The sequence below is a fragment of the Cryobacterium sp. N19 genome, from assembly GCF_002929595.1.
Classification (GTDB): Bacteria; Actinomycetota; Actinomycetes; order Actinomycetales; family Microbacteriaceae; genus Cryobacterium; species Cryobacterium flavum.
In genome coordinates, this window is sequence record NZ_PJJR01000050.1 from 171,668 (window position 1) to 285,131 (window position 113,464).

Annotated in this window: 111 protein-coding genes, 2 tRNA genes, 2 pseudogenes and 1 riboswitch (2 of these 116 cut by a window edge); of the genes and pseudogenes, 50 read left to right on the forward strand and 65 right to left on the reverse strand. The window is 64.8% G+C overall.

Features of this window, described 5'->3' with window-relative positions; genetic code table 11:
* Both gcvT and CXY78_RS10450 read right to left on the reverse strand, forming a co-directional pair.
* Positions 1-415, reverse strand: partial view of a glycine cleavage system aminomethyltransferase GcvT gene (gene gcvT / locus CXY78_RS10445; protein WP_092340727.1) — the beginning only. The gene continues 734 nt to the left of window position 1, outside the view; the window shows 415 of its 1,149 coding nt (coding positions 1-415); it begins with the start codon at positions 413-415; its stop codon lies off the left edge, out of view.
* A gap of 170 nt (positions 416-585) precedes the next feature.
* Positions 586-681, reverse strand: a riboswitch (glycine riboswitch).
* Positions 682-712: 31 nt separating this feature from the next.
* Entirely contained in the window at positions 713-1,339 is a 627-nt protein-coding gene (locus CXY78_RS10450) for a DNA-3-methyladenine glycosylase I (RefSeq protein ID WP_092340726.1), read from the reverse strand.
* Between the two features lie 77 nt (positions 1,340-1,416).
* Between CXY78_RS10450 and CXY78_RS10455 the strand changes: the two genes are divergently transcribed.
* Together CXY78_RS10455 and CXY78_RS10460 are read left to right on the forward strand one after the other, a co-directional pair.
* The gene (locus CXY78_RS10455; protein WP_104089449.1) at positions 1,417-2,442 is read left to right on the forward strand and encodes an ABC transporter ATP-binding protein; all 1,026 of its coding nucleotides are present in this window, start codon (positions 1,417-1,419) and stop codon (positions 2,440-2,442) included.
* Between the two features lies 1 nt (position 2,443).
* Complete coding sequence (locus CXY78_RS10460; RefSeq protein ID WP_092340725.1) at positions 2,444-2,638, forward strand: hypothetical protein; 195 nt, start codon at positions 2,444-2,446, stop codon at positions 2,636-2,638.
* 212 nt (positions 2,639-2,850) lie between these two features.
* Here CXY78_RS10460 and CXY78_RS10465 read toward each other — a convergent pair whose 3' ends face one another.
* Positions 2,851-3,453 (reverse strand): LON peptidase substrate-binding domain-containing protein, encoded by a 603-nt coding sequence (locus CXY78_RS10465; protein ID WP_092340724.1) that lies wholly within the window; start codon positions 3,451-3,453, stop codon positions 2,851-2,853.
* A 174-nt stretch (positions 3,454-3,627) separates the two neighbouring features.
* Here CXY78_RS10465 and CXY78_RS10470 point away from each other — a divergent pair, with 174 nt between their 5' ends.
* On the forward strand, positions 3,628-3,987 hold the full coding sequence (locus CXY78_RS10470; RefSeq protein WP_092340723.1) for a LysR family transcriptional regulator: 360 nt from the start codon (positions 3,628-3,630) through the stop codon (positions 3,985-3,987).
* A 100-nt stretch (positions 3,988-4,087) separates the two neighbouring features.
* Here the strand turns inward: CXY78_RS10470 and CXY78_RS10475 are convergent, their stop codons facing one another.
* On the reverse strand, positions 4,088-4,930 hold the full coding sequence (locus tag CXY78_RS10475; protein WP_092340722.1) for a bacteriorhodopsin-like: 843 nt from the start codon (positions 4,928-4,930) through the stop codon (positions 4,088-4,090).
* Positions 4,931-5,167: 237 nt separating this feature from the next.
* On the opposite strand from CXY78_RS10475, the gene CXY78_RS10480 reads away from it, so the two are divergent.
* Both CXY78_RS10480 and CXY78_RS10485 read left to right on the forward strand, forming a co-directional pair.
* The gene (locus CXY78_RS10480) at positions 5,168-6,349 is read left to right on the forward strand and encodes a lycopene cyclase family protein (protein WP_158253310.1); all 1,182 of its coding nucleotides are present in this window, start codon (positions 5,168-5,170) and stop codon (positions 6,347-6,349) included.
* Positions 6,346-7,287 carry a Brp/Blh family beta-carotene 15,15'-dioxygenase gene (locus CXY78_RS10485; protein WP_092340720.1) on the forward strand — a complete coding sequence of 314 codons (942 nt, stop codon included), beginning with the start codon at positions 6,346-6,348 and terminating at the stop codon, positions 7,285-7,287. The genes CXY78_RS10480 and CXY78_RS10485 overlap by 4 nt, the downstream gene beginning before the upstream one ends.
* An 18-nt stretch (positions 7,288-7,305) precedes the next feature.
* Here the strand turns inward: CXY78_RS10485 and CXY78_RS10490 are convergent, their stop codons facing one another.
* Entirely contained in the window at positions 7,306-8,970 is a 1,665-nt protein-coding gene (locus CXY78_RS10490; protein ID WP_092340719.1) for an ABC-F family ATP-binding cassette domain-containing protein, read from the reverse strand.
* 204 nt (positions 8,971-9,174) lie between these two features.
* On the opposite strand from CXY78_RS10490, the gene CXY78_RS10495 reads away from it, so the two are divergent.
* The gene (locus CXY78_RS10495; protein ID WP_092340797.1) at positions 9,175-10,452 is read left to right on the forward strand and encodes an MFS transporter; all 1,278 of its coding nucleotides are present in this window, start codon (positions 9,175-9,177) and stop codon (positions 10,450-10,452) included.
* On the opposite strand, the gene CXY78_RS10500 is transcribed toward CXY78_RS10495, so the two are convergent.
* Positions 10,439-12,295, reverse strand: a complete 1,857-nt coding sequence (locus CXY78_RS10500) for a sigma-54-dependent Fis family transcriptional regulator (protein ID WP_104089298.1) — start codon at positions 12,293-12,295, stop codon at positions 10,439-10,441. The two genes, CXY78_RS10495 and CXY78_RS10500, sit on opposite strands and share 14 nt — an antisense overlap.
* Positions 12,296-12,463: 168 nt before the next feature.
* Here CXY78_RS10500 and CXY78_RS10505 point away from each other — a divergent pair, with 168 nt between their 5' ends.
* The 5 genes from CXY78_RS10505 to CXY78_RS10525 all read left to right on the forward strand — a co-directional run bounded on the left by CXY78_RS10505 (position 12,464) and on the right by CXY78_RS10525 (position 20,228).
* A complete protein-coding gene (locus CXY78_RS10505; RefSeq protein ID WP_092340717.1) occupies positions 12,464-14,320 on the forward strand; it encodes a hydantoinase/oxoprolinase family protein in 1,857 nt (618 codons plus the stop codon).
* A gap of 53 nt (positions 14,321-14,373) precedes the next feature.
* Positions 14,374-14,817, forward strand: coding sequence for an acetone carboxylase subunit gamma (locus CXY78_RS10510; RefSeq protein ID WP_233206156.1), 444 nt, complete (start codon positions 14,374-14,376; stop codon positions 14,815-14,817).
* Between the two features lie 2 nt (positions 14,818-14,819).
* Positions 14,820-16,946, forward strand: a complete 2,127-nt coding sequence (locus CXY78_RS10515) for a hydantoinase/oxoprolinase family protein (RefSeq protein ID WP_104089299.1) — start codon at positions 14,820-14,822, stop codon at positions 16,944-16,946.
* Between the two features lie 52 nt (positions 16,947-16,998).
* A complete protein-coding gene (locus CXY78_RS10520) occupies positions 16,999-19,332 on the forward strand; it encodes a hydantoinase B/oxoprolinase family protein (protein WP_092340714.1) in 2,334 nt (777 codons plus the stop codon).
* Between the two features lie 98 nt (positions 19,333-19,430).
* Entirely contained in the window at positions 19,431-20,228 is a 798-nt protein-coding gene (locus CXY78_RS10525) for a hypothetical protein (RefSeq protein ID WP_104089450.1), read from the forward strand.
* 39 nt (positions 20,229-20,267) lie between these two features.
* Here the strand turns inward: CXY78_RS10525 and CXY78_RS10530 are convergent, their stop codons facing one another.
* From CXY78_RS10530 to CXY78_RS10560, 7 genes are all read right to left on the reverse strand, one after another.
* Positions 20,268-20,987: a DUF2461 domain-containing protein gene (locus CXY78_RS10530; RefSeq protein WP_104089301.1), complete on the reverse strand. Its 720-nt coding sequence runs from the start codon at positions 20,985-20,987 to the stop codon at positions 20,268-20,270.
* A gap of 2 nt (positions 20,988-20,989) precedes the next feature.
* On the reverse strand, positions 20,990-21,559 hold the full coding sequence (locus CXY78_RS10535) for an HhH-GPD-type base excision DNA repair protein (RefSeq protein WP_104089302.1): 570 nt from the start codon (positions 21,557-21,559) through the stop codon (positions 20,990-20,992).
* Between the two features lie 134 nt (positions 21,560-21,693).
* The gene (locus tag CXY78_RS10540; RefSeq protein WP_092340711.1) at positions 21,694-22,089 is read right to left on the reverse strand and encodes a hypothetical protein; all 396 of its coding nucleotides are present in this window, start codon (positions 22,087-22,089) and stop codon (positions 21,694-21,696) included.
* A complete protein-coding gene (locus CXY78_RS10545) occupies positions 22,086-22,640 on the reverse strand; it encodes a TQO small subunit DoxD (RefSeq protein ID WP_104089304.1) in 555 nt (184 codons plus the stop codon). Before CXY78_RS10545 ends, CXY78_RS10540 begins: the two co-directional genes overlap by 4 nt.
* An 11-nt stretch (positions 22,641-22,651) precedes the next feature.
* Positions 22,652-23,632 (reverse strand): radical SAM protein, encoded by a 981-nt coding sequence (locus CXY78_RS10550; protein ID WP_233206157.1) that lies wholly within the window; start codon positions 23,630-23,632, stop codon positions 22,652-22,654.
* 11 nt (positions 23,633-23,643) lie between these two features.
* The gene (locus CXY78_RS10555) at positions 23,644-24,468 is read right to left on the reverse strand and encodes a phosphate/phosphite/phosphonate ABC transporter substrate-binding protein (RefSeq protein ID WP_092340708.1); all 825 of its coding nucleotides are present in this window, start codon (positions 24,466-24,468) and stop codon (positions 23,644-23,646) included.
* Between the two features lie 7 nt (positions 24,469-24,475).
* Positions 24,476-25,609 (reverse strand): acyl-CoA dehydrogenase family protein, encoded by a 1,134-nt coding sequence (locus CXY78_RS10560; RefSeq protein WP_199182611.1) that lies wholly within the window; start codon positions 25,607-25,609, stop codon positions 24,476-24,478.
* A 216-nt stretch (positions 25,610-25,825) separates the two neighbouring features.
* Here CXY78_RS10560 and CXY78_RS21680 point away from each other — a divergent pair.
* Positions 25,826-26,507 (forward strand): annotated as a pseudogene (locus CXY78_RS21680) (transposase); the annotation flags it as partial.
* Positions 26,508-26,578: 71 nt separating this feature from the next.
* Here the strand turns inward: CXY78_RS21680 and CXY78_RS10575 are convergent.
* Positions 26,579-27,253 (reverse strand): SDR family oxidoreductase, encoded by a 675-nt coding sequence (locus CXY78_RS10575; protein ID WP_104089310.1) that lies wholly within the window; start codon positions 27,251-27,253, stop codon positions 26,579-26,581.
* 53 nt (positions 27,254-27,306) lie between these two features.
* Entirely contained in the window at positions 27,307-28,380 is a 1,074-nt protein-coding gene (gene ychF / locus CXY78_RS10580; protein ID WP_104089311.1) for a redox-regulated ATPase YchF, read from the reverse strand.
* A 63-nt stretch (positions 28,381-28,443) separates the two neighbouring features.
* On the opposite strand from ychF, the gene CXY78_RS10585 reads away from it, so the two are divergent.
* Positions 28,444-29,058, forward strand: coding sequence for an exonuclease domain-containing protein (locus CXY78_RS10585; protein WP_092340703.1), 615 nt, complete (start codon positions 28,444-28,446; stop codon positions 29,056-29,058).
* A gap of 89 nt (positions 29,059-29,147) precedes the next feature.
* Positions 29,148-30,575 (forward strand): DNA recombination protein RmuC, encoded by a 1,428-nt coding sequence (locus CXY78_RS10590; RefSeq protein ID WP_104089313.1) that lies wholly within the window; start codon positions 29,148-29,150, stop codon positions 30,573-30,575.
* Positions 30,576-30,695: 120 nt separating this feature from the next.
* Here the strand turns inward: CXY78_RS10590 and glpX are convergent, their stop codons facing one another.
* Positions 30,696-31,628, reverse strand: coding sequence for a class II fructose-bisphosphatase (gene glpX / locus CXY78_RS10595; RefSeq protein WP_092340794.1), 933 nt, complete (start codon positions 31,626-31,628; stop codon positions 30,696-30,698).
* Positions 31,629-31,837: 209 nt separating this feature from the next.
* Between glpX and fbaA the strand changes: the two genes are divergently transcribed.
* Both fbaA and CXY78_RS10605 read left to right on the forward strand, forming a co-directional pair.
* Complete coding sequence (fbaA, locus tag CXY78_RS10600; RefSeq protein ID WP_092340701.1) at positions 31,838-32,863, forward strand: class II fructose-bisphosphate aldolase; 1,026 nt, start codon at positions 31,838-31,840, stop codon at positions 32,861-32,863.
* A gap of 4 nt (positions 32,864-32,867) precedes the next feature.
* The gene (locus CXY78_RS10605) at positions 32,868-33,443 is read left to right on the forward strand and encodes a DUF6264 family protein (RefSeq protein WP_140425696.1); all 576 of its coding nucleotides are present in this window, start codon (positions 32,868-32,870) and stop codon (positions 33,441-33,443) included.
* A gap of 62 nt (positions 33,444-33,505) precedes the next feature.
* On the opposite strand, the gene CXY78_RS10610 is transcribed toward CXY78_RS10605, so the two are convergent.
* A complete protein-coding gene (locus tag CXY78_RS10610; RefSeq protein ID WP_104089316.1) occupies positions 33,506-34,546 on the reverse strand; it encodes a 4-hydroxy-3-methylbut-2-enyl diphosphate reductase in 1,041 nt (346 codons plus the stop codon).
* A gap of 147 nt (positions 34,547-34,693) precedes the next feature.
* Here CXY78_RS10610 and xseA point away from each other — a divergent pair, with 147 nt between their 5' ends.
* The 5 genes from xseA to CXY78_RS10635 all read left to right on the forward strand — a co-directional run bounded on the left by xseA (position 34,694) and on the right by CXY78_RS10635 (position 38,958).
* Positions 34,694-35,911, forward strand: a complete 1,218-nt coding sequence (gene xseA, locus CXY78_RS10615; RefSeq protein WP_104089317.1) for an exodeoxyribonuclease VII large subunit — start codon at positions 34,694-34,696, stop codon at positions 35,909-35,911.
* Between the two features lie 5 nt (positions 35,912-35,916).
* Positions 35,917-36,171 (forward strand): exodeoxyribonuclease VII small subunit, encoded by a 255-nt coding sequence (locus CXY78_RS10620; RefSeq protein WP_104089319.1) that lies wholly within the window; start codon positions 35,917-35,919, stop codon positions 36,169-36,171.
* Positions 36,168-36,821 (forward strand): DUF4245 domain-containing protein, encoded by a 654-nt coding sequence (locus tag CXY78_RS10625; RefSeq protein ID WP_092340696.1) that lies wholly within the window; start codon positions 36,168-36,170, stop codon positions 36,819-36,821. Before CXY78_RS10620 ends, CXY78_RS10625 begins: the two co-directional genes overlap by 4 nt.
* Complete coding sequence (locus CXY78_RS10630; RefSeq protein WP_092340695.1) at positions 36,818-37,468, forward strand: carbonic anhydrase; 651 nt, start codon at positions 36,818-36,820, stop codon at positions 37,466-37,468. Before CXY78_RS10625 ends, CXY78_RS10630 begins: the two co-directional genes overlap by 4 nt.
* Before the next feature lie 65 nt (positions 37,469-37,533).
* Positions 37,534-38,958 (forward strand): aspartate ammonia-lyase, encoded by a 1,425-nt coding sequence (locus tag CXY78_RS10635; protein ID WP_092340694.1) that lies wholly within the window; start codon positions 37,534-37,536, stop codon positions 38,956-38,958.
* Positions 38,959-39,011: 53 nt separating this feature from the next.
* On the opposite strand, the gene CXY78_RS10640 is transcribed toward CXY78_RS10635, so the two are convergent.
* The 3 genes from CXY78_RS10640 to CXY78_RS10650 all read right to left on the reverse strand — a co-directional run bounded on the left by CXY78_RS10640 (position 39,012) and on the right by CXY78_RS10650 (position 42,547).
* Positions 39,012-40,361, reverse strand: coding sequence for a PhoH family protein (locus CXY78_RS10640; protein WP_369827294.1), 1,350 nt, complete (start codon positions 40,359-40,361; stop codon positions 39,012-39,014).
* Between the two features lie 217 nt (positions 40,362-40,578).
* Complete coding sequence (locus CXY78_RS10645) at positions 40,579-41,700, reverse strand: aminotransferase class V-fold PLP-dependent enzyme (RefSeq protein WP_092340693.1); 1,122 nt, start codon at positions 41,698-41,700, stop codon at positions 40,579-40,581.
* A gap of 61 nt (positions 41,701-41,761) precedes the next feature.
* The gene (locus CXY78_RS10650) at positions 41,762-42,547 is read right to left on the reverse strand and encodes an isoprenyl transferase (protein ID WP_092340692.1); all 786 of its coding nucleotides are present in this window, start codon (positions 42,545-42,547) and stop codon (positions 41,762-41,764) included.
* Between the two features lie 69 nt (positions 42,548-42,616).
* Between CXY78_RS10650 and CXY78_RS10655 the strand changes: the two genes are divergently transcribed.
* Positions 42,617-43,318 (forward strand): hemolysin III family protein, encoded by a 702-nt coding sequence (locus CXY78_RS10655; protein WP_092340691.1) that lies wholly within the window; start codon positions 42,617-42,619, stop codon positions 43,316-43,318.
* 6 nt (positions 43,319-43,324) lie between these two features.
* Here CXY78_RS10655 and CXY78_RS10660 read toward each other — a convergent pair whose 3' ends face one another.
* Positions 43,325-43,588: a hypothetical protein gene (locus CXY78_RS10660; RefSeq protein ID WP_092340690.1), complete on the reverse strand. Its 264-nt coding sequence runs from the start codon at positions 43,586-43,588 to the stop codon at positions 43,325-43,327.
* A complete protein-coding gene (mca, locus tag CXY78_RS10665; protein WP_233206158.1) occupies positions 43,585-44,451 on the reverse strand; it encodes a mycothiol conjugate amidase Mca in 867 nt (288 codons plus the stop codon). Before mca ends, CXY78_RS10660 begins: the two co-directional genes overlap by 4 nt.
* An 82-nt stretch (positions 44,452-44,533) precedes the next feature.
* Between mca and CXY78_RS10670 the strand changes: the two genes are divergently transcribed.
* On the forward strand, positions 44,534-45,022 hold the full coding sequence (locus CXY78_RS10670) for a DUF4307 domain-containing protein (RefSeq protein WP_158253311.1): 489 nt from the start codon (positions 44,534-44,536) through the stop codon (positions 45,020-45,022).
* A 106-nt stretch (positions 45,023-45,128) separates the two neighbouring features.
* Positions 45,129-45,620: a transcription elongation factor GreA gene (greA, locus tag CXY78_RS10675; protein WP_092340688.1), complete on the forward strand. Its 492-nt coding sequence runs from the start codon at positions 45,129-45,131 to the stop codon at positions 45,618-45,620.
* Positions 45,621-45,774: 154 nt separating this feature from the next.
* Here the strand turns inward: greA and ilvA are convergent, their stop codons facing one another.
* Positions 45,775-47,010: a threonine ammonia-lyase gene (gene ilvA / locus CXY78_RS10680; RefSeq protein WP_092340687.1), complete on the reverse strand. Its 1,236-nt coding sequence runs from the start codon at positions 47,008-47,010 to the stop codon at positions 45,775-45,777.
* Positions 47,011-47,013: 3 nt separating this feature from the next.
* Positions 47,014-48,438, reverse strand: a complete 1,425-nt coding sequence (locus CXY78_RS10685; protein ID WP_233206159.1) for an AI-2E family transporter — start codon at positions 48,436-48,438, stop codon at positions 47,014-47,016.
* 115 nt (positions 48,439-48,553) lie between these two features.
* Between CXY78_RS10685 and CXY78_RS10690 the strand changes: the two genes are divergently transcribed.
* Entirely contained in the window at positions 48,554-49,774 is a 1,221-nt protein-coding gene (locus CXY78_RS10690) for a winged helix-turn-helix domain-containing protein (protein WP_092340686.1), read from the forward strand.
* 79 nt (positions 49,775-49,853) lie between these two features.
* Here CXY78_RS10690 and CXY78_RS10695 read toward each other — a convergent pair whose 3' ends face one another.
* From CXY78_RS10695 to CXY78_RS10705, 3 genes are all read right to left on the reverse strand, one after another.
* Positions 49,854-50,738 carry a M48 family metalloprotease gene (locus CXY78_RS10695; protein ID WP_092340685.1) on the reverse strand — a complete coding sequence of 295 codons (885 nt, stop codon included), beginning with the start codon at positions 50,736-50,738 and terminating at the stop codon, positions 49,854-49,856.
* 11 nt (positions 50,739-50,749) lie between these two features.
* Entirely contained in the window at positions 50,750-51,316 is a 567-nt protein-coding gene (locus CXY78_RS10700; RefSeq protein WP_104089322.1) for a LemA family protein, read from the reverse strand.
* Positions 51,317-51,503: 187 nt separating this feature from the next.
* Entirely contained in the window at positions 51,504-52,088 is a 585-nt protein-coding gene (locus tag CXY78_RS10705; RefSeq protein WP_092340684.1) for a heme-binding protein, read from the reverse strand.
* A 156-nt stretch (positions 52,089-52,244) separates the two neighbouring features.
* Between CXY78_RS10705 and CXY78_RS10710 the strand changes: the two genes are divergently transcribed.
* The 3 genes from CXY78_RS10710 to CXY78_RS10720 all read left to right on the forward strand — a co-directional run bounded on the left by CXY78_RS10710 (position 52,245) and on the right by CXY78_RS10720 (position 54,414).
* Positions 52,245-52,835, forward strand: a complete 591-nt coding sequence (locus CXY78_RS10710) for a cysteine hydrolase family protein (protein ID WP_092340790.1) — start codon at positions 52,245-52,247, stop codon at positions 52,833-52,835.
* A gap of 95 nt (positions 52,836-52,930) precedes the next feature.
* Positions 52,931-53,683, forward strand: coding sequence for an ABC transporter ATP-binding protein (locus CXY78_RS10715; RefSeq protein ID WP_092340683.1), 753 nt, complete (start codon positions 52,931-52,933; stop codon positions 53,681-53,683).
* Entirely contained in the window at positions 53,680-54,414 is a 735-nt protein-coding gene (locus tag CXY78_RS10720; protein WP_104089323.1) for an ABC transporter permease, read from the forward strand. The genes CXY78_RS10715 and CXY78_RS10720 overlap by 4 nt, the downstream gene beginning before the upstream one ends.
* A 94-nt stretch (positions 54,415-54,508) precedes the next feature.
* Here the strand turns inward: CXY78_RS10720 and CXY78_RS10725 are convergent, their stop codons facing one another.
* Positions 54,509-55,975 carry a glycoside hydrolase family 1 protein gene (locus CXY78_RS10725; RefSeq protein ID WP_104089325.1) on the reverse strand — a complete coding sequence of 489 codons (1,467 nt, stop codon included), beginning with the start codon at positions 55,973-55,975 and terminating at the stop codon, positions 54,509-54,511.
* A gap of 186 nt (positions 55,976-56,161) precedes the next feature.
* Between CXY78_RS10725 and CXY78_RS10730 the strand changes: the two genes are divergently transcribed.
* From CXY78_RS10730 to CXY78_RS10750, 5 genes are all read left to right on the forward strand, one after another.
* Entirely contained in the window at positions 56,162-58,462 is a 2,301-nt protein-coding gene (locus CXY78_RS10730; protein ID WP_140425697.1) for a hypothetical protein, read from the forward strand.
* A 26-nt stretch (positions 58,463-58,488) separates the two neighbouring features.
* A complete protein-coding gene (locus tag CXY78_RS10735; RefSeq protein WP_092340679.1) occupies positions 58,489-59,415 on the forward strand; it encodes a Ppx/GppA phosphatase family protein in 927 nt (308 codons plus the stop codon).
* A 35-nt stretch (positions 59,416-59,450) separates the two neighbouring features.
* Positions 59,451-60,002: a dihydrofolate reductase family protein gene (locus tag CXY78_RS10740; RefSeq protein ID WP_104089328.1), complete on the forward strand. Its 552-nt coding sequence runs from the start codon at positions 59,451-59,453 to the stop codon at positions 60,000-60,002.
* A 12-nt stretch (positions 60,003-60,014) separates the two neighbouring features.
* A complete protein-coding gene (locus CXY78_RS10745) occupies positions 60,015-60,425 on the forward strand; it encodes a RidA family protein (protein ID WP_104089329.1) in 411 nt (136 codons plus the stop codon).
* Positions 60,426-60,655: 230 nt separating this feature from the next.
* The gene (locus CXY78_RS10750) at positions 60,656-61,186 is read left to right on the forward strand and encodes a GNAT family N-acetyltransferase (protein ID WP_199182612.1); all 531 of its coding nucleotides are present in this window, start codon (positions 60,656-60,658) and stop codon (positions 61,184-61,186) included.
* Positions 61,187-61,214: 28 nt separating this feature from the next.
* On the opposite strand, the gene CXY78_RS10755 is transcribed toward CXY78_RS10750, so the two are convergent.
* The 4 genes from CXY78_RS10755 to CXY78_RS20770 all read right to left on the reverse strand — a co-directional run bounded on the left by CXY78_RS10755 (position 61,215) and on the right by CXY78_RS20770 (position 63,359).
* Positions 61,215-61,679, reverse strand: a complete 465-nt coding sequence (locus CXY78_RS10755; RefSeq protein ID WP_158252834.1) for a GNAT family N-acetyltransferase — start codon at positions 61,677-61,679, stop codon at positions 61,215-61,217.
* A 215-nt stretch (positions 61,680-61,894) separates the two neighbouring features.
* Positions 61,895-62,140, reverse strand: coding sequence for a hypothetical protein (locus CXY78_RS21040; RefSeq protein ID WP_158252833.1), 246 nt, complete (start codon positions 62,138-62,140; stop codon positions 61,895-61,897).
* Between the two features lie 485 nt (positions 62,141-62,625).
* Entirely contained in the window at positions 62,626-62,769 is a 144-nt protein-coding gene (locus CXY78_RS21045; RefSeq protein ID WP_158252832.1) for a hypothetical protein, read from the reverse strand.
* 167 nt (positions 62,770-62,936) lie between these two features.
* Positions 62,937-63,359 carry an ArsR family transcriptional regulator gene (locus CXY78_RS20770; RefSeq protein ID WP_134505144.1) on the reverse strand — a complete coding sequence of 141 codons (423 nt, stop codon included), beginning with the start codon at positions 63,357-63,359 and terminating at the stop codon, positions 62,937-62,939.
* Positions 63,360-63,724: 365 nt separating this feature from the next.
* On the opposite strand from CXY78_RS20770, the gene CXY78_RS10775 reads away from it, so the two are divergent.
* From CXY78_RS10775 to pdxH, 5 genes are all read left to right on the forward strand, one after another.
* Entirely contained in the window at positions 63,725-64,000 is a 276-nt protein-coding gene (locus tag CXY78_RS10775; RefSeq protein WP_092340673.1) for a type II toxin-antitoxin system Phd/YefM family antitoxin, read from the forward strand.
* An 8-nt stretch (positions 64,001-64,008) separates the two neighbouring features.
* Entirely contained in the window at positions 64,009-64,260 is a 252-nt protein-coding gene (locus CXY78_RS10780; RefSeq protein WP_369827295.1) for a type II toxin-antitoxin system RelE/ParE family toxin, read from the forward strand.
* A gap of 106 nt (positions 64,261-64,366) precedes the next feature.
* On the forward strand, positions 64,367-64,618 hold the full coding sequence (locus CXY78_RS10785) for a type II toxin-antitoxin system Phd/YefM family antitoxin (protein ID WP_092340671.1): 252 nt from the start codon (positions 64,367-64,369) through the stop codon (positions 64,616-64,618).
* Complete coding sequence (locus CXY78_RS10790; RefSeq protein ID WP_092340670.1) at positions 64,615-64,875, forward strand: Txe/YoeB family addiction module toxin; 261 nt, start codon at positions 64,615-64,617, stop codon at positions 64,873-64,875. Before CXY78_RS10785 ends, CXY78_RS10790 begins: the two co-directional genes overlap by 4 nt.
* A gap of 553 nt (positions 64,876-65,428) precedes the next feature.
* Positions 65,429-66,070 (forward strand): pyridoxamine 5'-phosphate oxidase, encoded by a 642-nt coding sequence (gene pdxH / locus CXY78_RS10800; RefSeq protein ID WP_174774954.1) that lies wholly within the window; start codon positions 65,429-65,431, stop codon positions 66,068-66,070.
* A 20-nt stretch (positions 66,071-66,090) separates the two neighbouring features.
* Here the strand turns inward: pdxH and CXY78_RS10805 are convergent.
* From CXY78_RS10805 to CXY78_RS10825, 5 genes and pseudogenes are all read right to left on the reverse strand, one after another.
* Positions 66,091-66,562 (reverse strand): annotated as a pseudogene (locus CXY78_RS10805) (2OG-Fe(II) oxygenase family protein); the annotation flags it as partial.
* Positions 66,563-66,632: 70 nt separating this feature from the next.
* Positions 66,633-67,148 carry an N-acetyltransferase gene (locus CXY78_RS10810; protein WP_104089332.1) on the reverse strand — a complete coding sequence of 172 codons (516 nt, stop codon included), beginning with the start codon at positions 67,146-67,148 and terminating at the stop codon, positions 66,633-66,635.
* A gap of 334 nt (positions 67,149-67,482) precedes the next feature.
* Positions 67,483-67,758, reverse strand: coding sequence for a DJ-1/PfpI family protein (locus tag CXY78_RS21250; protein ID WP_255410396.1), 276 nt, complete (start codon positions 67,756-67,758; stop codon positions 67,483-67,485).
* Between the two features lie 555 nt (positions 67,759-68,313).
* Entirely contained in the window at positions 68,314-68,754 is a 441-nt protein-coding gene (locus CXY78_RS10820) for a GyrI-like domain-containing protein (RefSeq protein ID WP_104089334.1), read from the reverse strand.
* A gap of 379 nt (positions 68,755-69,133) precedes the next feature.
* Positions 69,134-69,562: a MarR family transcriptional regulator gene (locus CXY78_RS10825; protein WP_092340665.1), complete on the reverse strand. Its 429-nt coding sequence runs from the start codon at positions 69,560-69,562 to the stop codon at positions 69,134-69,136.
* 106 nt (positions 69,563-69,668) lie between these two features.
* Here CXY78_RS10825 and CXY78_RS10830 point away from each other — a divergent pair, with 106 nt between their 5' ends.
* The 5 genes from CXY78_RS10830 to CXY78_RS10850 all read left to right on the forward strand — a co-directional run bounded on the left by CXY78_RS10830 (position 69,669) and on the right by CXY78_RS10850 (position 75,563).
* Entirely contained in the window at positions 69,669-71,123 is a 1,455-nt protein-coding gene (locus CXY78_RS10830; RefSeq protein WP_104089455.1) for a proton-conducting transporter membrane subunit, read from the forward strand.
* Positions 71,120-73,558 carry a putative inorganic carbon transporter subunit DabA gene (locus CXY78_RS10835; protein ID WP_158253312.1) on the forward strand — a complete coding sequence of 813 codons (2,439 nt, stop codon included), beginning with the start codon at positions 71,120-71,122 and terminating at the stop codon, positions 73,556-73,558. Before CXY78_RS10830 ends, CXY78_RS10835 begins: the two co-directional genes overlap by 4 nt.
* A gap of 14 nt (positions 73,559-73,572) precedes the next feature.
* On the forward strand, positions 73,573-73,872 hold the full coding sequence (locus CXY78_RS10840) for a transcriptional regulator (protein WP_092340788.1): 300 nt from the start codon (positions 73,573-73,575) through the stop codon (positions 73,870-73,872).
* Entirely contained in the window at positions 73,869-74,708 is an 840-nt protein-coding gene (locus CXY78_RS10845) for a DUF6671 family protein (protein ID WP_092340662.1), read from the forward strand. Before CXY78_RS10840 ends, CXY78_RS10845 begins: the two co-directional genes overlap by 4 nt.
* Before the next feature lie 210 nt (positions 74,709-74,918).
* Complete coding sequence (locus CXY78_RS10850; RefSeq protein WP_092340661.1) at positions 74,919-75,563, forward strand: site-specific integrase; 645 nt, start codon at positions 74,919-74,921, stop codon at positions 75,561-75,563.
* Between the two features lie 35 nt (positions 75,564-75,598).
* On the opposite strand, the gene CXY78_RS10855 is transcribed toward CXY78_RS10850, so the two are convergent.
* The 7 genes from CXY78_RS10855 to hisS form a co-directional block, all read right to left on the reverse strand.
* Positions 75,599-75,675 (reverse strand) — tRNA-Leu (locus CXY78_RS10855).
* Positions 75,676-75,748: 73 nt separating this feature from the next.
* The gene (locus CXY78_RS10860) at positions 75,749-77,251 is read right to left on the reverse strand and encodes an NAD(P)/FAD-dependent oxidoreductase (protein WP_092340660.1); all 1,503 of its coding nucleotides are present in this window, start codon (positions 77,249-77,251) and stop codon (positions 75,749-75,751) included.
* Positions 77,252-77,273: 22 nt separating this feature from the next.
* Positions 77,274-78,590: a S8 family serine peptidase gene (locus CXY78_RS10865; protein ID WP_092340659.1), complete on the reverse strand. Its 1,317-nt coding sequence runs from the start codon at positions 78,588-78,590 to the stop codon at positions 77,274-77,276.
* A complete protein-coding gene (locus CXY78_RS10870; protein WP_092340658.1) occupies positions 78,587-79,129 on the reverse strand; it encodes a DUF501 domain-containing protein in 543 nt (180 codons plus the stop codon). Before CXY78_RS10870 ends, CXY78_RS10865 begins: the two co-directional genes overlap by 4 nt.
* The gene (locus CXY78_RS10875; RefSeq protein ID WP_233197390.1) at positions 79,126-79,629 is read right to left on the reverse strand and encodes a septum formation initiator family protein; all 504 of its coding nucleotides are present in this window, start codon (positions 79,627-79,629) and stop codon (positions 79,126-79,128) included. Before CXY78_RS10875 ends, CXY78_RS10870 begins: the two co-directional genes overlap by 4 nt.
* 120 nt (positions 79,630-79,749) lie before the next feature.
* Positions 79,750-81,030 carry a phosphopyruvate hydratase gene (gene eno, locus CXY78_RS10880; protein ID WP_092340657.1) on the reverse strand — a complete coding sequence of 427 codons (1,281 nt, stop codon included), beginning with the start codon at positions 81,028-81,030 and terminating at the stop codon, positions 79,750-79,752.
* 116 nt (positions 81,031-81,146) lie between these two features.
* The gene (hisS, locus tag CXY78_RS10885; protein WP_092340656.1) at positions 81,147-82,400 is read right to left on the reverse strand and encodes a histidine--tRNA ligase; all 1,254 of its coding nucleotides are present in this window, start codon (positions 82,398-82,400) and stop codon (positions 81,147-81,149) included.
* Positions 82,401-82,495: 95 nt separating this feature from the next.
* Between hisS and CXY78_RS10890 the strand changes: the two genes are divergently transcribed.
* Positions 82,496-83,503: an ABC transporter ATP-binding protein gene (locus tag CXY78_RS10890; protein WP_174776432.1), complete on the forward strand. Its 1,008-nt coding sequence runs from the start codon at positions 82,496-82,498 to the stop codon at positions 83,501-83,503.
* The gene (locus tag CXY78_RS10895; protein ID WP_199182614.1) at positions 83,500-84,582 is read left to right on the forward strand and encodes an ABC transporter permease; all 1,083 of its coding nucleotides are present in this window, start codon (positions 83,500-83,502) and stop codon (positions 84,580-84,582) included. Before CXY78_RS10890 ends, CXY78_RS10895 begins: the two co-directional genes overlap by 4 nt.
* Before the next feature lie 3 nt (positions 84,583-84,585).
* Here CXY78_RS10895 and CXY78_RS10900 read toward each other — a convergent pair whose 3' ends face one another.
* Entirely contained in the window at positions 84,586-85,338 is a 753-nt protein-coding gene (locus CXY78_RS10900) for a MazG family protein (protein WP_092340655.1), read from the reverse strand.
* 147 nt (positions 85,339-85,485) lie between these two features.
* On the opposite strand from CXY78_RS10900, the gene nhaA reads away from it, so the two are divergent.
* A complete protein-coding gene (nhaA, locus tag CXY78_RS10905; protein WP_104089337.1) occupies positions 85,486-86,853 on the forward strand; it encodes a Na+/H+ antiporter NhaA in 1,368 nt (455 codons plus the stop codon).
* 311 nt (positions 86,854-87,164) lie between these two features.
* Here the strand turns inward: nhaA and mfd are convergent, their stop codons facing one another.
* From mfd to CXY78_RS10950, 9 genes are all read right to left on the reverse strand, one after another.
* On the reverse strand, positions 87,165-90,794 hold the full coding sequence (gene mfd, locus CXY78_RS10910; protein WP_092340653.1) for a transcription-repair coupling factor: 3,630 nt from the start codon (positions 90,792-90,794) through the stop codon (positions 87,165-87,167).
* A gap of 18 nt (positions 90,795-90,812) precedes the next feature.
* Positions 90,813-91,397, reverse strand: a complete 585-nt coding sequence (gene pth / locus CXY78_RS10915; RefSeq protein ID WP_092340652.1) for an aminoacyl-tRNA hydrolase — start codon at positions 91,395-91,397, stop codon at positions 90,813-90,815.
* 56 nt (positions 91,398-91,453) lie between these two features.
* Positions 91,454-92,068 carry a 50S ribosomal protein L25/general stress protein Ctc gene (locus CXY78_RS10920; protein ID WP_104089338.1) on the reverse strand — a complete coding sequence of 205 codons (615 nt, stop codon included), beginning with the start codon at positions 92,066-92,068 and terminating at the stop codon, positions 91,454-91,456.
* Positions 92,069-92,311: 243 nt separating this feature from the next.
* Entirely contained in the window at positions 92,312-93,541 is a 1,230-nt protein-coding gene (gene manD, locus CXY78_RS10925) for a D-mannonate dehydratase ManD (protein WP_092340650.1), read from the reverse strand.
* Positions 93,542-93,595: 54 nt separating this feature from the next.
* Positions 93,596-94,744: a galactonate dehydratase gene (gene dgoD, locus CXY78_RS10930; protein WP_092340649.1), complete on the reverse strand. Its 1,149-nt coding sequence runs from the start codon at positions 94,742-94,744 to the stop codon at positions 93,596-93,598.
* Positions 94,731-95,264, reverse strand: coding sequence for a gluconokinase (locus CXY78_RS10935; protein ID WP_233206160.1), 534 nt, complete (start codon positions 95,262-95,264; stop codon positions 94,731-94,733). Before CXY78_RS10935 ends, dgoD begins: the two co-directional genes overlap by 14 nt.
* Positions 95,265-95,266: 2 nt before the next feature.
* Positions 95,267-96,148, reverse strand: a complete 882-nt coding sequence (locus tag CXY78_RS10940) for a carbohydrate ABC transporter permease (protein ID WP_092340648.1) — start codon at positions 96,146-96,148, stop codon at positions 95,267-95,269.
* Complete coding sequence (locus CXY78_RS10945) at positions 96,145-97,068, reverse strand: carbohydrate ABC transporter permease (protein WP_233197388.1); 924 nt, start codon at positions 97,066-97,068, stop codon at positions 96,145-96,147. The genes CXY78_RS10940 and CXY78_RS10945 overlap by 4 nt, the downstream gene beginning before the upstream one ends.
* A 95-nt stretch (positions 97,069-97,163) precedes the next feature.
* A complete protein-coding gene (locus CXY78_RS10950) occupies positions 97,164-98,336 on the reverse strand; it encodes a sugar ABC transporter substrate-binding protein (RefSeq protein ID WP_233206161.1) in 1,173 nt (390 codons plus the stop codon).
* A 259-nt stretch (positions 98,337-98,595) separates the two neighbouring features.
* Here CXY78_RS10950 and CXY78_RS10955 point away from each other — a divergent pair, with 259 nt between their 5' ends.
* The 3 genes from CXY78_RS10955 to CXY78_RS10965 all read left to right on the forward strand — a co-directional run bounded on the left by CXY78_RS10955 (position 98,596) and on the right by CXY78_RS10965 (position 101,413).
* Complete coding sequence (locus CXY78_RS10955) at positions 98,596-99,378, forward strand: FadR/GntR family transcriptional regulator (protein ID WP_104089462.1); 783 nt, start codon at positions 98,596-98,598, stop codon at positions 99,376-99,378.
* 154 nt (positions 99,379-99,532) lie between these two features.
* Positions 99,533-100,936, forward strand: coding sequence for an NADP-dependent phosphogluconate dehydrogenase (gene gndA / locus CXY78_RS10960; RefSeq protein WP_369827301.1), 1,404 nt, complete (start codon positions 99,533-99,535; stop codon positions 100,934-100,936).
* Between the two features lie 111 nt (positions 100,937-101,047).
* Positions 101,048-101,413 (forward strand): hypothetical protein, encoded by a 366-nt coding sequence (locus CXY78_RS10965; protein WP_104089342.1) that lies wholly within the window; start codon positions 101,048-101,050, stop codon positions 101,411-101,413.
* Between the two features lie 77 nt (positions 101,414-101,490).
* On the opposite strand, the gene CXY78_RS10970 is transcribed toward CXY78_RS10965, so the two are convergent.
* From CXY78_RS10970 to CXY78_RS10980, 3 genes are all read right to left on the reverse strand, one after another.
* The gene (locus tag CXY78_RS10970; protein WP_092340644.1) at positions 101,491-102,468 is read right to left on the reverse strand and encodes a ribose-phosphate diphosphokinase; all 978 of its coding nucleotides are present in this window, start codon (positions 102,466-102,468) and stop codon (positions 101,491-101,493) included.
* Positions 102,469-103,914, reverse strand: coding sequence for a bifunctional UDP-N-acetylglucosamine diphosphorylase/glucosamine-1-phosphate N-acetyltransferase GlmU (gene glmU, locus CXY78_RS10975; RefSeq protein WP_104089344.1), 1,446 nt, complete (start codon positions 103,912-103,914; stop codon positions 102,469-102,471). It lies immediately after the preceding gene.
* A 35-nt stretch (positions 103,915-103,949) separates the two neighbouring features.
* Positions 103,950-104,021 (reverse strand) — tRNA-Gln (locus tag CXY78_RS10980).
* A 123-nt stretch (positions 104,022-104,144) separates the two neighbouring features.
* Here CXY78_RS10980 and CXY78_RS10985 point away from each other — a divergent pair.
* Positions 104,145-104,636, forward strand: coding sequence for a MarR family winged helix-turn-helix transcriptional regulator (locus tag CXY78_RS10985; RefSeq protein WP_104089346.1), 492 nt, complete (start codon positions 104,145-104,147; stop codon positions 104,634-104,636).
* A gap of 6 nt (positions 104,637-104,642) precedes the next feature.
* Here CXY78_RS10985 and CXY78_RS10990 read toward each other — a convergent pair whose 3' ends face one another.
* The 8 genes from CXY78_RS10990 to metG all read right to left on the reverse strand — a co-directional run.
* Positions 104,643-105,302 carry a methionine ABC transporter permease gene (locus tag CXY78_RS10990; RefSeq protein ID WP_092340641.1) on the reverse strand — a complete coding sequence of 220 codons (660 nt, stop codon included), beginning with the start codon at positions 105,300-105,302 and terminating at the stop codon, positions 104,643-104,645.
* A gap of 1 nt (position 105,303) precedes the next feature.
* Entirely contained in the window at positions 105,304-106,332 is a 1,029-nt protein-coding gene (locus CXY78_RS10995) for a methionine ABC transporter ATP-binding protein (protein WP_104089347.1), read from the reverse strand.
* Positions 106,333-106,463: 131 nt separating this feature from the next.
* Positions 106,464-107,354: a MetQ/NlpA family ABC transporter substrate-binding protein gene (locus CXY78_RS11000; protein WP_104089348.1), complete on the reverse strand. Its 891-nt coding sequence runs from the start codon at positions 107,352-107,354 to the stop codon at positions 106,464-106,466.
* A gap of 199 nt (positions 107,355-107,553) precedes the next feature.
* On the reverse strand, positions 107,554-109,347 hold the full coding sequence (locus CXY78_RS11005) for an ABC-F family ATP-binding cassette domain-containing protein (RefSeq protein ID WP_104089350.1): 1,794 nt from the start codon (positions 109,345-109,347) through the stop codon (positions 107,554-107,556).
* 55 nt (positions 109,348-109,402) lie between these two features.
* Positions 109,403-110,329: a 4-(cytidine 5'-diphospho)-2-C-methyl-D-erythritol kinase gene (locus CXY78_RS11010; RefSeq protein ID WP_104089351.1), complete on the reverse strand. Its 927-nt coding sequence runs from the start codon at positions 110,327-110,329 to the stop codon at positions 109,403-109,405.
* A gap of 51 nt (positions 110,330-110,380) precedes the next feature.
* On the reverse strand, positions 110,381-111,253 hold the full coding sequence (rsmA, locus tag CXY78_RS11015; protein ID WP_104089352.1) for a 16S rRNA (adenine(1518)-N(6)/adenine(1519)-N(6))-dimethyltransferase RsmA: 873 nt from the start codon (positions 111,251-111,253) through the stop codon (positions 110,381-110,383).
* Complete coding sequence (locus CXY78_RS11020; protein ID WP_104089353.1) at positions 111,250-112,248, reverse strand: TatD family hydrolase; 999 nt, start codon at positions 112,246-112,248, stop codon at positions 111,250-111,252. The genes rsmA and CXY78_RS11020 overlap by 4 nt, the downstream gene beginning before the upstream one ends.
* Positions 112,241-113,464: the 3' portion of a methionine--tRNA ligase gene (metG, locus tag CXY78_RS11025; protein WP_104089354.1), read on the reverse strand. Its footprint extends 348 nt past the window's final position; 1,224 of the gene's 1,572 nt are visible here — the last part of the coding sequence; the start codon falls outside the window, past its right edge; the stop codon is at positions 112,241-112,243. Before metG ends, CXY78_RS11020 begins: the two co-directional genes overlap by 8 nt.

Below are 113,464 nucleotides of genomic sequence, written 5' to 3' on the forward strand. Positions count from 1 at the left end.
CTCGCTCCGCGAGCGCCTCGAAGGCGGCGAACCGGTTGCCGGCGTTGGCTACGACCAAAAACTTGGTGTCGCCCAGACGGTAGACGACCAGGTCGTCGATGATGCCGCCATTCTCGGCCAGGAGCAGACTGTATTTGGCCTGCCAGAGTTCGATCATCGAAAGCTTGCCCGCCAGCGCGTAGTCGAGGTAGGCGGCGGCATCCGGTCCTTCGATCAGAATCTCGGCCATGTGCGACAGGTCGAACAGGCCGGCCGCGGTGCGCACAGCGTGGTGCTCGGCAAGGTCGCTCGAGTAGCGCACCGGCATCTGCCAGCCGGCGAAGTCGGTGAAGCTGGCGCCGGCATCGACGTGCGCCTGGTGCAGGGGCGAGAACCGCTCGATCGGTGCGGGGGTGCTGGAATCGGCCGAGGTCATGAGTTCTCCGGGTGACAGGGCCGAGAGCCGGCCGCGGCGGTGTTCGCGACTCGATTGAGCCGCGTGGGAACTCCCCCTCTGTCGCTCGTGCCTGAGAGCTTCACCAGCGCGGACGCTGACTTTCACCGTGGGCGAGACCGGTAAGCGCCCGGTCTTCTTTTCAGAGTGGCCAGTTCGATGCGGTACGAGTACCTGAGAGATTGTCGGGGAGGATTGCTCCTTCGGTGTTCGTACGCGCTCGCGCCGAACTCTCCCGCATCGACCATTCGGCCCGATATTCAGTTGGTAGCGCCCAGCCTAGCCCCACACCCCGCTGCTGCCGCGACGGTGGCTGCCCTGCAGGTGGGTATCGATCATGCCGATCGCTTCCATCAGCGCAAACATGGTGGTCGGTCCGACGAAGACGAAGCCGACCTTCTTCAGGGCCTTCGACAGGGCAGCGGATGCCGCGGAGCGAGTCGGTACGTCGGCCTGCGTTGCCGGCTCGGGGGTTTCGTCGGGTTGGAACGACCAGACGAAGTCGACCAGACCGCCCTGCTCACGGAGGGCGATGGTGGCCTGGGCGTTGGTGATGGTGGCGCGAATCTTCAGGCGGTTGCGCACGATCATCTCGTCGTTCAGCAGCCGGGCCACGTCGTCGTCGTCGAAGGCGGCGATGCGATCGGGGTTGAAGTCGGCGAAGGCCGCGCGAAACCCTGGGCGCTTGCGCAGAATGATGGCCCAGGACAGCCCAGACTGAAACGCCTCGAGGCTGATGCGCTCGAACAGGGCGTGTTCGCTGCGTACCGGAACGCCCCACTCCGTGTCGTAGTAGTCGCGCAACATCGGGTCGACCGCGGCCCAGGCCGGGCGTCTGAGGCCGTCGGGGCCGATGATCGCGCCGGAAGCGGACGGTGGGGCATCCGCTGGTGAAGTTTCTATCATCTAAACCATTAGACACTGCCCGCCTCACGGTCGAGGACTAAAATCGCAGCGAGAGCCAAGGAGCCTTCGTGAGCCACATTGCACTCGGTCGGTCCACGCACGTTCGCGATGGAGTCACCCCACCGGGTGCCGCCATCGACGTGGTCGACCTCGTCAAGCAGTTCGGCCACAATCGGGCGCTAAACGGGGTGATCTTTCAGGTGCCGCGCGGCACGGTGTTCGGGGTGATCGGGCCCAACGGGGCCGGCAAGACCACGATCATGCGGGCGCTCCTCGACATTATTCGGCCGACGTCGGGGCAGGCGACCGTGCTCGGTACCCGCTCGCGCAATGCGGGGCCGGAACTGCGGCGCCGCATTGGGTATCTGCCGGGCGAGCTGATTCTGGAGGGGCGCACGAGCGGGCGCCGCTTACTGGCGCACTACGCCGACATCTCGGGGCCGGTTGCCGCCGGTCACGTGCAGGAGCTGGCCGAACGGCTTCGGCTTGACCTGGACCGCCCGGTACGAAAGCTGTCGAAGGGCAACAAGCAGAAGCTCGCCATCGTGCAGGCGTTCATGCACCAGGCCGAGCTGCTCGTGCTCGACGAACCCACGAGCGGCCTCGACCCGCTTATGCAGCAGGAAGTCCTTCGGCTGGTGCGCGAAGCCCGTGACCGCGGCCAGACCGTCTTTCTCTCCTCGCACGTGATCAGTGAAATTCAGCAGGCGGCCGACGAGGTCGCCATTCTGCGGGGCGGCAGCATCGTCACGATCAACAGTGTGGAGGAGTTGCGAGCCACGGCCATCCGTCACCTGCGCCTGGTGGCCAGCGGCATCCGCCCCACCGACCTGGCTGCCACCGGTGCCGGTTATACCCAGGCGACCCTGTTTGGGCTGATCGGGTTTCTGCTCCTGAGCATTGCGGCGACCAGCTGGGGCGCGGGCGCTCTCGGCGGCGACGAGGAATCCGGGCGGCTCGAGCTCACCCTCGCGCACGGGGTCACCCCGGGTACAGGTAGCCGTGGCCCGGTTCTGCGCCATCGCGGTAAAGATCCTCGCGCTCTCCGCGCTGCTGCTCCTGGTCGTGCTGCCGCTCAACGATTCGTCGAAACTGCAGATTGAAGTGGGAAACCTGCTCGGCATGTGCCTATTGTTCGGCGGGGTGAATCTGCTGACGGCATCCGCCGCGCTGCTCGGCGGAGCGCTGACCGGGCGACGCATCGGCGGCATCGCTGCCGGTGCCGCTGTGGCCGTGCTCGGCTACGTATTCAACGCCCTCGCAGCCAGAGCGCGAGCCTGGAGTGGCTGCACAACCTGAGCCCGTACTACTGGGCGTTCGGCACCAGCCCGCTCAGTACGGGCGCGAGCGTCACGACGATCGTCGTCTTCTTCGGGCTCTCACTCGTCCTGGCCGCACTCGCAGCGCTTTCTTTGCGCCAGCGCGACGTTGGCGTCCAGGTTCGCCGCCGAGGTGTGAGTTCGGGCCAAAATTCTCGACTTTTCGGCGCGAAACTCACACCTCGGTGACCGTCACCAGGCCAGGGATTCGGCCGCAGCCTCGGTCAGCTCGATGATGTTGTCGAGCAGGCTGGCCATGCTGTCGGAGCGCAGCAGAGCGATCTGGTCGAGCGGTCCCACCGGGGCGATCGCGGCGAGCTGCCAGGCGGCCGCGGTCGGATCGTGCGAGAGCTCCACCTCGGGCGACCACTCCTGGTCGGCGAATTCGCTCGCCAGCGAAAGGGTTCGGCGCACGAGTTGCTCCGCCTGTTCCCGCCGCGGCAACAAGGCATCGTCCCATTCCAGGTCGGGCAGCTCACGCACGGTGGCAAGCGGATGCGGGTTCTCCGGCATCCACTCGGTCACCTCGATCCTGCGCTCGCCCTGCACGACCAGGCCGAGATAGCCCTCTGGCGCCTCCAGCTGGGTGACCCGGGCTACGGTACCGATGCTGAACCGGCGTTCGCCGCCGCCGACCTCTTGGCCTCGTTCGATCAGCACGATGCCGAACTCAGCCGGCGGGGAATCGAGCACGCGCGCGAGCATGACGAGGTAGCGTTCCTCGAACACCCGCAGTTGCAACGGCATATAAGGAAACAGCACGGATCCCAGGGGGAACATCGGCAGGGTCGTCATGCTCCCAGCGAACCACGTTGACGGCGCCGCGCCTAGCCCCCGGCACCTGTTCGCGGTGAAGATTCGCTGGGTGCAGTGGTGGGACCTCCGTACGTGCAGCGGTGGGTTCGGCCGGTTTCGGCGCGTAGCCTAGAAGGGCTGCGCGCAACCCGCGCAACCGACGAGAGGCTTCACGTGGACATCACCCTGCTGGCACATTTCGTGGCGGCCGCTGAGGCGCCCGATTTCGCCCGCGCCGCGCAGACACTCGGCATCTCCCGCGACACCCTCAGCGCCTCGGTGAAGCAGGTCGAGGCCGAACTCGGCTATGCATTGTTCGATCGTGCCGCCGAGAGCACGACCCTCACTGAGATCGGGGTTGCCTTCCTGGACGACGCACGCCTCGAGTTGACCCAGGCCGCCGGCGGTTCCGGCGGTTCGCGCCGTTCAGGCGGTTCAGGTGGCGGCGGTAAGGCCAAGGCCAACAAGGGCAAGGGCCGCGCCCCCGCGGTGAAGGGCCAGCCGAAGCTCGGCAAGAAGCGCCAGTCGCGCTGATCCGCGACGATTGTTTGGCGATGCACGTGGCGGCCAAAACGGGACCCGCAGGACCGATTACCGGTCGGGCAGGTCCCGTTCACGTCGACGGTTTCGTCGACTATTTCCGCCGATTCTGAACGATAGGCTGCTTGAGGCTCGTCGCCTCCTCCAGAGTCAGTTCGACCTCGGCAAAGGCTTGGTCATCTGAGAAGGACTTCATCCGCGCGATCCGGAAGATGATCAGGCCGTACAGGCACTTGGCCAGGATATCTGCTACGGAGTATCCAATCTGGAGGCCGACCCATGCGTCTGACCCGTCGATACCAAGTCCGGGCAGCAGGTAGGCAATCGGGTAGACGCCCCACGTTGCCAGCAAGAGCAGTCGCAGCAAGCTGATGGTCTTGCGCACAGTGGCGGGTTGGCGGTCGAGCGACTTGGTCAGTTCAACGAAGAGCACGTAGAGGATATACGCGAAGGGAAGCGAGGAGAGCAGACCGAAGATGCCGCGGGTGAGGTTGTCCGACGCCATTTCGCCGGGGTAGCCGAGAGCGATCATGAGGGCAGCAGCAGGAATGAGTCGCGTGAGCAGGCTGCTCTGCACCTTGCGGGCCAGGGCCAGAACGGCCACGAGTTCAAGAAGAAGCAAGGGAACCGTCAGCAGCCAGTCGACGTAGCGGTATCCCTCGTTGAATGACGCTCCCGCGACCTGAACATAATCACCGCGGCCGCCGACAGCCTCGGTCACGAATGCTTCGGTGAAGGAATTGAAGATGCGGAAGTAGTGATATGCCGCGATACCACAAACGATCGCCGCGACAGTCAGTGCCTGACGGTATCGCGGCAATACGCGCGGCAGGCTGATAACCAGAAAGATGGAGGTGAAAAGCTGCGAGGCAATCACGAGGGAGAAGATGTTGTAGATGGTGTCGTACTGCAGTTGGGTTAGTGAATCAGGTATCAAAATGGCCTCTGATGCTCGAGAATCGCTGATTGTAAGGGAGATAAAGCACCTAATTAGGTAACCTAGCTAGGTATATTAGGAAACCTACTCCAAATCCTCGTCCATAGGTAGTAGCTATTCATCCGTAGATTTCTTCAGCTGTCGCAGCCGACTCGATCGTGCAACAGTTTCACCCCACCTCAGCATGTGGTTAAGAGAAATAGAGCACAAATGAACTCTGTCGAAGACGCTGACGTCGTGGTGCTCGGTGCGGGACTGGCGGGGCTCAGCTTGGCGGCCCGGCTGGCGCGCGCGCCATCCGGCCCGCGCGTGGTCGTCGTCGAACCGCGCACCGCGTACCAGGATGACCGCAGCTGGTGCTTTTGGCAGCCAGAACAACACGAACTCTCGCACCTGGTTTCACATCGCTGGACGACGTGGAGCTTTTCTGATGCCGCAGGTAGCGCGGTTCGGCACCAGGTTCCGGAATTGTTCTACCAGTACATTCGTGGCATCGACTTCTATTCCAGCGCGCAGGCCGACATCGCTCAGTCGCCGCGTGTAGACCTGCGTCTCGGCGTGCGCGCCGAAATGGTAAGTGCGGTGCCGGACGGTGTGCGGGTCGAAACCAGCGCCGGCACGCTGCTGGCCCGTCAGGTGATCGATACGCGACCACGGCCCGCTGCGGCGATGCTGTACCAAAGTTTTGTGGGCGTTGAATTCGAGTGTGGCGGGCAGCATCCGTTCGACCCGACCGAGGTGACGTTGATGGGGTCGCTTGCCACCGACGAGCAAGGCCTGAGCTTCGTGTACGCGCTGCCATTGGGTCCGAACCGGGCCATCGTGGAGTGGACCCGCTTCGGCACATCGCCGATCAAACGGGAACTTCTGGCCGGTGAGTTGGACCACGTTTTATCGGGCTTGGGTCTAAATGACGTTCGTCGGGTGCGCACCGAGGGTGGGGTGCTGGCCATGGGACTGGGCCGCCAGACCGTGCCGGAGATACCCGGGGTGGTGCTTGCCGGCAATGCGGGCGGCGCTTTGCGAGCCGCCTCAGGCTATGGATTCTTGCGTATTCAACGGTGGGCGCAAATGTGCACGGATCGTCTCCTGGCGGGGCAGGAAGCGGTGGGGCATCCCGAAGAACCATGGCTACGACGAACCTTCGACCGCATCTTTCTCCAGGCCGTTCGCGCGCACCCGGAACGCACTGCAGAGTATTTTCTCGCTCTGGCCCGCGGTGTGCCGCCGGCAACCCTGGTGCGTTTCCTCAGCGACGGCGCCCGGGCCACTGACTATGCCAAAATCATATTAAGCCTGCCCTGGAGCCCGTTCATCGCCCAGGTGGCCGCACCCACAGTCTTCACCTCTGCATCGGCTGCACAGGCCATACCGGTCGCCACGCCCACTGCGACCACGGGCTCGGGCGAGACGCAATGATGGAGCAGGTCGCCGCGCCCCGAGTCGGTACCGCCCGCGCAACGGCCCGGCTCCGCCACGTCCCCATCGAAACGATGGTGTTCTCCGGTCTGGCACTGACCACGCTGGCCCTGCTCGCGTTCGGCCTGCCGATGCCCTCACCTATGCTTCAGGTCGTACTTCTCGGCGTGCTCGTCGCCGTGCTGGGTCTGCCGCACGGTGCCCTCGATCCACTGATCGCGCGTCGCGCCGGGCTCTGGCGAACCCCGCTGGGTTTTGCCGCGTTCAACACGGTATACATCGTGATTGTGGTCGGTGTCGTGCTGCTCTGGCTGGTCGCCCCGGTGCTGAGCTTGGTTGCGTTCCTGATCGTGTCGGCGCTGCATTTCGGGTCTGATTGGAACGCTGATCGTGGCGTGTGGCTACGCTTTCTCGCCGGATTCGGGCTGCTGAGCGTACCGGCCTTCTCACATCCGGATCAGGTGGGCGCTGCCTACGTGGTACTTGCCGGTGCTGGCGGCGCGATGGTGTCGGGCGTGCAGGCAGGGCTGGCACCGCTCGCTCTGGCCGGGCTGCTGGTGGCGGCCGTCGCCGCAGTGCGGCATCGGCCGCATGAGAGCGTGGAAATCGTGCTGGCATCGGTGCTCGCATTGGCCTGCGAACCGCTGGTGTTCTTTTTGGTGTATTTCTGTGCTCTGCACAGCTTTCGGCATTTGAGGGCGGGGTTTGCCGAGGAACGTGGCGGCGGGCGACTACCCACCCTGATCGTGGTGGTGTACACCGTGGTGCCAATCCTCGCGGTCGGTGCTTTGCTGTTCGTCATCGGCCCCAGCGGCGATATGCCGGAGCAGATTCTGCAGGTGCTGTTCATCGGCCTGGCCGGCCTCACAGTACCGCACATGATCGTGGTTACCCACGAAAAACGGCACCAAAAGAAGTTGATGGCCCTGCCCCGGTGACCTGTCAGGACGTGACCGTCAGACTTCGAGAACCCGGCCCGCGTCGACATTCCAGTGCCGGTCGGTGCGCACGTTGGCCAGCATGCGCCGGTCGTGGGTGACCAGCAGCAGCGTGCCTTCATAGCGCTCGAGCGCCTGTTCCAGTTGCTCAATCGCCGCGAGGTCGAGGTGGTTGGTTGGTTCGTCGAGCACGAGCAGGTTCACACCACGTGCCTGCAGCAGCGCCAGTCCGGCCCGCGTGCGCTCCCCCGGCGACAGGTCGTCGACCGGGCGGTTCACATGGTCGGCTTTCAGGCCGAACTTGGCCAGCAGGGTGCGCACCTCCGCGGGCGAGAGCTCGGGCACGAGAACTTCAAAGCTCGCGGCGAGGGGCCGTGCCCCGACCAGAAGCGCCCGGGCCTGGTCAATTTCGCCGATCGCAACGCTGGCACCGATGAGAGCGCTGCCGGCATCCGCTTGTTGACGGCCGAGCAGGGCGCGCAGCAGGGTGGATTTGCCGGCGCCGTTGGGACCAGTGATGCCGATGCGTTCGCCGCCGTTGACCTGCAAGGAGACGGGGCCGAGCACGAAGTCGCCCTGCCGAAACTCGGCGTTGTTCAGGGTAGCCACGACCGCGCTCGAGCGCGGGGCTGAACCGATGGTGAACTCGAGCTGCCACTCCTTGCGGGGTTCCTCGACCTCGTCGAGGCGCGCGATGCGACTTTCCATCTGGCGCACCTTCTGCGCCTGCCTCTCGCTCGACTCGACGGAGGCTTTGCGCCGGATTTTGTCGTTGTCCGGCGCCTTTTTGATGGCGTTGCGCACGCCCTGGCTCGACCACTCGCGCTGGGTTCTGGCTCGTCCGACGAGGTCGGCCTTCTTGGCGGCGAACTCGTCGTAGTTCTCCCGGTTGTGCCGCCTGGCCGTTTCGCGTTCCTCGAGGTAGGAGTCGTAGCCGCCGCCGAACACCCTGTTCGCGCCCTGCGCGAGGTCGAGTTCGAGCACCCGTGTGACGCAGCGGGCGAGAAATTCGCGGTCATGGCTGACCAGCACGACGCCGCCGCGAAGGCCAGTGACGAAGGCTTCGAGGCGTTCGAGTCCGTCAAGATCGAGGTCGTTGGTGGGCTCGTCGAGCAGCACGATATCGAAACGGGAGAGCAGAAGGGCCGCGAGCCCGACGCGCGCGGCCTGTCCGCCAGAAAGCGCGGTCATCAGGCTGCCTGCGCTGAGATTCTCGCCGAGGGCGAGACCGAGGTCGGCGAGCATGATGGGCAGCCGCTCGTCGAGGTCGGCGGCGCCGCTGGCCAGCCAGCGCCCGAGCGCGGTCGAATAGGTGTCGGCCGGGTCGATTCCGTCAGCGCGCGGCTGCCCGTCTCCGAGAGCGGATGCCGCGGCATCCAGCTCAAGCGTCGCTTCGGCGCAGCCGGTGCGCCGGGCGATGTAGCCGGCGATCGTTTCGCCGAGCACACGTTCGTGTTCCTGCGGGAGCGCGCCGACGAAGGCATCCGCTGGGCTGAGCGTGATGGTGCCGGCCTGCGGCTCGCCGAGCCCCGCCAGCAGGTTCAGCAGCGTGGACTTGCCGGCCCCGTTAGCACCGACCACGCCGATGACGTCGCCGGGGGCGACGGTGAGGTCGAGCGATTCAAAGAGGGTGCGGTGCGCGTAGCCGCCGGCCAGGCCCTTGGCCACGAGTGTTCCGGTCATTGCTCCATAGTCTCATTGACCGCAGGTTCCCATTGCCAAATGCGCGAGGCTAGCGGCAGGTGCGCTGCTCACTGACCGGAATCGCTTATACCCAATGGGGTATACTACGATGATGCAAACCGGGCTACGCGGGCTGCTCGATAGAGTGAACCTCAGGTGCACGGCAACGCGGGCCTTCCGATGCCGTACCAGGGGGAGCAGACGATGACACAGGACACGACGCCCGCCGAATCGACGGCACCGCTACCGGTTCCAGTGGGGCACACCGCCCTGCAGAAGCGCGTGGTGCGGGTACTCATCACGGGCCAGATTCTCGGGGGCATCGGAATGGGAGCAACGCTGTCGCTCGGCGCGCTCCTCGCCGCGCAGTTGTCGGGATCGAGCGCCTGGTCGGGCATGGCCGCCACCATGAGCACCCTCGGCGCGGCCATCGTGGCCATACCACTGGCCCGCCTGGCGCAAGCGCGCGGGCGCCGTGTATCGCTCGCAACGGGTTCGCTCATTGCGGGAACCGGCGCGATACTCGCCATCCTCTCGGTGTCCGTCGACATCTTTCTGCTGCTCCTGCTGGCTCTGATGCTGCTCGGCGCCGGCTCGGCCACCAACCTGCAGGCCCGCTTCGCCGCCACCGACCTGGCCACCTCGCGCTTTCGCGCGCGGGATCTCTCCGTCGTGGTCTGGTCGACGACGATCGGTGCCGTGCTCGGCCCCAACCTGTTCGGACCGGGCGAAGCGCTCGGCGCCGCCCTCGGTCTTCCGGCCATGACGGGCGCGTTCGCGTTTTCCCTCGCGGCCACGGTCGCCGCCGCCTTCGTCTACGCTCTCGGCCTGCGACCCGACCCCCTGCTGACGGCGCTGGCAGCGCGCACGACGAGTGCGGGAATCCGCCGGGCCAGTGGCGGCCTGGCTATTCTGCGGAGCAACGCGGCGGCCCGCTATGCGGTGCTGGTCATTGCCCTCAGTCACGCCACGATGGTGGCCCTGATGTCGATGGCGCCGGTGCACCTGCGTGACCACGGCGCCACCCTCACGATCGTGGGGCTGACCATCAGCCTGCACGTGGCCGGAATGTATGCCTTCTCCCCCGTGTTCGGCGCCCTCTCCGACCGGCTCGGTCGCCTGCCGGTCATTCTCGGTGGGCAACTATTGCTGCTCGTCGCCCTCACCGTGGCCTGGCTCAGCGACGGATCGCAGAGCACCATGACCGTAAGCCTCATCTTTCTGGGACTGGGCTGGTCGGCATCCGTTGTGGCGGGTTCGGCGCTCGTGTCGGAGGCCGTCGACATTGAGGATCGCTCCTCGCTGCAGGGATTCTCCGACCTGTCCATGAACGCGGCCGGCGCGCTCGGCGGCGCGATCGCCGGTCCAATCTTGGCGCTGGCCGGGTATTCCGCTCTCGGCCTCTGCGCGATGGCGCTCGTCGCCGTCGTGGTGGTCTGGTCGATCAAGCGGATGCGGCCAGCCGCGACTACGAGTCGGTGACCCTGATGCCGAAGCTTTTGAGCTTGCGGTAGAGGGACGACCGGGCGATTCCCAGTGACTCGGCGGCGCGCATCCGGTTGCCGTCGGCTTTGTGCAGAGCGCCGACGATCAGGTCGCGCTCCCCCGCTTCGAGCGCCGACAACAGCCGGGGTGCGCCGCCGTGGCAGTAGGCGGGCAGGTCTTCGGCCTGGATGGCACCTACCGGGCGTGTGCGCAGGGCGGTGTCGAGCGCCTCTTCGAGCTGACGAATGTTGCCCGGCCAGGGATAGCGGGAGATCACCCGCATCGCGCCCGCGCTCACGGTGGCGGGGCGAAGTCCGGCCCGCCGCGCGAGCACCCGGGTGACAATGTCGGGCAGGTCTTCGATGCGATGCCGAAGCGGCGCGACCGTGACGGAAGTCTCAAAATGGTGCAGCAGGGTCGTGTAGGGGCGGGCAGCAGCCAGATCTGCCTGCAGGTCTGGCTGGGACACCGTAGCGGCGATGCCGCCCGAGGCGGCCGTCGCCTCCCGAATGACCAGAAATGCGTCCAGTTCCGCAGCGACCGTCTCGCTCAAGCGGTCGAAATTGCGAAAGATGTACAGCGTCGGCCGGGCGTCGCCAGTGACCAGGTCGGTGTCCATGATCGAGTGCAGGCCGCGCTCGTTGAGCTCGTCAGCGCGGAACACGACTTTACGGCCCAGCGGAACGATCTGGCCGTAGACTTCGGCGAGCAGCGATACCTTGCCGCCGCCAGCTTCACCCAGAACAAGCAGCGCGGCGCCAGCGGTGATCGCAGTAACTATGCTGCTCGAGGCGCGCTTGCCGAGCAAGGAAGATACATCGCGGAGGATCGCCGATGACGCGGCAACGCCGCCAGGCGCCGGTTCGGTCACCCGCTGCTCACGCAGCGGCGGCAGCGTGAGCCTGGATGCGGGTACCGGCGCCGGCTCGGACAGGATGTCGACGACGACGACGACGCCGGCAACGTCAGGTCCCACCACAACGCGCTTGCCCCGAATCTGCACGACCTTGCCCGATGAGAGTTCGATCTCGTCGACCGGCTGCCCCGGGGCGATCATCAAGTACCGGGCGTGCTCGTGAATGGTCCACTGTTCGTCGGGAGAGAATAGGCTCTGCGCTACGGCGTTGCCCATCACCACGGTTCCACCGATCGCCATGACGGCTCCGCGGGTGCGGGCATCGACTCGCACATATGCCTCGAACAGTGCCTGCTGCCGTTGGCTGCGGTCGACGAGCAGGTTGCGCTCGATCTCACGCGCGGCGGACCGTACCAGGGAATGCATGAGCGGACTGGAATCTTCGCTCAGACAGCTGATGTCAAGCACCCCCTCGACGCGGCCGGTGAGCGGGTCCCGAATGGGGCTGCCGGCGCACGCGAACGGCTGCAGGTGCTCCAGAAAATGTTCAGGTCCCACTATGTACAACGACTGACCCGACTCGAGCACGGTGCCGATGCCGTTCGTGCCCACGCTGGCCTCGGCGTAGTTGAAACCCGGCGCAAGCGACACCTCGTCGAGCAGAGTTCCGATGGTCTTGTCGGTTTCGGAACGACTCAGAATTCTCGCTCTGTAGTCTGTCAGCACGATCGACAGCGGCATCTCTGCCATCTCCTCACTCAGTCGCGCAATGACCGGGGCCGAGCAGCGCATGAGCCGACCGGTGAGATCGAGGTCGCTGTGAAACACCGCGTGCGACGAGGCAGCATCAACGCCGGCCGAGACGGATCGCTGCCAGGAAGCTGCCACCGGGCCGGGAACCGATTGGGTTTCGGCATGGCCGAAGCGCAGAAAATTGGCGCGAGCAGCGGCAATCTTGATTCGCCGATCGGCGACTCTATGCATATCTACTCCCTTGTGGACTCTGCAAGCATGCCCTCTGCAACCCCACGAGCGCTAGCGGTGCGGTGTCCCAATGTGGGACACGCCACGTTGTGACTGCGGGGTCATTCTTGCTGGAGTGACTCCCCAGGGAGCATCGGTCATTCACAACTGCATCGCAAAGGAGCGCTCATGGAACGATTGATCAACATCGACAACGGTGGAACCCTCACCGACATTGTCGTCGCCAGCGGCACGGATTTCACGTTCACCAAGACCCTCACCACCCCGGTCGACCTGTCGCAGTGTCTGTTCGACGCGATGACCAAGGCATCCGCTCAGCTGTTCGGCGACGCAAACCTGGCCGAACTGCTGCACTCGACCCAGCACATCCGCTATTCGTCGACACAGGGCACCAATGCGCTCGTGCAGCGCAAGGGCCCGATGATCGGGCTGATCACCGACGATCCTTCTCTGCCGGGCGCGCTCGGCACGTCGGTTGACACGGCGGGGCTGTTTCTGGATCTGATCGGCGCCCGCGTCGGTATTATCGCCGCCGAAGGCGCTCCGGAGGACCTCGCCCAGCAATTCGTCGCCGAGATCAACCGGCTGACCACTGCCGGCGCTGAGCGGCTCGTCGTCGCCAGCTTGAGCGCCGAGCGCGAGCACCTGTTCAAGCGCACCATGCTCAAGAATTTTCCCCGACACCTGCTCGGTTCGGTGCCGATTCTGTTCTCGCGTGAGTTTGCTTCGGACACCTCCCGCCAGCGCCAGGTCTGGTCGGGCATTCTCAACTCCTTCCTGCACCCGACGGTCGAGCGTTTTCTGTACAGCGCCGAACACCGGCTGCGCGCCTACAAGGTAAAGAACCCGCTGCTGATCTACCGCAACGACGGTGCCTCCTCCCGCGTGGCCAAGTCGGTCGCCCTCAAGACCTATTCCTCCGGACCACGCGGCGGACTCGAGGGCACGCGCGCCCTCGCCGAGGCCTACGGGCTCGACAACGTGCTCATGATCGACGTCGGCGGCACCACAACGGATGTCGGCGCCGTCGCCAATTCCACTATCGCCGTCGACCGGCGCGGATCGATCCAGGGAGTCGACATCTCGTATGAGATGAGCGATGTGCGTTCAACCGGCGTCGGCGGCAGCTCGATCATCGCCGTGCACGACGGCGAGATCACCGTCGGACCGGAGAGTGTCGGCGCCGCGCCCGGACCGGCCTGCTTCGGTTTCGGCGGAACGTCGGCCACGATCACCGACGTCAACCTGTTGCTCGGCGTGCTCGACCCGGCCACCTACCTAAATGGTGAGATGGCCCTCGACGCCGCACGATCGCGGGCGGTCATCGCGAAGACCGTTGCCGATCCGCTCGGAATCAGTCTCGAGGAAGCGCTGATTCGCATGGAGGCCAGCTACTCCAGCCATCTGGCCCGGTCCTTCGCCGACTTGGTCAGCCCAACCGGCGAGACGACCGTCGCCGCGTTCGGCGGTGGCGGACCGATGAACGCCTGCAGCGCCGCACGCATTGCCGGGGCGCACCGGGTGCTTGTGCCGAGGCTCGCCGCGGTGTTCTCCGCCTACGGCATCAGCTTTTCCGACATCGCGCAGTCCTACGAAACCAGCGTGACGGGTTTCTCCGCTGCCGAGGTCGCTGCGGTGCGCACGTCAATGCAAGCGGATGCCGGAAAGGACATGTTCCAGGAGGGGCACGATTTGAGTGAGTGCGAACTCGACTGGTCGACGATCGTCGAAGATGAAGAAGAGATCCTGACGCTCAAGGCCACCTTCCGGCTGCCGCACCCGACGATCGCCAGCGGGGTGCCCGCTGCGGCGAGCGCCGCCGTCGCCGCCGGAGCCCGGCAGGTGCGCTCGACTTCCACTCAGATCGACAGCGTTGCCGTCTACCAACTCGACGACCAGAAGCCCGGTGCCACGGCGGCCGGACCGGCCATTGTCGAGGGACCGTTCTTCACCGCGCGCGTGCCGCTCGGCTGGACTCTCACGGTCTCCACCGCCGGCGATCTGCAACTCGCCGACACGCTCTGACCCTCAACCCACTCGTGTTTCCCAAGGAAGGTACAAACACAATGCGCGTTCCCATGACCGAATACCTGCTCATCGACCTCGACACGGAGCGGTGGATCTGCCGCGTGTGCGCCCACGACTTCGGCGACGCCCGCGGCAACTACAAGGAAGGCACCCTCGTCTACGACCGGGACCCCCGGGAAATTCATCCCCCGGTAATTGACCCGGAAAAGTACGAGTTCACTTTCTCGCCCGACCCCACCTTCTGCCGCATTCTGGAGTTTTACTGCCCCACCTGCGGCACGCAGATCGAAGCGGAATACCTGCCGCCAGGGCACCCGCCGACCGTCGACATGCTCTGGGACATCGATTCGCTGCGTGAAAAGTGGGAGGCCCACGGTGGTAACCCCGAAGAGATCGTCAACTATGGTCCGGGCGAAAACGCTGAGACCGACCTCAGCGCCCGGTTCGATTCCGTGTCCGCACACTCCCACTCCCACCGCACCGAAGGGCGCTGACCGTGAAACGCATATCCGTGGACATCGGCGGCACCTTCAGCGACTGTTTCTTCGTCTGGGATGACGTCTACATCGAGTCGAAGGCGCTGACCACCCACCACAACCTCGCTCTCGGCTTCAACGAAGCCCTCGACCGGGCCTGCGATCGGGCCGGCATCAGCCGCGAGACCGCGCTCAAAGAGGTCGACTCGGTGCGTTACGCCACTACCCTCGGCACCAACGCCCTGATCGAGGGCAAGGGGCCACGGGTCGCGGCCATCGTCACCCACGGCTTCGAAGACACCATCCCACTCTCCCGCGGCCGCGGCTACGGCGAGGGACTCGACGGGGTCAAGCAGGGCGATATGCCCGATGCCCAGCGGCCGGACCCGCTCGTGCCGCGCCGGCTCATCCGCTCTGTGAAAGAACGCATCGACTCGGTCGGTGAGGTGCTCGTGCCGCTGATGTACGACGACGTGCGCACCCAAGTACGCGAACTCGTCGACAACGGTGCCGAAGCCATCGTCATTGCGCTGACCAACGCCACCGAGAACTCGGTACACGAGGATCGCATTCTGGAGATCATCCTTGACGAGTACCCCACGCACGAGCTTGGGTCGATTCCCGTGCTGCTGAGCAGCCAGGTATCTGGCCGTAAGGGCGAATACGTGCGGGCCATGGCCACCGTTGTCGATGCCTTTCTGCACCAGACCATGTTTCACGCGCTCAACCAACTCTCCAACAACCTGCGTGACTCCGGTTATGAGAAGCCGATGCTCGTCATCCACAATTCGGGCGGCATGGCGCAGCCCAATTCAACGGATGCCCTGCAGACGATTCACTCCGGACCGATCGCCGGCGTCGGCGCGGCCCAGCACCTGTCCGAATCGACCGGGCTCGGCGACGTCGTGTCGATGGATATGGGTGGTACCTCATTCGACATCGGACTGGTACCCGAGGGCGGAGTGCGGCACTACGACTTCCAGCCCACCATCGGACGCTGGATGGTCTCGGCGCCAATGATCCACCTCAACACCCTCGGTGCTGGTGGCGGCTCGATCGCCGCCTACAACCGCATTCACCACGCGATCCAGATCGGGCCCGAATCGGCCGGAAGCGACCCCGGACCGGCCTGCTACGACCGTGGCGGTTTGCGTCCAACGGTCACCGATGCCGACCTAGTGCTCGGCTACCTCGACCCCGACAACTACGCCAACGGGCACATCAAGCTCAACAAGAAGCGATCGATCTATGTGATCGACGAGACGCTCAGCGACGAGCTCAACCTCGACGCCGTCGAGGTGGCCAAGGTGATCAAAAAGACCGTCGACGAGCAGATGGCGATCGGTATCGAGAAAGAGCTGCGCTCGCGCGGCGGCCTCATCGAGGACTACACGATGCTGGCTTATGGCGGCAACGGCCCGCTGCACGCCTGCGGTATCGCGGCGAGCGCCGGTATCAGCCGCATCCTGTTTCCGCCCTTCGCGTCGGTGTTTTCGGCGCTCGGGGCTGGCAACATGCGACCGCTGCACATTCACGAGCGCAGCGCCTACGTCGTGCTCTACGAAGCCATTAAGCGCAGCCTGTACAACCAGTACGACGCGCTCAACGGGTACATCGAGGAGCTTGAGGCCAAGGGCGCCGAAGACCTCGTGCGCCAGGGCTACGATCGCGCCGACGTGCGCTACCGGCTCGAAATGGACATGCGATACGGCAACCAACTCGTCACAACGGCCGTAGCGTTCGACATCAACCGGGTCAACGGGGTCGCCGATGTGCTGCACCTGATCAAGACGTTCTCCGAGATCTTTGGCGAGCGTTATGGCGAGGGGACCCAGGCACCGGAGGCAGGCATCCGCGTACAGACGATTCGGGTCGCGTCGTTCATCGAGGGCGAGGTCATTCAATTCGAGTCGATCAAGATCGGCGGCGAGAAGTCCAAGCCGGCGCCGGTCTCGCACCGATCGGTGCACTTCACCAGCATTGCCGGCCCGGTCGACACCCCCGTTTACGATGCCGAGGCGCTCCACCACGAATACGTGATTCACGGTCCGGCGATCGTCACGACCGAGAACACCACCTATCTGGTGGAACCGGGCTGGCGCCTGGAGCCGACCGTGCAGGGAGCGGTATGGCTGCTGAGCGACTGACCGTGTCTTCCATCCCCGTAACACCTCGCATAAGCAAAGGAGCTTGAGCACCATGACACTGACAACCGACGAGTTCGTGCCCGCCAGCGGAAACGACGACGCAGCCCAGCTATTGACCGATCAGGAACAGCAGTGGGTCGATAAATTCATGGACGAGACCACCCTCTTTCTCGGACCAGACCCGGCGATCATGCGCCACCACGAGATCATGCCGCGCACCGCCTACGAGGAGGAGTGCATCGCTAAAGGCATCGACCCGCTCGAGATCGACCGCATCCGTAAGCGCCTGGCCGGCGCCCTCGACGAAGCGTTCGAAATGTGCGAGAGCATGGGCGCCGCTCCCGGCGCCAAATGGGCGGACCTGTCCTGCGCGGTCTACACCGCCGAGGGTGACGTCACCTACCTCTCCAACCGTGGTGTGATCGCATTCTCCTCGGTGCTGCACCACCCCATCCGCTACATCATGAAGAACTGGAAGGATGAGCCCACCGTCGGCATCAACGAGGGTGACGGTTTCTTCCACAACGACTCCCGCTTCGGCATGGTGCACAACACCGATCAATCGATGCTCGTACCGGTCATTCGCGGCGGCATCATCATCGCCTGGGTTGGCGCGACCATTCACGAGGGTGAAAACGGCGCCTGCGAGCCGGGCGGTATGCCCAGCGGCTCTGAGACACCGTTCGATGACGGCTTGCGGGCCTCGCCGATCAAGATCGTGGAAAAGGGCCACCTGCGGCGCGACTTGCTGACTTTTCTGCAGCACTCGACCCGCGACCCGAAACTCATGCTCGCCGACATCAAGGTGAAAATGGGCGCCGTGCGCCGCATCATGGACACCGTCGACCGCCTCATCGACGAGGTCGGGCAGGAGACATTCGTTGCCTCTCTGCGCGTCACCGTGGAAGACGTTGAAACCGAGGTGCGTCGCCGCATCGCCGAACTACCCGACGGCACGGTTACTTTCAACCAGTTCGTCGATTCAACGCTGAAAGAAAACATTTTGATCAAGTTCGCCTGCAAGATCACCATCAAGGGCGAGCGTATGATCGTGGACCTCACCGGTACCGGCCCCGAAATTCTCAACCGTGCCATCAACTCGCCACTCGCCTCAACCAAGGCGTTCATGGTGCAGGCGATTCTGTCGTACTGGTGGCCCGACCTGCCACGCTCCACCGGTGCCATGAGCCCGATTGAAGTCATCACCGAAGAGCACAGCTGGGCGGATGCCGGTTACGACGCCCCCGTAGGCCAGTCGCTGCAAGCCTCCTTCCGCGGCTTCTCCGCGCTGCAGAGTGCGTTTGCCAAAATGCAGTTCTCGGCACCGCAGAAATACTCCAACGTCGTCGCGCCCTGGTTCAACCAGATCAACGACTTTCTCTGGGGCGGCACCACCCAAAACGGCGAACAGGTCGGCAACCTCTGCGCCGACCTGAACGGCATGGGCGGCGGAGCGAAAGCGTTCCGTGATGGCGAGGATGCTGTTGCCCCGCTGTTCTGCGCGATGGCCGACATCGGCGAGCAGGAAGTGATGGAAGAGGAAGTCCCCTTTCTCCAGCTGGTCAGTAAGCGTCTCGTTCGTGACAATCAGGGCTTCGGCAAGTTTCGCGGCGGCATGGGTTACGAAATGATGGTCGCCTCGCGCGGCACACCCAGCTGGGGTTTCATGACCGTCACGAGCGGATCGAAGTTCTCCTCCGTGCCCGGCATGTTCGGTGGCTACGGTTGCCCCGTGTATCCCCTCGCGATGGTGAAAAATGTCAACATCTACGACATCATCAAAAAGGACCCGACGCAGTTCAACCTCTCGATGGAACGAGTGATGAACGAGCAGCCGTTTGAGGGCGGCGACTACCAGTCCTCGCACATGGGGTTGCAGTTCGACGTGGCGAAGGAGGGCGAGCTCTACATGATCGCCCAGGGAGCGGGCGGCGGCTACGGCGACGTGCTCGAGCGCGACCCTGAGCTCGTGGTGACCGACCTGGAACTCGACCGCATCAGCGCCCACACGGCGTCGACCATGTACGGCGTGGTCTGGGAGCCCGGCACCTACGTCGTGCACGAGCACCAGACGGCCGAGTTGCGGGCACAGATGCGGCGCGATCGTATTTCGCGCGGCACTCCCTACAAGGAGTTCGTGCAGAAGTTCGTGCAGGAAGAACCGCCGGCCGAGCTGCACTACTTCGGTTCCTGGGGCCAGGACGACGACGAAAATCTGATTGCCACCCACTGGGGTGGAGCGGAGCCGGAACGGGTCAAGGGCAAGCTCGCCGAACTCCCGCTGATCATGATTCCGGACCGTCGGGTTCTCAAGATCGGCAAGCTCGAAGCCCGCGTGCGGGAACTTGAGAAGAAGTACGGCGAAGTCGTCGCGCACAAGTCCTAATATCCACCTGCTGACCCGCGGCTGCGGGGCCGTCTCCTTACGGCCCCGCAGCCGCGGGTCGAACGTTTTGTTTGTTTGATTGATTGATGGGAGACACCTTGTCACTTTCGCTGACTGAGCTTCTGGCCGAGCCGACGTCGGGCCGCCGCCGGGCGGTCGTACTCGACAGCCATGACTACGCTCAATCCGTTTTCTTGCAGGGCAAGCCCGTGCCGTGGCAGGAGCCGATGGCCTACGCTAACTTCTTCGGCCAGGTTCAGGGCGTACTGGAGTCCGACCTCGCGCTGCTTAGCCTCGACCGGTTCTACGCGCAACGCGTCGCCGGCGACCCTACCCTGCAGGCGGCAATGAGCGCCAAGTCCCGCACTGGCTATGCCCTGCGCACCCTACTCACTGATGCCGCGACGACGGCGTTCGTCATCGAACTGGCCACCATCTTCAGCCAAACCCAGCGGGTGCCGGTCGTGCTGCAGATTCCGTCACCGATGCAGTGGCTGGCGCGCACGCATCCGTTTTCCGGGTCGGCGGACGTGTCAGGGCTCGACGCCGACAGTGCCGAAAACGCGTCGATGTATGTCGCCGACTGGCTGCGCGGATTCGCCGCCCTGCCGTTGATGGCGGTGCTGCTGGATGATCGCGGCCCCGCTCTCGAGCCGGTGCCGCTGTCGACCTATTCTCCGATCGCCAACGTCACCGATCACTACCGGTGGGCGCTCGCCCTGCGCCATGAGGATCGGGTCGAGTTGCACGGCAGCGCGCTCCGCGGCGCGGTGATCGGTGCGGATTTCTGGTCGAGCGACTCCGGCACGCTGCCAAACGGCGATTTTCTGGTGGGCGAAGTGCCGCAGCACGCCGTTCCGGAGCGAGTGCTGAGTCGCATCACGGCGCTGGTCTAGCCGGCGCTGGCTTGCGGGCATCCGTTCGGTCGGTCGCGGTCAGGCGGAGCGACGCCGACCCACGGCAGCTTCCTGCTCGAGCGGGGTGGCCGTGGCCAGCGGAATGTTCAGAAAGTCAACGACCGGCTGGATTGCTCGAAAGCGTTCGATGACGAGGTCGGTAAAATTGTCATCGAGGGCCTTGTCACCGGGCAAGTGTGAAAACACCGCCCAGCTGCGATTGAGCAGCAGGTCACCCGCTGGATGGTCGATCGGAAAGCCTCGCGGCGGGCGGGTGAGCTTGTTGCCGCCGAACGGCTCGGCAAGGCGGGCGAGCGCGGGCGCGGCGAGCAGAGAACGCAGCTTCAGGTGATGCTCGAGCACATAGTCGCGAATAGCCCGCAACTGCGGCGGCTGTGGGCTGTAGGCGCCTCCTGCCACCAGCACGCCGTGCACCCCGACCTGTAGAAAGAGTCCAGCTCCTCCGGCTTTCTCCAACCCCTGCCGTGGCCAGGAGGCAGCCAGATGCGTCTTGTACGGCGTCTTGTCGTGGGAAAAACGCACATCGCGATAGATGCGCAACATGGCCTTGTTCGGCGGGCGAATATAGTCACCGGCGAAGTCGCCCATCGCCCGGTTGAGGGACTCGATGACCGCGAGCATCCGCTCTTTCACCTCGACCTCGTAGATCGCTTTGTGTTCCTGAAACCACTCGCGTTCGTTGCGGTGCTCGAGTTCGTCAAGAAAATCGAAGGTCGCCGCGCTGAAGTGCGCACCCACCGCTACGCCTTCGCCGCCGCTTTGGCGGCCCGCTTGGTCTCGCGCACGCGAGTGAGTGATTCGGGGTCGACGATGTCGGCCACCGATCGGAACGACCCTTCTTCCCCATAGGGAGCGGATGCCTCGCGCCAGCCGTCCGCGTCGACCCCGAGCCGCTTGCCGAGAAGCGCGAGAAAGATCTTCGCCTTTTGCTCGCCGAACCCGGGCAGCGCCTTGAGCCGGCGCAGGATCTCCGGGCCGGCCGGGTCGTCAGCGGTCCAGATCGACGCCGTGTCGCCGTTCCAGTCGCGGACGATGACCGCGGCGACCTCCTGCACGCGTTTGGCCATCGAGCCCGGAAAACGGTGCACGGCCGGTGACTGGCGGAACACCTCCACAAAGGCCTCGGCGTCGTAGGCCACGATCGTGGCCGGGTCGAGTGCGCCAATGCGGTCGTGAATCTTAGCCGGGCCAGCGAAGGCAGTCTCCATGGCAATCTGCTGGTCGAGGAGCATGCCCACAAGCAGGGCGAACGGGTTCTCGCTGAGCAGGGTGTCTGCTGCGGCATCGCCGGTGAGGTGCAGTGTCGTCATTCGCCCAGTCTGCCACTGCGCCACTGAACCGCTAAACCGCTGAGTCGCCGCGTCGCCGACAACGCGCGCGCCATCAACCACGCAGAGAAGCCGTCGGCCGTGCGTTGGGAAGACGGTCGTGTCGCCGACGCGCCTTATACGGTCGATGGCATCGGCCGCGAGGTTATCCAGATCGCGACCAAGGCGGCGCCGAACCCAACCATCAGCGCGGCGGCGTTCACTGAACCGGCAATGATACCGATCGTTTGCGCGTAGGTCACCAGCCGCACCAGACCCGCGACGATCAGAATCGCGCCGGCCACGAGAAGCAGCACGGGCATGCGCAGCACGCAGCCCAGTGCGGCTAGAGCGGCCAAACCGACCAGCAGTAACCCTTGTATGAGGTTCACCGAAACAAAATGCAACGGTGTGTAGTCCACGAGGGAGAACAATGCGCTGAGCGCTGTGAACCCGGCGACGAGCAGACCGCGGGTACGCCAACTCAAGGCGCGGGGAACGCGTACCGGTGCGGTGCCGTTGGGAGCGTTCACGAGACCGCCATCGCCAGCCGGGCTACCGGGCCCGAGCGGAGGGACCAGCGGGGGCGAAGCAGTCCATCGACTCCCGTGACACGCCCGGCGGCGGTGGCGAGGATCACGAATTGGGCTGCAAACATCAGGTAATAGCTCCAGTGCCACTCCATCGGTGTGTTCAGCACCGAGAGCGTGATTGCGATCGTCTGCAGTATTCCAACGATCGCCCAGAAGCGAGTCAGGAGCCCGACCAGCAGGAACGCACCGAGGCAGAATTCTGCGAAGAGTACCGCCCAGCCGAACAGAGCGAAGTTCGGCAAGATGACGTTCTGCACCAGCCAGGTAAAGGGCGCCAGAACCGGGTTCTCCACGGCGTAATTCGTGTACTGATACAGCCCGTTGCCCGCTTCTTGACCGAAGTCGGGCGGTCTTTTCCAGTTCACGTTCTGCAGCCACATCAGCCCCACAGCGATCCGCACGGCCGCGAGCACCACGCGAGTTGGCCGGCCGGCAGCGATGGCGTTGACGTCCAGTGCCCTGGCGTTCACTGGCGTTCCGATACCCGTCATGGTGTTCCTATTCAGGCGCAGGCGAAGAGAGTTGACGCGGCCGTCATCGACGACCACTGCTCGGCGAAGAGGTCACTGACCCGGTCGAGAGAAGGAGCGAGCGGCAGAATCTGCCGGCTGACGAGGGCATCCTCATCGAGTGCAGCGACCGGATGCCAGTAGATGCCGTCGGCCGTCACAGTCACCTCGGGAATTAGCGACTCCCGCGAGAATGCGAACCCTTCATCGGCGACCCCTTGGAGGGCGATCGGACGGATCACCTGATCGGCCCGCGGAATCCCGAGCCCATCGAACAGCGCGTGCAGCTCATCCAATGCCGGGTCATCGTGCGCCGAGATGGTCGCGGCGACCCGCACGGTGAAGCCCTCGTCGAGTGCCACCCGAATGCCGGCTAGCGCCCGCTTCCAGCTCCCAACGCCGCGGTGCGAGTCGTGTACCTCCGCGGTCGGCGAGTCCACGCTGATCTGCAGAGCGAAGCCAGCGCGCGGCATCGCCTGCAGCTTGCGCAGTCCCTGACCACGAAACAGCATCCCGTTGGTTAACAGCGTGGTCGGCAGCCGGTCGACGCAGGACCGCACGATCGCATCGATATCGGGCAGCAGGAATGGCTCACCGCCGGTGAGGTAGAGCTCGCGCACGCCCCACGCTGCGGCTTCGGCAACAAGGGCTTCAATCGTCTCGATTCTCAGCAGCCGCGGGTCGGCTCTCGGTGAAGACGCCACACAGCAGTAATCGCAGGCCAGGTTGCAATGAAAATTGGTATAGAGCCACAGCCGGGCTCCGGGCATCCGATCGGCGGGGATCATCGTCGCCGGGTTGCGCGGTCGTCCGCGACCGACGGTGACGTAACCGGCATCCTGCTCGACCATCATTGTGCTGACCACCGTGTTGCCGGTCTTCGCGCACCACCGGCGCACCAAGTCCAGTTCGCTCGCCGACGCCACCGGGAACTCGGCGGTGTCCCCCTCGGCCAACTGTTCGACGGTGCGCATGAGCGCCATGACTACCATCGGGAATCGACGCCCTGCTCAGCAATCGCCTCGAAGAGGCCGGCGTAGCCGTCAAGGTGTGGCTCGACCCACTGGGTGAGCCCTTCCAGTTCAAGGATGCGCCGGTGCGCGGGCACCTCCCAGTCCATGGCGAGCAACTTTGCCACCCACGGAGCACTCACCGCCTCGGGAAGCGTGTCCAGGGCGGTGAACATGCAGTGCGAGTAGGTCTCGGTCTGCCAGACCTGTTCCAGCATCCCGGGCATCAGCTCACCGCGGCCAATGTTCTCCCAGACCGTGATGCCGATAGCGGCGACGTCGGCGTCCCCGGCAAGAACCGCGTCGATCGCGTCCAGCTCGCTTCGCCCGGTGTCACCATGCTTGCCGATGTCACTATCGAAGCGTTTCAGCTGCATGTGGTCCACATTCACGCCGGCCGCGCGAAGGTAGTGCAGGGGCAAGATCGCGGCGTGCGCGGAGTCCGCCGAGCCGAGTGCCAGCCGCCGGGCGCCGATGTCGCCGGGACCCGACCATCCGCTGCCCGCCGCCGCCACGAACACCGTCGAGAACGCAGCGTCGGTGTCGCGCATCGCGAGCGCCCGCACGTGCCCATCGGTTTGCAGCACGGTGCGAGCATAAGCCAGGTTGGTATTCCACGCGATGTCAATCATTCCGGCCCGCAAAGCGTCGACCAGACGGCCGTAGTTGGAGAACAGCACGAAATCCATGGCCGTGTCGGGCTCGTCAAAGTAATCACGGATGCCCTCCCAGATGGGAACGACATTGGGCGTATACGCGACGGCTCCGACGAGCAGGGGCGCTCCGATTAGTTGTGACATCCGGCGCTCAGAACAGGGGAAGGCCGGTGAGGGCCTTGCCGTAGAAGTCGTAGAGCACGTCGGCCGTGGGGGCCATGACCGAGCCGGCCCGCGCATCCCGAAAGGCTCGCTCGATGGGAAGATGTTTCGAGAATGCCGCACCGCCGCAGACCCGCATCGCCGATTCGGTAATCGTCAGCGCGGCGTCGTTCGTCGAGGCTTTCACCCCGAGCACGAAGAATCCGGTGTCGTCAGCGGGACTCGCTACCCGTGCCGCCGCCAGAGCCAGGTAGGCACCCTGGGCCGCAAGCGCAATGCTCATCTTCGCCACCTGAGCGCGAATGGTCGGTAACGCCGACAGCGCCTGATCCAGATGCTCCAACCGGGTCCCAGTCACATGGGTCGTCGCCGCATCCACCGCGGTCCGCGAGAGCCCGAGCGACACTGCCGAGTTGCCCAGGTTGAACCACGGCAGCACGGTGGCCATCATGGTGCCGAACCCGCTCCCCGCCTCGCCGATGCGATAGCCGGATGGAATCTTCACCGACACCGACATCGGGCTCGACGCGTTGCCACGCAGCCCAAGCCCTCGCCAGGGGCCGGCGATCTCCAGACCGGGGGTGGCTGAGGGGATCGCGTACAGGTCGACGGTCTCTGGGTCGACAGCGCTCTTCGACGACATGACGTAGACGTCTGCGTGACCGGCCGAGGTTACCCAGCTCTTGTAGGCGGAAAAGCGCAGATCGTCGCCGTCGGTGACGGATTCCGACACGGGGGCCCAGAAGTGCGACCGCGATCCTTTTTCACTGAAGGCGAGTGTGCCGAGCACCTCGCCCGACGCCATTCGCGACAGGAGGTCCGGCATCGCGGTCGGAGGGGCGGATGCCACTGTCACCGCCGCCGCGACGTGCATCAGGTAGATCATCGCGGTCGAGCCGCAGGCCGCAGCGATGGAGCCGACCACCTGGATAAACTCGGTCGGACCGGCGCCCATGCCCCCGGCGTCCTCGCTGATCACCAGCCCGAGCAGCCCACTCCGGCGCAGCGCCTCGACCGCAGCGATCGGATACGTACCGTCTGTATCGACCTGTTCGGCGTGAGCGGCGGCCACTGCCGTCACCTCCGCAACGGTCTCGTCGAGCGTCGTCTGTGTCATGGTCATCCTGTCTCCTAGCATCGTCGCTGAAGTTTCTCGCCGCCACTACCGCGGTGCCGACCCGGTAAGTATTGCGTATCGAGATGCCAAATCAAAGAGAATGATTTTTGGCTCTCCTGAAGTATCCGTGGGTTCGTTGGGAGCGCCTTAACGGCCGCACGCGGCTCTCCTCCTAGGTTTCTAACTGTCAAAGGTAAGAAACTCGGGAACGGAAAAAGCGGCATGCGAGCACGGAGAATATGGCGAACTCTCCTCGGTGTCGAGAACACGTTCGTCGAGGACGTCGATCTTGATCTGGAGGGCAGGATTTTGATCGCGTTGGTGCGTCCGATGGCGTCGAAACGGAACCGATGCGAGTCCTGTCAGAAGCGCAGCCCACGCTGCGACCTCGGTGACGGGCGGCGTCGCTGGCGGGGGTTGGACGTGTGCTCAATTCAAGTTCACCTTGAAGCTGACGCGCCGCGTGTGTCCTGCCGCGTCCACGATGTGACCGTCGCCGGCGTGCGGTGGGCCCGGCACCAGAGCGGTCAGACCCTATTTTTTGACGACCAAGTCCCGTGGCTGGCCACACAAACGTCCAAGACCGCCCTCCCTGGGCTGATGCGCATCGCGGATCGGAATTGACAAGATCAGTTAAAAGCGCGGCCACAGGTATTTGACCTGCGTCGTCGACCACGATTCCGGCCGTCTTGTGTGGGCAGCACCGGGCCAGGACAAAGCCACCCTCGCGACATGTATCGACGCGTTAGGACCGGAGCGGTCGGCCCAGATCACGCATGTTTCTGCCGATGGTGCGGCCTGGATCGCCAGTGTTGTCGCGGACAAAGCCCCCAACGCCATCCGCTGCGCCGACCCGTTCCACGTCGTGAAATGGGTCACCGAAACCCGCGATGACGTCCGCCGAACCGATCAACGTCAGAGAATTGACTTTGCTCTCGTCCTACAGTCCGATTGAGAATAGAGACAGCTACTGCCCTACTCCCGACCGTCCTCAAGCGGGATGAGCATGGTGCGGAACGGACCGGCAACGGCGTGGAGGTCCCAGATGCGATCGGCGACCCCATCGATGCCGTTGGCAAGCTGAAGCTGTGGGATGCCGCCGGGAATCACAAGTTGGTTGACACGGATGCCCTCACCCGCGAGGGCATCGTGGAGCATCTCGCCGTAGGCGCTCTCGGCCGGGAAGGCGACCGATGTTCCGGCGAAGTCGGCGCGGGCCTTCACGGAGGTTCCACCGTTGATCATGATGATGCTTCCGCTACCTGCCTGACGCATCGCCGGGAGCACTGCACGCACCGCGTGGATGAGCCCGAGGGCCGAGAATTGCAGGGCCTCTAACGCCAGCTCGGGAGTCATCTCAAGCACGGGCTTCAGGTAGTCGCGCGACGGGAGCGGGCTATATTGCAGCGCGGTGATGGGCCCGAGTTCTGCCGCCGCGTTCGCAAGGGCAGCTTCGAGTGACGCCGGCGTGCGGACATCCGCAGCGTAAGCACTCGCGGTCAAGCCGGCAGTGGTGAGCTCGGCTGCCATGGCGTCTAGTTTCGACGGGTTCCTGGCGATCAGGGCAATTGAGAAGCCTTCGAGCCCGAACCTTCGCGCAACTGCTGCGCCGAGTCCCGGTCCGGCTCCGATGATGGCGATGACAGGCACGATGGTCTCCTTCGATTGATGTTGCTGTGATGACGATCGCGAAAAGGTCGAGCTTAGACGTTGAACCTGAACTCCACCACGTCGCCGTCCTGCATGACGTATTCCTTGCCCTCAATGCGGGCCTTGCCCTTGGAACGGGCCTCGGCAATCGAACCGGCGGCCATGAGGTCCTCGAAGGAGAAGATCTCCGCCTTGATGAAACCCTTCTGGAAGTCGGTGTGAATGACCCCAGCGGCCTGCGGCGCGGTCCAACCCTTGTGAATGGTCCAGGCACGGCACTCTTTGGGGCCGGCCGTGAGGTAGGTCTGCAGCCCGAGGGTATCGAAGCCGATGCGCGCGAGCTGGTCGAGACCGCTCTCGGCCTGACCGGTCGAGGCGAGCATCTCAGCGGCGTCTTCGGCGTCGAGTTCGCTCAGCTCGGACTCAAGCTTCGCGTCGAGGAACACGGCGTTCGCCGGAGCGACGAGCGCGGCAAGGGTGTCGAGCCTGGCCTGGTCCTGCAACACGGCCTCATCGACGTTGAAGACATAGATGAAGGGCTTAGCGGTGAGCAGGCCGAGTTCACGGATCGGCTCGATGTCGAGCGTGGCCGACGACAGCGGCTGGCCGCCGTCGAGAATGGCCTGCGCCTTGAGCGCGGTCTCCAGCACGATGGCGGGCAGCTTGCGGCCCTTGGCCTCTTTCTCGAAGCGCAGCACGGCCTTCTCGAGGGTCTGCAGGTCGGCGAGAATCAGCTCGGTATTGATGGTCTCCATGTCGCCGGCCGGGTTGACCTTGCCGTCGACGTGCACCACGTCCGGGTCGGCGAATCCGCGAATGACCTGGGCGATGGCATCCGCTTCGCGAATGTTGGCGAGGAACTTGTTACCGAGCCCCTCCCCCTCGCTCGCGCCACGCACGATGCCGGCGATGTCGACGAACGACACCGGCGCTGGCAGCAGGGTCTTGCTGCCATAGATTGTCGCCAGGTCGGCCAGGCGCGAATCGGGAAGGTTCACGATTCCAACGTTTGGCTCGATCGTGGCGAACGGGTAGTTCGCTGCGAGCACGTTGTTCTTGGTCAGGGCGTTGAACAGGGTTGACTTGCCCACATTGGGGAGTCCGACGATTGCAATTGTAAGAGCCACGAGAGACCATTCTACCGGCCACGTCTGCGCGGGCTCTGTCGGTGGCCCGTGAGACCATGAGGCGTGCTGAATTTCACCGCGATCGATTTCGAAACCGCCAACTCCTCGGGCGCCTCGGCGTGCTCAGTGGGGATGGTGAAAGTGCGTGACGGCGTGGTCGTCGATTCGGCCTACTGGCTCATTGCACCGCCGCCCGGCCACGACGAGTTCTCCGAGTGGAACACGCGCATCCACGGCATCACCGCAGCGGATGTCGTGGATGCCGCCAGCTGGGCCGAGCAGCTTCCGCAGCTGGTCGCCTTCGTCGGCGACGACTATCTCGTCGCCCACAACGCCGGTTTCGACCTCGGCGTGGTCAAGACAGCATCGCTCGTGACCGGCCAGCCGGTGCCCGATTTTCAATATGTCTGCAGCCTGCAGGTTTCTCGCCGTACCTATCACCTGGAGTCGTACCGTCTGCCGGTCGCGGCCATGGCGGCCGGGTTCGAGGACTTCTCGCACCACAACGCGCTGGCCGACGCCGAGGCGTGTGCGGCCATCATGATCCATGCGGCAGGGCGTCACGAGGTCGACACGATCGAGCAGCTGGCCCACGTGACCCGGGTCAAGATCGGCGTGATCGGGCCAGCGGCCACCAAGGAGCACGCGTCGACGCACGGGCCGATGGCGCTCAACTAGCGGCGCTCAGCCGGCTGGATTGGCTCGGGCATGTGGACCGGTCCGAGTGTCATTCCAGCGATGTCAGTGGTCGCTGGCAGACTTAAAGCATGGATCCACTGCTGAGTTTGATCGTCGGTCTCGTCGTCGGCGCCGCGCTGGGCGCCCTGTTGGCCGTGGTGGTGCTGCAACGCAACCGCGCGCGCGCCACCGCTACCGGGGGTGACGACCCCGCCATGCTCGAAGCCCATCATCAGGTAGCCCTCGCCGAGGCCCGAGCGAGCGAGGCCACGGTTCGCGCTGCCCTGCAGAGTGAGCTGTCGGCCGCTCTCGCCACCGTCGACGGTCTCTCGGCGCAGATCGACCACGACCGGGCCACGTCACGTGAGGCCGTCGAGCGCCAGCGGTCAGATCAGCAATTGCAGTCCGAGCGGGAGAAGCGCGAGCACCTCGTACTCGAGGCCCTCAGCCCCGTTCGTGAGACGCTGCGCACCATGCAGGAGAAAGTCACCGAGCTCGAGACGCAGCGCAGTGAACAGTACGGTTCGCTCTCGCAGCAGCTCAAGCAGGCGCAAATTTCAGATCAGCAATTACGGGTGACCACCGAGTCACTCGCGAGTGCCCTGCGTTCCAACAGCACCCGTGGTGTCTGGGGCGAGACCCAGCTGCGGCGCGTCGTCGAAGCTGCCGGTCTGGCCCAGTACGTCGACTTCAACACGCAGACCAATATCACGACGGATGCCGGCCTTGGCCGTCCCGACATGGTCGTACGGCTGCCCGGCAATAAGTCGATCGCGATCGATGCCAAGGTTCCGCTGGAGCACTACATCGAAGCCAGCACCATTCCCTACACGGCCACAGGCGAAGAGGGTGCCCGCCGCAAGCTGCTGATCGACAAGCACGTAAAGGCCGTGCGCGCGCACATTGACGCGCTCGCCAAGAAGACCTACTGGGAAGGCTTCGATGCCAGCCCGGAGTTCGTGATCGCCTTCATTCCGAGCGAATCCCTGCTGTCCGCGGCGCTCGAGGCCGACCCGTCAATTCTCGACTACTCGTTCAGCAAGCGAGTTGCCTTGGCCTCACCGGTGAACCTGTGGGCGGTGCTGAAAACGGTGGCCTTCACCTGGCAGCAGCAGGCCGTCACCGATGAGGCGCAGAAACTCTTCGACCTCGGCAATGCCCTGTACCAGCGGCTCGGTGCGCTCAGCGGCCATGCCGAGTCGCTGCGCAAGGCGCTCGAGCGCACGGTGGACAGCTACAACAAATTCGCCAACTCACTCGAATCCCGGGTGCTCGTAACCGCTCGGCAGTTTCCGGGGATCGACCAGACCAAGATTGGGCTGCTCACTGAACCGGCAATCATTCACGATTCGCCGCGCAAGCTGACCGCGCCCGAGTTGGAGGCGCCGGCATCTGTTTCCGACGAGCTGGACCTGCCCGTTCAACTGGACGGCGCTGAATTGAATGAGGCCAGACATAGCGTGATCGACCGGCGTCTCGCTGATGCCGGCGAATCGGATTCCGAGGTACACGTGTAAGTCGGTGACAGAGAGTGTGAACGAAGAACTGCACGCCCCAAGTCTGAACAAACAGACCCGAGGCGTGCAGTTTGCGTTACGAGCCCGTCTTGCACGCCAGCTCCGAGCCGGTCGAAGCGACTACAGCCACTTCTCGGCGAGGTGCTCGGCGATGACGCGACGGGCCGTGCCCGAACGCGAGCGCAGCACGATGCTTTCGGTACGGATCATCGGGCCCTTGCGACGCACGCCGTCGACGAGTCCGCCGTCGGTCACACCGGTCGCCACGAAGAACGTGTTGTCCCCGCTGACCATGTCGTCGATTTCGAGCAGCTTGTCGATGTCGAGGCCGGCCGCGACTCCGCGAGCACGCTCAGCGTCGTCCTTCGGAGCCAGGCGTCCCTGCATGTAGCCGCCGAGCGCCTTGAGCGCGCAGGCTGTGGTGATGCCCTCCGGGCTTCCGCCGATGCCGACGCACATGTCAATTCGGGTCTCGTAGCGCGCAGCGTTGATACCGCCAGCCACGTCGCCGTCGAGCATAAGGCGGGTTCCGGCGCCGGCGCTGCGAATCGCGTCGATCAGGCCGGCGTGGCGGGGGCGGTCGAGTACGGCAACCGTCAGCTCTCCGACTGGTTTCTTCACTGCCTTGGCAAGCTCACGCAGGTTGTCGGCGATCGACTGGTCGAGGCTGACGACACCGCGACCGGCTGCACCGGTGACGATCTTGTCCATGTAGAAGATCGACGAGGCGTCCAGCATGGTGCCGCGGTCCGACACGGCGATGACGGAGACGGCGTTCTGGCGGCCGGCGGCGGTGAGGCTCGTTCCGTCGATGGGGTCCACGGCGATATCGCAGGCGGGGCCGCGGCCGTTGCCGACGTGCTCACCGTTGAAAAGCATGGGGGCTTCGTCTTTTTCGCCCTCACCGATGACGATGAGTCCGTCGAAGTTGACGGTGCCGAGGAAGGCGCGCATAGCGTCGACGGCGGCCTTGTCGGCGGCGTTCTTGTCGCCGCGGCCAATGAAGGGCACGGCACGGATAGCGGCGGCCTCGGTGGCTCGAACGAGCTCCATCGCGAGGTTACGGTCGGGGTGTTGAAACAGAGTGGCGGTCTCGGTGCTGTTCAAAAGGTCCTCCCGGACGTAAGTTCGACTTCGAATACGACGGATGCGCGGCGGGTCGCGCGGATTGTCCGCCCGAGTCACCTTATCGCGCACGGACCACGCCGAGGCGGGCGTGGCTAGACTCGGGTCACACCCCCGCACACTTTCGAGGAGAAGCAATGCCCATCGCAACCCCCGACCAGTACGCCGCCATGCTCGACAAAGCGAAGACAGGCGGGTTCGCCTACCCGGCGTTCAACGTGTCCTCGTCGCAGAGCATCAACGCCGTCCTCCAGGGCCTCACCGAAGCCGGATCCGACGGCATCATCCAGGTCACCACCGGCGGCGCCGACTACTTCGCCGGCCACACCGTGAAGAACCGGGCCTCCGGCGCGCTCGCCTTCGCCCGTTTCGCGCACTCGGTCGCCGACAACTACCCGATCACCGTGGCACTTCACACCGATCACTGCCCCGAGGGCGCGCTCGGTGACTTCGTCATTCCGCTCATCGAAGCCTCGGAGTCTGCGGTAGCCGATGGCGGCAACCCCATTTTTCAGTCGCACATGTGGGACGGGTCGGCCATCGCGCTGGACAAGAACCTGGATATCGCCACTGACATCCTCAAACGCACCCGCGCGATCAACGCCATTCTCGAGGTCGAGATCGGCGCCGTCGGCGGCGAAGAGGATGGCGTGCAGGCCGACGTCAATGAGAACCTGTACACGACGCTCGACGATGCGATCAAGATGGTCGAGGCCCTCGGCCTCGGCGAGCAGGGCCGTTACATGGCCGCCCTCACCTTCGGCAACGTGCACGGCGTGTACAAGCCCGGCAACGTGAAGCTGCGCCCAGAACTCCTCAAGCAGATTCAGACCGGCCTGTCCGCCAAGTTCGGACTCGCAGCGCTGCCTCTCGACCTGGTATTCCATGGCGGCTCAGGCTCGACCGATGCCGAAATCGCCGAAGCCGTCGCCAACGGCGTCGTCAAGATGAACATCGACACCGACACCCAGTACGCCTTCACCCGCTCGATCGCCGACTACATGCTCAAGAACTACGACAGCGTGATCAAGGTCGACGGCGAAGTCGGCAACAAGAAGGTTTACGACCCGCGCGCCTGGGGCAAGGTAGCCGAGTCGGCCATGGCCGCTCGCGTGGTTGATTCCACCCGCCAGCTCGGCTCCGCCGGGCACTCAAACAGTTAGAGCAATGACAGACAACCCGGACTCCGTTCCACCACCCGCGAAAGACCCACGCCCGCGCCCCCAGTACGGCGAACTCGCCCCTGAAGGCTGGACCTGGCAGCCGCCGCAGGACACAAACCGGGTTGACCCCGCTCCCTCCCCCACTGCCGGGGCGGGAGCGGTAACACCGTCGCCCAACAATCAGCAGGCTCCCGCGGCGGTGGCCGGACCGCGAACCGTTCCCGGCTGGGACCGCCCGTGGACCATCGGCCTACTCGCCTTCGGACTCCTGGCAAATGTCTACGGCGTATTCTCGTTAGGCGGTTTTCCGGTGGCCATGCAAATGTTCTACACGCAGGAGGGCCTGGGAACGTACGATCCCCCTGCATCCATCGGTGCGATTACGACGTCCGGCGCAATCGTGCTGATATTCGTCTGGCTCGCCGCGGCAGCGATATCCGTGCGGCTGCTGCTGCGTCATCGACGGGCTTTCTACGTGCCGATTGTCGGTGGAGCCGTGTCCCTCGTCGTGCTGTTCGCCTTCACCGTGGCTGCACTCTCCATCGACACGACCCTAATAGAGTTTCTCAGCCGCCAGTAACGCAGTGCGCAACCCCGAGGGACGGAAACGATCGCGCTCCCGCCCTTCGGTTGCTCGGCCGTCTACTCAGCTGCGGCGGCGCGACCGCCGAAGGCACGGGTATCCGTTTCGCCCGAAAGGTCCTTGCGCAGTTCCTTGGGCAGCGAGAAGATCAGGTCTTCTTCGGCCGTCTTGACCGGCACAACGTCGGCATAGCCGGCATCGGCGAGAGCGGCGAGCAGCTCGTCGACCAGTTCTTCGGGAACGGATGCCCCGCTCGTCACGCCCACGGTGGCCGCGTTGTCGAGCCACTCCTGCTTGACCTCGCTCGCGAAGTCAACGCGGTAGGCAGCTTTCGCGCCGTATTCCAGAGCCACTTCGACCAGGCGCACGGAGTTCGACGAGTTGGCGGAGCCGACCACGATCACGAGGTCGGAGTCGCGCGCGACCTTCTTGATGGCGACCTGGCGGTTCTGGGTGGCGTAGCAGATGTCGTCGCTGGGCGGATCCTGCAGGTTGGGAAAGCGCGCCCGCAGTCGGCGCACGGTCTCCATGGTCTCGTCGACGCTGAGCGTGGTCTGGGACAGCCAGACCACCTTGTCGGGGTCGCGCACGACAACGGTGTCGGCTTCCTCGGGGCTGCCGACGAGCGTGGTGTGCTCTGGGGCTTCACCGGCGGTGCCCTCGACCTCTTCGTGGCCTTCGTGGCCGATCAGCAAAATCTGAAAGTCGTCGCGGGCAAAGCGCACGGCTTCGCGGTGCACCTTGGTCACGAGCGGGCAGGTGGCGTCGATGGCTTGCAATCCGCGCTCGGCGGCCGCGTTGACGACGGCCGGCGAGACCCCGTGGGCGCTGAACACGATGTGCGCACCATGCGGCACTTCGTCGACCTCGTCGACGAAGATGGCACCCAGATTTTCCAGCTCGGAAACCACATGGATGTTGTGCACGATCTGCTTGCGCACGTACACGGGGGCGCCGTAGTGCTCGAGCGCCTTCTCCACGGCGATGACCGCGCGGTCGACTCCGGCGCAGTAACCCCGCGGGGCAGCGAGCAGCACCCGCTTATGTCCGACCACCGGGGTATCCTTAAGCCTGTTGCGAGCGCTGGGAATGCGCGGCATGCCCAGGCCAATAGAGGTCGGCTTGCTAGTAGTGTGCGCGCTGGTGTTCACCGCCTCAGTCTACGCACGCACGACCGAAGAACTCTGGGAGGACCCGCCTGTGCCCAACGCCAGCGCCACGATCAGCACCACCGCCAGGATCACCGCATGACGGATACCCCCGCCACCGTCGAAACGCCGTGGCCGGTCGCCCTGCTCTCGGGCAAGATCCGCGGTTACATCGAGCGGCTCGGCATGGTCTGGGTCGAGGGCGAGATCACCCAGTGGGGTGCCAGCGGCGGCAACGTCTACGGCAAGCTCAAAGACCTTTCTGAAGACGCCACCGTGAGTTTCACCATCTGGTCGTCGGTGCGCGCCAAACTCACCGCCGATTTCAAAGCCGGTGACCGCGTTGTTGCCCTGGTCAAGCCCAACTTCTGGGTCAAGGGCGGCACGCTGACCATGCAGGCCTTCGAGATGCGGCACGTTGGGCTCGGCGACCTGCTCGAGCGACTGGAACGCCTGCGCAAACAGCTCGCGAGCGAGGGCCTGTTCGATGCCTCTCGCAAGAAGCGCCTGCCGTTTCTGCCGCACTGCATCGGCCTGGTGACCGGCAAAGATTCCGACGCCGAGAAAGACGTCATCCGCAACGCGCAGCTGCGCTGGCCGGCCGTGAATTTTCGGGTCGCGCACGCCGCCGTGCAGGGTGACCGTGCCGTCGGCGAGGTGACCAGCGCGATCCAGCGGCTCGACGCCGACCCAGAGGTCGACGTCATCATCGTCGCCCGTGGCGGCGGCGACTTTCAGAACCTGCTCACCTTCAGCGACGAGAGCCTCGTGCGTGCCGCCGCTGCCTGCATGACGCCAGTGGTGAGCGCGATCGGACACGAGGCCGACCGTCCGCTGCTCGACGACGTCGCCGACCTGCGAGCCTCTACCCCAACGGATGCCGCCAAACGCGTCGTTCCCGACGTGAGCGACGAACTAAACCGGGTGCAGCAGGCCCGGGCCCGCCTGAGCAGCCGACTCACCGGCATCCTCTCGTCGGAAATCGACCGCATTTCCCAGCTGCGTAGCCGACCGGTGCTGATCGACCCGCGCTGGATCATCGACTCCCGCAGCGAAGACCTCACCCGCTACGTGGCGCGCGGCGCCGAACTCACCGGGCGCGTTCTCGAACGTGCCGGGGCCACGGTGGTGGAACTGCGCTCTCAGCTGCGGGCCCTGTCGCCCCAGGGCACCCTCGACCGCGGCTACGCGATCGCCCAGCTGCCGAGCGGCCACGTGCTGCGCAGCGCCGACGACGCCCCGGAAGGCACCGAACTTCTGCTCACCCTGGCCAGCGGCACCGTTCCCGCCACCACCAACGCCGCCGCTTCGAAATAATTAGAATGGATGCCATGACCTCGCCCGCCGCAGACACCAGTGAACTCAGCTACGAACAGGCCCGCGATGAGCTCATCCGCGTGGTGAACGAGCTCGAACAGGGCTCGAGCACCCTCGAGCAGTCGCTCGCACTGTGGGAACGCGGCGAAGCCCTCGCCCGCCGCTGCGAAGAATGGCTGATCGGCGCCAAAGCCAGACTGGATGCCGCCCGTCTGGCAGCGACGGCGCCCGCCAGCGAAGACACCGCGACCGCCAGATGAGCCGCGCCCCTAAACCGCCGCGCGTTGTCGCCGAACTCGGCCGGCCGGAGACTCCGCAGGAGACCGCTGACCGGCTCGCCGAGAATTCGCGCAAGTACCGCTCGCACAAGACGGTGAACAATCTGGTGCTCTCCCTGCTCGTCACCGTGGGCGCTGTGCTCGTGCTCGTGCTGCTGGTGCCGCGCAATGACAACCCGATCACTCGCGACATCGACTACGCGAGCATCGCTGCCCAGACGCAGCCCGTCGTGGACCACGCCCTCGCGAGCCCCGTATTGCCGGGCGACTGGAGCGCCAACGACGCCGAGTGGCGGGCCGGCACTAACGGCCAGGTACCCTCCTGGTACATCGGGCTGCTCACACCCGACAACCAGTACATCGGCTTCAACCAGGCCTTCGACGCCAACCCCACCTGGCTCGCCCAGAAACTGCCGGACTCCCCCGTCGTCGACACGGTCAGCATCGCCGGAGTCACCTGGGACGTTTACCGCAACAGCGCGGCTGCCGCCGATCGCGGCAACTTCGACTACGCCCTCGTCACCACCGCCGGCACGAGCACCTACGTGCTCATCGGCACGGCACCCACCGGCGACTTCGAGACCCTCGCTACCGCGCTGGCGCCCAACGTGGCAGAGAACGCCGCCGAATGAACCGCGCCTGGACGACTCCCCCGTCGCCGGCTGAGGCCTGGAACGAACTGCGCGAGGGCAACGTGCGCTTCGTCGCCGGTACCCCCCGGCACCGCGAAGATGTCGACCGACGGGCAGAGCTCGTCGGCCAGCAGACCCCGCACGCCGCCCTGTTCGGCTGCAGCGACTCCCGACTCGCCGCCGAGATCATCTTCGACCAGGGCCTCGGCGACCTGTTCGTCGTGCGCAACGCCGGCCAGATCATCTCCGAATCCGTGCTCGGCTCGCTCGAATATGCCGTCGCGGTGCTGCACGTCCCACTCATCCTGGTGCTCGGCCACGACGAGTGTGGTGCGGTGCGCGCCGCCATCGATTCGCAAGGCACGGATGCCCCGCCCCTGCCCGTTCACATCAATCACGTTATCGAAAAGATCGTTCCGGCGGTGCGTCGCGTGAGCGGGGTGACGGCATCCGCTTTTCTGGACCCTCAGCTGGTCGATGCCGGCCACGTGGGCCGGGAACATCTCAAAGACACGGTCACCGAGATGCTCGAGCAGTCCGAGTTGATCAGCGCGGCCATCGCAGAAGGTACATTGGCTATCGTCGGTGCGAATTACGTTCTTCGCGAAGGGCACGCCGACCCCAACATCGTGGTGGGCGTCATTTAGACCCGCCGCCTCACAATCGCGCACCCGTTGCGCACAGCACGACTCTCATACAGCACCGAAAGGGAATGCACATAGTGGTGGACACCTCCGCAAACGCCGGCTACCGGATCGAACACGACACGATGGGTGAGGTCCGGGTTCCAACTCACGCACTCTACGGTGCCCAGACACAGCGAGCCGTGGAGAACTTCCCGATCTCGGGTTCCACGCTCGAGTCCGCGCAGATCGCAGCTCTCGCTCGCATCAAGAAGTCCGCAGCTCTCGCCAACGCCCAGCTCGGCGTGCTGGAGCAGGACATTGCTGACGCGATCGCCGCTGCCGCCGACGAGGTCATCACCGGCCAGTACGACAACGAGTTTCCGATCGACGTCTACCAGACCGGCAGCGGCACCAGCTCGAACATGAACATGAACGAGGTCATCGCGACCCTCGCGACCCGCGCCCTCGGCCGCCCGGTGCACCCGAACGACCACGTCAACGCGAGCCAGTCCTCCAACGACGTGTTCCCCACCTCGGTGCACATCGCCGTCACGAGCGCCCTGATCGACGAGCTCATCCCCTCGCTCGACCACCTCGCGGTCGCGTTCGAGTCCAAGGCTGAACTGTGGAAAGAGGCCGTCAAGGCGGGACGCACCCACCTGATGGATGCCACTCCGGTCACCCTCGGCCAGGAATTCGGCGGCTATGCCCGCCAGATGCGCCTCGGCATCGAGCGCATTCGCACAGCGCTCCCCCGCGTCGCCGAGGTTCCGCTCGGCGGAACCGCGGTCGGTACCGGCATCAACACGCCCTACGGTTTTCCGCAGCTGGTCATCGAGCTGCTCGTTCAGGAGACCGAGCTGCCGATCACCGAAGCGCGTGACCACTTCGAGGCCCAGGCCAACCGCGACGGCCTCGTCGACGCTTCCGGAGCCCTGCGCACCATCGCCGTCTCACTGACCAAGATCAACAACGACCTGCGCTGGATGGGCTCAGGCCCGAACACCGGTTTCGGCGAGATCAACATCCCCGACCTGCAGCCCGGCTCGTCGATCATGCCCGGCAAGGTCAACCCGGTCATTCCGGAGGCCGTGCTCATGGTCTGCTCGCGCGTCATCGGCAACGATGCCACCATCGCCTGGTCCGGCGCTTCAGGCTCATTCGAGCTCAACGTCGGTATCCCGGTCATGGGAACCGCCCTGCTCGAATCGATCCGCCTGCTGACCAACGCCACCCGCGTTCTGGCCGACAAGACCGTCGACGGCCTCGTCGCCAACCTCGAGCACGCTCGTGCGCTGGCCGAGAAGTCGCCGTCGATCGTCACCCCGCTCAACCGGGTCATCGGCTACGAAGCCGCCGCCAAGGTGGCCAAGAAGGCCGTCGCTGAGGGACTCACCGTGCGTGAGGCCGTCATCGCCCTGGGCCACGTCGAACGAGGTGACCTGACGCTCGCCGAGCTCGACACTGCCCTCGACGTGCTCAGCATGACGCGTCCCCCGCAGCAGAAGTAACAGCACGACAAAGCGCCCGGCCCCGCGAGGGACCGGGCGCTTTGCCGTACCAGCTACATGACCTCGTTGCCCTCCAGCATCTCGGTCACGAGGGCGGCGATCGCGCTGCGCTCCGAACGGGTCAGGGTCATGTGCGCAAACAGCGGATGCCCCTTCAACGTTTCAATCACGCTGGCCACACCATCGAAGCGGCCGACCCGCAGATTGTCGCGCTGGGCGACGTCGTGGGTGAGCACCACGCGCGAGTTCTGACCGATGCGGCTCAGCACGGTCAGCAGCACGTTGCGTTCAAGCGACTGTGCCTCGTCCACGATCACGAAGGCGTCGTGCAGGGACCGACCGCGAATGTGAGTGAGCGGCAGCACCTCGAGGATGCCGCGCTCCATCACCTCCTCGACCACGTTCTCCGAGACGATCGCGCCGAGCGTGTCGAATACCGCCTGCGCCCACGGCCCCATCTTCTCGCCCTGGTCACCGGGCAGAAAGCCGAGATCCTGCCCGCCGACCGCGTACAGCGGCCGGAACACCATGATCTTGCGGTACTGCTGGCGCTCGAGCACGGCCTCCAAGCCCGCGCAGAGAGCGAGCGCCGACTTACCGGTTCCGGCTCGTCCGCCAAGGGACAGAATGCCGATCTCCGGGTCGAGCAGCAGGTCGATGGCCAGTCGCTGCTCGGCCGACCGTCCGTGCAGCCCGAAGACGTCACGGTCGCCGCGCACGAGCTTGAGCGTGCCGCGACTGGTCACCCGGCCGAGGGCCGACCCGCGATCGGAGTGGATGACCAGCCCGGTGTTGATCGGCAGGTCCTGCACCGTTCGCGAGTCGAGCGTCTCTTTGTCGTAGAGCACGCTCATCTGCTCGGCGCTGAGGGTGATCTCGTCCATACCGGTCCAGCCGGAATCGACCGCGAGTTCGTGCCGATATTCATCGGCAGCGAGGCCGAGGGATGCGGCCTTGACCCGCAGCGGCAGGTCCTTCGAGACGACGGTCACCGTCATTCCTTCGTTGGCCAGGTTCAGGGCCACGGCGAGAATGCGCGAATCGTTGTCGTTCAATTGCAGGCCCGACGGCAGCACCGACATGTTCGAGTGGTTTAGTTCCACGCGCAGGCTGCCGCCCTCGCCAACCGGAATCGGAAAGTCGAGGCGTTCGTGCTTGAGCCTCAGCTCGTCGAGGTTACGCAGCGCCTGCCGAGCGAAATACCCGATCTCCGGGTCGTTGCGCTTGGACTCCAGCTCGCTGATCACCACCACGGGCAAGACAACGGCGTGCTCGGCAAAGCGGAAAATCGCTTTCGGATCTGACAGAAGCACCGAGGTGTCCAACACAAAGGTGCGCTCGGTTTGCGAAGCGGATGTTTCCACCCGGTCAGTCGCATTAAGATCGGTTCGATTAGCGGTCACAGCCACTCCCACCCTGCGTCACGAGGACGCGGATCACTTTGGCGAGCTGGCCATCAAGCAATTCTCGAGCCGTACTTATATGGCCGTCTCGATCAGGTGCCGTACCTGATAAAAGTGACGCTACGACTTACCGGCGCAAAATGGAACCCGACACGCCCACCGAAATCTGACGTTCACCTGACGTTGGGGCAGACGCAGAGTCTGGGCCGCGGCGATGCTAGTAGGTAGCGGCGAGCGTGTAGGCGGTGAGTGCACCCCTCAGCATGGTTACCGTGTCAGGGTCGAGGGCCGCGTGCACGCTGAGCCGCACGGTGGCGCCGCGGGTGGTCGCGGTGATGCCGTGGTTGTGCAGGCTGGCCACGAGGGTGGTCAGCAGCTCAGCCGGCGGCTCGAGTACGACGATGCCCGCCCGTTCGCGAACATCGCGGGGCGAGACGATCTCGATGACGAATTCGTCGACGAGTTGGATGATCTGCGAGACGTTGTCATTCATGGCGGTCTGGATGACGTCGACACCGACGTCGGAGATCTGCTCGAGGGCCGCTGCGAACCGGGCCTGCGCGATGGAGTCGCCGTTGGTCACCCGGAAGGCACTGGCTGCGCGGCTCGGCGGGGTCACCTCGTCCCACGGCTCGTCGGTATCGGTGCCGACGTAGCCCGAATACACCGGCACGAGTCGTTCCAGCGCCCGTTCGCTGAGGGCCAGAAAGCCGGTACCCCAGCCGGCCCGCGTCCATTTCTGTCCACCGGAAGCGACAACATCCGCTGCCTCATAAGCGGCATCGACGATGCCGAAGCCCTGGATAGCGTCGACGATGAGCAGGCGATCGCCGATGACCTGACGGATGCCCTCGAGGTCGGCCCGATAGCCGGTTCGGGAATCGACGAGGCACACAGCAACGGCGGCGACGGCCGGGGTGAGCTGGTCGCGGATCTGCCCCGGAGTGACGCGGCCGTGCTCGGTCTGCAACCAGAGCGGAGTGACCACGTGCAGGGACTCAGCGGCCCGAACTGCGGCGAACGGCACGCTGGGAAAGTCCCCCGCTGATAACAGCACCGAACCGGTCAGACCGAACATGGCCTGCATCAGACCCGAGCTGGTGTTGGGCTGCAGCACGACCTGTTCAGGCGTGAAACCGGTGAGAGCGGACACCGCGGTGCGCGCACGCAGATCCTGCTCGGCGAGGTGGTCGAGGCTGCCGTAGCGGGCACGCGAGAGCACCTCGGTCTGGCCGAGGGTTTCGGCGACGACGGCGTCGGAGAGCGGGCCGACCCGGCCATAGTTCAGGTAGCCGGGTTCATCACGAAAGCCATCGGTGAAGCTCAGGAGCGAATTCATGCTTGGGTCCAATCAATTGGAAAACGAATACTCCCCCGTTGGTCTCACCCCGCCAACGGGTCTAGCCGCCGAACCGGCGCTGCCGGCGGGAAAAGTCGCGCAATGCCCGAAGAAAATCGATCTCACGCAGGTCGGGCCCGAGCGCCTCGACGAAGTAGAACTCGCTGTGCGCGCTCTGCCACAGCATGAAGTCGCTCAGCCGCTGCTCACCCGAGGTGCGAATCACGAGGTCGGGGTCGGGCTGACCGCCGGTATACAGGTGCTGGCCGATCAGTTCGGGCGTGAGCGTCTCCGCGAGGTCTTCCAGCGTGCCACCGTGCGCGTGGTGGGTGGCGACGATGCTGCGCATCGCGTCTGTGATCTCCGTGCGCCCGCCGTAGCCGACTGCGAGATTCACGTGCAGGCCCTTACGGTCGCTGGTGCGGGAATCCGCTGCGTCAAGGGCTGCGACCAGCGGAAGGGGCAGGCCGGCTTTGGACCCCACCTGCTGCACCCGCCAATCGCGATAGTGCGAGAGCTCTTCGGCCAGATCGGCGATGATCTCGATTAGATCGGCGAGTTCGTCAGCGGGCCGCTGGGTGAGGTTGTCGGAGGAGAGCAGGTACAGGGTGACGACCGAAACTCCGAGGTCGTCGCACCATTCCAGAAATTCGCGCATCTTCGCGGCACCGGCACGGTGACCGTGTGCGGCCGTCTGAAACCCCAGTTGTCTGGCCCAGCGGCGGTTGCCGTCGATGATCATGGCCACGTGACGGGGCAGATGCTCCGGCGTCAGTCCGCGTCTCAGGCGGCGCTGATACAGCCTGTAGAGGAGGCCGCGCGCTGAGGGAACTTGGGGTTTCTGCACACAGTTACGCTAGTCCACTCCGACGGGCGTTCGGGGCACGCGGGGCTCGCCCTGTCGTATCCTTGCAGCATGGCCACCGAGCACGATATCCCCAATCTGCCGCTGATCGAGGCGGCTGACGCCCATCCGGAGGATGTGAAACCGACCTGGCGCGGCTGGATTCACGCGGGAACTTTTCCCGTCACGATCGTGGCCGGAATCGTGCTGCTGGTGCTGGCTGAGGGGTCGGCGGCCAAAATCAGCTCGGCCGTGTTCGTGCTGAGCTCGATGCTGCTGTTTGGCAATTCGGCGCTGTACCACCGCTTCACCTGGCAGCCGCGCACCCGCATCATTCTCAAACGCATCGACCACGCCAACATTTTTTTGCTGATCGCCGGGTCGTACACGCCGATCACCGTGCTCGCGCTGCCGCCGGAGAAGGCCACGCTGCTGCTCTGGCTGGTCTGGGGCGGCGCCGGGCTCGGCATCATCTTTCGGGTGTTCTGGATCCACGCGCCGCGCTGGCTCTACGTGCCGCTCTACCTGGTGCTCGGTTACGGCGCGCTGTTGTTCATCGTGGACTTTTTTCAGGCCAACGCCACCATGATGACGCTCATTCTGATCGGCGGGCTCTGCTACACCGTCGGAGCGGTCGTTTACGGGCTGAAGAAGCCCAACCCGGTTCCGGGCGTGTTCGGATTTCACGAGATCTTCCACACCCTGACGGTCGTGGCGTTCCTGTGTCATTTCGCGGCGATTCTGTTGATCGCCACGCATCCGCTCTACCCGTAACGCTGGTTATTCGGGCTTGTCGCCCGGGGTCTTCGGTGTGCTCTGGTCGGCGTCACGCTCGGCGATTTCGGCTTCGAGCCGGGCGGTGATTTCCGCGCGGTAGGTGGTGCGGCGGATGCGACGCACCAGGTCGAAACCGAGCAGCAGGGTCGCCGCTCCGATCAGGAAGACGACGATGAACCCGACGACACCGGGGGTGACAGTGTTCGGGTCGAAATCGGGGTCGGGGGTCGGTGTGACGGCGAGTACGACGTTCAACAGGGAGATCATTCGTTGTCCGGAATTCCGGCGAAGAGATCAGATTCGGGCATTGCGGTGTCTACTTTCGATTCGACGAGTTGGAAGTCTTCGTACGGCCAGGCCTCGCGTACCAAATCGTTCGGCCAGAAAAAGAAGCTGCTGTCGGGGGCGACCTGGCTCGCATGCGAGCGCAGGGCCTCGTCGCGCGCTTCGAGGAAGTCTCCTGCCGGCACGTGAGTGGTGGCCAGCTGCGGGTAATTCTCCATGCGTTCCCGAGCCGCCCCGAGCGGTTCCAGCAGCGGAGAATCGGGCTCGGCGACGCTGAGCGCCAGGTACATCGCATCGATGCGCTCGAGGTTGAAAATGCGGTCGTAATAGAGCTTGTCGATCTGCCACGGCTCGCCCGACTGCGGGTACCGGTCGGGGGCAGCGGCCGCGCGAAAAGCTTCGAGGGAGACCTCGTGGCAACGGATGTGATCGGGGTGCGGGTAGCCGCCGTTTTCGTCGTAGGTGATCAGAACCTGGGGACGAAACTCCCGCACCAGCGTGACCAGGGGTTCGGCCGAATACTCCAGCGGAATATCAGCGAACGAATTCGGCGGCACCGACTTGTCCTCGTTCATGCCGGAATCCTCGAAGCCGAGCCAGCGGTGCTGCACCCCGAGGGCACGCTGCGCGCCCAGCATCTCGAGGCGGCGGAGACCTGAGATATCGCGCTCAGCCATGGCATGGCCGTTCAGGGCCGGGTTCAGGATGCTGCCCCGCTCGCCGCCCGTGCAACTCACGATCATCACCTCGGCGCCAAGGCTGCGGTAGTAGGCATACGTTGCAGCGCCCTTGCTCGACTCGTCGTCGGGATGGGCATGCACAGCCATCAGTCGCAGCGTCACCATACTCCTCAGGAATGCCGGATAACCTTAGGCCAGATAACCTAGTTACCAGCCTAATCGCTCCCGTGAAAGTGTGAAATCGCCAGTGCCCCAAAACAGCACGCCTGCCGGAGTTCAGCCGCGCCGCGAGCCCTACCGCCTGGACGAATCCGACGACACGTCGGCCCCCACGCCGATCGAGAGTGCCGTGATCCAATCGCGCTACGGGCGTACACCCGATCGCAAGCTTCGCGACCGACGGATCCTCTGGGCTCTGGGCGGTATTTTTGTGCTGGTACTCGGAGCGTGGGTGCTGTGGACCGGTCTGGATGGAGCATCCACTCAAATCGAGGCACGCGATATTGGGCACACCATCATCGATGAGCACACGGTCAGCGTGACGTTCGAGGTGTCGCTCCCAGTGAACCGCACGGCGAGTTGCGCGGTGCAGGCCCTCAACGAAAGCTATTCTGTGGTTGGCTGGAAGATCATCGATCTGCCGCCGTCGACGCTGTACAACCGGTCATTCACCGAGATTTTACGCACCACCGACCTGAGCAACACGGGTTTGATTTACGAGTGCTGGCTGACCTAAACTGACGTATTCGCCCCGGCAATCGTCGGGGCGTCGGCTGTATCCGCAACCCCCGAGCTTTTCTGCGCTCGGGCGTCACATTCGACCGTAATAAAGGAGATCACTCGTGACAACCGACACAACGGTCACCTGGCTAACTCAGGAAGCCCACGACCGCCTCGCAGCGGAACTGGCGACACTGAGCAACTTCGGCCGGGGCGACATCGCGAAGAAGATCGAATCTGCTCGCGAAGAGGGCGACCTCAAGGAGAACGCCGGCTACCACGCGGCCAAAGAAGAGCAGGGCAAGATGGAGGCGCGCATTCGCACCCTCACCGTGCTGCTGCGCACCGCTGAAGTCGGCCACGCCCCCGAAAGCAACGGCATCGTCGTTCCCGGCACCGTTATCACCGCCACGATTGCCGGCGACGAGAGCCGCTTTCTGATCGGCAGCCGCGAGATCGGCGCCAACAGTGACCTCGACGTATTCAGCGAGCAGAGCCCGCTCGGCGCAGCCATCATCGGCCTAAAGGTGGGCGCGAAGACGAGCTACACCACTCCAAACGGCAAGGAAATCACCGTGCACGTCACCAACGTGGAGACCTTCACCGGAGCCTGACCGACCCGACCCGTCGGTTTAGCACCACAACTCCTGCAATTTGCTGACGGGGCAGAAAAGATGCCCGGAATTCCGGGCATCTGTTGGGGAGCGGTCACAAATTGCAGGAGTTATGCGCGGGGGCCGGGCCCGTAACGGGGACCCGGAAGCGCGGCTAGTCGATCTGCGGGTCGTAGCCGGCCGCGCGCAGGGTGTCGACGACGTGCTGGCGGTGCTCTGGCCCCCGTGTTTCGACGCTGACGTCGAGCTCGACCTCGCTGATCTGCAGGCCGACGCCGTGCCGGGTGTGCAGTACCTCGATGACGTTCGCGGTGGCCTCGGCCAGCAGCTCGGAGATTCGCGCGAGCTGACCAGGCCGGTCCGGCAGCATGATGCGCAGCGTGAGGTAGCGGCCAGACGCGGCGAGGCCGTGGCTGATCACCCGCTGCATCAGCAACGGGTCGATGTTGCCGCCGGAGAGGATAGCGACGGTCGGCCCCGCGGGCGTGACCTTGCCGGCCAGGATGGCGGCAACCGCCACGGCTCCGGCCGGTTCCACGACGAGCTTGGCGCGCTCGAGCAGCACGAGTAGCGCCCGGGCGGTGTCGTCCTCGCTGACGGTGACGATCTCGTCGACGGCGTCGCGCACGATCTCGAAGTTGAGCAGTCCCGGTTTGGCGACGGCGATGCCGTCGGCGATGGTCGGCAGGATGCTGATCATCGTGGCTTCACCGGCCTCGAGGGAGGGCGGGTAGGCGGCGGCGTTCTCCGCCTGCACCCCGATGATGCGGATGCGGCGCCCATCGCGTGCGGCGCGCTGCTTGAGCGCACTGGCCACCCCGGAGATCAGGCCGCCGCCGCCGATGGGAACGATGACCGTCTCGAGGTCGGGAACCTGGTCGAGGATTTCGAGGCCGAGTGTGCCCTGCCCGGTGACAACATCCACGTGGTCGAACGGCGGGATGAGGATCGCCCCGGTCTCGCGGGCATATTCGGCTGCGGCGAGCAGCGGTTCGGTCACGGTCGTGCCGCGCAGGATGACCTCGGCGCCGTAATCCCGCGTGGCCGACAGCTTGGGCAGCGCGACGCCGACTGGCATGAAGATGGTGGCTTTGATGCCCAGCTCACGGGCAGCGAAGGCCACGCCCTGGGCGTGGTTGCCGGCCGAGGCCGCGACGACGCCGCGGGCTTTCTCTTCGTCGGTCAGTTTGGACAGCCGATTGTAGGCGCCGCGAATCTTGTAGGAGCCGGTTCGTTGCAGGTTCTCACACTTGAGGTACACCGGCGCTCCCAGCACGTCGGCGAGGTACCGCGAGCTCTCCATCGGTGTCACATCGGCGACCTGGGCGACAACCGCGCGCGCCGCCTCGAACTCAGCGAGGGTGGGTGCGACGAGGGTGGTCTCTGGCATGTCTTAGTTCTCCGAACTGTCCTGCGGCGCGCGAGGTGCGCTCAAATCTGAGGGGGTGCTGCGGGCTGAGCCATCACGAGCCGTGCGGATGCTCCGCGGACGCACCCGTGCGGTGCGTTCCGGTGCACCGCTTGAACGGTAGCCGGGTCTGCTCTGCGGCACTGTCTGCCACAGCACCGATCCGGTCGGAGGCACCGCCGTCGGCGGACTCGACCGCCAGGTACCACCGGCAATGTAACTGGTCATCGCGTTCAAAACGGCGGCTATCGGTACGGCGAACAGGGCGCCCGGAATGCCGGCGAGCAACGCACCGGCGGCAACCACGAGTACGACAGCAAGCGGATGCACCTTCACGGCCGTTCCCATGATGAGCGGCTGCAGAACGTGGCCTTCAACCTGCTGCACGAGCAGAACCACTCCGAGCATGCCGAGGGCGACAGCCCAATTGTTGAAGATCAGGGCGATGATAATGGCGACAGAGCCGGTCGCCACGGCACCGACGATGGGAATAAAAGAGCCAAGGAACACCAGAATACCAATCGGGATGGCCATCGGAACCCCGAGCAGAGCGGCACCGACACCAATACCAACGGCGTCGATGGAGGCCACCAGAATTTGCACCTTGGCGAAGTTTCCGAGGGTTGTCCAGCCGGCGATGCCAGCGCCGTCGACGGCGGCACGGGCACGCAGGGGAAAGAATCGCACGATCCAGGCCCAGATGGCCTTGCCGTCGATGAGAATGAACAGCAGGCTGAACAGCGCCAGGAGCAGGCCGGTGAGCAGATGCCCGAGGGTGGTACCGACCGAGAGGGCGCCGCTGATGAATACGGCGCTGTCGTTTTGAATCGCTTTCCACCCTTGATCCAGATAGCTGCTGATCTCCTGTTCGGACAATTGCAGGGGTGAGGCCGCGAGCACTGACTTGAGGTTGTCGAAACTTGCCGTGAGGCGATCGCTCAAGCCGACCGTGCCCTCAGCGATCTGGGTGGAAGCCAAAGTGACCAGGCCGGCGACGAGCACAAGCGTGCCCAACATCGCAACGGCTACGGCAAGCCCCTTGGGCCACCGATGCCGTACCAGAAAGGCCACGAGGGGAACCAGCAGCGCGGACACCAGCACCGCGACCAGCAGCGGAATGATGATGAGCCGTAGCTGAATGATGAGAAAAATCAGAATGGCGATAGCCGCGGCGATCATGATCAGACGCCAGGACCACGCTCCAGCCAAGCGGATGCCGGCTGGCAGATTCTCGTCAACCCCGTTGGGCACGGGGGCCGGGGTCACCACCTCAACCGGGGTGAGGAGGAGTTCGGAACCGGCCTGATCGGCGCTCGCCCGTGCACGCTCAGCACGGGCTCGCTGAAGACCCTGCCGGCGGCGCAGACGTAACAGGGCGCGCGCCCCCGGATTGCCCGTAGATTCACTCACTTGCCCAGTCTAGGACTGCTGCGTGGCCTCACGACGCGATCCTCACGTGCGGCGTAACAGATGATTGCGCCGCCCGAATGGCCGGCATACCGGTTCGCCGGATAGAGTCGAAAAGATGGTTCACACAGTCTCCCCCGCGACGATTTCCCCCGCACTGGCGCGGCGAATCGCGTTGGCCGCGCAGGGGTTCGGCGCCCGCCCGACGACTCCCGTCGGTATCCGCCAGCTGACCGCCCTGGTGAACCGGCTCGAGCTGCTGCAGATCGACTCCGTGAACGTCTTTGAACGCAGCCACTATATGCCGGCCTTCAGCCGCCTCGGCCCGTACGACAAGTCCCAGCTCGACCGCCTCACAACCGGACGCGAGGCCCGTTTCACCGAGTACTGGGCGCACGAAGCATCCTTTCTGCCGACCGACGTCTGGCCGCTGTTTCGCTGGCGCATGCACCAAAATCGGGACCGGTCGGCGCGCACCGTTGGCAACTGGTCGAGCGCCAACCAGAAGATGCTGGCCTGGCTGCTGGCCGAACTCGCCGCCAACGGCCCGATGCGTGCGAGCGAGATCGAGCACGACGCCAACAAGCGCAGCGGCCCGTGGTGGGGCTGGTCCGACGTGAAGACCGGGCTCGAAGTGCTGTTCCGCTGGGGCGACGTGGTGAGCGCTGGGCGCATCCGCTTCGAACGGGTCTATGCCCTGCCCCAGCAGGTCTTCTCGCCGGAGCTGCTCGGCCAGGATATTTCAGAAGCGGATGCCCACCGCGAGCTGGTGCGCCGCTCGGCCCGTGCCCACGGCATCGGCACCGTGAAGGACTTCGCCGACTACTTTCGGCTGAAGTCAGCACCCGCCCTGGTGGCCATTCGGGAGCTGGCCGAGGTCGGCGAGCTTATTCCGGTAGAGGTGCCGGGCTGGGGGCCGCGCGGCACGGCCGGAGCGGCCTGGCTGCATCGGGATGCCAGACTCCCCCGCACCATGGACACCCAGGCGATACTGTCACCGTTCGATCCGGTGGTCTGGGAGCGTGCCCGGGCGCTGCGGTTGTACGACTTTCACTACCGCATCGAGATCTACACCCCGGAACCAAAGCGGATCTTCGGGTACTACTCGCTGCCGATTCTGCTCGGTGATACGGTCGTGGGCCGGGTTGACCTCAAGAACGACCGGCAGGCCGGGGTGTTGCGCGTGCAGGCGGCCTGGGCCGAGCCTGCAGCGCCAGCGGATGCCGCGGGCCGGCTCGCGCAGGTGCTGCGGGAGGCGGCGCTGTGGCAGGGGCTCGGTGAGATCGTGGTGGCACCCCGCGGCAACCTCGCCGACGGCTTGGCCGCGGAACTTCAGTAGGCGCGTCGTCATCAAGTCGCTGGTCGAGCTCGTCGAAACCGCCATCGACCGACGCGCACCGGTTTGGGGGACGGTTAGGTCAGAACTTGCTGCCCATGGCGGTGAGGCGCGCGATGCGGTCCTCAAGCGGCGGGTGCGTAGCGAAGAGCTTCGCCATTGCGCCCTTTTTGAGCGGGTCAGCGATCCACAGGTGCGCCATCGAGGTGTTCTGCTTCTTCATCGGGCGACCGTACTCGCCGAGCTTCGCCAAGGCTGAGGCAAGCGCGTCGGGGTGGCGCGTGGTCAGCGCGCTCGTGGCATCCGCTAAGTATTCGCGTTGGCGGCTCACGGCGAGCTGAACGACCGTCGCAATCAGCGGAGCCACGATCATGGCGACGAGGCCGAACACCATGACAACGGGGTTGCCGTTGCTGTTGTTGCCCCGCCCGAAGAACGCCATGCGCAGGAAGATGTCTGACACGAAGCCGATGGCCACGACAAGTCCGAAGACGATCATCGAGAGCCGAATGTCGTAGTTACGCACATGGCCCATCTCGTGGGCCATGACGCCCTCGAGTTCGGCGTCATCCATGATGTCGAGCAGGCCTGTCGTTGCCGCGACGATCGCGTGCTTGGGGTCGCGACCGGTCGCGAACGCGTTCGGGGCCGGGTCGTTGATGATGTAGACCTCGGGCATGGGTGTGCCCGTCGTGATGGAAAGATTTTCGACCGTGCGCCACAGCCTCGGGTGGTCGGATTGGCTGTTGACTCTGATTCCGCCGCTCATCGAGATGGCCTGGCGTCCCGCCGCGTAGTACTGGATCAGCGCATAGGCCGACGCAATGACAAGCGTGAGAATAAGGGCGGTATACCCATTCATGCCGTAGGCCACGCCCGCAAGCCAGCCGAGGCCGGTGATCAGGGCGAGAAAAAAGATGATGATGAAAACGGTGTTGCGTTTGTTCTTGGCGATCGCGCTGTACATCTAGTGCTCCGTTAGAACTGCACGCGGGGCGGCTCCGCAATCGCTGCGGAATCGGCCACCTCGAAGAATTCGCGTTCGGTGAAACCGAGGTTCACGGCGAAGAGGTGGTTCGGGAAGACCCTAATCTTGGTGTTCATTTCGCGCACGCCACCGTTGTAGAAACGGCGTGCGGCCTGGATTTTGTCCTCGGTGTCGACGATTGCACCCTGCAACTGCAGGTAGTTCTGGCTGGCTTGAAGCTGCGGGTACGCCTCGGCGACGGCGAAGATGCTCTTCAGGGCGGTCTGCATGTGATTCTCAGCAGCGGATGCGTCGGCCGGACCTTGTGCAGACAGCGTCTCGGCCCGAGCCTTGGTCACGTTCTCAAACACGCTTTTCTCGTGCGCTGCGTAGCCCTTGACCGTTTCGATCAGGTTGGGCAGCAGGTCGGCACGACGCTTGAGCATCACCGTGATGTCGCTCCACGCTTCGTCGACGCGCACGTTGAGCGTGACGAGGGAGTTGTAGGTCGACCACAGGTAGATACCCACGATGGCGACGAGTGCGACAACGATCAAAACCGGGATGAGCCATTCCATGGCAGCGTCTCCTTGCAAATTGGCGAGATGTGTACGTTGGCACGGAGACATGAACTGGCCAAAAACGACCCCCCGTGCGTACATGCCAATACTAACCGCGACCCCGGAGGCTCCCACCCGCTTCCCATGACACTCCAAGCAAGCTCAGGGCGCGCAGGGATTTCCGGGAAGGCAGGGCGAGCGCTGCTCAGCCGGGCTCTTCGACGTCGAGCAGGACCTCGTTGCGGCGTAGAAACCATGGCGTGAACGGCGGGTCGAATCGGGCGAATCTCGGTGCCCCCAGGGCTGTGAGGCCGGCGGCGCCGAGCGCCGCGTGTAACTCCTCGAGATGCTGTTCGTATCGAGTCTGAGTCCAGCGTCCACTGAAGCGGAGGGCACCGGCCAGGCTGGCGGGCACCGTGCGTAGGTGCACGGTCGGGTCCGTGGGTTGCGGCGCGGTCTCGGCCGTCATCGCCTTGGGCAGCACGAAAGCCACCCGGAACTGTTCCCCGGCCGCAGCGCCAGAGACATCTTTCACGCTCTGCTGCAGTACCGGCGCGGTCATCGCGATCTTTTCGGCGGCATCCGTTTGCACCACTGGCGCCGTCATGGCGACTTTACGAAGTGACTGGTTGGCGCCGGTGATGTACGCGAACAGGTAGCGAAAGGCCCGATTACCGGCGTCTTCGAATGGGCCATCGATGGTGACCTCGGCCACCAGATGCGCGGGGTATCGGCGCAATTCGAAATCCTCATATTGCTTCACAATTTGGTAGGGCTGTTGCTCGGTCACGCACCGAAGCTACTGCAGATGACTGGGTTCTCGCTCCCAAGTGCGGCCGTCAAGCCACTCACCAGCGTGCGACACCAAGACATCTGGCGCGATTTCATCGTTCACTGTCGCTTAGGCCACTGTTCTGTTCGAAGAGAATCCGCTTCGATGGATCTCATGAGTCAGAAACAGAACCGCGAGCGCCAAGCCCTGATCGTGATCGACGTGCAGGAGGGATTCAACGACACCGCTTTCTGGGGAAATTCTTCCAACCCCGAGTGTGAAGACAAGATCGAAACCCTCCTCACCGTGTGGAGGGCAAACGACTGGCCCATCATCGTCGTGCGCCACGACTCCGAATCGCCGGAATCAACGCTGCATCCCAGCCAGGACGGAAATCGGCTCATGTCCTTCATCGCCGACGCGGCTCCAAGTCTCTTCGTCACGAAACAGGTCAACTCGGCTTTCTACGGAGATCCCGCGCTGCACGAGTGGTTACAGGCGCATGACATCGAAAGCTTGGTTATCTGCGGCATCCAGACCAACATGTGTGTCGAAACCACAGCGCGAATGGCCGGAAATCTGGGCTACGACGTCGTGGTCCCACTCGACGCCACAAGAACTTTCGACTTAACGACCACGGTTCCGGGTCTGGGAACGATAAGTCGTAGCGCTGATGAACTCATGGCCACGACCGCATTGAACCTGCAGTCCGGCGGCTTCGCACGTATCGCCACCACCGAGAAGATCACAGCGTCTCTGCAGTGAGTTCGTCGCGATGACAGACGTATGGGTCATCGGAGCCCGCCAAAACCGCCCATTGTGGGCTTGACACGGCGGGTGCAGCGGCGGAGAGTTCGACCATGGTGAACGAATCCGCCCCCGCGGTCGACGTGACCGATCTGCACGTGCAACGGGGGAAGCATCCGGTGCTGCACGGGTTGTCGGTCAGTGTTCCCCGCGGCGTCGTGGTGGGCCTGCTGGGCCCGAGCGGATGCGGCAAAACCACGCTCCTGCGAACGATCGTCGGCGTGCAGGTGGTGCAGTCCGGTACGGTGACGGTGCTCGGCCGGGAGGCGGGATCGGCGTCGCTGCGCCACCGGGTGGGCTACGTGACGCAGGATGCCAGCGTCTACGACGACCTCACCGTGCGCCAGAACCTGCAGTATTTCCGCGCCGTGCTGGGGGCCCCGCGCAGCGACGTCGACCGGGTACTGACCCTGACCGACCTCACGTCTCAGGCGGGTCAGCTGGTCGGGTCGCTCTCCGGCGGGCAGCGCAGCCGGGTGTCGCTCGCCGGCGCCCTGCTCGGCTCCCCCGATCTGCTCGTGCTCGACGAACCGACCGTGGGCCTCGACCCGCTGCTGCGAGTCGAACTATGGACGCTCTTTCATCAGCTCGCCGCGTCGGGAACGAGCCTGCTCGTCTCCAGCCACGTGATGGACGAAGCCAGCCGCTGCGACCGGCTGCTGCTCATGCGGGACGGCGAGATTCTGGCCGATGACACCCCGGCGGGGTTGCTGGCTTCGACCGGCACCGCGGATACCGAGGGGGCGTTCCTGGCGCTGATCGCGCGGCATCCGCTTGCCGGCCCCGGCGACGGGAGCCACTCATGAATCCGCAGCGCACCCTCGCGACTGCCGGTCGGATACTCAGCCAGGTGCGGCACGACCCGCGCACGATCGTGCTGCTGCTTGTGGTGCCGAGCCTGCTGATCGGGCTGCTGGCCTGGATCTTCTCGGACACCCCGGTATTCGCCACGATCGGGCCGGGCATGATCGCGCTGTTTCCCTTCATCGTGATGTTTCTCGTGACCAGCATCACCACCCTGCGGGAACGCCGCACCGGCACACTCGAGCGCCTGCTGTCGATGCCGCTCGGCAAGGGCGATCTCATTCTCGGCTACACGCTCGCGTTCGGGCTGCTCGCGGTGGCGCAATCGGCCGTCGCCGTGGGGTTCGCGGTGTGGGTGTGCGGGTTGGAGATCAGCGGATCGCTCTGGCTGCTGCTCGCCGTCGCGGTAGCGGATGCTCTGCTCGGCACGACCCTCGGCCTGCTCGCCAGCGCGTTCGCTCGCACGGAATTTCAGGTGGTGCAGTTCATGCCGGCGCTGGTGTTTCCGCAGATTCTGCTCGGCGGCATCTTTCTGCCTCGCGACCAGCTGCCCGATGTGCTGCGGGCCATCAGCGACTGGTTGCCGTTGTCACACGCGATCGACGCCCTGCAGGCGGTCGCGACCGACTCGCAGGATGCCGCCTATGTGGGCGGGGAACTGATCATTATCGGCGCCTGGATCGTGGGAGCCGTCGTGCTCGGCTCGGTGACGCTGCGGCGGCGCACGCCATGAGGCCGGTCAAGGGGCGCTGAGTCGGGTCTCCGCTCCCCACTCAAACACTCGCAACTCCGCGGAAAACCCGACCCAGCGCTACGTTTAGCGGTTCTTAGCGGTTGGCCAGGGCGTGCTGCAGCCAGCGGTAGCTCAGCTTGGGGGTGCGGGTGCGGCGGTCGTCGGTGAAATCGACGTGCACGAGACCGGTGGGCTGGGTGTAGCCGGCGTTCCACTCGAAGGCGTCGAGCAGCGACCAGAAGGTGACGCCGCGAAGATCCATGGCGGCGGCCGCACCACCGGGTGCGGTCGCGTCGAGCGCTGCTACGAGGTGTTCGGCCAGATAGTCGACGCGGGCGGGATCCTGCACCTGGTGGCGGGCATCCGCTTGGTCGGCGAAGGCGCCACCGGCCAGCGAGAGGTACACCGGGGGCAGGTCGGGGTAGCGTGCGAGAATTTCGGCGAGCGCCACGGCGACGTATTCGGGGGCGTTGACGACGCCGGCCGAAGTGGTGGGGTGTTCGCGGAAGGCCTCGAGGTGAAACGGCCACGACGTGATCGGGATCGCTCGACCATCGGGGGCCTTCAGCACCGTCGCGCCGGAGGCGACCCGAGCGGGCTCAGAATAGCTCAGGCCATAGAAATCGAGCGGCTGGTGAATCGTGCGGAGGTCCTCGGGGTCGGCCTCGAGCAGGGTGCGCAGTTCAACCGCGAACGGTTCGAGCGGGTCAGGGTAGTGCCCGAGCAGAACGGGATCGGCGAACAGGCGGTTCTGCAGCAGGTCGTAGAGGGCGGCGTAGGAGCGGTCTTGGTCACGGTCGGTGACGGATTGCACGGGGGTGTGCGAGTTGACGAGGCCGATGCGTCCGCACACGTCCGCTGCGCGCAGGGCCTGCACGGCGAGTCCGTGTGCGAGCAGCTGGTGGTGCGCCGTCGGCAGCGCGTCGAACAGCAGGGTACGGCCGGGCGCGTGGGTGCCGAGCGCATACCCCTTCGTGGTGACCGTGGCCGGCTCGAACAGGGTGACCCAGGCGTCGATCCGGTCGCCGAACGCCTCCCCCACGGCGTGCGCATAGTCGGCGAAACGGCCCGCCGTGTCGCGGTTCAGCCAGCCGCCGCGCAGGACCGCTGGCAGGTCCCAGTGCGAAAGCGTAGCGCTCGAACGGATGCCGTCAGCCAACAACGCGTCAAGCAAACGATCGTAGAACGCGAGTCCATTACGGTTCAAGGCCCCACGGCCCTCCGGCTGCAGCCGGGTCCAGCCGAAGGAGAACGCGTAGGAATCGACGCCGAGGTCGCGCAGCAGGGAGGTGTCTTCGCCGTAGTTCTTCACGTGGTCGGTCGAGAAGGAGGCGTTCGAGCCGTCGCGGATGCGACCGGGCACCTGGCTGAAGGTGTCCCAGACGCTGTCGCCGCGGCCGCCGTCGCGCGCGGCGCCCTCGATCTGAAAGGCGGAGGTGGCCACGGCCACCTCGAACCCGGTCGGCAGGCGGTCGCCGAGCTCGTTGGCGCGGTGTTCCCAGTCCCGGGCGGCGATGGCGCGATTCGCTGGTGCTGCGGGGCTGCGGGGCGTGGGATTCATGGTGGGTGCGGCTCTTTTCGGCGGGCGGCGCGGGGCATCCGCTTCTCTTGAGGGTGTCACGTTTACGACCGACTGACGGTAGGTTTTGGGGTCCGCGAAGAATTCCTCTGGTTTGTTACTCTGTTTGCAGGTGCGGGAGGTTGACTTTGCCGCCGACTACCCCTCAAATTGGGGTAGGGGGTGAATGTGTCCGCATCGGCTCGTACCGCAGTCTTGAGCACGTCGGCGCGCCCGCGGCACTCTCGCAGCGTTGCGGCGATCGCAGCCCTGTTGCTCGGCTGCGCCATTGCGCTCGCGGCTCCCGCGTTATCGACCGCACAGGCCGAAGAGACTCCGGCGACTTCGGCGCCGCAGACTACGGCAGACGAGACAGCGACCGAGTCAACACCGGCCGCGTCTACTCCGACCGCGACCGAGGAACCGAATCCCAGCGCGACGACCGGCCCGGCGCCGGCTCCGCAGATCAGCCACCCGAACAACGGGCAATTCGTCGGCAACAACCGCACCACCGTATCGGGGTCGAAGGCTGCCAGCCAGAAAATCCAGCTCTTGTCGCCGCGCGGCGGTGACCCGCTGTGCATCGTCAACGACGCGTCGACCTCGTGGAGCTGCGACAACGTCTACCTGCAGAACGGACCCAATATCACGCTGCGGGTGGTGGTGACCGGCAGTCCAACTCTGAGCGCCGAGATCTCCGTTGCCGTACTCGGTGCCCCGACGGTGCTCGGCGGGTTGACCGGATCGGAGTCCAACGGCTGGGTGCGCGGAACCGGGCACCCCCAGGCCATCGTGACGGCGACCCTGCCGAACGGCGATACCTGCAACAGCACCGCCGACAGTTCCGGCGCCTGGGCCTGCCTGTTCTCCGGCCTCGGTAACGGCAGCCTGAATGTGACGGCCAGCCAGACGTCATCGTTCAGTAGACCGACTTCCTCGAACGCGAGCACACCGGTCGCGATCGTGTTCGACGTCACCGCGCCGGAGGCCCCTGTTGTAACCTCTCCGAGCACCGGCGCGCAAGTGTCCGTGGTCGGCGCCCAGTACTCCGGCACCGGCGAAACCGGCGCCACCGTGACGGTGTTCGCCGGCGCCTACTCGGTCTGCTCCGCCCCGGTGATCAGCGGAGCCTGGACCTGCTCGGCCGGTGGCGTGGCTGCCGGGTCGTACTCGGTCATCGCCGTGCAGAAGGACAACGCCGGCAATGTCGGACCGGGCTCGACGCCCGCATCGGTCAGTTATGTGGCTGAGAGCACGCCGACGCCGTCTGGGTCCGCCTCGGCAACGCCACCGGTCACGCCGACTCCGAGCCCATCGGCTTCGCCGTCACCGGATGGCGCGGTTGCCGCACCCGGCCCGACGGCAGAGCCGTCGCCGACCCCGGGGCCGGGGACCACCGCGCCAGACCCTCAAGCGGCGGAGCCGGAGAACGAGGGGGCTGCGGCATCCGCTTTTCCCGGCCAGTGGAATGACCCGACTCGGTTTGCGGCTGCGATCGGCCCGACGGGCACCGGCTCGCCGTTTCCTTGGTTGCAGGCCGGTCTGCTCGCCCTCGGGGCGCTGCTGCTGATCGCCGTACCGTTGCGCCTGCTCGCGGGCACCATCTCCCGCTCCCGCGGCGGCCGACCACTTCGGGCGTTGCCCTCACTGGCGGGCCGCAACCGGGTGCGCGAGGAGTACGAGGTCGCGCCCACCGTGCGGCTCAACCGCTGGTTGCCTGGCGGAGCGGCGCTCCTGGCGGCCGCGACGTTCGTCATGCTGTCCGGTCCGATCGTCGACCAACCGGCTTACCTGCGCCTGCTCGTCGCCGTGATCATCGGGCTGGTACTGGTCAATGCGGTGGCCATTCTGGTTCCGCTGTGGTGGAGTTCGCGCGTACTGCGGCTGCGCGGAACGGTCACCTTTCTGCCGCGCTACCTGCTGCTCATCGCGGCGGCCGCGATCGCGTCCCGCCTGTTCGACATTCACCCCGCCCTGCTATTCGGGCTGCTCGGCAGCGTCACCCTCACCGCCACAACGGATGCCGTAAGCCCGCACGGCGCGCACCCCGCGGCCGCACAGCCCACGACCGCACAGCCCACGACCGCACAGCGCGGCCAGCTCGCCGCGGTGCGCGTGGGCGCGCTGGCTGCCTTCGCCGTTCTCGCCTGGTCGCTCGGCTCGCTGCTTCCCGCTGCCAGTGATTTCGTCACGTCGCTGGCCGCGGAGACGGGCAACACGATCGTGCTCGCCGCCATCGGTTCAGCGGTGCTGATTCTGGTGCCCGTCGGCCATACTAGCGGGCGTCGCATTCTGTCCTGGTCGCCGCTGGTCTGGACCGGTCTGACCGTCGTCACGTACGGAATCCTGTTCGCGGCGCTGTCACCGATGGTGGAACAGGTGCAGAGTGCGGGTACCGGCCTGACGCTGTGGATCACGGCGGCAACCTTCGCCGCGGTGTGCGCCAGTGCGTGGGCCTGGCAGCGGTTCGTCACGCCCGCTCAGCGCTAGCACGCTGCAAGCGGTATCGTACACATGTGCGCCTAGGAGTTCTCGACGTCGGTTCGAATACCGTCCACCTGTTGGTTGTCGACGCGCACGAAGGCGCTCCGCCGGTGCCGATGGCCGCCGACAAGAGCGTCTTGCGTCTCATGCGTTACATCACTCCCGAGGGCGCGATCAATGACGAGGGTGTCGCCGCGGTTCTCACCTCTGTACAACACGCAGCGGATGTTGCCCAGCAGCACAACATCGACGAGTTGCTGCCGTTCGCGACCTCGGCGCTGCGCGACGCGACCAACGGCCCCGAACTGCTCGACCGGGTCGAACGGGAAACCGGTGTGGCCCTGCAAGTGTTATCCGGCGAAGACGAAGCCCGGCTGACCTTCCTGGCAGTGCGGCGCTGGTACGGCTGGTCGGCCGGCAACATTCTGCTGTTCGACATCGGCGGCGGGTCCTTGGAGATCGCGGCCGGCGGAGCTGAGTTTCCCGAGGTCGCGCTGTCGCTTCCGCTCGGGGCCGGACGCAGCACGATCGGTTTTCTGCACCACGATCCCCCGCTGCCGGAGGAGGTGTCTGCGTTGCGTAAGCACGCGGCATCCGTTCTGCGCGATGCGGTTGACGCGTTCGCGCACCTGCCGGCCCCACACCACATTGTCGGGTCATCTAAGGCGATCCGTTCGCTGGCCCGCCTGGCCGGCACCACCTCCGATGGCGTCGGTGCGGCCGACCGGCTGCGCCTGGGGCGTGCCGAGCTGGATGACTGGGTGCCGCGGCTCGCGCGCATCCCCGCCGAAGCCCGCCCAGCCCTGCCCGGGATCACCGCCGACCGCACTTTTCAGATCGTGGCCGGAGGCATCGTACTAGGCGCAGCGATGGCCGCATTCGGGGCTGCCGAACTCGAGGTGTCGCCGTGGGCACTGCGCGAAGGCGTCATTCTTCGCTACCTCGACCGGCTGCGTTAGTATGCCCTTTCACACCGACTCATAGGAGAGCCCTGATGCGAAAACTGACCGCCGGCCTGTTCATGTCCCTTGACGGCGTCGTCGAATCGCCCAACCTCTGGCAATTCGACAGCTTCGATGAAGAGCTCGGCGCGGAAATGACCGCGATGATGGACCGCGTCGACACCGTGCTACTCGGCCGGGTTGGCTACGAACAGTGGGCCAGCTACTGGCCGAGCGCCGAGCATGACGACCCGTTCGGCCCTTTCATCAATCCCGTGCCGAAGTTCGTCGCCTCGCGCACGCTGACCGGCGAGCTGGCCTGGCAGAATTCCACGCTGATCACCGGCGACCTCGAAGAGTTCGTGACCGACCTGAAGAACACGGCGGGCGGCGAGATTTCGCTGGTCGGCGGAATTTCGCTCGTACGCCAACTGCTCTTCGCCGGCCTGCTCGACTCACTCACCGTGATGACGCACCCCGTCGTGGCGGGCGTTGGCCGTCACCTGTTCGAGCCGACCGATCCCCTGACGCGGCTGACGCTGCAGAAGTCTTTGACGACGAGCAAGGGCAACGCCCTGCTCACCTACGGCCTGCGCACCGACTGAGGGGACAGCACCATGACTTCATTTCCCACCCCGATCAACCCGCCCGAGCTTTTTCAGAGCCCCGCCTTCGCGCAGGGCATGATCGCGCCCGCAGGGCCCACGCTCTACGTTGGCGGGCAGAACGGCACTGATGGCAGCGGCACGCTGCTCGATGGGCTCGGAGCGCAAACCGAGCAGGCTTTGCGCAACGTGCTCGCCGTTCTGGCCGAAGCGGGAACCGGACCGGAGTACGTGGTCAAGCTGACGATCTATCTCGCGACCGGCATCGACCCCGGTGAAGCGTACGCCGCCACTGCCACGGTCTGGGGAAACCGTCGCACTGCGGTCACGGTACTAGCGGTCACCCCAGCACGCGCGGGCGCTCTCGTCGAAATCGAAGCCGTAGCTGCGTTCCCCCAACAAGGTCTCGGCGGGGGGGCGTAGTCGCAGGGCGGGCATACCGCCAACCGCCCCGCATCCGATCTAGTCGCTGCGACTGCTTATCTCGTCGCCGTTTCACTGGTTGGCGCTCTGACCAATGCATCGTCTCTTGCCGCATCCGACTCGGTCGATCCCGTGTCGGTCGCCATTCGGCTAGTCGTCTACATGGCGCCTGGGAGACCAAACTTGCTGATCAGTAGCCTGACGAAACATTCGTTATTAGTATCGAACGTATGAAGACGCAACCTGTCATCCGATCGGCGGTACCAACGGACGCGGCGGCCATGGCACGTCTGCACGTCGCCACCTGGCAGGAAACCTATCGGGGCATCATGCGCGACGAGATGCTGGACGACCCAGCGTTACTGTCGACGAGAGAGCGCTTCTGGACGATCGGGCTCACGGATGATCGATTCGCTGACGATCGAATCGCGGTCGCGGAACAGAACGGCGACCTGATCGGAATCGCACAGAGCGCGGCCGCCACGGATACCGATGCGACATGGAGCCAGCAACTCAACGTCCTCTACGTGCTTGCATCCGCGTACGGCACCGGCGCCGGGAAAGCTCTCCTCGACGCTGTCATCTCTCCCGAAACAGCGGCGGGGCTCTGGGTAGCAGATCCCAATCCGCGAGCCCAGGCGTTCTACCGTAAGCACGGTTTTATTCCCGACGGTTCGTGCAAGGAAGAATACGGAATCAAGGAAATTCGGATGATTCGACGTGCGCCAGCGGAGCCTGACCACAAGGCAACTTTGAAGTGAAGGATGGTCGAAGCCCCCAGCGCAGCCCCTATTCCCAACGATTTTCGCCATCTTTCTTGGACGATGTCACGTGTAATTGTTGATTGTGCGCGACGTGCATTGACGCATGATTGGCCGGATGGATGTGTGCCGTGAAATGGTCCACCCCGTTTGATCGCAACCATTCGAGCATCCCCTGAGCGGCCTCCGACGCGAAACCGTGCCTTTGCCAGGTCGGTGAGATCACCCAGGCAATGTCGGCTACGAGTTTCGATCCGTCGTTCTCGACGGTTGCCTGCACGAACCCGATCGGCTGCATGCCATCACGCTGAATGACGACCCAGTTCAACCACCACTGCGAACCATCCGCCGAGTGCCCGACTGCCTGTGCCGCATAACGGTCTTCCAACTGCTCGAGCGACGGCGCTTCCCCGCCGGTGAAGTCATAGAGCGAGGGGGCGGCCAGGACGTCGACCATAGAAGGGGCATGAAGTACCGACAGCGGTTCCAGCACGAGGCGCGCAGTCGTAATAGGTGCAGATCTTGGCCAATCCATTCATTGAGACTTGCACAGTCCTGACGCACGGCGGGAATGTGCATCTTTGACTACGGTGTGCCGCCCGGCTGTAGCGCTGCTCTGGGACCGACTTCAGGGTTTTGTGCACCTCGACGGCGAACCATTCATGATCCTCAACCCGAATCTCTGGCAATGGTCGATCAGCGGACTGTTCATCTTGATAGCAGTGAGGGCCGCGCTGTCCGGCGGCCGATGTGCTGTTCGTAAGCGATCGTGATGGCCTGCGCCCACCACCCGTGATTTTTCAATTCCAGATGCGCGATTTCATGTTGTACCAGCGGCACGATGTCGGGATGAAAAAGCTCCCGGCCACCCATAGCGTCGATAACGGCAACCCATTCCGGCCATCCGCGCTGCGTCACTTTCACATATGGCCCGACGCTTTGTGGTTTGGTCATGGGCCGAATCTAGCGGATAGAGCTGGCACGTGGGCTCGTCGTCCCAGACCACGATGACGCCGGGCTGGTAAGTCAGGAAGAGGCTGATTATGTCGAGTGTGGTTGAAAATCGGGATCGTTCGAGCGCAACCGTTCTTGAGCATGGCGACGTTCGCTGGTGTGATGCCAACCTCCACGGCGAAGTCGTCGGCTGACATGCCACCTTCAAATGACCATCACCGCGCTCTGGGCAAACGGGGCACCTGAGGAGCCTGTTACCTAGTTAAAGCCGAGATCAACGCGAAATATTCATGGAGCCCTCACTGGAACTTGAAACCAATTGGGAGGCGAATGGCCACTCCGCGATCGGGCAAGTTCCGCATAATATCAACGTTTTTGGTTATTTGAGTAGTGCCACAATCACGTCATTTTCCTACATTTGTGGGCAAAATGTGGGCAAACCCGAGAGCCTTTTTCGGTGTCTCTACCCCGTCAATAGGCCGGCATCAGTTCAAAGAGTCGAGCTGCACGATCAACGATCGCTCCTGCTGCGGGAACGGCTTGATCGACGTCGTCGACACTCGCCGACGGGCGGTCGAGGTCGGAATATTGCGTCGAGTTGCGGAGCCGCCGCATCCAGTCGAATTCACGAATTTCAATCTGCCGTGGTGGCTCGAGTTGAGCGATCGCCACTTCAAGCAGAACGGCGTGTGCACCCTCGCCGCGGGCTTTCAGCCCTTGATTGACCAGACCCGCGTAAGGCGGCCTTGCTTGAGAAGCAAGTCAACCTCGGATCTATCGCGGTCCCAACGGTCGATCATGGGTTTTCCTCACGAAGTTCAAGGCTCACGATTGGACGCTCGGTCAGTGTGCGCAAGAACGGGTCCGTGCTGGCGGCCTCCCACGCGGCCGTGCTGACTATTCGCACGTTCACCTCGCGCCCCAAATTGGTGCCCGCACGGCGTGCCGCCTCGTTGACAGCACCACGGGGCGGGTTGCCGACGAGGAGTACGTCAATGTCTGCTGGAGCATCCCCCGGCTCCCCCGCACGGCGGGCGGCCCAGGAACCATAGATAAATGCCAGATCGATTCCGGATATCCCTGACAAATGCTGGGGTATCACGACAGCCGGCCCGTACGTCAGGGCAAGCAGTTCCGCGAGGGGCCGAAAGGCCGGCGTATCAGCGCGCACTCGCACCTCGACGGACTGACCGCGCTTCTCCGTGCTGGCAAGTCCCATCTGGACAATGCGAGAGACTTCTCGGTGAGCGCTCGCATACGGCGACTTAGCGGCGCGAGCAAGTTCGGCGATTGTGAATGATCGATCGGCATTGAGAAACAGCCGTGCGAGAATTTCTCCCTGCGCATCTGACCGGAAGAGCGGGCTTAGCGCTGGCGCCTGTATGTTCACATACGCGATAATACTATCGGCTATGTGGATAAACAAGACCGGAGCGAGGGCAGGGGCACTCGGCACAACAACGCGTGCTGAAGTTTGTGCCGCAACAGAGTCTTGCGGTGTTCGTAAGGGAACCCTGAGCGGGAGGCCAGTTGTACATTTGAAGATCTCTTGTACATCAGGTAGGTGAAATGTACGATTGAAGCATGTCGACCACAGTCCCTGTCAGCGTCTCGGATGCACGCGACCAGCTCGCATCGATCATCGACCGCGCTCGCACCGAGCACGGGCCGGTCTTCTTGTCTCGCCGCGGGCGGCGAGTCGCGGCCGTTATCGACGTCGACGATTTGGAGCGCCTCATTGAATTGGCCGAAGACATGGCCGATATTCGTGCCGCTGAGGAATCGCGTGAAGAGATGCGTCGCACGAAAAGCGAACCGACTCCTTGGGAACAGGTAAAGGCGGACCTCGGCCTCGTATGACTTACTCGGTGAAGATCGCACCAGCCGCCGAACGGCAACTGCGCAAGTTCGATCCGCAGGCCCGACGTCGAGTTCAAGCAGCGATCGACCTCTTGGCAGACGATCCGCGGCCACCCAAGGCGATCCAACTCGTCGGGGGCTCTGGCGAGTGGCGGGTCCGAACGAGTGACTACCGCATCATTTACGAGATTCACGACGACCTGTTAATCATGCTCGTCCTCCGACTCGGACATCGTCGCGAGATATACGAATCCCGATAAGTGATCCCGCAACAGGAACGGCTTACGCGACGATGGTGGAGCTGTGGGTGAATCTTGTAGTCGTAATCAAGGTGACGTACAATTTTCTGTACGTGAAAGGATCCCAATGCGCACCATGACATATTCAGAATCCCGGGCGAAGTACGCCGAGACACTCTCAGCAGTGGTGGATGACCGAGAAGAAGTTGTTATCACTCGTGCAGGACACGAACCCGTGGTCATCGTCTCGCTCGACGACTACGAGTCGCTCAAGGAAACCGCCTATCTGCTGAAGAACCCCGCGAACGCGCGCCGCCTCCTCGGATCGATCGATCGACTCGAGGCCGGCCACGGCACGCAGCACGCCCTTGATGAATGAAGTTGATCTGGGACGAGGATGCCTGGGACGACTACTGCTGGTGGCAGACGCAAGACCGCAAGATCCTCAAACGCATCAATACGCTCCTGAGCGACGTTAATCGCAACGGCAATGAAGGCATCGGAAAACCCGAACCCCTCAAGCACGGCTTCCGCGGGTATTGGTCACGTCGGATTACAGACGAACATCGCCTGATCTACAAGGTCGAGAACGACGAAGTCCGTATCGCCGGATGTCGATACCATCACGGGCGCTAACGCAGGCCGTATGCGGAACCCTCTACGAGACGCCCGGACTGGAGTTAACGCTTGCCGGCGTCGGGGCTATTCTCGACCGCAAACGCTGTAATTTCACGTCGGTATCGCCTCATTTTGACAAGCCCAACGGCGATCAGCCCTCCCGCGACGGCAAGGTATAGGGCCCCTCGCGTCGGCTCTGTGCCGACAAGCAGGTTGGCGATTGAAAGCAGGCCCCAAAACCCGCCGAACACGGTCCACACAATGGCGGACGTGTGAATACGCTCGAGGGCCATTCTCTGCTGAATAAGCGAGGGCATGGCGGGACTGTACACCGGGCACTGACGCCATGATGTCCACGTCGAAGGATTTCTCGAACTTCGAGCGCACCATCGGAAGTCGAACTACCCGCAAAGGGAACCACTACAGGGCCACAACTCAGGCCACGATTATGAAAAGCGCGACTGACACACACGCGGCCACAGGCTCCCCGTCCGCCTGTTCCTCCTAGGCTGGAGGGGCAGGCCGGGGAGCTTTCGTATTCCGGCGGCTCAAACCGAGGGCGAGAATACTGATGGAATCCCTGACGAGTCACACCGACTACGGCGCAGTGAGCCTGAACGAGTCCGGGGTCAACCCCGACCCGATGGTCGAGTTCGACGTGTGGCTGGCTGCCGCGGAGCAGGCCGGGCTCTACGAGCCGAATGCCATGGTGCTAAGCACCGTCGACCCGGAAGGCTGGCCGAGCAGCCGAACCGTGCTGCTCAAGGGCCTCGACGGCAGCGGCTTCGAATTCGTCACCAACTACGCGTCCCGCAAAGGCCGGGCGTTGAGCGTCACCCCGGACGTCTCGCTGCTGTTCCCCTGGTATGCCATGCAGCGCCAGGTGATCGTCTACGGCACGGCAAGCCCCACGGATGCCGCCACCAGCGACGCCTATTTCGTAGGCCGGCCGAGGGCGTCTCGCGTCGCCGCGGTCGCCAGTGACCAGTCGCGGCCCATCGCAAGCCGCGCCCTGATCGAGGAGCAGGTACGCCGGGTGGAAGAGCGTTATCCGGACGACACGGACATTCCGCGGCCGGACGACTGGGGCGGGTTCCGTGTGGTTCCGCGCGCGATCGAGTTCTGGCAGGGCCGCACGTCCCGGCTGCACGACCGCCTGCGGTTCACGGCCGGTGACGCGGGTGGCTGGACGATGGAGCGGCTCCAGCCATAACCGCGGCCCGCGGCCGGGGGTTACTTGGCGAGGTCGGAGTAGTGGATCGCGGCCACATCCGGATGCGTGCGCAGCCGGCTCTTAAGCGCATTCTCACCGTACGTGGTGAAGATCGGGTTCTCCGGTTCTGCCATGATGCCTGGGGTCTCCAACTCGTCGGGCAGGGCGAGGAGCGGGATCGTCGCGTCGAATGCCGGCCCGAAGAAGAACGGGATCGTGATCCGGTCCTCGCCGATGAGCGGCGAGATCACCCGGTGCACGGTCGCGTTCAGGTAGACGTCGGTGGCCACCTCGAGCAGCTCGCCGATGTTCGCCACGAAGGCCCCATCCAGCGGCGGCGCATCGATCCGGGCACCGTCCTTCTCGACCTGCAGGCCGCCCCTGCCCGGTTCGACGCAGGAGTGTCAGCACCCCGGAATCCTTGTGCGCGCCAACGCCCTGCTTCGGCGTCGGGTCGAACTTGCCGGGGTAGCGCACGATCTTCATCACAGTGAACGTTTTCGTCGCATCGCCGGCTTGGCCGCCCGATTCCACAACGACCTCACTCCGAAAGACGAACCTCTTACGGGGTTGATGGTTCAGCGTAGGCAACCATCTGTACCCGGTGCCCATATTGGTTAAGTCCAAGTTCGGCCTCGACGCCGACCAGGGAACGATGAAATTGCGTGGATGGCTCTTCCTCCACAAAACCGGCACTTGCGTAGAACAGGGCATTCCATGGGACGTCCGCGTAGGTTCGAAGCGAGATGCGGTGGTACCCGCGCTCCTGCGCTTGGATTTTGGCGGCCGCCACGAGCGCCCGCCCCCAACCCTTCCGCGCCTCCGCCGGCGCTACGGACAGCTGCTCCAAGTGGCACAGGCCGTCGACCTCGAGAACATGAACAAACCCGCCAACGTGACCGTCGTCGAGCTCGACGACAAGGATGAAGCCGGGCTGCGACGCACGAGCAGCTCCAGCGGGGGCGGCAGCCCAACCCTCCGGCTTGAGTGTGTTGATCAAGAGCTGGTCGGCATCGTTTTCAATCTTCTCGATGACGTCGAGGTCTCCCGATCGCGCAAGGCGCACTCTGGCTGACATGTGACCAGTGTACGGATCGGCACGTCAGGGGGACATCGGGCTGTGCCAGCACGCGAGGCGGGGTCTCGAGCACCTCGTGTTTGAAAGGGAACCCTCTGCGGGACGGCTTTCGTCCGTTTGCCGCAGCGAGGGGATCCCAGTGCGGGTCCGTGTGGATCTTGAGCTCGGCAGCGGCGGCCACCGCCGCAGCAGTCTCTGGTCCGAAGAGATGTACAACCAATGCGGCGATCATGTCAATTCCTGCCGCAACGCCTGAAGACGGCCATCAGCTGCGGTCCTCTACCCACCGTGCTTGAGTGACCCATTCGACGGACGAACCATACGACGTCGCCCATCAGTACGCACGTTTATTAGTCGTCGCTCGAAACCCGTCGAGCAGCCCGGCCGCGGCGAGCAGAGCGGCCCCGGTGCACACCGACGTCACGAGTCTTGCCTCGCTCGCCCACGCTGCCAGCCTCTCGAAGAATTCGGCGTCGTTGACGAGCGAGCGAGTACCTTGTCCTCCAGGAACAAGAACGATGGAGGGAAGTTTCGCGTCACGATACCCAACGGTCGCCACGACCTCGGCACCCTGACTGTTCCTCACAAGCCCTTGAGAGGAGCCGACCAATTCGACAGAAAACGCCTACGGCAGCATTCCGAGTAGGCCTGACGGGCCAAAAACGTCGAGTAGCTCGAAACCGTCGAAGAGGACAATCGAGACGCGCCGGTGAGATTCGTCCAGGCCATCTGACAGCCCGAGCGGTTGGCCGTATCTGGGTTTGTCATTGCGCGGAAAACCACCCGGTCGCTCGCGATAGCTTCCGCAGACTCAGCACTGCCTTGAAAAATGCGATGAGTGCGACGAGGACGAGATCGCCTCCGGCCAACAAGGTCTGTCGACCGAAGGCTGCTCCACCCAGCGAGTCGGAGGAGCAATGTGGGCGGGCTGGACGAGAACGCCCGCAAGGGAAACAGTCAACGGGAGAGATCTCGGGTGGACTACGTGAATTGCCGAACTCGCTGATTTTGTGCCACACGGGAAAGATGACCTGCCACCGAGTCCCTCTCTCAACAAGTAGACGAGGCTGCCGCATCCGGACGACTTCGACAGCTGCGCGGATCACTGGCATTGCACGGCGGTTCGGCCGGTATAGCCTGATCTCGTCGTGAATGGGGGCGGCCGTCAGATGAGAATGTCGACGTAAAGTTCGTGCGGTTGTTGAACATCATCCGCCGTGTATCCGACATCGAGCTTGCGGTTCCCGAGAGTCAATCCCTGCTCTGCAGCCCAGTCATAAATCGTCTGGAACCCGCCTGCGATGGTTGCCACCGAACCGTCATGCCGGTGGTGGACGAATCTTCCACCGGGAAGGAGCGCAACAGCCATACCATCAGGCACTGCAACGTCGGCGACGACAGCTACTGCTCCAATAATCTCGCGGTAACGGCCGTCGCCTAAATGGTTGCTGGCCTCGACGAAGACGCCTGTGCCTAAGGCGGGCAGCTCGTCTTGACGGGAAAACAGCTCGCGCCAGGCCGCAGGCATCTCGGAGCGTAGCTGGCCGAAGTAAGCGACAACTTCGATTCCGATGACGGCAGTCTCACCAAGTTCAACAATCTCCATTGGTCCCTCCCAGGCTTGGCCCCGAACGATTTACTCGTGTATCCCAGAATGGTAGGGCCTCGTTACTCTAACCAGAGGGACTGTTGTCGGTTTGATGGCCTGAATGGTCGGATCCAGATCCGTAGGCAGATGGTCATCAGACAGAAAGTTCACTTCGACCGGTGCACACAATTCTGCCAACACACACGACTGATCTCACAGGAGAAAAACCTGAAATACAAGCAATTCACACTCATCCGTTCCCCCAAACGATCATCCTCGAATTTGTCTATGGATAGCCAGAGTTGAAGAATGCCACCACCCACCACCGACCGTAAGCCGAACGGTCAACGGACACCCCAACGTCCGGGAGTGGATCTCGCCGTGGAGGGCAGTTTCTCTATAGCTGCAAGTGAAGACGCAATGCGTCGTCAAGGCGCGCCATGACCTCTGCAGGGGCGTGCCAGAGGATCGCGCCCAGTCGATCGACGGCGATCGAGCGGACCTGCTCGGCCTGGGCCTTGGAGTCCTGAGGCAGCCCGGTCGTGCCGGCGGGCCGTAGAGCTTGAAAAGCAAGCAGTTCCCCGATGCGGTGGTCGCGGTCCAGCGGGTGCCGTAGCGGCATCGCCGTGTTCAGGCGGTAGAGGTTGCGCCGCCCGTCTCGCTCCCGCTCCAGGTAGCCGGCCTCTTCCAACTCGGTGACAATGCGTTGCGCTGCCCGCTCGGTGATGCCGACCTGCACTGCCACGTCCCGCAGCCGAACGTTCGGGTTATCGGCCACACACAGCAGCACGTGCGCGTGATTGGTCAGAAACGTCCAGTGCGTCATCAAATCATTGTCCCCCACGGGACCCGCTTTTCCCCATTGCTGATTTCCGATCCACAACACGTGTTATATTTATCGTGTTTTATGTTACGTGTTATGAAGGGCGGGTATGAACGGCAACCAACTGAACCAGCCGGCGGAGGTGGTCGCACGTCTCGTAGCGGTGGTCATGGGGGTCGGATTTTTGGTCACGGTCGTTGCCATTCCGGTCATCTTCTCCTCGGGCTCTCTGCGCGTGGGGATCCAGCGGTCGACGCTGCAGGTGGATGGCCTGGCGGTGGTGTTATCGGCGTTGGTGCTAGGCCTCAGCGCCCTGATCCAGAGCTTCGCGATCCGCTACCTTCGAGGCGACTCACGCCAGCTCTGGTTTGTGGCCGCCTCCGCCTTGTTGACAGGGTTCACCGTTCTGATGGTGTGTGCAGGCTCCGTCGCGGTATTTGCAGTCGGGTGGATCGGCGCGGGAGCGGCGTTGGTACTGCTGCTGGGAACGTATTTTCCGCTAGCTCAGGCTCGGCGCGGGAAGCGGGCCACCGCGGTGAGGTTCATCCTCGCCGATGCCGCGTTCGTGTCCGCGGTGGTGGTGCTGCTGGTGGCGGGTGGCGGGGACCTGTCCTGGGCCCGGCTGGGTGCTGTGGTCACGGGCCTGCCGGTGCCGGTGCAGGTGATCGTGGCCGGGCTGCTGACGACAGGTGCGTTCGCACGCTCCAGCCAGATCCCTTTTCACGGCTGGTTGCCGTTCACTTTGGCGGCACCCACTCCTGTGTCCGCCCTGATGCACGCCGGTGTCGTCAACGCAGGCGCGATCCTGTTGTTCCGGTTCGCTCCCGCCATTGCTCTGCACGCCTCGGTCATGACGATCGTTTTTCTGGTGGGAGCGACAACACTCACCTACGCTGCTGCGGTGCGGTTGGTGCGTGCGGACGTGAAGGGTCGGTTGGTGTTTTCGACGATGGGGCAGATGGGATTCATGATCATGGCCTGCGGCCTCGGGCTGTTCGCCGCCGCGATCTTCCACCTGATCGCTCACTCCCTCTTCAAGTCCGCACTGTTCTTGGGAGCCGGCGCGGGCATCACCCAACACACCGTCAGCCGCGACCTACCTGACCCGAAACCTCGCACCCGTGTCAGTTACGGCATCGCGGTAGCGGTGGGTGTCCTCGTGCCCGGCGGCACGCTGCTGGCCGCAAAACTGGTCCTGGCGCCCACAGCCTCAGCGGCAACGATCGGCTTGCTCGGCTTCGTCTCCCTGACCGCCTCCGTCGCCCTGGCTTCCGCCCTGATCACTCACTTCACGCTCCGCACCTTCGTGTCCGGTGTCGGCGCGACAGTGCTCCTCCTGGTCGGCTACGTCGCGTTCCTCCACACTTTCACCGCTGCCTTACAGCCGGTCTTCTCCATCACTGCTGCCCCCGCATGGCTGCTGCTACTTCCGGGGCTCAGTCTGCTGGGCGTGCAACTGCTTGCCAGCACCCAGTGCCTCACCGGTTTCCGCAATCTCGTCTATGCCCGCGCTGTGACGACGACCGTATCCCGCCCGCCGAGTGTTCAGAGAGTTGTGTCATGAGTTTGATTCTTCGCGCGCAGATCGCGTCTGCCGCCCGGAACATCGTGTCCGGGTGGCCGGTGGAGTCGTTCATCGCCGTGAACCCGTTGGCCGGCCACGAGGCCAACCCTTTCCACACTGTCACCGCGGCTGGGGTTGCGCTGACCCGCGATCAGCACGACTATTTGGAGGATCTGAGGAAGGGCCGCATTACCGATGCCGACCTTGCCCAAGCAATCAGCGAACGAATCCCGGAACTTTCCTCCGCCACGTTCAGCGTGGACGGGCAGACGGTCCCCGCCGTTCGAGTCGCCGTCCTCGACATGACCACCGCCTCGTGGGCTCCGATCCCGACACCGTCCGCACCTTCGCGCTCGACGCGGTGGCTTGATGAGTATCTGGCTGCATGGTTGCCCGCGGGCCTGACCCCGGATCCGCTGTGGCCAATGCCTCACATCGGAGACGGGTTCTTTGGGGCTTGGCGCCGCCTGGCCCTCCGGGACCCCTGTCTGCCTCGGGCCGCACGACGGACCCTGCGGGAAGCACCAGTGCAGGCGGACGCGGCCCTCGACTGGGCGCTGGCCCGGCTCGCCATCGCCCCAGAACTGATCCGGGGTACCCTCGCCCAAGAACTGGAGCACCAGCCAGGATGGGTCGGTTACATCAAGTGGCGGGCAGAGAAGCACGGCGATATTGACCTGACCTCCTACCTCGCCAGCCGGTTCGTCCTACGAGCAGTGCTCACCCTCCCAGTGGCAGCATTGCCGTCGCCCGCTGGCGTAGCCGATGAGCGGGCGGGGCTCTGGCAGCGGGCTGAACAGCTCACCGCGCGCCTCAGTGAACGACCCACGCGTGAAGCCGTGGCGGCCATTGCCCGCGTGCTGGCCCACCACCCGATCACTGAGCACCCGTTCACCTGGCAGAAAGCCTACGAACTGCACTACCGCACCACCCTGATCCGGTCCCTGAGCCCGGCGACTTCGACTCGTGGAGTGCGGCCCACATTTCAGGTGGTGATGTGCATCGACCCCAGATCGGAAGGCATGCGACGTCACCTAGAAATCACGGACGAGGTGGAGACGTTCGGGTTCGCCGGGTTCTTCGGGGTACCCGTCCGGTTCGCCCGATACAGCGCCCGCGGGAGCATCAACTCGCTGCCCGCTCTGCTCACGCCACGTCACACTCTCACTGAGGACCCGACCGACACCGTTCACGCTGAGAAGTATGTGGCGCGCGGTCGTGCCCGGGACGCGCTTCGTCGGGCCGTGCACAACGCTGACTCCAGCACCGCAACCCCGTTCGCGTTCGCGGAAACGGCCGGCTGGCTCTACGGTCCAACCAGCATGCTACGCACCTTTGCACCCAGCCTGCATCGACGACTGAACCGCTGGCATTCAGTTCCGCTGCATAGTGCTGTGACGATCGCGGACGCTTTCACGCTCGAGGAACGCGCCGGCATCGCCGAAACCGCCGTAAGGATGATGGGAATGACCGATTTCGCACCACTGGTGGTGTTGGCCGGACATTGCTCCGAGTCGGCCAACAACCTCTACCAGTCCGCCCTGGACTGCGGCGCGTGTGGCGGAAACCCTGGCGCTGCCAACGCTCGCGCCGCCGCAACAATCTTCAACGACCCGGCCGTCCGGGCGCTGCTGATGCTGCGAGGAATCGACATCCCGGAAGACACGGTTTTCGTCGCAGCCGACCACAACACCACCCGCGACACCATCACCCTGCTCGACCATCACCTCATCCCCGACACCCACCGCGGCCTGACTAGCCAGTTTGATCAGCTGCACTACGACGCTGGACTAGCGCTCCTGAACGAGCGCGCGGCAGATCTTCCGGGAGCGACGAGGAGGCAGTCCCCAGCACGGGTGCGGGCGCGGGCGTATGACTGGGCGGAGGTGTACCCCGAGCTCGGGCTCGCCGGCAACGCCGCTATGGTCATCGGCTCCCGCACCCTGACCCGCGGGATCGACCTCGGCCGGCGCGTGTTCCTGCACTCCTACGACACCTCCCTCGACCCGGACGGGACCGCGCTGGAGACAATCATGACTGCCCCCCTTGTGGTCGCGCAGTGGATCAACCACCAGTACTACTTCTCCGCGCTCAACCCCGACACCTTGGGTGCGGGCACGAAAACCATTCACAACGCCATCGGCACCATCGGAGTGATCGCCGGTCAGGCCGGGGACCTCCGGCGCGGGCTGCCCTGGCAATCGGTCGGGGTCGGCACAACACTCTTCCATGAGCCGATGCGGTTGGCCGTCATCATCGAGGCACCCCTGGAGCGGATCGGTGTCATCATCTCCCGCAACCAGGTGCTGAGGAACCTGTTCGACAACGACTGGATCACCCTCACCGCCCGCAGCACCGCCCACGAACCCTGGCACCAGTACGGCGCCTACGGGTGGAAACCGACAAACTCGACCACGGAAGGGACCTCACTGTGAACAACCTGACTCAGATGACTCGATTGGAGGTGATCGTGCCCGCCCGTGACGCTTCCGCCATCCGCGAATTGATCACCACCGCCGGCGCCACCGGCTACACCTCGGTATCCGGGGTGTCTGGCATCGGCCACCATGGCCAACACTCTGGTGCCCTGCTGTTCAACGAATACGACACCCTCACCATGCTCATCACCGTCCTTCCCCCGGGCAAATCCGGCGAGCTCATCGACGCCATCCGCGAGCTGCTCAGCACCTCCAGCGGAGTCATGTTCGTGGCCGACACCTACGTCTCCCGCCCCGAGTACTTCCAATGACTCTCCGCCCCACGCACTATAAAGACCGCCACATCACCTTCGCAACCATGCACGGCAAAGAACACCTCGCACGCGACGCATTCCGTGACGTTCTCGGTGCGACAGTCACCGCCCCCGAAGGACTGGACACCGACCAGTTCGGAACCTTCGCCGGCGATATCCCCCGCATCCTCACCCCCAGAGCTGCCGCCCGCGTAAAAGCTCGCCTCGGCATGCAAATGGCCAGCAGCACCCTCGGTCTTGCCTCCGAGGGAAGCTTCAGCGCAACCTTCGGGCCGGTCGAGCACATGGAGATTCTGCTGTTCATCGACGACGACCTCGGACTGGAACTCATTGAAGGCACCCGCACCACCTCCCCCATCCCCGGAGGCCACACCATCACCGCGGCACCCCAAGCCCGACGTTACGGTGAAGCGCTAGGCTTCCCCGCCCAAGGAGTGATCGTGCAAAGCACGAAAGCTGCCCTAACCACCGCCCACAAAAACATCACGGACCTTGACCAGCTTGAGCAGACCGTTCAGGCAATGCTCAAGAATGGGTCCACCGTGATCGTTCTACCCGACTACCGGGCGCACCACGCACCCTCCCGCGCAGATACCATCCGAACCCTCTGCGCCCAAATGGCCCAACGTCTCGCCACCGAATGCCCCACCTGTCAGACCCCCGGGTTCGGGCAAGTCGACGTCGAACACGGCCTCCCCTGCTCCCAATGCGGTTCCCCGACCCGCGTCATCGCCGCCGACATCCACGCCTGCGGCAAATGCGACCACCGGAGCAGAGTCTCACGCGACAACACTCGCGCCGACCCCACCTGGTGCGACTACTGCAACCCCTGACCCGACGCCCGCGTCCAGGCCAACCCCCTCGACGCCACGAATTTCGAGGGGTTGTCTCTTAAACGGTGTTTCCGGCGTTGTTTCCCTCGCTGAATCGCCCCAGGTTTGCTGCCGCTCCTATGCGGATTGCGGCTCTCGGTTGAGGGCCGCGTAGCGGGCTTGCTTGAACTCGGTTGGTGAGAGGTATCTGAGGCTCGGTGAAGCCTACGGTTGAAGAAACCGCACACGTATCTCTCACACGAACAGGTCGACCTGCTCGCAACCTCGGCGACGACGCACGGAACAGTCATACTGACCCTCGCCTACACCGGCCTGCGCTGGGGTGAGGTGACTGGATTACGGGTGCGAGACGTGGACCTCACCCGCAGGCGTCTGGCGGTACGGGAGAACGCCGTGCGGGTCGGCGGCAAGATTCTCCTCGGCACGCCCAAGTCGCACGAGGCACGCACGGTTCCGTTCCCGCCGTTCCTGGCGGACCGCCTGGCACTGCTTTGCGCCGACAAGACACCTGACCAGATCCTGTTTGGCAACGGGCTGTCGCACCAGCGCACCCCGTCAGCTCGGGACGGCTGGCTGGTCTACGCCCTCAAACGCGCCCGGGAGGTCGATCCGACTTTCCCGCGCGTCACGCCGCACGATCTACGGCACACCGCCGCGAGCTTGGCTGTGTCCGCCGGCGCGAACGTCAAAGCGCTGCAGCGGATGCTCGGCCACGCCTCGGCCGCGATGACCCTCGACGTGTACGCGGAGCTCTTCGACGACGACCTGAACAGCGTCGCAGTGGCCCTCGATCAGGCCCGAATGATTTTAAGTGTGGGCGGAATGTGGGCAATCAGGGTACTGAGGCCCCGGTGACCAAGTTAAATCCTAGATCAGAGTAGAAATTCTCGTGGTGCCCCCACTGGGACTTGAACCCAGACTGTGACGATTTTAAGTCGTCTGCCTCTGCCAATTGGGCTATGGGGGCATACCCGGTGACGGGCAGTTACAGCGTAGGTGCTGCCGAGCGCGAATACCGCCCGGCAGCACCTACCGAAAAGCTACTTCGAAGCGGATGCCTCAGCGGCCGCCTTCTCCGCAACCGGCGCCTGCGCGGCGGGTGCCTTCGTGGCGCCAGCGGCGGCATCCGCTGCAGCAGCCTTGACCGTGGGCTTGCGCGGCGCACGAGGCGCACGCGGAGCCGTCGGCGCCTTGGCTGCGGGCGCAGCAGCAGCCGGTGCCGGCGGCTTCGGACGCGACGCGAACTCTTCGAACACAGCGCGCGGGTTCTCGGTGGCGCCGAGCGACACGACATCGCGACCGAGGAACACGTTGTTGACCCAGCCCCAGACGACGCGCAGTTTGCGCTCCCAGCTGGGCATGGCCAGGCCGTGATAGCCGCGGTGCGCGAACCAGGCCGGCAGACCGGTGATGGCGAGGTTACCGCTCTGGAACACGCCGACACCAATGCCGAGACCGGCCACGGCACCGAGGTTCTTGTGCAGGTACTGCACGGGCTCTTCGCCGCGCAGCACAGCAACCAAGTTCTTGGCGAGCAGCTTGCCTTGACGCACGGCGTGCTGGGCGTTGGGCACGCAGTTGCCGCCGACACCGCCACCGCTCAGGTCGGGAACGCAGCTCACGTCGCCGGCACCCCAGGCGTCAGCGATGATGTCGTCTTCGGTTCCAACACGCAGGTCGGCACGAACCTGCAGACGACCACGCTCTTCGATCGGCAGATCAGTGTGACGCACGATCGTGGGGTTGGCCATGACTCCGGCCGTCCAGACGATGAGGTCGGTCTCGAAGGTCTCTCCGGTGGAGAGCTCGATCTTGCCGTCGACCGCGCTGGTCAGCTGGGTGTCGAGGTGAATCTGCGCACCGCGACCGGCCAGGTTGTCGATAACCCACAGGCTTGTCTTGAGCGAAACCTCGGGCATGATGCGACCCATGGCTTCAATGAGATGAAAGTTGGTCTCTTCGAAGCTGATCTCCGGGTAGAGGGTAAGCAGCGAGGTGGCGAAGGAGCGCAGCTCGGCGAACACCTCGATACCAGCGAAACCGCCACCGACCACGACGAAGGTAAGCAGACGTTCGCGTTCCGGGCCAGCCGGCAGGGCAGCCGCCCGGTCGAAGTTGGTGAGCACGCGGTCGCGAATGGCGACGGCTTCTTCGACGGTCTTCAGGCCGATGGCCTGGTCGGCAACACCTGGGATCGGGAAGGTGCGCGACACAGCACCGGCCGTGACCACGACGATGTCGTACTTGAACTCGTACGGCTCGCCGATCGGCGGAGTGATCGTGGCCGTCTTCTCGGCGTGGTTCACGTACGTAACCTTGGCGGAGACAACATTGGTCTTCTTGAGGTGCCGACGGTGCGACACAACCACGTGACGCGGCTCGATAGACCCGGCAGCCACCTCCGGCAGGAAGGGCTGGTACGTCATGTATGGCAGCGGGTCAACAATGGTGACCTCGGCTTCGCCGGATCGTAGCCATTTCTCGAGCTTCCACGCCGTGTAAAAACCGGCGTAGCCGCCACCAACAATGAGAATTTTGGGCACGATGAGAAGGCCTCCTACATGATTATGTTTGTGCGAAATCTTTGGGGTTGCGCCGAATTCGCTTGATTTGCCGAGTGGCCCCAATGCCCAACAGCGTTACTAGGATACCAAACACCACGAGTACAGCGAGCGGCAGACTAATATAGGTCAATGTCAGTTGGTTGGGAAGCCAGGCCGTGAGCACGTTCTGGGTCGGTAGCGCCGGGTCGTCGTCCACGGCTGCGGGCGCCTCGGCGGCGGGTTCCTCGGTGGGAACCACCTCGATCTGGGCCCGACGGTGCAGGGTGATCCACTCCGTCAGCAACTCGCTCGGAGTGGCCCCGGTCGCCGGAGCGACATATCGGGTCACCGCGGCTGCGGCATCGATCAGACCATTGCCGTAGATCGGGCTCGGCACTGATTGCCCGTTCGCGTTCGCGGTGGCGATCACCCGGTTCATGACCCCCGCCGCGTCAAGGTTGGGATACGCGGCTCGAACCAGCGCAACGAGCCCGGACACAATCGGCGCCGCCGCGCTGGTTCCGTCCCACTGCACGTACGACGAGTCCGGCATGACACCCACCAACTTCTCACTCGGAGCGGCGATGGCGATAGTGATTCCCTGCGAGGACGCGTCGAAACTTGCCGTCTTGTTGCGGTCAACACCGGCCACAGTGAGCACACCGGGAATAGTCGCGGGAGCACCGACCTCGGTGGTACCGCTCCCCCGGTTGCCGGCCGCAGCAACGACGACGACATCGTTCTCAAACGCGTAAAGAAAGGCGTCGTCCCAGCTTTCCGGCCAGTACAGCGTGTTGCGGGTAAGCGACATATTGATGACATCAGCACCGTTGTCGACAGCCCAGCGGATGCCCTGCGCGATCTGGTCATCGTTACTCACCGTGGAACGGGTGCTTCCGAACCCGACCGACACCGCCAGAATGGATGCTTCCGGCGCCACCCCGATGAGGCCCGCGCCGTCACCGGTTCCGCGACCGGCCAGCAGCGAGGCCACCAGAGTGCCGTGCTCTCCGTCATCGTCGTCGCCGGCGACCGGCGTCTGGCCATTTGCGGAACCGAGGCCGGAAACATCCGTTCCCCCGGTCACGACGCCGTTCAGCTCGGGAACGCTGCCGTTGACCCCGGAGTCGATGACGGCGACGGTGACGCCGGCGCCCCGCGTGGTGTTCCAGGCTTCGGTGAACCCGTAGTCGTTCAGCCAGTACTGCAGGTCACGAATCTGGTCGGCGTGGGCTGCGGGCGCGTCGACCACGACGGAGCCGGCGATAGTGCCGGCGAACAGCGTTGTGGCGAGGGCGAGCGCGACACCGGTGGTGACAGGGCGAGAGCGTGCGGTCACTCCGAAGCCGACCCTGAAGCAGCGGCCAACGCGGTGTAGTCCAGGCAGACACAGACCGTGGGCGACCAGGCCGCACGCGCCAGCGCGAGGTCGCCGATCGGGTTCACGCCGGTCCCGGCGGCCAGGGAGTGCGCGGCGAGGGCGTGCAGGCACTTGACCCGGTTCGGCATGCCGCCGGAGGAGATCCCGGCGATTTCCGGCACGGTGCCGAGCTGGTCGCGGTCGAACAGAAAGCTTTCGTGAGCGCGCTCGTAAGCTGCCCGCACCTCGTCATCGTCGGCGAGCAGGTCGTTGTATTCGTTCATGACCTGGGTGGCCTCGAGCGAAGAGATCGCCGCCGTCGCGGCCGGATGGCAGAGGTAGTACAGCGTGGGAAACGGGGTGCCGTCGGCCAGCCGGGGAGCGGTAGCGACCACGGTCGGCGCTCCGCAGACACAGCGAGCGGCGATGCCGACCACGTTGCGGGCCGGGCGACCGAGCTGCGCCGAAACGAGATCGATATCGGCCGCAGTGAACGGTTCGAACGGCGGCCGGGTCATGGCACCACCGGTGCGGGTGCTTGCGGAGCGAGGCCGGCCGTCATGGTGGAGGCGAACAAGGAACCCAGCCAATCAATTGTGGTGCTTTGAATATTGGTGCTGACCGGGCTCGTATCCGCTTCGAGCGGAGCGACGATCGGCAGATCGTTGATGACGAGAAAGCTGATGTCTCCTGGCAGCACGTACGACAGCCGCTCTCGGGCCTGCGTCGTGACATAGGTGCGGTCGTTCCAGCGCTCCCGCTGGCTCGTGAGCTGGTCGACCTCGGCTTTCTGGTCGGCGACAGCTGCACTGAGCTGGCTGATTTGCTGCCGCTGTTCGGCGTAGGTGCGCAGACTCGGCGCGAGCACCACGACGGCAAGAATCAGTACGACCATCATCACGAGGGAAAATCCGGAGAAGCGGATGCTGCGCAGCCAGCCGCCGGCGGGCGTCTCGGTTTCCGAAACAGCGGGTTGCCGTGCTGCCGACGTGCTCTGGGCAGGTCGTTTCTGATCCACGGCAACTCCTTCCGCTGGCTGAACGTGCTGGTGAAAATGGTACCAAGTGAAAGCTGTGGGCCCCCGACCAGCCGAATCGGTGGTCGGGAGCCCGCTCCCGTGCTTTCTTGTGGGGCGCTGTTACGCGGTGAAGCGGGGGAACGCGGTGCGACCGGCGTAGACCGCGGCCTCGCCGAGTTCTTCTTCGATGCGCAGCAGCTGGTTGTACTTGGCGACGCGCTCGCTGCGCGCCGGCGCACCGGTCTTGATCTGGCCGGCATCCGTTGCGACGGCGAGGTCAGCGATGAAGGTGTCTTCGGTCTCGCCAGAGCGGTGCGAGATGATCGCCGTGTAACCGGCGCGCTGGGCGAGGGAGACGGCATCCATCGTCTCGGTCAGGGTACCGATCTGGTTGACCTTGACCAGAATGGAGTTCGCTGCCTTGAGCGTAAGGCCCTTGGCCAGACGCACCGGGTTGGTGACGAACAGGTCGTCTCCGACGATCTGCACCTTGTCGCCGAGCGATGCGGTGAGGTGCACGTAGCCGTCCCAGTCGTCTTCTTCGAGCGGGTCCTCGAGGGAGACGAGCGGGTAGTCGGTGACAAGCTCGGCGTAGTACGCGCTCATCTCTTCGGCCGAGAGCTTCTTGCCCTCGAAGTTGTAGCTGTCGTCCTTGAAGAACTCGCTCGCGGCCACGTCGAGCGCGAGGGCGATGTCCTTGCCGGGAACGTAGCCGGCGTTTTCGATGGCTTCGACGATGAGGTCGAGCGCAGCACGGTTGCTCGGCAGGTTGGGAGCGAAGCCGCCCTCGTCGCCGAGGCCGGTGGACAGTCCCTTGGACTGCAGCAGCGCCTTGAGCGAGTGGTAGGTCTCAACACCCCAGCGCAGGGCCTCGCTGAACGACTCCGCTCCGAGCGGGACGATCATGAATTCCTGGATGTCGACATCGTTGTCGGCGTGCGAGCCGCCGTTGATGATGTTCATGAGCGGCACGGGCAGGGTGTGCGCGTTCGGGCCACCGAGGTAACGGAACAGCGGCAGCCCGGCCGAGCTCGCTGCGGCCTTGGCCACGGCCAGGCTCACGCCGAGGATGGCGTTGGCGCCGAGACGCTCCTTGTTGTCGGTACCGTCGGCTTCGATAAGCACGAGGTCGACGATGCGCTGGTCGGTCGCGTCGATGTCTTCGACCGCGGGGCCGAGGTCGTCGATGACGGCTTCGACGGCTTTGAGCACGCCCTTGCCCTGGTAGCGGGCCTTGTCGCCGTCGCGCAGCTCGTAGGCCTCGAACACGCCGGTGGACGCTCCGGACGGCACGGCAGCACGGCTGACTGTTCCGTCGCCGAGCAGAACTTCGACCTCGATGGTCGGGTTGCCACGAGAGTCGAGAATTTCGCGTGCGTCTACTGCCTCAATTAGGGCCACAACTGTCTCCTGATTTGTCGGGGTGAACGTCTGGGTGGACGCTCGGATGTGTCGCGGATTCAGTCTAACCAAACCCGTCAGCCGATCCGCTGAACTGCAGGGGCCGGCCGGTCCGCTCAGACGCCGAGCGGTTTGAAGTCGAGATCGTCGCTGGTCACGGTGTCAGCGGTCACAAACGCGAAGCGTCCGTAGCCAGCCTCGCCGGCCCGATCGAGCAGGGCCTTGAGGTTCTTGGTGCGGCGTTCCAGCCGCACCCGCAGCCCTGCGGCAACGAGGTCGCGCTTGAGGGCGACCAGACTCACCGGGTCGGCGTCCTTCTCGTGCACCAACACAACCGCGTCAAGAGCGGATGCGGCATCCGCTTGCAGCAGGTCGACGATGCGTTCAAAGCCGATCGAGAACCCGCAGGCTGGCACGTCGGTGCCGAGGAACCGACCGATCATGCCGTCGTACCGGCCGCCACCGCCGAGGGAATAGCCAAGCGACGGGTGGGAGATTTCGAAGATGGTGCCGGTGTAGTAGCCCATGCCGCGCACCAGGGTGGGGTCGAACTCGAGGTCGACGCCGGGGAGTGCAGCGCGAAGGGCTTCGAGGTCGGCGAAGGCCGCCGGGTCGAGCCAGTCCGGCGCACCTGCCCCGAGGGCCCAGCCGCCGGTACCGAGTTCGGTGAGCAGCGTGGCTAGGTCGGGCGCGTCGATGCCGAGGGCTTGCAGTTCGGCGGAGACGCCGTCGACACCGATCTTGTCGAGCTTGTCGATCACGATCAGCGCCCGCTCGGTCAGCTCGGCCGCGACTTTCCAGTGGGCGAGCAGCGCGGAGAGGATGCGCCGGTCATTGATTCGAATGCAGAAGCCGGTGAGGCCGAGCTTTTCCAGCGTTGCGGCCGCCGCGGTGATCAATTCGATCTCGGCGAGCTGGCCGGCCTCGCCGATGATGTCGATGTCGCACTGCATGAACTGGCGGTAACGCCCCTTTTGCGGGCGTTCGGCTCGCCAGACCGGAGCGATCTGAATCGACCGGAACACGGTGGGCAGCGCGGCACGGTGGGTGGCATAGAACCGGGCGAGCGGAACCGTCAGGTCGAAGCGCAGGCCGAGGTCGGCCAGGGACGCGAGGTCGTTTTGCTCGGCTGCGGCGGCAACATCCGCTGGGCTGAGACCGCGCTTGAGCACCGCGAAAGCGATCTTCTCGTTGTCGCCGCCCAGGCCCGAGTGCAGGCGGGCGGCGTCTTCCATGACCGGAGTTTCGATCTCATCGAAACCGTGAGCACGAAAACTGTCGCGGATAATGCCGAGCGAACGCTCACGCACGGCCTTGTCGGCGGGGAGAAAATCGCGCATACCGCGCGGTGGGGTCACTGCAATAGCCATGGGGCAATTCTCTCAGGTGCCGTCGATGCGTTTCACCGCCCAGCCCCGAACGGGAGCCCCCCTAGACTCGGGGGAAACAACTGGGGGTGGTGGCTATGTCAGCGACGACGATTTTCGGCTCGGAGGGGATCGTGCCGAGCGGCATCGCGGTGACCGGGGTGAGCCGGGCATTCGGCAGCGTGTTCGCGCTGCTCGATGCGACCCTCACGGTACCGGCCGGGTCGGTCACGGCACTGATCGGGCCGAACGGCTCGGGCAAGACCACGCTGCTGCTCATGCTCGCCACGCTGCTCACACCCGATGCGGGCAGCATTCGCATCAACGGTCACGACCCGGTCACCGAACCGGAGCGCGTGCGCGCCCTGATGGGCTGGATGCCAGACACCCTCGGCTCCTGGCCGAGCCTCTCCGCCCGCGCGGCCCTGCAGACCACCGGGCGCATGTACCGCATGACCCGCGAGCAGGCCGCCGTGCGCGCCGACGAGTTGATCCTTCTGACCGACCTCACGGACTTCGCCGACCGACCCTCGCGGGTGTTGTCGCGGGGCCAGAAGCAACGACTGAGCCTGGCCAGGGCGCTCGTGCACTCCCCCGGCGTACTGCTGCTCGACGAGCCGGCCTCCGGCCTCGACCCGGCAGCCCGCGCCGCGCTGCGCCAGCTGCTGAGACGCTTGGCCGGTGAGGGCGCCGCCATCCTCGTGTCCAGTCACGTTCTCGCCGAGCTCGACGAGATGGCGGATGCCGCGGTGTACCTGTCCGACGGCCGCACAGCGAGCCCGGAGCAGGTGGCCGCGGCCGGCGCGAGCGCCAGGGCCTGGCGCATCCGCTCACTCGATGAAGCAGCCTTGGAACGTGCGCTGGCAACCCCCGGCGTGGTCGGTGCGCTCGTGCAGGTTCTCGGCGTTGACCAGCTCGGAACCCTCGTGCAGGTCGAGAACGAAGCCTCGGCCGCGGCCCTGCTGCACAACCTCGTGCTGAGCGGGGTTCCGGTCTGCGATTTCGGCCCGGCCGTCGGCAACCTCGAACACACCTTTCTCGACCTCACCCGGGAGAGACCGGCACGACACAGTTCGATCGTCGTCAACCCGGAGGTAACCCCATGAACAAGCGCGTGTTCCTGACCGGACTCTGGCTGATCGTCACCCTGGAACTGCGCCAACGGGTGCGCGGCGTCTCCTGGTACGTACTGCTCGGCATCTTCATGCTGCTCGTGGGGATCGTCACTTTTCTGCTCTGGCTGGCCACCTCCGCCTGGCTGTCCGGCGGTGGCGGCGTGTTCTCGACCATCATCTTCTTCGTGCTGCTGCTCGGCACGCTGGTCTCGCCGGCGCTGTCTGGCAATGCGATCAACGGCGATCGGGATGCCGGCACCCTCGCCACCACGCAGGTCACGCTGATCAGCACGGGGCAGCTCGTGCTCGGCAAGTTTCTGGCCGCCTGGATCACAGCGCTCGCCTTTCTCGCGGCGGCACTACCGTTTCTCATCTTCGCGGTCGTTCTCGGCGAGGTCTCCCTCGGCACGATCAGCGTCTCCGTACTCGTGCTCGCCGCCGAGCTCGGGGTCATCGCTGCGGTCGGCGTTGGGCTGTCGGGCATCCTGACCCGGCCGCTGTTCTCGATCGTGCTGACCTATCTCGTGGTCGCGGCACTCAGCCTCGGCACCCTCATCGCATTCGCGCTGCTCGGTACCGCCACGCAGCAGGACGCGACGAGTGTGAACTATCAGGTCGTGTCGTCGACCTACGACGAGCAAACCGGCAAGCAGTCCGACATCGTCTGCTCCACCGCGCAGACCTCGACCTACCCCGTGCCGCGGTTCGACTACTACTGGTGGATTCTCGCGGCGAACCCCTACGTTGTCGTAGCGGATGCCGCGCCCGGCAGCTTCGATGAGAACGGCTCCCCAACCGACCTGTTCGGGCAGATTGCCGTCGGCGTTCGCGGAGCCCAGACCGCGCCGGAGCTGTATACCGAGTACAACGGATGCGACGAGGCTGCCAACGGCTCCGTCCAGGCCTACGGGCAGGGACCGACCGCACAGGAGACCTACGACGGCGCGGTGCCGAGCTGGTTCATCGGCCTCACCATTCACCTGCTGCTCGGCGCGGGCGCCCTGGCTTGGGCTTGGCGTCGCACTCGCACCCCCGCGACGCACCTCCCCACCGGAAGTCGTATCGCCTAGATGTCAGGAAGGGAAGGCGATGATTCCGGCGTCGAAGGCGTCGTCATGGACCGCGTTGTCTGAAGCTGTGGGGGCTTCCGCTCCGCGGATCTCCGTCTGCAGATCGCGCACGGCGGCGCGCAGGGCACGCTCCGCGTCGAGGCCCTGAGAGCGAGCCGACGCCACGATGGCCAACAGCAGCGGCCCGAGGTCGGCCTCGGACTCGATCGGAAGAGGGAAGCCCTCGTCAGTATCGAGCAGGCCGATCTTCTCGGCCCGACCGAGCACCTTGTCGGCGAGGGCCAGCGCCGGCATGCCGGTCGGAATACCGTCGAGCACGCTCGTGCGCCCCGGCTTCTCCTCGGCCTTGAAACCGTCCCAGGCGGCCGAGACTTCCTCCGCCGTCTCCAGCGTGACATCACCGAACACGTGCGGGTGCCGCCCGACCATCTTCTCGGTCAGCCGGGCAGCGACTTCCTGAATATCGAAGTCCTCCTCGGGCGTGTGCGCGGCCAGGTCGGCGTGAAAGAGCACCTGGTAGAGCACATCACCGAGTTCTTCGAGCAGATCGTCACGACTGCCGGCCTCGATCGCCTCGATCAGTTCATGGGTCTCCTCGACCAGGTGGCGCACGAGCGAGGCGTGCGTCTGGTCGGCGTCCCACGGGCATCCGCCGGGAGCACGCAGCCGCGCGACGGTCGCGATGAGCGTGTCGAGCGAGCTCGTCGGCACCTCGTGCTTCGGTGCGGGGGCGGAGGAAAACAGCGGGTTCGTCATGGTCAACACTCCTGGATCGTTGTTTCAATCGTAGGCGGGCCTGCTGCCGGAGGGTCGCTCAGGTACGTCGTGTATTCTGGTGCACGGTGAGCCGGGAAGTCTGGTCGGCAGTTGCTTGTGCGCGCTCGAAACACCAGAGGAATTCTTATGACCGAACCATCCAATCTGCCCACTCCCCCGAAATCTGCACCGTCAACCGCGATCATTCTGCGCCGCGGCAGCCACAACGAGTTTGTGCGCATCTCCGGTATCCTGCGCAAAGAAACCGTCGGCGGAGCCATTCTGCTCGCCGCCACCGTGGCCGCGCTCATCATGGCCAACTCCGGTTTTTCCGACGCCTACTACGCCTTTCGCGACTACAAGATCGGCTACGCACCGTGGCACCTCGAGCTGAGTCTCGGCGCCTGGGCGGCTGACGGATTCCTCGCGATCTTCTTCTTCCTCGCCGGGCTCGAGCTCAAACGCGAATTCGTCGCGGGTGACTTGCGCAGCGTCAACCGCGCCATCGTGCCGGTGGCCGCCGCCGTGGGTGGAGTAATCATCCCCGCGGTCATCTACGTGCTGATCAACCTCGAAACCGGAGCTGAGACGCTGCGCGGCTGGGCGATCCCTACCGCGACCGACATCGCCTTCGCCCTGGCCGTGCTCGCGGTGATCGGCTCGAAGCTCCCACCAGCCCTGCGCATCTTTCTACTGACCCTCGCCGTGGTCGACGACCTGCTCGCCATCGCGATCATCGCCTTCTTCTACACGACCGACATGAATGTTCCGCTGCTGCTGCTCGCGATCGTGCCGCTGGCCCTGTTCTGGGTGTTGACCCACAAGTTCTCCTACTTCTTCGGAACGCGGGCTTGGGCGGCGTGGACGCTGCTTCTGCCTCTCGGTTTCATCGTCTGGGCGCTCGTGCACGGTTCCGGCGTGCACGCGACCGTAGCCGGGGTGCTGCTGGGTTTCGCCGTGCCGGTACTGCGCAGCAAGCGTGGCGGTGGGCCCGACGCCGGGCCCGGCCTGGCCGAAACTTTGGAACATCGCATTCGCCCGCTCTCCAGCGGATTCGCGATTCCCGTATTCGCCTTCTTCTCGGCCGGCGTCACCATCGGCGGCGCCGACGGCCTGTATCGGGCACTCACCGACCCGGTCGCGATCGGCATCGTCGTTGCACTCGTCGTGGGTAAGCCCATCGGGGTATTGCTCGCGACCTTCATCGTGACCAAGACCACCAAGGCGTCACTCGACCCCGACCTGGCCTGGATCGACGTCATCGGGGTCTCCCTGCTGGCCGGCGTCGGCTTCACCGTGTCGCTACTGATCAGCGAACTGGCTTTCGGCCAGGGCAGCCCGCACGACGACCACGCCAAGGTCGCCATTCTGGTCGGTTCGCTCCTGGCCGCCTTGCTGGCCACGGCGATCCTGCGTTCGCGTAACCGCCACTACGGGCGGATCGCCGAGAAGGAAGCCATCGACAGCGACAACGATGGCATTCCGGATGTCTACCAGTCGGAAGAAGCCCGATAGCAACCGACACGTTCCGTTGCCAAGCACCACTCGAGTCGGCCGCGCGGGACCTGCGCCAGTGCGCGGGGGTTCCGGTAGCGGGCATCCGTTCGGCCGTGTCGCAGTGCGCCGGAGGTACGCCAGTGCGCGGGAGATCCGGCACTGATACGGGTCCGACCGAGCACGCTGCGCGGGACCTGCGCCAGTGCGCGGGAGTTCCGGTCTGGCCAGAACTGCCGCGCCACGCGAGGCGCGGGACCTGCGCCAGTGCGCGGGAGGTGCGCCTCGCGCGCACCGGCACAACACCCGCGCACCGCGGGAAGCCCCTGAAGTTAGGCCGGCCCCGCAACTGCCGGCACGGGCGGCGGAAAGATCGCGGCGAGCAGCGTCTTCGTCCACTCGATCAGGGCGTTGTCATCGAGCGGCTCGCCGTTCGGCCGCGGCATCGGCACGCTGAGCGCCCCCGTTGAGGAGACGTAACGCGAGCCGGGATACATCCGCTGTAATCGCACCTGGATCGAGTCGGCCAGGTCCGCCGGTGCCACACGCAGGTTCGACCCCATGGCGACGACCTCGCTGAGGTTGGCCTGCTGGGCCTGCCAGCGCAGCCGAGAGACGGCGACGAGGTTCTGCACCGGCACCGGCGGTTCGCCGTAACGGTCGGTCAGCTCGTCGAGCACGAGGTCGATCTGGTCGTCGGTCGCGGTGGGCGAGCTTGCGCTGGAAAGCTTCTGGTAGGCCTCCAGCCGCAACCGCTCACTGTCGACGAAGTCGTGCGGAATATGCGCGTCCACCGGCAGCTCCAGCCGCAGCTCGGTCTGCCCCTCGGCGACATCACCGCGGAAGGTACTAACGGCCTCACCGATCATGCGCAGGTACAGGTCGAAACCGACGCCCGCGATGTGGCCGGCCTGCTCGCCGCCAAGCAGGTTGCCGGCCCCGCGAATCTCGAGGTCTTTCAGGGCAACCTGCATACCGGCGCCGAGCTCGTTGTTCGCCGCAATGGTGGCGAGCCGGTCGTGCGCGGTCTCCGACAGTGGCTTGTTCTCGTCGTAGAGAAAGTAGGCGTAGGCCCGTTCGCGCCCGCGACCGACCCGACCGCGCAGCTGGTGCAGCTGGCTCAGCCCGAACTTGTCGGCGCGGTCGATGATGATGGTGTTGGCGTTGTTGATGTCGAGGCCGGTCTCGATGATCGTGGTGCAGACCAAGATGTCGAACTTGCGCTCCCAGAAATCACCGACCACCTGTTCGAGCTGTGCCTCGGGCAGCTGTCCGTGTGCCACCGCGATGCGTGCCTCCGGCACGAGTTCGGCAATCTGCGCGGCGATGCGGTTGATGCTGGTGACCCGGTTGTGCACGAAGAAGATCTGGCCCTCGCGCAGCAGCTCACGACGGATGGCTGCGGCCACCTGCCGCTGCGAGTACGGCCCCACAAAGGTCAAAATGGGGTGTCGATCTTCGGGCGGAGTCGCCAGGGTCGACATCTCGCGGATGCCGGTGACCGCCATCTCGAGGGACCGCGGGATGGGCGTCGCACTCATCGCAAGAATGTCGACGTTGGTCTTGAGCTTCTTCAGGGCGTCCTTGTGTTCGACGCCGAACCGCTGCTCCTCGTCGATGATGACCAGGCCGAGATCTTTGAAGATGATCGACGGCGACAACAGCCGGTGCGTGCCGATGACGACATCGACGGTGCCGTCGAGCATGCCGGCGATCGTCTCCCGGGACTCCTTGTCGGTCTGAAACCGCGACAGGGCCCGCAGGTGAATGGGGAACCCGGCAAAGCGTTCCTTGAACGTTTCCATGTGCTGGCTGACCAGCAGGGTGGTCGGCACGAGCATGGCCACCTGCTTGCCGTCCTGCACGGCCTTGAACGCGGCGCGAATGGCCACCTCGGTCTTGCCGAAACCGACGTCACCGCTGAGCAGCCGGTCCATCGGAATGGGCCGTTCCATATCGGCCTTGACCTCATCGATCGTGGTGAGCTGGTCGGGCGTCTCCACGAACGGAAAGGCCTCTTCGAGCTCACGCTGCCACGGAGTGTCCGGCCCGAACGCGTGCCCCTTGCTGGCCATGCGCGCCGAATACAGTTTGACCAGCTCCACGGCGATATCGCGCACCGCTTTGCGCGCCTTGGTCTTGGCACTCGACCAGTCGCTGCCGCCCATCTTGCTCAGGGTCGGCGCTTCACCGCCGACGTAGCGCGTGACCAAGTCGAGTTGGTCGGTCGGCACATAGAGCCGGTCGCCGGCGTGCCCGCGCTTCGATGGCGCGTATTCCAGCACGAGGTATTCCCGAGTGGTCTTGACCGGGTTGCGGCCACCACTGGACACCTCACGTTGGGTCAGTTCGAGAAAACGGCCGATACCGTGCGTCTGGTGCACCACGTGGTCGCCAGCCACCAGCTGCAGCGGGTCGACGACATTCTTGCGGCGACTGGCGAGCTTCTTGATCTGACGCGCGTCATATCCGACCGTGCGACCGTAGAACTCGCTCTCGCTGATCAGCGCGAGCTTGCTCTGCGGCAGTTCGAAACCGTGATCGACGGATGCTTTCAGCAGGTAGGCGATACCCGGTTCCGGCTCCAGCGGCCACACGTCCACGACGCGCACCGGCAGTTCACGCTCCGCGAGCACCTGCGCCGCTCGTTCCACGAGGCCGGTTCCCTGGGCGACGATGCCGACGACCCAACCGTCGTGCAGCCGGCTTGCGACGTGCCCGACGGCGCCGTCGACGCTGCCGGCGAAGGTAGGGACGGCATCCGCTTCGATACGAATCGTGAGCAGTGCGTCCATCTCGAGGTGTTCGGGCAAGACGGGCGCATCGGTCGGCGCGGCCTGAAAAGTGCTCAGGGTCCACCAGCTGTGACCGGTCGCGGGCACCCCCGGCGCCGAGTACTTCACGCTGTCGCGCAGGCGCCCGAGGGTGAGAAAATCACCGGATTCGAGGTCGATCGGGGCGTCGGCACCGGCCGTGGCGGCACTCCACGCTGCGCCGAGGAATTCGCGGTTGGTTTCGGCAAGGCTGATGGCCCGGCTCGCGACCCGTTCCGGCGAGATCACGGCGACGGCGGCGTTGGTCGGCAGGTAGTGGGTGACCGGCACCAGCCGGTCGACCAGGGCGGGAGCGAGGCTTTCCATGCCCTCGACCGGGATTCCCTCGGCGATCTTGGCCAGCAGTCCGGCCAGGCTCGGAAACTCGTGCTGCATTTCCCGGGCACGCTGCCGCACGGCGGGGCTCAGCAGCAGTTCCCGGCTCGGCGGCAGGCTGACCGACTCGACCGGCTCGGGCAGCGAACGCTGGTCGGCAACACTGAACAGCCGAATCTGCTCGACCTCGTCGCCGAAGAACTCCACCCGGTAGGGGTGCGAGGCGACCGGCGGGAATACGTCGAGGATGCCGCCGCGCACGGCGAACTCGCCACGCCGGGTGACCATGTCGACCCGGGCGTAGGCAACGTTGACCAGTTGCAGCACGATCGCCGCGAGGTCGTGCCCGCGCCCGCCGACCGTGAGCTCGATCGGTTCGTAGTCGGTGAGGTTGTCGGCGACCGGCTGCAGCGCGGCCCGCACCGAGGCGACGACGATAAGCGGATGCCGCTCGCTCGCGTCTTGCTCCTGCCACTCGCGCATGCGGCGGAGCGCGTGCAGGCGCTTGCCGACGATCTCGGCGCTCGGACTGAGCCGTTCGTGCGGCAGGGTTTCCCAGGCCGGAAAGTCAATGATTTCAGCGCTCGTGGCGAAGCAGCCGAGGTTCTCGCGCAGCGCCTCGGATTCGCGGCCGGTCGCGGTGATGACGAACAGGGCCTGAGCGTCGTCCCGGCGCAGGTCGAGCAGCGCGGCCAGCAACGGGGCACGCAGGCCCCCGGTCAGAGAGAAATCAGCGTCCCGGCTGGCATAGGCGAGGGCGTTATCGAACGTGGAGGCGCGCGCGAGCGCTGCGATTAAGCCCTGAAGGATCACTGAACGAGTCTACGCAGCCTAGGAGGGCGAGTGAAACTTCTGCTGCGCGGCCACGACGCCGTCGGAGGCGATCAGTTCGACCGCGTCGGCGGCATCCGCTATGAGGTTGGGCAGAATGCTGCGCTCGGCGGAAGCAAAATCGTGCAGCACGAAATCGGCCGGGTTCTGGCGACCTGGCGGACGCCCGATGCCCATGCGAATGCGAATGAATTCGTTGGTTCCGGTGGCGGCGATGATGTCGCGCAGGCCGTTGTGACCGCCGTGACCCCCGCCGACCTTGATCTTGAGCGTGTCAAAGGGCAGGTCCAGGTCGTCGTGCACGACGATGAGCCGGGAGACGGGCAGCGAATAGAAGCGCAGCAGGGCGGCGACCGGGCTGCCGGAGACGTTCATGAACGTGGTGGGCTTGGCCAGCACCAGTTTGGGGCCACCCGGTGAGAGGTGTCCCTCGGCGACGAGGGCGGCCGTTTTGTGACGCTTGAAGTTCGACGTGAGACGGTCGGCGAGCTGCGCCGTCACCATCTGGCCGACGTTGTGCCGATTGCCGGCGTAGTCGGGCCCGGGGTTGCCGAGCCCGACTACGAGCCACAGGTTCGTATCCAGGGGATTCCTCCGTATATGCGGGCGAAAGCCCAGACGGAACCAGGTGAAAATAGGTGTTACGCGGCGGGAGGCGTAGCGGCCGGGGTGCCGGCCGTGATGACCTCGGTCTCGGCCTCTTCTTCGTCTTCGCCACGCGGGGTGTGGATGTACACGACGAGAGCGTCTTCATCGGAGATGAGCACGGCGCCGGTGGGCAGCGGAACGTCCTTGGCGTGAATCTGGGCGCCGTCTTCGAGGCCTTCGATCGACACGGTGACGTTCTCGGGGATGTCGGTGGCTTCAACCTCGAGCAACAGGGTCTTGGTGTCGAAGTCGGCGATCGTGCCGGCGAAGGACTCGCCGGACATGTGCACCTGAACTTCAACCTGAACCTTTTCACCCTTGCGCACGACGACGAGGTCGATGTGCTCGATGATGGCCTTCACCGGGTCCTTCTGCACGTCCTTGACCAGCACGAGCTGCTTGGTGCCTTCAATGTCGAGCTCGAGGAGCATGTTGGCGCGACGCAGCAGCAGGGCGATGCGGTGGGCGGGCAGCGACACGTGCACCGGATCGGTGCCGTGGCCGTAGATGACGGCCGGGATCTTGCCGAGTACGCGCAGCTTGCGGGCCGCGCCCTTGCCGAAGTTCGTGCGGAGGTCTGCCTCGACGGCGGTAACTTCTCTAGCCATGGTATTTCTCCTTGCGGGGCCTAAGCCCAGATCGTGATTCACGGGCCGAAGCCCGAGAAAGAGGGGTACTGATTCAACTCGAACGCATGTCAGCGTGAGGAAAAGCCCAAGGCCTCGTCCGCCGCGTCGATAACGGATGCCGCCGGCCCAGAATGCAGGCACGACACTATCCCTCGCCGAAGTTCGTTTCAATCTTACACAGTTCGAGCCACCCCTGCAGCCCGGGCGTGTCGTCGGCTTGCCTTACCAGTCGTGAACGGTGCCGTCGGCCAGACGATTGAAGGGCAGGTACGCCGTCTGGTACGGGTACTTGCCGGCCTCGTCCACGTTCAGCTGAACGCCCAGACCGGGCTTGTTACCGGGGTGCAGGTAGCCGTCGGAAAAGCTGAAGGACTGTTCGAAAACGCTGTTGGTGGCGTCGCCGTGTTGCATGTACTCCTGGATTCCAAAGTTGTGAATGGCCAGGTCGAGGTGCAGCGCCGCCGCCATGCCCACCGGGGAGATGTCGGTCGGGCCGTGAATGCCGGACTTGATCTGGTACTGGGCGGCGTAGTCGAGAATCTTCTTCAGGGGCGAAATGCCGCCGGTGTGGGTGACCGCCGACCGCACGTAGTCGATGAGCTGGTCCTTGATCAGGGTTTGGTAGTCCCAGACCGTGTTGAAGACCTCACCGATCGCGAGCGGGATGGTGGTATGAGAGCGCACCAGCCGCAGGGCATCCTGGTTTTCGGCCGGGGTGCAGTCTTCGAGCCAGAACAGATCGTACGGTTCAAGCGACTTACCGAGTCTCGCGGCCTGGATCGGCGTCATCCGGTGATGACCGTCGTGCAGCAGGGGCAGTTCGGCGCCGAACTCGCCGCGAACCCCCTCGAACACGGTCGGCAGGTGCCGCAGGTAGGCGCGGGTATCCCAGTCTTCCTCCGCAGGCCTGGCCGCACGCTGGGCCGGTTCGTAGTCGTAGCGTTTGCCACTGGTCTGGGTTTGCGCGGCAACGCCGTAGATGGCTTTCAGGCCGGGGATGGCAGTCTGCACCCGGATGGCCCGGTAGCCGAGCGCCTGATGCTTGCGGATGGAATCGAACAGTTCGGGCAGGTCGCGCCCCGATGCGTGACCGTAGGCGAGAATTTTGTCCCGGCTGGCTCCCCCGAGCAGCTGGTACAGCGGCATCCCGGCGGCCTGCGCTTTAAGATCCCAGAGCGCCACGTCAACGGCGGCAATCGCGGCCATGGTGACCGGGCCCCGGCGCCAGTAGGCGCTGCGATAGAGAAACTGCCAGGTATCTTCGATGCGGTGGGCGTCGGCGCCGAGCAACAGCGGCACGACGTGCTCCTGCAGGTAGGCCACCACGGCCAGTTCGCGGCCGTTCAAGGTGGCGTCACCGAGCCCGACGAGCCCGTCGTCGGTGGTGAGGCGCAGGGTCACGAAATTGCGATCCGGGCTGGTGACGATGACTTCTGCTCTGTCGATCTTCATGGTTCTCCTTGGTCGTGCGTGTCATCAGAAGGGGGCTCGGCACGGTGATGGCCGTCACCACTCCGCCAGTGCGCCGTCCGCGTGCCGCCAGATCGGCGACCGCCACGTGTGCCCGCGCGAGTCGGCGGCCCTTACTGCGGCCTCGTCAATCTCGATGCCGAGACCGGGGCCGGTCAACAGTTCAATGTTTCCGTTGACGAATTTCAATGGCTCCTTCTCGAGCACGTAATCGAGAACTTCGGCGCCCTGGTTGTAATGGATGCCGATGCTCTGCTCCTGAATGAGGTAGTTGGGAGTGGCGAAGCCCACCTGCAGGCAGGCGGCGAGCGCGATCGGGCCAAGCGGGCAGTGCGGGGCCAGCTGTACGTCGTACACCTCCGCCATCGCCGCGATGCGGCGTACTTCGGAGATTCCGCCGGCATGGGAGAGGTCGGGCTGCGCCACGGCGATGCCAGCCTCGAACACAGGCAGAAAATCCTGCCGGGTGTAGAGCCGCTCCCCGGTCGCGATCGGAATCGAGGTGGCCTGGGCCAGCTGACCAATCAGGTGGGAATTCTCCGGCACGACCGGTTCTTCAATGAAGAACGGTCGCAGGGGTTCGAGCAACGGGGCGATCCGGCGGGTATTGGCGAGCGTGAACCGACCGTGAAAGTCCACGGCCACATCACGGTCGGGGCCGAGCACGGCGCGCGCGGCGGCGACCCGTTCGAGCACACCGTCGATTTCAGCGACCGTGCCGACTCGGCTCATGATGCCGGAGGCGTTCATCTTGACGGCGGTCAGCCCCACGGCCATCTGCGCCGCGATCGCGTCGGCGATGCCGCTCGGGTCGTCGCCGCCGACCCAGCCGTACATGCGGATGCGATCGCGCACCGCGCCGCCGAGCAGCTGGTAGACCGGTACCCCGAGCGACTTGCCCTTGAGGTCCCACAGAGCCTGGTCGATGCCGGAGACAGCGCTGCCGAACACCGGTCCACCGCGGTAGAAACCGCTCTTGGTCAATACCTGCCAGTGGTCTTCAATGCGGTCGGGGTCGGCGCCGATGAGATATTCCGCGAACTGTTCGACGACCGCGCGCACGGCATCCGAATGCCCTTCCAGGCTGGCTTCGCCCCAGCCGACGACGCCATCGCTGGTTTCAAGCCGCACGAATAGCCAACGGGGTGCCACGAGAAAAGTTTCCACTCGTTCAATGTGTGACACGGGCAGCCTCACCGCTTTCTGTTTCGGCGGCGAGAGCCGCAAGGATCCGTTCGACGATGGTGCCGAGCGGTTCGACGATGTCCACGGTTACGCCGCGTTCATCGTGTGTGCGTACCTCGAGCGTGTCAAACTGCGATTGCAGCAGCGCGGGAGGCATGAATTCGTGGGTGCGTGCGCGTAGCCGGGCTGCGATCAGGTCGATCGATCCTTCCGGATCAACCACGAACAGGTCAACGGCGTGATCGCGCAGCAGGTCGCGATAACTGCGTTTGAGGGCCGAGCAGGCGATGACGATGCCGTTCGGGTAGTCCCCGGCCAGGCAGCGCCCCACCTCATGCAGCCACGGCAGCCGGTGTTCATCCTGCAGCGCGTTTCCGGCGGCCATGGCGGCCTTGTTCGCGGCGGGGTGCAGGGTATCGCCGTCGAGGAACCGGGCACCGAGGCGCTCGGCCAGAAATTCACCGATGGTCGATTTGCCAGAGCCCTGCACACCCATGACGACGATCGGCGGGAGGCCCACCCTCAGCCCTTGGTCGCACCGGCGGTGAGGCCGGACACGATGTACTTCTGGGTGAACAGCGCAATGACCATGATCGGAACGGTGACCACGACGGCTGCCGCCATCAGGCTTCCCCAGTCGATGCTGGCATACGAGACGAAGTTGAAGATCGCCACCGGCAGGGTCTTGGTATTCGCGCCGGAGAGCACCAGCGCGAACATGAAGTTGTTCCACGAAAAGATAAAGGAGAGGATGCCGGCCGTCGCGAGTCCCGGAACCGACAGCGGCAGGGTGATCCGCAGGAACGCGCCGATGTGGGTGAGGCCGTCCACCTGCGCCTGCTCCTCCAGTTCGAGCGGAGTCGAGTCGAAATAGCTGATCATGATGTACACGATGAGCGGCAGGGCGACGAACATGTGCGAGAGAATCAGCACGCCGAAGCCGCCGACCATGCGCATGTTGGCGAAGATGAAGTACCACGGCACGAGCAGGCTGACGCCCGGAATGATGCGTGCCATGAGGACGACCAGCGCGGAGCGGTGCATCGCGAAACGACTCATCGCGTAGGCGGCCGGAACTCCGATGAGCAGGGAGAAGACGGTGGACAACAGCGCCACCCAGAAACTATTGAAGATGAATCCGAAATAGTTATTGCGGCTGAGCACGTTGTCGTAGTTGTCGAGCGTCGGCGTGAAGAACAGGGTCTTGCTGGCGTCGTAGATGTCGACATTGGTCTTGAGTGACGCGACGAACATCCAGACCAGCGGAGCGACGAACAGCAGCACCGTGAGGGTGAGGGCGACGACCCGAAAGATTTTGTACGCTCGCGGCTTGCGGCGCCGCGGTGCAATCGCGACCGGGCGCGGAGTCTGGGTGACAGGACGGGCTGGCAGGGTCGTTGTCATGACCGGTTCGCCTTTCTGCGGTAGGTGAGTACCCACATGATCGCGATGATGAGCAGGAAGAACAGGATCAGCACGGTGGACGCGATCCCGTAGTCGTTGTAGTCGAAGCTCAGGCCGAAGGCATAGATGTTCAGCGTCTCGACTTCGTGGAATGACCCGCCGCCCTTGCCCTTGGTGGCATAGAGGATGTCGAAGGTCTTGAGGGCGTCGATTCCGCGCAGCACGATGGTCACGATGACGGTGGCCCGCAGGAGTGGCAGAGTGACGAACCAGAATCGCTGCCAGGCGTTGGCGCCGTCAATGCGCGCAGCTTCGTCGGGTTCGTCGGAGAGTGAGGTGAGGCCGGCGAGCAGCATCAGTACGACCATCGGTGTCCACTGCCAGATATCGACGAACATGAGCGTCGGCAGGGCGGTGTACTGGCCGGACAGCCAGGGCTGGGCCGGAATACCGATCCAGCTGAGCACCTGGTTGGCGAAGCCGATGTTCGGGTCGAAGATGAGGCGCCACATCATGCCGACGGCGACCGGGGTAGCGACCAGGGGCAGCAGGATCGCGACGCGAACCCATTTCTCGCCGCGGAACGGGCGCCAGAGCAGCAGGGCAATGCACATGCCGAGGACAAGCTCAATGGCCAGCGCTCCGCCGGTGAAGACGAACGTGCGCATCACGGCGGGCCAGAAGCGATCCGTGTCGGTGAGCACCTCGACGTAGTTGCTGAATCCGACCAGGTTGGATGCTGCGCGCACCGAGCCCTCGGAGTCCGTCACGCTGAGGTACAGCGTCCAGCCCAGCGGCACCGCGATGAGCAGCCCGACGAAGATCATCGCTGGGGAGGCGAAGAGCCACTTGCGATGACGGTTTGCCCAGGTGGAATAGTTCTTCCACATTGAGGGCTTGGTGGTGACCATTGTGGTCATCGTTCACCTCACACTTGGTATTGCACGTTCAGAAAGAAGGGGGTGGCGGGGCGGACGACCGCGTTCGGGCATCCGCCCCGCCTCAGTGGTGCGGGTTATTCGTCGTCGAGGATTCCCTGAAAAGCCTCGCTCGCGGCATCCGCTGCTGCGTCGGAGTCGCCGCCGGTGATGGCGATGACGATCGGATCTCCTACGATCTCGCGCGCTTCGGGCACCTTGATGACGAGCGGGCGGTCATGACCGACACCGTTCTTGGTGCTCGTGGCGATCGCGGCGGCAAGGTCGGCCGGGTAGGTCGACGTGCCCTCCGGGTCTTCCCAGACCGACTGGCGCGCACCGGGAACGCCGTCCTGCTGCACCTCCAGGGTCAGGTCCGCGCTGGTGGCCCATTCGATGAACGACCAGGCTTCATCCGTGTAGGCCGATTCAGCGTTGACACCGAGTGCCCAGGACGGCACGTTGTAGGCGGCCGAACCGCCAGGACCGGCCGGCATCGGTGCGAAGCCGACGGTGTCGGAGACCTTGGAAGTCTCGGGGTCGGTCGCGTTCTTGTAGAGGCTGTCGGCCTCGGTGTACAATCCGGCCTGGCCCTGCGTGAAGATGGCCATGGCCTCAGGCCAGCTCATGTCGGTGCTGACATTCTCCGGACCGTAGTCGCGGATCAGTCCGCCGTAGAACGCGTAGGCTTCCTTGGCCTCAGGGCTGGCGATAGCTGAGTTGCCGTCTTCGTCGATGAAGTCACCGCCGAAGCTGTAGAGAAAGCTGGAGAACTGGGTGACGGCGGCGGACTTGCCGGTACGGGCGACGAAGCCGGCCACGCCGGGGTTCTGTTCCTTGATTGCCTTGGCCGCGGCTTCGAGCTCGTCCATCGTGGTCGGCACCTCGAGTCCGGCTTTGGCGAGGAGGTCCTTGCGGTAGTAGAGCACTTCCTGCTCGGTGATGATCGGCACGCCAACGACGTTGCCGTCGTAGGTGGTCGACTCGACCGGCCCGGACTGGAAGTCGCTCCAGTTCCAGTCGGCGTTCGACTCGACGTTGTCAGACAGGTCGGCCAGATAGCCGTTCTTCGCGAACAGCTTGCCTTCTTGGAGCGGGCGATACATCATGACGTCGATCTCATCGGTGCCCGCATTGAGCTTCACGTTGTACTGATCGGAGAGCTGGTCTTCGCCGTACTGGCTGAGCTCGACGGTGAGGCCGGTGGCTGCCTCGAACTCGGGCAGCTTGCTCTTGATCGTGTCGGTCCACACGTGGTTGGCGAGGGTCACTCGAAGAGTTTTCGAGCCCCCGTCATCACCGGCACCGGCACTGCACGCGGTGAGTGTGCCCGCCGCGAAAAATGTCGCTGCGACGATGGCCGCAACGCGAACAACTGAATGACGCTTCACTGTGTCTCCCATTCGAAAGAACCGGCGCTTTGAGCCACGGTTCCCAACAGAATGCATCTTTACATCTGTCTCGAGAGGAAACGTTACCGAATAAAGCATACTTATTCAAGTTTATTGCCGGAACGATATGATCAAGCGCATGACGCACAATCTGACGACCGGGCCGGGCGCCGACCCGCTCGTCGACTTGCCCGAGAGCCTTGACTACGGAACCCCCTCGACCAGCCTGCACGCGCGCGTCGTCGATCTGCTGGGCCTGGCCATCTGCGCCGGTGAACTTGCCAGCAAGTCGGTCTTCCGCATCGAGGAGCTCGAGGAACGATACGGTGTCTCCCGATCGGTGGTGCGCGAAGCCATCCGCGTGCTCGCCTCCATGGGTATGCTCGCTTCTCGCCGTCGCGTCGGCGTGCAGATTCTGCCAGCCTCCGAGTGGAACCTGTATGACCCACAGGTCATCCGCTGGAGGCTCGCGTCGCCGGCCCGCATCGCCCAATTGCGTTCCCTGACCGAGCTGCGCACCGCCATTGAACCGCAGGCCGCCCGGCTCGCCGCCATCCGCGCTCCCCTAGCGGATGCCAGCGAGCTGATGGGGCTGGCCGGCAAGCTGTGGGCCGCCGGCCAGGCCGACGACCCCGAGGCTTTCCTCGTGCTCGACATCGAGTTTCACCGTCTTGTGCTGGCCAGTTCGGGCAACGAAATGTTCGCCAAACTCAACACCCTGGTGGCCGAGGTGCTGACCGGGCGCACGAACTACGGACTGATGCCGCGGCATCCGCACAACGAAGCACTGCAACTGCACGTCGATGTGGCCAGCGCGATTCAGCGCGGCAACCCGGAGGCAGCCCACGAAGCCATGCTCGGCATCATGGAACGCGCCTTCAACGAGATGAGTTCCATCTGGGACGGCAAGGCCACGAAATAGGACCAGCATTGCGCAATGCTGTCCCCCGATTGCGGGACCGTTCAGGCCTGTGCGCTAAACTCGTAGGTGGTCTGTTCAGTACAGCCCCAAAGGAGAAAACGTGTCAGAGTCCGGTTCAGCACAGGCAAACATTGGTGTCGTGGGTCTGGCGGTGATGGGATCGAATCTCGCCCGCAACCTCGCCGGCCGCGAGGGAAACACCGTAGCGGTCTACAACCGCTCCCCCGAACGCACCCGCCTGCTCACGACCGAGCACCCGGAGGCAAACTTCGTCGCCTCCGAGGACATCGCCGATTTCGTCGCCTCGCTGACGAAGCCGCGCACCGCCATCATCATGGTGCAGGCCGGCCGCGGCACCGACGCCGTCATCTCCCAGCTCTCTGAGCTGTTCGAACCCGGCGACATCATCGTCGACGGCGGCAACGCCGAATTCACCGACACCATTCGTCGCGAAAAGGAGCAGAGCGCCAAGGGCCTCAACTTCGTCGGTGCCGGCATCTCCGGTGGCGAAGAGGGTGCCCTCAACGGCCCGAGCATCATGCCCGGCGGCTCAGTGGAGGCCTACAAGACCCTCGGCCCCATTCTTGAGTCCATCGCCGCCGTCGTCGACGGTGTACCCTGCGTCACCCACATCGGCACCGACGGTGCCGGCCACTTCGTCAAGATGATCCACAACGGCATCGAATACGCCGACATGCAGCTCATCGCCGAAGCCTACGACCTGCTGCGCAAGGTCGGCGGGCACTCCCCCGAGGCCATCGCCGATATCTTCACCGACTGGAACGGCGGGGAGCTCGATAGCTACCTGATCGAAATCACCGCGGAGATTCTGCGCCAGGTCGACGCGAAGACCGGCGAACCCTTCATCGACGTCGTGCTCGACGAGGCAGGCTCCAAGGGAACCGGCGTCTGGACCGTGCAGAACGCGCTCGACCTCGGCGTTCCCGTCGGCGGCATCGCCGAAGCCGTCTTCGCCCGCGCCGTTTCGGCCCACCCGGAGCAGCGCGAACCGGTGCGCGCCACAATTACGGCACGCCCAGAAATCGCCGTCGTCGGCAACACCTTCCAGGAAGACGTGCGCCAGGCGCTCTACGCCTCGAAGATCATTGCCTACGCCCAGGGTTTCGACGCGATCATCGCCGGTGCGACCAAGTACAACTGGAACATCGACAAGGGCGCCATCGCCACCATCTGGCGCGGCGGCTGCATCATTCGCGCCCAGTTCCTCAACCGCATCGTGGATGCCTACAACAACGACCCGTCCATCCCGAGTCTGCTCGTTGACCAGTACTTCGCCGACGCCATCGCCGCCGGCGAGGCCGCCTGGCGCCGCGTCGTATCCACCGCCGCGCTGTCGGGCATCCCGGTTCCCGGCTTCGGCTCGAGCCTGAGCTACTTCGACTCGCTCGCAAGCGAACGCCTGCCGGCCGCCCTGGTGCAGGGCCAGCGCGACTTCTTCGGTGCGCACACCTACCACCGCGTCGACATGCCCGGCACCTTCCACACCCTGTGGTCCGGCGACCGCACCGAGATCGCCACCGAGGCGTCGACGCACTAGCGGCCGTGTCGGCCGGCGGCATCCACTTCTCACGCGTAGAGAACGGATGCCGCCGGCCGCTTCGTTTAACCGAGTCGCTTCACACCCAGGTCTGGGAGAATGGGAGTACCCATGGCTGACAATCACCCCGAGCTCTCCGGCTACGAGCCGAACGACGACTACCGCCCCCTGCGCGGCAAGCACTTCACAACCATTTTGCGCGTCGTCGTGGTGCTCGGGCTGATCGCCCTGGTCGTGCCGGGCGTGCTCACGACCATGCGCGTCGCCTCCGACACCGCCAGCAACGCCTGTGTGACCGCGGTGGCCCAGTACTATCCCTCAGCCGTGGACTTCGACGCGCGATTCGAGTTCGCCGGGCCCGGCGGGTTCGGCTGGCAGTGCTACGCGATCGACGTGAACGAGCGCGAGACCTTCGTGACGCCGCTCGGCATCATTCCCTCCGCGCCGCGCCAGCTGGCCCCGGCCACGCGCACATAATTCTCTAACGAGGTGTGAGTTTTGACCCGAAAATCACGAAAATCGGGCTCGAACTCACACCTCGGCAGCGCCTGAACCTACGCGGCGCCGTCGAACATCGAGGTGACCGAACCCTCGTCGAAGACCTCGTGGATGGCGCGCGCCAACAACGGAGCGATCGGCAGCACTGTGAGCGTCGGGAAGCGCTTCTCCGGCGGGATCGGCAGCGTGTCGGTGACGACGACGGCGCTGATGGCCGGGTTCTGCAGCATGTCAACGGCCGGGTCGCTGAACACGGCGTGCGTGGCGGCGACGACGACGCCGATGGCGCCGGCCTCGCGCAGTGCCTCGGCGGCCAGGGCGATCGTGCGTCCGGTGTCGATCATGTCGTCAACGAGCAGGCAGACGCGGCCGCTGACCTGGCCGACGATCTCGTGCACGGAGACCCGGTTGGGCACGAGTGGGTCGCGGCGCTTGTGGATGATGGCGAGCGGCACACCGAGGCGGTCGCTCCAGATGTCGGCGACGCGCACGCGACCCATGTCGGGCGAGACCACGGTGAGGGTCGCCGGGTCGAGCTTCTCGCGGAAGTGCTCGAGCAGAACCGGCATCGCGAAGAGGTGGTCGACGGGACCGTCGAAGAAGCCCTGGATCTGGGCGGCGTGCAGGTCGATCGACATGATGCGATCGGCGCCGGCGACCTTGAACAGGTCGGCGACGAGGCGGGCCGAGATCGGCTCGCGTCCGCGACCCTTCTTGTCCTGCCGGGCGTAGGGGTAGAACGGAGCGACCACGGTGATGCGCTTGGCAGAGGCCCGCTTGAGCGCGTCCACCATGATGAGCTGTTCCATCAGCCATTCATTAATCGGAGCGGTGTGGGACTGGATGACGAAGGCATCCGAGCCGCGCACGCTCTCGTCGAACCTGGCATACAGTTCGCCGTTGGCGAAGGTGCGTGCGTCGGTGTGGAGCAGCTCAGAACCAAGCTCCGTGGCGATGTCGAGAGCGAGCTGCGGGTGCGCTCGCCCCGAAACCAGTACTAGTCGTTTGTCGCCGCTGGTCTTGATTTCCGACACCTATTCTCCAGTCTTATCGCTGCTTGTGGGGGCATTGACCGCCGCCGTGTCCGCGGCCGTGCCCGGACGGTTGGCGTGAACCCAGCCGTCCATGTTGCGTTGCGGGGTCACGTTGATGGCCAGTGCGCCGGCCGGAACGCTCTTGCGAACGACCGTGCCTGCTCCCGTGTACGCCCCGTCACCAATTGTAATCGGCGCGACGAACACGTTGTGCGACCCGGTGCGCACGTGCGACCCGATCGCCGAGTGGTGTTTGGCCACGCCGTCATAGTTGGCGAAGATTGTTCCGGCACCGATATTCGACCCCTCGCCGACGGTGGCGTCGCCCACGTAGCTCAGGTGCGGCACCTTGCTGCCGGCACCGATCTGCGCGTTCTTGGTCTCGACGAAGGCGCCGATCTTGCCGTCGGCACCGAGCACGGTATTGGGGCGCAGGTAGGAGAACGGGCCGACGGATGCCCCCGCCTCGATCACCGCGAGGGTCGCGTCGGTGCGATTAACCCGGGCATTCTCGCCGATCTCGCAGTCGCGCAGGGTGGTGTCCGGGCCGACGATGGCACCGGTTGCGACCACGGTGGCGCCGATGATCTGGGTGCCGGGCAGCAGGGTGACGTCGGCCGCGAGCACGGCTTTGAGGTCGATCCAGGTGGTGGCCGGGTCCTGCACGGTCACTCCGGCCAGCTGCCAGCCGCGCACGATGAGGGCGTTGAGTTTCTGGGCTGTGTCGCCCAGCTGGGCGCGATCGTTGATTCCGGCGACGATCCAGGCATCCGCGACCGGAACAGCGCTCACCTCGGAGCCGGCCCGGCGCAACAGTTCGATCACATCGGTGAGGTATTTCTCACCCTGGGCGTTGGCGGTGGTGAGCTGGGCGAGCTGCTCGCGCAGCGCGGCCAGGCCGAACAGGTAGACGCCGGCGTTGATCTCGGTGACGGCCAGTTCGGCATCCGTCGCATCCTTCTGCTCGACGATGCGGTCGAACGCACCCTCCACCGAGCGGATGATGCGGCCATAGCCGGTCGCATCGTCCGGGTAGGCGGACAGCACGGTTCCCGCCGCGTTGCCCTGGCGGTGCGAGGCGATGAAGGAGGCGAGCGTTGCGGCGTTCAGCAACGGGACGTCGCCGTTGATCACGAGCACGTCACCGTCGAAATCGGCCGGCAGCGCGGCGACGGCCTGCTCGACGGCGCGGCCGGTGCCGGGAATCTCGTCTTGGTCGACGATCGTGCTCTCCGGCAGGTCTTCGGCCACGACGGCGGCCAGCAGGTCGCGTTCGTGCCGCACGACGGTCACGACGTGGGCGGCGTCGAGCGCCCGCGCGGTCGCGAGCACGTGGCTGACGATCGGTACGCCGGCGAGCGGATGCAGCAGCTTGGGCAGGCTGGACTTCATGCGGGTACCCTGGCCGGCGGCCAGAACAACAATGGCGAGGCGGGCGTCTGTCACGAGATTCCTAACGCATTTGGTGAAGAAAGTGAGGGCTCCGCCACCAGGATTCGAACCTGGACCGAACAACTCCAAAGGTTGCCGTGCTGCCGTTACACTATGGCGGACCATGCCGGCCGAGGCCAGCAACCAGTCAAGTCTGCCAGATTCTGAGCGGCGCGCAGCACCGCTGACGGCGGCCAGACGGCCTCTGGGCGAAGAAACCCCCGGGTAAGCGGGATAATGGAGCAATGCCTGCCCATGATGAAGTCGACCGAATCGTCGATTCGTGGCTGCGCGAACGGCCCGATCTGGATTTTGCGCCGCTGCAGGTGCTCAGCCGGGTTGCCCGGTTGTCGAAGCACCTCGACCGGGCCCGCCGCACCGCCTTCTCCCGGTCGGAGCTCGCATCGTGGGAGTTCGATGTGCTCTCGGCCCTGCGCCGCGCCGGCACGCCCTACGAGCTCAGCCCGAAGGCGTTGTTGCTGCAGACGCTCGTCTCAAGTGGCACCATGACGAACCGCATCGACGGGCTCGTTGACCGCGGTCTGGTCACGCGCCGCTCCGCACCCAACGACGGTCGCGGCATCCTGGTGGGCATGACGCCGGCCGGACTCACCCGAGTGGATGCCGCCATAACCCGGCTGATCGACGCCGAAGCCGACCTGCTCGACACCCTCTCGGTGACCGACCAGGACCGGCTGGCCGGCCTGCTGCGAAAGCTCAGCCTCGACTTCGACTAGCTACCGCTAACGGCGAAGAGCCTTGCGCGCGAGGTAGTTGCCGAAGAACTGCACGAACTGCACCAGCACGATGATCAGCAGCACCGCCGCCCAGGTCACGATGGGGTTGAACTGACGGTAGCCGTAGAGCAGCGCAAAATTACCAAGGCCCCCGCCACCGACGTAACCGGCAACGGCTGACATGTCCACGAGCGCGACGAAGATGAACGTGTAGCCGAGAATCAGCGGTCCGAGCGCTTCCGGCAGCAACACGGTGAAGATGATGCGAATCGGCCCGGCGCCGACGCTGCGGGCCGCGTCGATCACGCCGGGCGTCACGGTGAGCAGGTTTTGCTCCACGATGCGGGCCATGGCGAAGGAGGCTGCGAGAGCGATCGTGAAGATGATCGCGTTATTGCCGATGCCGCTGCCGGTGACGGCCCGGGCCAGTGGTTGCGCCGCCGCCAGAAAGATGATGAACGGAATCGGGCGAATGAAGTTGACCAGCAGATTCAGCACGAAAAACAACGGCTTGTTCTCGAGGATGCTGCCTGCACGGGTCAAGTAGAGCCCGAGACCGACCAGCAGGCCGCCCAGGCCACCGAAGAACAGGGTCAGGGCGACGATGTACAGGGTCTCGTAGGTGGCCGTCCACAGTTCGGGCAGCAGGTCGATGAGTGCGTCCATGTCAGCGCACCTCCGTGACGGTCGTGAGCGTTCGAATGTGGGCGAGCACCTGGTCGATGAGCGGGTCTAAGCCAGTGAGCGCGAGGGTGAGATGCCCGAACGGGCGCCCCTGTATCTCATTGATGCCACCGTAGACGACCTCGAACGCCACTCCGGCACTCGAGAACTCGCCGAAGACGGCCTTCTGATCGACCGCACTGTCGCGAAAGGCCAGCGTCACGATGCGGCCCGCGTGCCGCTCACGCAACACGGCGAGTTCGTCGGGCGACGGAATCCCCTTGACCACGGTCGAAACGAAACGAGCGGATGCCGCGGCTTGCGGGTTCGAGAACACGTCGAAGACGGGGCCGCGTTCGATGACTCGCCCCTGATCCATCACGGCGACCTTGGTCGCAATGGTCTGGATGACGTCCATTTCGTGGGTGATCACGATGATGGTGACGCCGAATTCCGCGTTCACCCGCTTCAGCAGGGCGAGCACCTCGTGCGTGGTTTCCGGGTCGAGAGCACTCGTGGCTTCGTCAGCCAGCAGAATGCTCGGCTGGGTAGCGAGGGCGCGGGCGATGCCCACCCGCTGTTTCTGCCCGCCGGAGAGTTGGTCGGGAAAGGACCCGGCCTTATCAGAGAGGCCGACGAAGTCGAGTAGTTCGGCCACGCGGGCGGCGCGCTGCTCCTTGGGATGCCCGGCCACTTCGAGCGGGTAGGCCACGTTGCGCGCCACCGTGCGTGAACCGAGCAGGTTGAACTGTTGAAAGATCATGCCGATGCCGAGGCGCACCTTGCGCAGCTCGCGCTCCGACAGCAGGGCGATATCCTGCCCGTTGACGATGATCTCGCCGCTCGTTGAATGTTCGAGAGCATTCACGAGTCGCACAAGTGTGCTCTTACCGGCACCGGAGTATCCGATGATCCCGTAGATGTCCCCGGCCTCCACGTCGAGACTGACCGAGTCGATCGCCGTGACACTCGGTGCACCCTTGCTCGCGGGCGGGTACACCTTGCTGACATTCCTCAGGCTTACTAGAGCCATCCGTTGTTCCTCAAAAACCTTCTTGTTGCTCGTCTATCGTGATGTCGCGCCGGGAACGCGAACGAGCAGTCTCGGCTATTGGGCGTAAATCTTAGAAAGAACCGAAACTGCTCACGCGGTAACGCTGATGCTTACTTCTGAGCCTTGGTGTCGGCCTCGACCGCGACGCGCGACTCTTCAAGCTCGGCAACCGGGGTCGTCAACAGCACTGCCGTGTCGCCGGACGCTTCGCGAACACCATCCTGAACGGCCTTCGTGGTCTGGTAGATCTCGACGAGCTTCTGGTATGTCGCGTTGTCTTTGTCCTCGGCGCGCGCTGCAAAGACGTTCGCATAGGGCACGGACTTGGAGTCGGCCGGATCGTCCTGGGCGATGGCATCCGAGAAACTGAGCCCGGCCTTTCCAACAAACTCGTTATTGACGATCGCGGCGGCGACGTCGGGCAGCGAGGTCGTCGTGAGCGACGCGTCGAGAGCCGTCACTTTCACCCGCGAGGCGGCGGTGTCGATGTCGTCGAGTGACGACGAAATCGTGCCGCCGTCGGTGAGCTCGATCAGACCGGCTGACTGGAGTACGACGAGGGCGCGGGCCATGTTGCTCTGGTCGTTGGGCACGGCGACCGTGTCGCCCTTCTGAATCTCATCGACGCTGGTGTACTGCGTGGAATAGAGACCCAGCGGGTAGATTGCGGTGGCGCCGATTGCCGAGAGGTCCTGGCTGCTCGCCACGTTGTAGTTTGCGAGGTAGACGATGGTCTGAAATTGATTGAGGTCGATTTCGCCGGCGGTCAGGGCAGGGTTCGGCTGTTCGTAGGTGGCGAAGTTGACCAGGTCGACCGTAATCCCTGCGTCGGCTGCGGCTTGTGTGAAGACATCCCAGTACGGTTCGCTCTCGTCGACGACCCCGATCTTCACGACGTCATCGCCACCAGCAGCGCCTGCGCACCCGGCCAGCAGTGCCGCAAGCGGCAGAATCGCGAGTGCGGCCAGTACGGACTTCTTGAAGGAACGTGGCTTTTTCATGGAGGGTCTCTTTCGCTGTGTGAATTCCCCGAGAGCGCCGATGGCGATTATGGGCACAGCGATTTTTTGGGCACAGATCAACCCCGGGTGTTGGGGGTGGGGGTCTGTGCCGCAGCTCTGCGAGGCACTCAACAACGATACGCGCTGAAACTGCGACGCGTGGCCTCCCCCGACACACTGCGTCACAGCTTCTGCGACGTTACCCTTCGATCAACTCGGTAAGTTCGACCCAGCGGGTTTCGAGCGTGGCGATGGTCTCTTCCAGTTCGGTCAGTTTCACGCCGAGCGCGCCGAGACCGGCGAAATCGGACTGGTCGTGCGCGGCGAGCTTTTCGTGCTTGAGTGCGATGCGCTCTTGCAGTTTGACCACCTTGCGGTCGATCGAGCCGAGCTCTTTCTGGGCGTTGCGCAGTTCGGCGCCACCCAGGGTGGGGATCTTTTTGGCCTTGCCAGCGGCATCCGTCGGCGACCCCTGAGCGGGGCCGGCGATAGCTTTGCGGCGCACCTCGAGGTACTGGTCGACGCCGCCGGGCAGGTGGCGAAAGCCGCCGTCCATGACGGCGTACTGGTTGTCGGTGACGCGCTCGATGAGGTACCGGTCGTGCGAGACGACCAGCAGGGTGCCGGGGAAGGAGTCGAGCAGGTCTTCCATGGCGGCGAGCATGTCGGTGTCGAGGTCGTTGGTGGGCTCGTCGAGGATGAGTATGTTCGGCTCGCTGAGCACGATCAGCAGCAGTTGCAGTCGGCGCTTCTGGCCACCGGAGAGGTCCTTGACCTGGGTGGTGAGCTGCGCGCTCAGAAAGCCCATGCGTTCGAGCATCTGGCCGGGCGTGATCTCCTTACCGCCGGCCATGTAGCTGGTTTTCTGGCGGCCGATGACGTCGCTCACGCGGTCGTTGCGGATTTCGTCGAGTTCGAACAGCTGCTGGGTGAGTACGGCGACCTTGATGGTCTTGCCGCGCTTCACGTGCCCGCTGGTCGGCTGCAGGGTGCCGGCGACGAGGTTCAGCAGGGTGGACTTGCCCGCCCCGTTGACGCCCATGATTCCGGTGCGCTCCCCCGGTGCGATGCGCCAGGTGATGTCGTTCAGCACGGTCTTGTCGCCGAACTTCACACCGATGTCGATGAGGTCGACGACGTCCTTGCCGAGGCGCTGCATGGCCATCGACTGCATCGTGACGGTATCGCGGGGCGGCGGCTCGTTCTCGATCAGCACGTTGGCGGCATCGATGCGGAACTTGGGCTTGGCGGTGCGGGCCGGGGCGCCGCGGCGCAGCCAGGCCAGCTCCTTCTTCATGAGGTTCTGGCGCTTGGACTCGACGACCGAACTCATGCGGTCGCGCTCGACGCGCTGCAGAATGTAGGCGGCGTAGCCTCCCTCGAAGGGCTCGATCAGGCGGTCGTGCACCTCCCAGGTGATGTTGCAGACCTCGTCGAGGAACCACCGGTCGTGGGTGACGACCACGAGTCCGCCCGACTGGGCGGCCCAGCGGATCTTGAGGTGCCCGGCGAGCCAGGAAATGCCTTCCACATCGAGGTGGTTGGTGGGCTCGTCGAGAAAGATGCAGTCGTAGTCGCCGATGAGCACGGCGGCGAGGGCTACCCGACGGCGCTGGCCACCGGAGAGGTCGTCGACCAGGGCGTCCCAGGGAATGTCGCGTACGAGGCCGCCGATGACGTCGCGCACCTTGGCGTCGCCCGCCCAGACGTGTTCTTCGATGCCGCCGACGATGGTGTGGCCGACGGTCTGGCCGCTGGCGAGGTCGTCGGACTGGTCGAGCATGCCGATAGTGACGCCGCGGCGACGGGTGACCCGGCCTTCGTCGGGTTCCATGCGGCCGGCCAGCAGACGCATGAGGGTGGATTTGCCGTCACCGTTCTTGCCGACGACGCCGATGCGGTCGCCTTCGTTGAGGCCGGCGGTGACGCTGTCAAAGATAACGCGGGTGGGAAATTCGAGGTGCAGGGACTCAGCCCCGAGAAGATGTGCCATAGCCTCCGAGTTTACGGCACGCTGGGCGCTGTCATCCCGGGCCGAATGCGAAGGCTCAGATGAGGCGGGCCCCATGCACCGGGCCGGTGGCTCGCACGACCTTGAGGCGGGAGGCAGAGAGCGCGACCTGCAATTCGAGCGCGCTGTCGGCATCCGCTACCAGAAAAGCCACGGTCGGGCCGGAGCCGGAGAGGATGCCGGCCAGGGCGCCGTTCTCTTCGCCGAGCTGCAGCACCTTGCCGAGCCCGGGCGCGAGGTGCAGCGCCGGAGCCTGCAGGTCGTTGTGCAGCACGTCGGCGAGCATGTGCGGGTCGCCGGCGCGCAGTGCCTGCAGCACGTTCGCGTCGACACTGGGCTGATGCTCGGCCGGAAAGATGTCCTGCGCGTGGCGATCGCGGTGCCGGTCGAGCTCCTGGTACACGCCGGGCGTCGACATACCGAAGTCGGCCAGGGTGAGTACCCACTGGAATTTTCCCTTGGCCAGCGCCGGGCTCAGCTGGTCGCCGCGACCGGTTCCGATGGCGGTGCCGCCGGTGAAGGAGAACGGTACGTCGGCGCCGAGGGTCGCGGCAATGGCGAGCAGCTCGTCCTTGGTGGCGCTGGTCCCCCACAGGGCGTCGCAGGCGAGCAGGGTGGCCGCGGCGTCGGCCGAGCCGCCGCCCATCCCGCCAGCGATGGGCACGTTCTTCTCGATCTCGAGGTGCACGCCGCCGCGATAGCCGGTCTTGCGGGCGAGGGCCCTGGCTGCTTTGATGGCGAGGTTGCTGCCGCCGGTGGCGAGGCCGGAGGTGTCGATGCTGCCGCTGAACTCGACCGAGAAGTCGCTGGCCGGCGTGGCACGCACGTCCTCGAACAGGGAGACAGCCTGGTAGGCCGTCGCGAGGTCGTGGTAACCGTCTTCCATGACGGCGCCGACCTTGAGGAAGACGTTGATTTTACCCGGTGCCCGCGCGTGCACAGCGGTGGTGCCGGCGGTCGTCATCATGCTTTTAACTTAGCCCAGCCCGTGTGCCCGCACCGACCGCCGCCGCAGCTACGCGGGTGACCAGACGCGCGCGATGGCGAGAAAATCGTGCACGGTGAGCTGCTCGCCCCGCGCCTCGGGGTCGATGCCCGCCGCGCTCATCAGAGCGGATGCCGTGGCCGAGTCCCCAAGGACGACCGACAGGGACTGCCGCAACATCTTTCGGCGCTGCTGGAAAGCGGCGTCGACGAGCGCGAAGGTCTTGAGCCGGAGCTCCTCGGATTCCAGCGGCGCGCTTCGACGCTCGAAGGCGATCAGGATCGAGTCGACGTTGGGGACCGGCCAGAACACCTGGCGGCTTACTTTGCCAGCGGTGCGAAAATCGCCGTACCAGGCGGCTTTGACGCTCGGGCTGCCGTAGATCTTGTTGCCGGGCGGGGCTGCGAGGCGTTCGCCGACCTCGGCCTGCACCATGACGACACCGGCGCGAATCGACTCGAAGTGCTCGAGCAGGTAGAGCAACACCGGCACAGAGACGTTGTAGGGCAGGTTGGCGACGAGCCGGGTGGGGTCGCCGGGCAGCTCGGTGATCTTCAGGGCGTCGGCACGGATGACCGACAGTCTGGCGCCGGGCTGCATGAGTTCGACGGTGAGTGGCAGCTGCTCGGCCAGGCGGTCGTCGATTTCAACGGCGACGACGGCGGCGCCGACCTCGAGCATGCCGAGGGTGAGCGAGCCGAGGCCTGGTCCGACCTCGACCACGGTGTCGCCGGGTGCGACCCGGGCGACCTTGACGATGCGCCGTACGGTATTGCCGTCGATGACGAAGTTCTGGCCGAGCTTCTTGGTGGGGTTGACGCCGAGCATCTCGGCGAGGTCGCGAATCTCAGCCGGACCGAGGAGGGTCTTCGCGGGCTTCGGCTCGTCAGCAACGTCGGTCATGCGATGCCGCCGCGCGGGCTGGGGTCCGGGCCTGGATCGTCGTGGGCGGCCGTGACCGGTTCGGCGTCCCAGCGGCCGTAGACCAGCTCGGTGTTGGCGGTGATTTGAGCGGAGAGCAGGGAGACATCCGTTTCGAGGTGGGCAGCCATGCCGCGCAGCGTGTTCGGCAGCAGGTAGGGCGCGTTGGGCCGGCCACGGTAGGGCAGGGGGGTGAGGAAGGGGGCATCCGTTTCGACCAGCAGCAGGTTGCGTGGGGCAGCGAACAGGGCGTCGCGCAGCATGGAGGCGTTTTTGAACGTGACGTTGCCGGCGAACGACATATACCAGCCATGATCGGCGCAGAGGCGAGCCATGTCGGCGTCGCCGGAGAAGCAGTGAAAGACGGTGCGTTCGGGGGCGCCCACCTTGAGCAGGGTTTCGATGACGGCTTCGTGGGCGTTGCGGTCGTGAATCTGCAGCGCCAGGTTGTTCTCCTTGGCGATGCGAATGTGCGCCTCGAAGGATCGAAACTGGGCGGCGCGGCCTTCTTCGCCGGTGCGAAAGAAGTCGAGGCCGGTCTCGCCGACCGCGACCACGCGCGGCTGTCCGGCGAGTTCGTTGATCACGGCGAGGGCGTCGTCGAGGGTGCCGGCCGCGTCGAGTGCTGGCGCTTCGTTGGGGTGGATGGCGACGGCGGCCAGCATGCGCGGCTCGATCAGGGCGCACGCGGCCGACCAGCGGGACGTTTCCACGTCGCCGCCGACCTGGATCACCCCGCGCACGCCGACGCTCGAGGCGCGATCGAGCTGTTCCCGATAGCTGAGCGGATGCTCGCCGTCACTGATTTCGAGATGGGTGTGGTTGTCGTAGACGGGCACCGTGAGCGGTTCCGGCAGCGGCGGGTAGCTCAGGTCACGGCCCTGAGTGTTCTCGCGCTTCCGAATGGCGCTGCCGTAGCCGTCGACGCCTCCGTCGAGACTGGTGAGGGAATCGCTGGGCACCGCGTCGCTAGGCATCGGCCGGCTCCACGATCGATTCGATGCGCGGAAACAGCGGCTCGAGCGGGCTGGCGTGTGCGCCGCCGGCCCATTCCCAGGCCCGGTCGATGCGCTGGTCGGCGAGCGCGCCGTCGCCACCGAGGGCGGTCCACAGCTTGCCGGTCGCGATGGGAATGACCGGCGAGAGCAGCACGGTGAGGGTGCCGAGGCCGCGCACGGCGGTGTGCAGCACGCTCTCCAGGCGCGCCCGCGTCTCCGGGTTCTTGGCCAGCGCCCACGGCTCCTGCAGGGTGATGTAGCCGTTGAGCTCGTCGACCAGTTCCCACACGCTCGCGAGGGCGTCGTGGATGGCGAGGGTCTCGATGAAGGCGCGCGAGGCATCCGTCACGCGCTGTTCGGTCGCGGCAATCGCGAGGTCGTCGGCCGTCAACGCGCCAGCTTCGGGCACGACGCCGTCGCAGTACCGCACGACCATGGCGATCACGCGGGACGCGAGGTTGCCGAAGCCGTTGGCGAGCTCAGACTGGTAGCGGGCCGAGAGATCCTCCCAGCTGAACGAGCCGTCCTGGCCGAAGCTGATGGCGCGCATGAAGTAGTACCGAAAAGCGTCGGAACCGAAGGTGTCGGTGATCTGGCTCGGGGCGATACCGGTGAGCTTGGACTTGCTCATCTTCTCTCCGCCGACCAACAGCCAGCCGTGGCCGAAGACCTGCTTGGGCACCTCGATGCCGGCGGCCATGAGCATGGCCGGCCAGATGACGGCGTGAAAGCGCAGAATGTCCTTGCCGACGATGTGGGTGGCAGGCCAGCGGCTCGCGAATTCCTCGTCGTTCTGGCCGTAGCCGGCCGCGGTGATGTAGTTCAGCAGAGCGTCGAACCAGACATAGACGACGTGCGATTCGTCCCACGGCACCTTGATGCCCCAGTCGAAGCTCGACCGGGAGATCGACAGGTCACTCAGGCCGCGCCTGACGAAGGACATGACCTCGTTGCGGGCCGCTTCCGGCTGCACGAAGTTGGGGTTCTCCTCGTACAGGGCCAGCAGTCGGTCGGCAAAGGCACTCATCTTGAAGAAGTAGTTCTTCTCGTGCAGCAGTTCCACCGGCTTGGAGTGAATCGCACAGACCGGCTGGCCGGCATAGTCACCGGTGCCGTCGACGAGGTCGCTGATCTGCTTGTACTCCTCGCAGCCGACGCAGTAGTAGCCCTCGTACTCGCCAGTGTAGATATGACC

Excerpts from the sequence above, each read along its gene's own strand:
- CXY78_RS10450 (WP_092340726.1), bottom strand. The coding sequence starts at position 1,339 with ATGATAGAAACTTCACCAGCGGATGCCCCACCGTCCGCTTCCGGCGCG.
- CXY78_RS10465 (WP_092340724.1), bottom strand. The coding sequence starts at position 3,453 with ATGACGACCCTGCCGATGTTCCCCCTGGGATCCGTGCTGTTTCCTTAT.
- CXY78_RS10485 (WP_092340720.1), top strand. The coding sequence starts at position 6,346 with ATGATGGAGCAGGTCGCCGCGCCCCGAGTCGGTACCGCCCGCGCAACG.
- CXY78_RS10490 (WP_092340719.1), bottom strand. The coding sequence starts at position 8,970 with ATGACCGGAACACTCGTGGCCAAGGGCCTGGCCGGCGGCTACGCGCAC.
- CXY78_RS10495 (WP_092340797.1), top strand. The coding sequence starts at position 9,175 with ATGACACAGGACACGACGCCCGCCGAATCGACGGCACCGCTACCGGTT.
- CXY78_RS10500 (WP_104089298.1), bottom strand. The coding sequence starts at position 12,295 with ATGCATAGAGTCGCCGATCGGCGAATCAAGATTGCCGCTGCTCGCGCC.
- CXY78_RS10505 (WP_092340717.1), top strand. The coding sequence starts at position 12,464 with ATGGAACGATTGATCAACATCGACAACGGTGGAACCCTCACCGACATT.
- CXY78_RS10510 (WP_233206156.1), top strand. The coding sequence starts at position 14,374 with ATGACCGAATACCTGCTCATCGACCTCGACACGGAGCGGTGGATCTGC.
- CXY78_RS10520 (WP_092340714.1), top strand. The coding sequence starts at position 16,999 with ATGACACTGACAACCGACGAGTTCGTGCCCGCCAGCGGAAACGACGAC.
- CXY78_RS10535 (WP_104089302.1), bottom strand. The coding sequence starts at position 21,559 with ATGACGACACTGCACCTCACCGGCGATGCCGCAGCAGACACCCTGCTC.
- CXY78_RS10545 (WP_104089304.1), bottom strand. The coding sequence starts at position 22,640 with ATGACGGGTATCGGAACGCCAGTGAACGCCAGGGCACTGGACGTCAAC.
- CXY78_RS10550 (WP_233206157.1), bottom strand. The coding sequence starts at position 23,632 with ATGCGCACCGTCGAACAGTTGGCCGAGGGGGACACCGCCGAGTTCCCG.
- CXY78_RS10555 (WP_092340708.1), bottom strand. The coding sequence starts at position 24,468 with ATGTCACAACTAATCGGAGCGCCCCTGCTCGTCGGAGCCGTCGCGTAT.
- CXY78_RS10560 (WP_199182611.1), bottom strand. The coding sequence starts at position 25,609 with ATGACCATGACACAGACGACGCTCGACGAGACCGTTGCGGAGGTGACG.
- CXY78_RS10590 (WP_104089313.1), top strand. The coding sequence starts at position 29,148 with ATGGATCCACTGCTGAGTTTGATCGTCGGTCTCGTCGTCGGCGCCGCG.
- glpX (WP_092340794.1), bottom strand. The coding sequence starts at position 31,628 with ATGGAGCTCGTTCGAGCCACCGAGGCCGCCGCTATCCGTGCCGTGCCC.
- fbaA (WP_092340701.1), top strand. The coding sequence starts at position 31,838 with ATGCCCATCGCAACCCCCGACCAGTACGCCGCCATGCTCGACAAAGCG.
- CXY78_RS10605 (WP_140425696.1), top strand. The coding sequence starts at position 32,868 with ATGACAGACAACCCGGACTCCGTTCCACCACCCGCGAAAGACCCACGC.
- CXY78_RS10610 (WP_104089316.1), bottom strand. The coding sequence starts at position 34,546 with ATGCCGCGCATTCCCAGCGCTCGCAACAGGCTTAAGGATACCCCGGTG.
- xseA (WP_104089317.1), top strand. The coding sequence starts at position 34,694 with ATGACGGATACCCCCGCCACCGTCGAAACGCCGTGGCCGGTCGCCCTG.
- CXY78_RS10620 (WP_104089319.1), top strand. The coding sequence starts at position 35,917 with ATGGATGCCATGACCTCGCCCGCCGCAGACACCAGTGAACTCAGCTAC.
- CXY78_RS10625 (WP_092340696.1), top strand. The coding sequence starts at position 36,168 with ATGAGCCGCGCCCCTAAACCGCCGCGCGTTGTCGCCGAACTCGGCCGG.
- CXY78_RS10630 (WP_092340695.1), top strand. The coding sequence starts at position 36,818 with ATGAACCGCGCCTGGACGACTCCCCCGTCGCCGGCTGAGGCCTGGAAC.
- CXY78_RS10635 (WP_092340694.1), top strand. The coding sequence starts at position 37,534 with ATGCACATAGTGGTGGACACCTCCGCAAACGCCGGCTACCGGATCGAA.
- CXY78_RS10645 (WP_092340693.1), bottom strand. The coding sequence starts at position 41,700 with ATGAATTCGCTCCTGAGCTTCACCGATGGCTTTCGTGATGAACCCGGC.
- CXY78_RS10655 (WP_092340691.1), top strand. The coding sequence starts at position 42,617 with ATGGCCACCGAGCACGATATCCCCAATCTGCCGCTGATCGAGGCGGCT.
- CXY78_RS10660 (WP_092340690.1), bottom strand. The coding sequence starts at position 43,588 with ATGATCTCCCTGTTGAACGTCGTACTCGCCGTCACACCGACCCCCGAC.
- mca (WP_233206158.1), bottom strand. The coding sequence starts at position 44,451 with ATGGTGACGCTGCGACTGATGGCTGTGCATGCCCATCCCGACGACGAG.
- ilvA (WP_092340687.1), bottom strand. The coding sequence starts at position 47,010 with ATGCCAGAGACCACCCTCGTCGCACCCACCCTCGCTGAGTTCGAGGCG.
- CXY78_RS10690 (WP_092340686.1), top strand. The coding sequence starts at position 48,554 with ATGGTTCACACAGTCTCCCCCGCGACGATTTCCCCCGCACTGGCGCGG.
- CXY78_RS10695 (WP_092340685.1), bottom strand. The coding sequence starts at position 50,738 with ATGTACAGCGCGATCGCCAAGAACAAACGCAACACCGTTTTCATCATC.
- CXY78_RS10700 (WP_104089322.1), bottom strand. The coding sequence starts at position 51,316 with ATGGAATGGCTCATCCCGGTTTTGATCGTTGTCGCACTCGTCGCCATC.
- CXY78_RS10710 (WP_092340790.1), top strand. The coding sequence starts at position 52,245 with ATGAGTCAGAAACAGAACCGCGAGCGCCAAGCCCTGATCGTGATCGAC.
- CXY78_RS10715 (WP_092340683.1), top strand. The coding sequence starts at position 52,931 with ATGGTGAACGAATCCGCCCCCGCGGTCGACGTGACCGATCTGCACGTG.
- CXY78_RS10720 (WP_104089323.1), top strand. The coding sequence starts at position 53,680 with ATGAATCCGCAGCGCACCCTCGCGACTGCCGGTCGGATACTCAGCCAG.
- CXY78_RS10725 (WP_104089325.1), bottom strand. The coding sequence starts at position 55,975 with ATGAATCCCACGCCCCGCAGCCCCGCAGCACCAGCGAATCGCGCCATC.
- CXY78_RS10740 (WP_104089328.1), top strand. The coding sequence starts at position 59,451 with ATGCGAAAACTGACCGCCGGCCTGTTCATGTCCCTTGACGGCGTCGTC.
- CXY78_RS10745 (WP_104089329.1), top strand. The coding sequence starts at position 60,015 with ATGACTTCATTTCCCACCCCGATCAACCCGCCCGAGCTTTTTCAGAGC.
- CXY78_RS10750 (WP_199182612.1), top strand. The coding sequence starts at position 60,656 with ATGAAGACGCAACCTGTCATCCGATCGGCGGTACCAACGGACGCGGCG.
- CXY78_RS21040 (WP_158252833.1), bottom strand. The coding sequence starts at position 62,140 with ATGACCAAACCACAAAGCGTCGGGCCATATGTGAAAGTGACGCAGCGC.
- CXY78_RS20770 (WP_134505144.1), bottom strand. The coding sequence starts at position 63,359 with ATGGGACTTGCCAGCACGGAGAAGCGCGGTCAGTCCGTCGAGGTGCGA.
- CXY78_RS10775 (WP_092340673.1), top strand. The coding sequence starts at position 63,725 with ATGTCGACCACAGTCCCTGTCAGCGTCTCGGATGCACGCGACCAGCTC.
- CXY78_RS10785 (WP_092340671.1), top strand. The coding sequence starts at position 64,367 with ATGCGCACCATGACATATTCAGAATCCCGGGCGAAGTACGCCGAGACA.
- CXY78_RS10790 (WP_092340670.1), top strand. The coding sequence starts at position 64,615 with ATGAAGTTGATCTGGGACGAGGATGCCTGGGACGACTACTGCTGGTGG.
- pdxH (WP_174774954.1), top strand. The coding sequence starts at position 65,429 with ATGGAATCCCTGACGAGTCACACCGACTACGGCGCAGTGAGCCTGAAC.
- CXY78_RS10810 (WP_104089332.1), bottom strand. The coding sequence starts at position 67,148 with ATGTCAGCCAGAGTGCGCCTTGCGCGATCGGGAGACCTCGACGTCATC.
- CXY78_RS10820 (WP_104089334.1), bottom strand. The coding sequence starts at position 68,754 with ATGGAGATTGTTGAACTTGGTGAGACTGCCGTCATCGGAATCGAAGTT.
- CXY78_RS10825 (WP_092340665.1), bottom strand. The coding sequence starts at position 69,562 with ATGACGCACTGGACGTTTCTGACCAATCACGCGCACGTGCTGCTGTGT.
- CXY78_RS10830 (WP_104089455.1), top strand. The coding sequence starts at position 69,669 with ATGAACGGCAACCAACTGAACCAGCCGGCGGAGGTGGTCGCACGTCTC.
- CXY78_RS10835 (WP_158253312.1), top strand. The coding sequence starts at position 71,120 with ATGAGTTTGATTCTTCGCGCGCAGATCGCGTCTGCCGCCCGGAACATC.
- CXY78_RS10840 (WP_092340788.1), top strand. The coding sequence starts at position 73,573 with ATGACTCGATTGGAGGTGATCGTGCCCGCCCGTGACGCTTCCGCCATC.
- CXY78_RS10845 (WP_092340662.1), top strand. The coding sequence starts at position 73,869 with ATGACTCTCCGCCCCACGCACTATAAAGACCGCCACATCACCTTCGCA.
- CXY78_RS10870 (WP_092340658.1), bottom strand. The coding sequence starts at position 79,129 with ATGACCCGGCCGCCGTTCGAACCGTTCACTGCGGCCGATATCGATCTC.
- hisS (WP_092340656.1), bottom strand. The coding sequence starts at position 82,400 with ATGGCTATTGCAGTGACCCCACCGCGCGGTATGCGCGATTTTCTCCCC.
- CXY78_RS10890 (WP_174776432.1), top strand. The coding sequence starts at position 82,496 with ATGTCAGCGACGACGATTTTCGGCTCGGAGGGGATCGTGCCGAGCGGC.
- CXY78_RS10895 (WP_199182614.1), top strand. The coding sequence starts at position 83,500 with ATGAACAAGCGCGTGTTCCTGACCGGACTCTGGCTGATCGTCACCCTG.
- CXY78_RS10900 (WP_092340655.1), bottom strand. The coding sequence starts at position 85,338 with ATGACGAACCCGCTGTTTTCCTCCGCCCCCGCACCGAAGCACGAGGTG.
- nhaA (WP_104089337.1), top strand. The coding sequence starts at position 85,486 with ATGACCGAACCATCCAATCTGCCCACTCCCCCGAAATCTGCACCGTCA.
- CXY78_RS10920 (WP_104089338.1), bottom strand. The coding sequence starts at position 92,068 with ATGGCTAGAGAAGTTACCGCCGTCGAGGCAGACCTCCGCACGAACTTC.
- manD (WP_092340650.1), bottom strand. The coding sequence starts at position 93,541 with ATGAAGATCGACAGAGCAGAAGTCATCGTCACCAGCCCGGATCGCAAT.
- CXY78_RS10940 (WP_092340648.1), bottom strand. The coding sequence starts at position 96,148 with ATGACAACGACCCTGCCAGCCCGTCCTGTCACCCAGACTCCGCGCCCG.
- CXY78_RS10945 (WP_233197388.1), bottom strand. The coding sequence starts at position 97,068 with ATGACCACAATGGTCACCACCAAGCCCTCAATGTGGAAGAACTATTCC.
- CXY78_RS10955 (WP_104089462.1), top strand. The coding sequence starts at position 98,596 with ATGACGCACAATCTGACGACCGGGCCGGGCGCCGACCCGCTCGTCGAC.
- gndA (WP_369827301.1), top strand. The coding sequence starts at position 99,533 with ATGGGATCGAATCTCGCCCGCAACCTCGCCGGCCGCGAGGGAAACACC.
- CXY78_RS10965 (WP_104089342.1), top strand. The coding sequence starts at position 101,048 with ATGGCTGACAATCACCCCGAGCTCTCCGGCTACGAGCCGAACGACGAC.
- CXY78_RS10985 (WP_104089346.1), top strand. The coding sequence starts at position 104,145 with ATGCCTGCCCATGATGAAGTCGACCGAATCGTCGATTCGTGGCTGCGC.
- CXY78_RS10990 (WP_092340641.1), bottom strand. The coding sequence starts at position 105,302 with ATGGACGCACTCATCGACCTGCTGCCCGAACTGTGGACGGCCACCTAC.
- CXY78_RS10995 (WP_104089347.1), bottom strand. The coding sequence starts at position 106,332 with ATGGCTCTAGTAAGCCTGAGGAATGTCAGCAAGGTGTACCCGCCCGCG.
- CXY78_RS11000 (WP_104089348.1), bottom strand. The coding sequence starts at position 107,354 with ATGAAAAAGCCACGTTCCTTCAAGAAGTCCGTACTGGCCGCACTCGCG.
- CXY78_RS11005 (WP_104089350.1), bottom strand. The coding sequence starts at position 109,347 with ATGGCACATCTTCTCGGGGCTGAGTCCCTGCACCTCGAATTTCCCACC.
- CXY78_RS11010 (WP_104089351.1), bottom strand. The coding sequence starts at position 110,329 with ATGACGACCGCCGGCACCACCGCTGTGCACGCGCGGGCACCGGGTAAA.
- rsmA (WP_104089352.1), bottom strand. The coding sequence starts at position 111,253 with ATGACCGACGTTGCTGACGAGCCGAAGCCCGCGAAGACCCTCCTCGGT.
- CXY78_RS11020 (WP_104089353.1), bottom strand. The coding sequence starts at position 112,248 with ATGCCTAGCGACGCGGTGCCCAGCGATTCCCTCACCAGTCTCGACGGA.